The organism is Streptomyces sp. NBC_00252, from assembly GCF_036187565.1.
In the GTDB taxonomy this organism is placed as follows: Bacteria; Actinomycetota; Actinomycetes; order Streptomycetales; family Streptomycetaceae; genus Streptomyces.
The window spans coordinates 6,177,255-6,292,597 of the sequence record NZ_CP108087.1 but is presented as its reverse complement, the minus strand read 5'-3'; the positions used below and the strand labels follow the sequence as shown (position 1 = coordinate 6,292,597).

General features: G+C 70.5%; 95 protein-coding genes, 1 tRNA gene and 1 other RNA gene (2 of these 97 cut by a window edge). 38 read left to right on the top strand and 59 right to left on the bottom strand.

Annotated elements, in window-relative coordinates; genetic code table 11:
- The 7 genes from OHT77_RS27840 to clpS all read right to left on the bottom strand — a co-directional run.
- Positions 1-259, bottom strand: the 5' portion of a protein-coding gene (locus OHT77_RS27840; RefSeq protein WP_328831152.1) for a PLP-dependent cysteine synthase family protein. It extends 692 nt beyond the left edge of the window; 259 of the gene's 951 nt are visible here — the first part of the coding sequence; its start codon is at positions 257-259; the stop codon falls past the left edge of the window.
- A gap of 6 nt (positions 260-265) precedes the next feature.
- The gene (locus tag OHT77_RS27835; protein ID WP_266769135.1) at positions 266-544 is read right to left on the bottom strand and encodes a MoaD/ThiS family protein; all 279 of its coding nucleotides are present in this window, start codon (positions 542-544) and stop codon (positions 266-268) included.
- A gap of 104 nt (positions 545-648) precedes the next feature.
- The gene (locus OHT77_RS27830) at positions 649-744 is read right to left on the bottom strand and encodes a putative leader peptide (protein WP_323185335.1); all 96 of its coding nucleotides are present in this window, start codon (positions 742-744) and stop codon (positions 649-651) included.
- A gap of 90 nt (positions 745-834) precedes the next feature.
- Entirely contained in the window at positions 835-1,263 is a 429-nt protein-coding gene (locus tag OHT77_RS27825; protein ID WP_266769137.1) for a M67 family metallopeptidase, read from the bottom strand.
- 75 nt (positions 1,264-1,338) lie between these two features.
- Positions 1,339-2,763, bottom strand: a complete 1,425-nt coding sequence (locus OHT77_RS27820; RefSeq protein ID WP_328831151.1) for an amino acid permease — start codon at positions 2,761-2,763, stop codon at positions 1,339-1,341.
- Positions 2,764-3,061: 298 nt separating this feature from the next.
- On the bottom strand, positions 3,062-3,667 hold the full coding sequence (locus tag OHT77_RS27815; protein ID WP_328831150.1) for a DUF2017 domain-containing protein: 606 nt from the start codon (positions 3,665-3,667) through the stop codon (positions 3,062-3,064).
- Between the two features lie 12 nt (positions 3,668-3,679).
- Positions 3,680-3,997 (bottom strand): ATP-dependent Clp protease adapter ClpS, encoded by a 318-nt coding sequence (clpS, locus tag OHT77_RS27810; protein ID WP_266769140.1) that lies wholly within the window; start codon positions 3,995-3,997, stop codon positions 3,680-3,682.
- Between the two features lie 160 nt (positions 3,998-4,157).
- Here clpS and OHT77_RS27805 point away from each other — a divergent pair, with 160 nt between their 5' ends.
- Positions 4,158-5,504 (top strand): nicotinate phosphoribosyltransferase, encoded by a 1,347-nt coding sequence (locus OHT77_RS27805; RefSeq protein WP_328831149.1) that lies wholly within the window; start codon positions 4,158-4,160, stop codon positions 5,502-5,504.
- 86 nt (positions 5,505-5,590) lie between these two features.
- Complete coding sequence (locus tag OHT77_RS27800; protein WP_328831148.1) at positions 5,591-6,175, top strand: nicotinamidase; 585 nt, start codon at positions 5,591-5,593, stop codon at positions 6,173-6,175.
- 241 nt (positions 6,176-6,416) lie between these two features.
- Here the strand turns inward: OHT77_RS27800 and OHT77_RS27795 are convergent, their stop codons facing one another.
- Positions 6,417-6,770 carry a hypothetical protein gene (locus OHT77_RS27795; protein WP_266776473.1) on the bottom strand — a complete coding sequence of 118 codons (354 nt, stop codon included), beginning with the start codon at positions 6,768-6,770 and terminating at the stop codon, positions 6,417-6,419.
- A 135-nt stretch (positions 6,771-6,905) separates the two neighbouring features.
- Complete coding sequence (locus OHT77_RS27790) at positions 6,906-9,248, bottom strand: immune inhibitor A domain-containing protein (protein ID WP_328831147.1); 2,343 nt, start codon at positions 9,246-9,248, stop codon at positions 6,906-6,908.
- Between the two features lie 433 nt (positions 9,249-9,681).
- Here OHT77_RS27790 and OHT77_RS27785 point away from each other — a divergent pair, with 433 nt between their 5' ends.
- Positions 9,682-10,002: a hypothetical protein gene (locus tag OHT77_RS27785; protein ID WP_328831146.1), complete on the top strand. Its 321-nt coding sequence runs from the start codon at positions 9,682-9,684 to the stop codon at positions 10,000-10,002.
- A gap of 108 nt (positions 10,003-10,110) precedes the next feature.
- Here OHT77_RS27785 and OHT77_RS27780 read toward each other — a convergent pair whose 3' ends face one another.
- Positions 10,111-10,749 carry an RDD family protein gene (locus OHT77_RS27780; protein WP_328831145.1) on the bottom strand — a complete coding sequence of 213 codons (639 nt, stop codon included), beginning with the start codon at positions 10,747-10,749 and terminating at the stop codon, positions 10,111-10,113.
- Between the two features lie 89 nt (positions 10,750-10,838).
- Complete coding sequence (locus tag OHT77_RS27775; RefSeq protein ID WP_328831144.1) at positions 10,839-12,305, bottom strand: RDD family protein; 1,467 nt, start codon at positions 12,303-12,305, stop codon at positions 10,839-10,841.
- A 265-nt stretch (positions 12,306-12,570) separates the two neighbouring features.
- Between OHT77_RS27775 and OHT77_RS27770 the strand changes: the two genes are divergently transcribed.
- Positions 12,571-13,044 carry an SsgA family sporulation/cell division regulator gene (locus OHT77_RS27770; RefSeq protein ID WP_266769148.1) on the top strand — a complete coding sequence of 158 codons (474 nt, stop codon included), beginning with the start codon at positions 12,571-12,573 and terminating at the stop codon, positions 13,042-13,044.
- A gap of 16 nt (positions 13,045-13,060) precedes the next feature.
- Here OHT77_RS27770 and OHT77_RS27765 read toward each other — a convergent pair whose 3' ends face one another.
- Positions 13,061-14,467, bottom strand: a complete 1,407-nt coding sequence (locus OHT77_RS27765) for an FAD-binding oxidoreductase (protein WP_266769149.1) — start codon at positions 14,465-14,467, stop codon at positions 13,061-13,063.
- A gap of 92 nt (positions 14,468-14,559) precedes the next feature.
- On the opposite strand from OHT77_RS27765, the gene OHT77_RS27760 reads away from it, so the two are divergent.
- Entirely contained in the window at positions 14,560-16,011 is a 1,452-nt protein-coding gene (locus OHT77_RS27760; protein ID WP_328831142.1) for a tetratricopeptide repeat protein, read from the top strand.
- A gap of 10 nt (positions 16,012-16,021) precedes the next feature.
- Here the strand turns inward: OHT77_RS27760 and OHT77_RS27755 are convergent, their stop codons facing one another.
- Positions 16,022-16,888 (bottom strand): phage baseplate protein, encoded by an 867-nt coding sequence (locus OHT77_RS27755; protein WP_328831141.1) that lies wholly within the window; start codon positions 16,886-16,888, stop codon positions 16,022-16,024.
- A gap of 32 nt (positions 16,889-16,920) precedes the next feature.
- Entirely contained in the window at positions 16,921-18,066 is a 1,146-nt protein-coding gene (gene hppD / locus OHT77_RS27750; RefSeq protein WP_328831140.1) for a 4-hydroxyphenylpyruvate dioxygenase, read from the bottom strand.
- 124 nt (positions 18,067-18,190) lie between these two features.
- Between hppD and OHT77_RS27745 the strand changes: the two genes are divergently transcribed.
- The 7 genes from OHT77_RS27745 to OHT77_RS27715 all read left to right on the top strand — a co-directional run bounded on the left by OHT77_RS27745 (position 18,191) and on the right by OHT77_RS27715 (position 23,198).
- Positions 18,191-18,682 (top strand): Lrp/AsnC family transcriptional regulator, encoded by a 492-nt coding sequence (locus tag OHT77_RS27745; RefSeq protein ID WP_328831139.1) that lies wholly within the window; start codon positions 18,191-18,193, stop codon positions 18,680-18,682.
- A 12-nt stretch (positions 18,683-18,694) separates the two neighbouring features.
- Positions 18,695-19,342, top strand: a complete 648-nt coding sequence (locus tag OHT77_RS27740; protein WP_328831138.1) for an ABC transporter permease — start codon at positions 18,695-18,697, stop codon at positions 19,340-19,342.
- Entirely contained in the window at positions 19,335-20,582 is a 1,248-nt protein-coding gene (locus OHT77_RS27735) for a betaine/proline/choline family ABC transporter ATP-binding protein (RefSeq protein ID WP_328831137.1), read from the top strand. Before OHT77_RS27740 ends, OHT77_RS27735 begins: the two co-directional genes overlap by 8 nt.
- Positions 20,579-21,382: an ABC transporter permease gene (locus tag OHT77_RS27730; RefSeq protein WP_328831136.1), complete on the top strand. Its 804-nt coding sequence runs from the start codon at positions 20,579-20,581 to the stop codon at positions 21,380-21,382. Before OHT77_RS27735 ends, OHT77_RS27730 begins: the two co-directional genes overlap by 4 nt.
- Positions 21,379-22,335, top strand: a complete 957-nt coding sequence (locus tag OHT77_RS27725) for a glycine betaine ABC transporter substrate-binding protein (RefSeq protein WP_328831135.1) — start codon at positions 21,379-21,381, stop codon at positions 22,333-22,335. Before OHT77_RS27730 ends, OHT77_RS27725 begins: the two co-directional genes overlap by 4 nt.
- An 81-nt stretch (positions 22,336-22,416) precedes the next feature.
- On the top strand, positions 22,417-23,001 hold the full coding sequence (locus OHT77_RS27720) for an ArsR/SmtB family transcription factor (RefSeq protein ID WP_328831134.1): 585 nt from the start codon (positions 22,417-22,419) through the stop codon (positions 22,999-23,001).
- 11 nt (positions 23,002-23,012) lie between these two features.
- Positions 23,013-23,198 (top strand): hypothetical protein, encoded by a 186-nt coding sequence (locus tag OHT77_RS27715; protein WP_328831133.1) that lies wholly within the window; start codon positions 23,013-23,015, stop codon positions 23,196-23,198.
- Here OHT77_RS27715 and OHT77_RS27710 read toward each other — a convergent pair.
- The 6 genes from OHT77_RS27710 to OHT77_RS27685 form a co-directional block, all read right to left on the bottom strand.
- Positions 23,195-23,989, bottom strand: coding sequence for a S16 family serine protease (locus OHT77_RS27710; RefSeq protein ID WP_328831132.1), 795 nt, complete (start codon positions 23,987-23,989; stop codon positions 23,195-23,197). The two genes, OHT77_RS27715 and OHT77_RS27710, sit on opposite strands and share 4 nt — an antisense overlap.
- A gap of 267 nt (positions 23,990-24,256) precedes the next feature.
- The gene (locus OHT77_RS27705) at positions 24,257-24,898 is read right to left on the bottom strand and encodes an IclR family transcriptional regulator (protein WP_033286087.1); all 642 of its coding nucleotides are present in this window, start codon (positions 24,896-24,898) and stop codon (positions 24,257-24,259) included.
- Positions 24,899-25,250: 352 nt separating this feature from the next.
- Positions 25,251-27,059, bottom strand: coding sequence for a DEAD/DEAH box helicase (locus tag OHT77_RS27700; RefSeq protein WP_328831131.1), 1,809 nt, complete (start codon positions 27,057-27,059; stop codon positions 25,251-25,253).
- Between the two features lie 117 nt (positions 27,060-27,176).
- A complete protein-coding gene (locus tag OHT77_RS27695; RefSeq protein WP_328834359.1) occupies positions 27,177-27,602 on the bottom strand; it encodes a type II toxin-antitoxin system death-on-curing family toxin in 426 nt (141 codons plus the stop codon).
- Between the two features lie 332 nt (positions 27,603-27,934).
- Positions 27,935-28,159: a hypothetical protein gene (locus OHT77_RS27690; RefSeq protein ID WP_328831129.1), complete on the bottom strand. Its 225-nt coding sequence runs from the start codon at positions 28,157-28,159 to the stop codon at positions 27,935-27,937.
- Positions 28,160-28,297: 138 nt separating this feature from the next.
- Entirely contained in the window at positions 28,298-29,758 is a 1,461-nt protein-coding gene (locus OHT77_RS27685; RefSeq protein ID WP_328831128.1) for an MFS transporter, read from the bottom strand.
- Positions 29,759-29,947: 189 nt separating this feature from the next.
- On the opposite strand from OHT77_RS27685, the gene OHT77_RS27680 reads away from it, so the two are divergent.
- A tRNA-Cys gene (locus OHT77_RS27680) sits at positions 29,948-30,022 on the top strand.
- Between the two features lie 125 nt (positions 30,023-30,147).
- Here the strand turns inward: OHT77_RS27680 and OHT77_RS27675 are convergent.
- The gene (locus OHT77_RS27675; protein ID WP_328831127.1) at positions 30,148-30,783 is read right to left on the bottom strand and encodes an SMI1/KNR4 family protein; all 636 of its coding nucleotides are present in this window, start codon (positions 30,781-30,783) and stop codon (positions 30,148-30,150) included.
- A gap of 110 nt (positions 30,784-30,893) precedes the next feature.
- Between OHT77_RS27675 and OHT77_RS27670 the strand changes: the two genes are divergently transcribed.
- Positions 30,894-31,280, top strand: a complete 387-nt coding sequence (locus OHT77_RS27670; RefSeq protein WP_328831125.1) for an AQJ64_40280 family protein — start codon at positions 30,894-30,896, stop codon at positions 31,278-31,280.
- Position 31,281: 1 nt separating this feature from the next.
- Here the strand turns inward: OHT77_RS27670 and OHT77_RS27665 are convergent, their stop codons facing one another.
- From OHT77_RS27665 to OHT77_RS27610, 12 genes are all read right to left on the bottom strand, one after another.
- The gene (locus OHT77_RS27665; protein WP_328831124.1) at positions 31,282-31,989 is read right to left on the bottom strand and encodes a DinB family protein; all 708 of its coding nucleotides are present in this window, start codon (positions 31,987-31,989) and stop codon (positions 31,282-31,284) included.
- Between the two features lie 175 nt (positions 31,990-32,164).
- Positions 32,165-33,331 (bottom strand): SUKH-4 family immunity protein, encoded by a 1,167-nt coding sequence (locus OHT77_RS27660; RefSeq protein ID WP_328831123.1) that lies wholly within the window; start codon positions 33,329-33,331, stop codon positions 32,165-32,167.
- Positions 33,332-33,500: 169 nt separating this feature from the next.
- Complete coding sequence (locus OHT77_RS27655; RefSeq protein ID WP_443048218.1) at positions 33,501-33,998, bottom strand: AAA family ATPase; 498 nt, start codon at positions 33,996-33,998, stop codon at positions 33,501-33,503.
- Positions 33,999-34,048: 50 nt separating this feature from the next.
- On the bottom strand, positions 34,049-36,379 hold the full coding sequence (locus OHT77_RS27650; protein WP_328831121.1) for a xanthine dehydrogenase family protein molybdopterin-binding subunit: 2,331 nt from the start codon (positions 36,377-36,379) through the stop codon (positions 34,049-34,051).
- Positions 36,376-38,019, bottom strand: coding sequence for a 2Fe-2S iron-sulfur cluster-binding protein (locus OHT77_RS27645; protein WP_328831120.1), 1,644 nt, complete (start codon positions 38,017-38,019; stop codon positions 36,376-36,378). The genes OHT77_RS27650 and OHT77_RS27645 overlap by 4 nt, the downstream gene beginning before the upstream one ends.
- The gene (locus tag OHT77_RS27640) at positions 38,016-38,909 is read right to left on the bottom strand and encodes an FAD binding domain-containing protein (protein ID WP_328831119.1); all 894 of its coding nucleotides are present in this window, start codon (positions 38,907-38,909) and stop codon (positions 38,016-38,018) included. Before OHT77_RS27640 ends, OHT77_RS27645 begins: the two co-directional genes overlap by 4 nt.
- Positions 38,910-39,163: 254 nt before the next feature.
- Positions 39,164-40,795, bottom strand: a complete 1,632-nt coding sequence (locus OHT77_RS27635) for a beta-N-acetylhexosaminidase (protein ID WP_328831118.1) — start codon at positions 40,793-40,795, stop codon at positions 39,164-39,166.
- Positions 40,796-40,805: 10 nt separating this feature from the next.
- Positions 40,806-41,651, bottom strand: a complete 846-nt coding sequence (locus OHT77_RS27630; protein ID WP_266769179.1) for a carbohydrate ABC transporter permease — start codon at positions 41,649-41,651, stop codon at positions 40,806-40,808.
- The gene (locus OHT77_RS27625) at positions 41,648-42,604 is read right to left on the bottom strand and encodes a carbohydrate ABC transporter permease (protein WP_328831117.1); all 957 of its coding nucleotides are present in this window, start codon (positions 42,602-42,604) and stop codon (positions 41,648-41,650) included. Before OHT77_RS27625 ends, OHT77_RS27630 begins: the two co-directional genes overlap by 4 nt.
- Positions 42,605-42,608: 4 nt before the next feature.
- Entirely contained in the window at positions 42,609-43,904 is a 1,296-nt protein-coding gene (locus OHT77_RS27620; protein WP_328831116.1) for an extracellular solute-binding protein, read from the bottom strand.
- Positions 43,905-44,135: 231 nt separating this feature from the next.
- Entirely contained in the window at positions 44,136-44,423 is a 288-nt protein-coding gene (locus OHT77_RS27615) for a DUF3039 domain-containing protein (protein ID WP_026178118.1), read from the bottom strand.
- 49 nt (positions 44,424-44,472) lie between these two features.
- The gene (locus OHT77_RS27610; protein WP_266769182.1) at positions 44,473-45,045 is read right to left on the bottom strand and encodes a YqgE/AlgH family protein; all 573 of its coding nucleotides are present in this window, start codon (positions 45,043-45,045) and stop codon (positions 44,473-44,475) included.
- A gap of 253 nt (positions 45,046-45,298) precedes the next feature.
- On the opposite strand from OHT77_RS27610, the gene murA reads away from it, so the two are divergent.
- Positions 45,299-46,645 carry a UDP-N-acetylglucosamine 1-carboxyvinyltransferase gene (gene murA / locus OHT77_RS27605; protein WP_328831115.1) on the top strand — a complete coding sequence of 449 codons (1,347 nt, stop codon included), beginning with the start codon at positions 45,299-45,301 and terminating at the stop codon, positions 46,643-46,645.
- 208 nt (positions 46,646-46,853) lie between these two features.
- Here the strand turns inward: murA and OHT77_RS27600 are convergent, their stop codons facing one another.
- The 6 genes from OHT77_RS27600 to OHT77_RS27575 form a co-directional block, all read right to left on the bottom strand.
- Complete coding sequence (locus OHT77_RS27600; RefSeq protein ID WP_019056394.1) at positions 46,854-47,135, bottom strand: HU family DNA-binding protein; 282 nt, start codon at positions 47,133-47,135, stop codon at positions 46,854-46,856.
- 418 nt (positions 47,136-47,553) lie between these two features.
- A complete protein-coding gene (locus OHT77_RS27595) occupies positions 47,554-48,993 on the bottom strand; it encodes an NAD-dependent malic enzyme (protein ID WP_328831114.1) in 1,440 nt (479 codons plus the stop codon).
- Between the two features lie 342 nt (positions 48,994-49,335).
- Positions 49,336-51,672 (bottom strand): HelD family protein, encoded by a 2,337-nt coding sequence (locus OHT77_RS27590; RefSeq protein ID WP_328831112.1) that lies wholly within the window; start codon positions 51,670-51,672, stop codon positions 49,336-49,338.
- Between the two features lie 163 nt (positions 51,673-51,835).
- Entirely contained in the window at positions 51,836-52,594 is a 759-nt protein-coding gene (locus tag OHT77_RS27585; RefSeq protein ID WP_266769190.1) for an anti-sigma factor family protein, read from the bottom strand.
- 38 nt (positions 52,595-52,632) lie between these two features.
- Positions 52,633-53,154, bottom strand: coding sequence for a sigma-70 family RNA polymerase sigma factor (locus OHT77_RS27580; protein ID WP_019056398.1), 522 nt, complete (start codon positions 53,152-53,154; stop codon positions 52,633-52,635).
- A 329-nt stretch (positions 53,155-53,483) separates the two neighbouring features.
- A complete protein-coding gene (locus tag OHT77_RS27575) occupies positions 53,484-54,077 on the bottom strand; it encodes a CGNR zinc finger domain-containing protein (protein WP_328831110.1) in 594 nt (197 codons plus the stop codon).
- A 255-nt stretch (positions 54,078-54,332) separates the two neighbouring features.
- Between OHT77_RS27575 and OHT77_RS27570 the strand changes: the two genes are divergently transcribed.
- On the top strand, positions 54,333-54,830 hold the full coding sequence (locus OHT77_RS27570; RefSeq protein ID WP_328831109.1) for an anthrone oxygenase family protein: 498 nt from the start codon (positions 54,333-54,335) through the stop codon (positions 54,828-54,830).
- A gap of 182 nt (positions 54,831-55,012) precedes the next feature.
- Here OHT77_RS27570 and OHT77_RS27565 read toward each other — a convergent pair whose 3' ends face one another.
- The 6 genes from OHT77_RS27565 to OHT77_RS27540 form a co-directional block, all read right to left on the bottom strand.
- Positions 55,013-56,173: a uroporphyrinogen-III synthase gene (locus tag OHT77_RS27565; RefSeq protein WP_328831108.1), complete on the bottom strand. Its 1,161-nt coding sequence runs from the start codon at positions 56,171-56,173 to the stop codon at positions 55,013-55,015.
- A gap of 138 nt (positions 56,174-56,311) precedes the next feature.
- A complete protein-coding gene (locus OHT77_RS27560) occupies positions 56,312-57,667 on the bottom strand; it encodes a nitrate/nitrite transporter (protein ID WP_328831107.1) in 1,356 nt (451 codons plus the stop codon).
- Between the two features lie 173 nt (positions 57,668-57,840).
- A complete protein-coding gene (locus OHT77_RS27555; protein WP_328831106.1) occupies positions 57,841-59,121 on the bottom strand; it encodes an acyltransferase family protein in 1,281 nt (426 codons plus the stop codon).
- Positions 59,118-61,241 (bottom strand): glycosyltransferase, encoded by a 2,124-nt coding sequence (locus OHT77_RS27550; protein ID WP_328831105.1) that lies wholly within the window; start codon positions 61,239-61,241, stop codon positions 59,118-59,120. The genes OHT77_RS27555 and OHT77_RS27550 overlap by 4 nt, the downstream gene beginning before the upstream one ends.
- 371 nt (positions 61,242-61,612) lie before the next feature.
- Positions 61,613-62,590, bottom strand: a complete 978-nt coding sequence (locus OHT77_RS27545; protein ID WP_328831104.1) for a hypothetical protein — start codon at positions 62,588-62,590, stop codon at positions 61,613-61,615.
- A gap of 258 nt (positions 62,591-62,848) precedes the next feature.
- Positions 62,849-63,820, bottom strand: a complete 972-nt coding sequence (locus OHT77_RS27540) for a LysR family transcriptional regulator (protein WP_328831103.1) — start codon at positions 63,818-63,820, stop codon at positions 62,849-62,851.
- A gap of 83 nt (positions 63,821-63,903) precedes the next feature.
- Here OHT77_RS27540 and OHT77_RS27535 point away from each other — a divergent pair, with 83 nt between their 5' ends.
- From OHT77_RS27535 to OHT77_RS27505, 7 genes are all read left to right on the top strand, one after another.
- Entirely contained in the window at positions 63,904-65,106 is a 1,203-nt protein-coding gene (locus OHT77_RS27535) for an MFS transporter (RefSeq protein WP_328831102.1), read from the top strand.
- Between the two features lie 169 nt (positions 65,107-65,275).
- Positions 65,276-66,571, top strand: coding sequence for an ABC transporter substrate-binding protein (locus OHT77_RS27530; RefSeq protein WP_328831101.1), 1,296 nt, complete (start codon positions 65,276-65,278; stop codon positions 66,569-66,571).
- Positions 66,568-67,527, top strand: a complete 960-nt coding sequence (locus tag OHT77_RS27525; RefSeq protein ID WP_328831100.1) for a carbohydrate ABC transporter permease — start codon at positions 66,568-66,570, stop codon at positions 67,525-67,527. The genes OHT77_RS27530 and OHT77_RS27525 overlap by 4 nt, the downstream gene beginning before the upstream one ends.
- Positions 67,524-68,348, top strand: a complete 825-nt coding sequence (locus OHT77_RS27520; RefSeq protein ID WP_328831099.1) for a carbohydrate ABC transporter permease — start codon at positions 67,524-67,526, stop codon at positions 68,346-68,348. The genes OHT77_RS27525 and OHT77_RS27520 overlap by 4 nt, the downstream gene beginning before the upstream one ends.
- Before the next feature lie 15 nt (positions 68,349-68,363).
- Complete coding sequence (gene yicI, locus OHT77_RS27515; RefSeq protein ID WP_443048137.1) at positions 68,364-70,637, top strand: alpha-xylosidase; 2,274 nt, start codon at positions 68,364-68,366, stop codon at positions 70,635-70,637.
- Positions 70,637-71,647, top strand: a complete 1,011-nt coding sequence (locus OHT77_RS27510; protein ID WP_328831098.1) for a LacI family DNA-binding transcriptional regulator — start codon at positions 70,637-70,639, stop codon at positions 71,645-71,647. Before yicI ends, OHT77_RS27510 begins: the two co-directional genes overlap by 1 nt.
- Before the next feature lie 44 nt (positions 71,648-71,691).
- Positions 71,692-74,616 carry a glycoside hydrolase family 3 protein gene (locus OHT77_RS27505; RefSeq protein WP_328831097.1) on the top strand — a complete coding sequence of 975 codons (2,925 nt, stop codon included), beginning with the start codon at positions 71,692-71,694 and terminating at the stop codon, positions 74,614-74,616.
- Positions 74,617-74,667: 51 nt separating this feature from the next.
- Here the strand turns inward: OHT77_RS27505 and ssrA are convergent.
- The 5 genes from ssrA to ftsE form a co-directional block, all read right to left on the bottom strand.
- Positions 74,668-75,055: a transfer-messenger RNA gene (gene ssrA, locus OHT77_RS27500) on the bottom strand.
- Between the two features lie 123 nt (positions 75,056-75,178).
- Positions 75,179-75,727, bottom strand: coding sequence for an SsrA-binding protein SmpB (gene smpB / locus OHT77_RS27495; RefSeq protein ID WP_033286711.1), 549 nt, complete (start codon positions 75,725-75,727; stop codon positions 75,179-75,181).
- 80 nt (positions 75,728-75,807) lie between these two features.
- The gene (locus tag OHT77_RS27490) at positions 75,808-76,992 is read right to left on the bottom strand and encodes a S41 family peptidase (RefSeq protein WP_328831096.1); all 1,185 of its coding nucleotides are present in this window, start codon (positions 76,990-76,992) and stop codon (positions 75,808-75,810) included.
- 67 nt (positions 76,993-77,059) lie between these two features.
- Entirely contained in the window at positions 77,060-77,977 is a 918-nt protein-coding gene (gene ftsX / locus OHT77_RS27485; protein WP_328831094.1) for a permease-like cell division protein FtsX, read from the bottom strand.
- Between the two features lie 55 nt (positions 77,978-78,032).
- The gene (gene ftsE, locus OHT77_RS27480; RefSeq protein ID WP_033286714.1) at positions 78,033-78,722 is read right to left on the bottom strand and encodes a cell division ATP-binding protein FtsE; all 690 of its coding nucleotides are present in this window, start codon (positions 78,720-78,722) and stop codon (positions 78,033-78,035) included.
- Positions 78,723-78,973: 251 nt separating this feature from the next.
- Between ftsE and OHT77_RS27475 the strand changes: the two genes are divergently transcribed.
- Complete coding sequence (locus tag OHT77_RS27475; protein ID WP_033286715.1) at positions 78,974-79,168, top strand: hypothetical protein; 195 nt, start codon at positions 78,974-78,976, stop codon at positions 79,166-79,168.
- A 95-nt stretch (positions 79,169-79,263) separates the two neighbouring features.
- Here the strand turns inward: OHT77_RS27475 and OHT77_RS27470 are convergent, their stop codons facing one another.
- From OHT77_RS27470 to OHT77_RS27455, 4 genes are all read right to left on the bottom strand, one after another.
- A complete protein-coding gene (locus OHT77_RS27470) occupies positions 79,264-79,872 on the bottom strand; it encodes a hypothetical protein (protein WP_328831093.1) in 609 nt (202 codons plus the stop codon).
- Between the two features lie 326 nt (positions 79,873-80,198).
- Positions 80,199-81,305, bottom strand: a complete 1,107-nt coding sequence (gene prfB / locus OHT77_RS27465) for a peptide chain release factor 2 (RefSeq protein ID WP_328831092.1) — start codon at positions 81,303-81,305, stop codon at positions 80,199-80,201.
- A 163-nt stretch (positions 81,306-81,468) separates the two neighbouring features.
- Positions 81,469-82,707, bottom strand: coding sequence for a serine/threonine-protein kinase (locus OHT77_RS27460; RefSeq protein WP_328831090.1), 1,239 nt, complete (start codon positions 82,705-82,707; stop codon positions 81,469-81,471).
- 170 nt (positions 82,708-82,877) lie between these two features.
- Entirely contained in the window at positions 82,878-84,563 is a 1,686-nt protein-coding gene (locus OHT77_RS27455; RefSeq protein WP_328831089.1) for a serine/threonine-protein kinase, read from the bottom strand.
- 343 nt (positions 84,564-84,906) lie between these two features.
- Here OHT77_RS27455 and OHT77_RS27450 point away from each other — a divergent pair, with 343 nt between their 5' ends.
- The 8 genes from OHT77_RS27450 (at position 84,907) to OHT77_RS27415 (ending at position 100,774) form a co-directional block, all read left to right on the top strand.
- Entirely contained in the window at positions 84,907-88,656 is a 3,750-nt protein-coding gene (locus OHT77_RS27450) for an FHA domain-containing protein (RefSeq protein ID WP_328834358.1), read from the top strand.
- 155 nt (positions 88,657-88,811) lie between these two features.
- Positions 88,812-90,200 carry an ABC transporter substrate-binding protein gene (locus OHT77_RS27445; RefSeq protein WP_328831088.1) on the top strand — a complete coding sequence of 463 codons (1,389 nt, stop codon included), beginning with the start codon at positions 88,812-88,814 and terminating at the stop codon, positions 90,198-90,200.
- A gap of 105 nt (positions 90,201-90,305) precedes the next feature.
- A complete protein-coding gene (locus tag OHT77_RS27440) occupies positions 90,306-91,586 on the top strand; it encodes a carbohydrate ABC transporter permease (RefSeq protein ID WP_328834357.1) in 1,281 nt (426 codons plus the stop codon).
- Positions 91,583-92,491 carry a carbohydrate ABC transporter permease gene (locus tag OHT77_RS27435; RefSeq protein WP_266769220.1) on the top strand — a complete coding sequence of 303 codons (909 nt, stop codon included), beginning with the start codon at positions 91,583-91,585 and terminating at the stop codon, positions 92,489-92,491. Before OHT77_RS27440 ends, OHT77_RS27435 begins: the two co-directional genes overlap by 4 nt.
- 155 nt (positions 92,492-92,646) lie before the next feature.
- Positions 92,647-94,908 (top strand): bifunctional glycosyltransferase/CDP-glycerol:glycerophosphate glycerophosphotransferase, encoded by a 2,262-nt coding sequence (locus tag OHT77_RS27430; RefSeq protein ID WP_328831087.1) that lies wholly within the window; start codon positions 92,647-92,649, stop codon positions 94,906-94,908.
- 148 nt (positions 94,909-95,056) lie between these two features.
- Positions 95,057-97,249: a bifunctional glycosyltransferase/CDP-glycerol:glycerophosphate glycerophosphotransferase gene (locus OHT77_RS27425; RefSeq protein ID WP_328831086.1), complete on the top strand. Its 2,193-nt coding sequence runs from the start codon at positions 95,057-95,059 to the stop codon at positions 97,247-97,249.
- A gap of 7 nt (positions 97,250-97,256) precedes the next feature.
- Positions 97,257-99,479: a bifunctional glycosyltransferase/CDP-glycerol:glycerophosphate glycerophosphotransferase gene (locus OHT77_RS27420; RefSeq protein ID WP_328831085.1), complete on the top strand. Its 2,223-nt coding sequence runs from the start codon at positions 97,257-97,259 to the stop codon at positions 99,477-99,479.
- Positions 99,476-100,774, top strand: a complete 1,299-nt coding sequence (locus OHT77_RS27415) for a hypothetical protein (protein ID WP_328831084.1) — start codon at positions 99,476-99,478, stop codon at positions 100,772-100,774. Before OHT77_RS27420 ends, OHT77_RS27415 begins: the two co-directional genes overlap by 4 nt.
- Positions 100,775-100,850: 76 nt before the next feature.
- Here OHT77_RS27415 and OHT77_RS27410 read toward each other — a convergent pair whose 3' ends face one another.
- A complete protein-coding gene (locus OHT77_RS27410) occupies positions 100,851-101,264 on the bottom strand; it encodes an organic hydroperoxide resistance protein (RefSeq protein WP_266769227.1) in 414 nt (137 codons plus the stop codon).
- Positions 101,265-101,393: 129 nt separating this feature from the next.
- On the opposite strand from OHT77_RS27410, the gene OHT77_RS27405 reads away from it, so the two are divergent.
- Positions 101,394-101,855 (top strand): MarR family winged helix-turn-helix transcriptional regulator, encoded by a 462-nt coding sequence (locus OHT77_RS27405; RefSeq protein ID WP_266769228.1) that lies wholly within the window; start codon positions 101,394-101,396, stop codon positions 101,853-101,855.
- On the opposite strand, the gene OHT77_RS27400 is transcribed toward OHT77_RS27405, so the two are convergent.
- Entirely contained in the window at positions 101,815-103,659 is a 1,845-nt protein-coding gene (locus OHT77_RS27400) for a glycosyltransferase family 39 protein (protein ID WP_328834356.1), read from the bottom strand. The two genes, OHT77_RS27405 and OHT77_RS27400, sit on opposite strands and share 41 nt — an antisense overlap.
- A gap of 179 nt (positions 103,660-103,838) precedes the next feature.
- Here OHT77_RS27400 and OHT77_RS27395 point away from each other — a divergent pair, with 179 nt between their 5' ends.
- The 3 genes from OHT77_RS27395 (at position 103,839) to OHT77_RS27385 (ending at position 107,117) form a co-directional block, all read left to right on the top strand.
- Positions 103,839-105,110, top strand: a complete 1,272-nt coding sequence (locus OHT77_RS27395) for a glycosyltransferase family 87 protein (RefSeq protein ID WP_328831083.1) — start codon at positions 103,839-103,841, stop codon at positions 105,108-105,110.
- Positions 105,111-105,171: 61 nt separating this feature from the next.
- The gene (gene galE, locus OHT77_RS27390) at positions 105,172-106,152 is read left to right on the top strand and encodes a UDP-glucose 4-epimerase GalE (protein ID WP_328831082.1); all 981 of its coding nucleotides are present in this window, start codon (positions 105,172-105,174) and stop codon (positions 106,150-106,152) included.
- Complete coding sequence (locus OHT77_RS27385) at positions 106,152-107,117, top strand: ADP-ribosylglycohydrolase family protein (protein WP_328831081.1); 966 nt, start codon at positions 106,152-106,154, stop codon at positions 107,115-107,117. Before galE ends, OHT77_RS27385 begins: the two co-directional genes overlap by 1 nt.
- Positions 107,118-107,153: 36 nt before the next feature.
- Here the strand turns inward: OHT77_RS27385 and OHT77_RS27380 are convergent, their stop codons facing one another.
- On the bottom strand, positions 107,154-107,780 hold the full coding sequence (locus tag OHT77_RS27380) for a TetR/AcrR family transcriptional regulator (protein ID WP_328831080.1): 627 nt from the start codon (positions 107,778-107,780) through the stop codon (positions 107,154-107,156).
- Positions 107,781-108,101: 321 nt separating this feature from the next.
- Here OHT77_RS27380 and OHT77_RS27375 point away from each other — a divergent pair, with 321 nt between their 5' ends.
- Together OHT77_RS27375 and OHT77_RS27370 are read left to right on the top strand one after the other, a co-directional pair.
- On the top strand, positions 108,102-109,019 hold the full coding sequence (locus OHT77_RS27375) for an ABC transporter permease (protein ID WP_328831079.1): 918 nt from the start codon (positions 108,102-108,104) through the stop codon (positions 109,017-109,019).
- The gene (locus OHT77_RS27370; RefSeq protein ID WP_328831078.1) at positions 109,012-109,884 is read left to right on the top strand and encodes an ABC transporter ATP-binding protein; all 873 of its coding nucleotides are present in this window, start codon (positions 109,012-109,014) and stop codon (positions 109,882-109,884) included. The genes OHT77_RS27375 and OHT77_RS27370 overlap by 8 nt, the downstream gene beginning before the upstream one ends.
- Positions 109,885-109,900: 16 nt before the next feature.
- Here the strand turns inward: OHT77_RS27370 and OHT77_RS27365 are convergent, their stop codons facing one another.
- Together OHT77_RS27365 and OHT77_RS27360 are read right to left on the bottom strand one after the other, a co-directional pair.
- Positions 109,901-110,353 (bottom strand): GtrA family protein, encoded by a 453-nt coding sequence (locus tag OHT77_RS27365; RefSeq protein WP_328831077.1) that lies wholly within the window; start codon positions 110,351-110,353, stop codon positions 109,901-109,903.
- A gap of 161 nt (positions 110,354-110,514) precedes the next feature.
- Positions 110,515-115,343 carry the 3' portion of an NAD-glutamate dehydrogenase gene (locus OHT77_RS27360; RefSeq protein WP_328831076.1) on the bottom strand. Its footprint extends 103 nt past the window's final position, so 4,829 of the gene's 4,932 nt are visible here — the last part of the coding sequence; its start codon lies off the right edge, out of view; the stop codon is at positions 110,515-110,517.

The window sequence follows — 115,343 nt, the reverse complement described above, 5'->3', positions numbered from 1 at the left end:
AGCCCTTGAGCTTCGCGGCCATCGCGAGGGAGATGCCGGTGTTGCCCGAGGTCGGCTCCAGGATGGTGCAGCCGGGGGTGAGGCGGCCATCCTTCTCCGCCTGTTCGATCATGTGCAGGGCCGGGCGGTCCTTGACCGAGCCGGTCGGGTTGCGGTCCTCCAGCTTGGCCCAGATGCGGACGTCGGTGGACGGCGAGAGCCGCGGCAGGCGCACCAGAGGGGTGTTGCCCACCGCGGCCAGCGGGGAGTCGTAACGCATCGACGATCAGGCCATGCCGCCGGCGACGGCCGGCAGGATCGTGACGTTGTCGCCGTCCGACAGCTTGGTGTTGATGCCGTCGAGGAAGCGGACGTCCTCGTCGTTCAGGTACACGTTGACGAAGCGGCGCAGTTCGCCGCCGTCCACGATGCGGGCCTGGATGCCCGCGTGCCGGGTCTCGAGGTCGGCGAAGAGCGCGGCGAGGTTCTCACCGGCACCCTCGACGGCCTTCTGACCGTCGGTGTAGGTGCGGAGGATGGTGGGGATGCGGACCTCGATGGCCATGGCAGGGGGCTCCTGTTCGGAAGCGGAAGGGTCTGGTCTCGGTGGGCGCGCAGCCCGGGCATGGGCGCGCCGCGGCGCACGGCCGTACGGCGACAGCGCGGGGGTCAACAGATGGCGCTGTTCGACCTGCACAGGTCGACGTGCAGCCGCGCCACGAGCAGCGTGCCCGGCGCCTTGTCGCTCACGTCGAGAAGAACCATGGGCTCATCGTATCGATTCCCTGTCCGGTCCCCGGTAGGGGATCTCACGCTTCGGACGGATTTCATCCGGAGTACGAGATCAGGACCGGATCAGTACGACTCCACCACCTTGACGTCCTCCTCCGTGACCACGCCTTCCAGGATCTGGTACGAGCGGAACTGGAAGGGGCCCGCCTCGTCGGTGTCGGCGGTGGAGACGAGGACGTAGTGGGCGCCGGGTTCGTTGGCGTAGGCGATGTCGGTGCGGGAGGGGTAGGCCTCGGTCGCGGTGTGGGAGTGGTAGATGATCACCGGCTCCTCGTCGCGGTCGTCCAGGTCGCGGTAGAGCTTGAGCAGGTCCTGCGAGTCGAACTCGTAGAACGTGGGTGAGCGGGCCGCGTTCAGCATCGGGACGAAGCGCTCGGGGCGGCCCTCGCCCACCGGGCCCGCGACGACTCCGCACGCCTCGTCGGGGTGGTCCGCGCGCGCGTGGGCGACGATCTGGTCGAAGAGGGCCTGGGTGATGGTCAGGGTCGGCATGGTCGTCAGGATAAGCAGAAGGGCCGCCCCGTACCGAGTGGTGGTACGGGGCGGCCCACATGGTGGGCTGAGCGGTCAGCCGACCTTCTCGAGCTCCGGGTCGCGGCGGTCGGTGATCCGCGGGTTGCGGGACTTGAGGACGAACCAGCCCGCGGCCAGGGCGACGGTCCAGCCGGCCATGACGTAGAGACAGACCCGGGAGTCGGGGTCGTAGGCGATGAGGCCGGTGACGAAGAGGAGGAAGGCGATGGCGATCCAGCTGCACTTCGCGCCGCCGGGGGCCGGGAAGGGCGAGGCCGGGAGGCGGCCCGCGTCGACGGCTCGGCGGTAGAGGACGTGGCTGATCAGGATCATCAGCCAGGTCCAGATGCCGGCGGCGGTGGCCACCGAGGTGACGTAGCCGAACGCCTTCTCCGGGACGACGTAGTTGAGGACGACGCCGATGCCCATGCAGGCGACGGAGACGGTGATGCCGGTCGCCGGGGTCTTCGAGGCGGACAGCCTGCTGAAGACCTTCGGGGCCTCGCCGTTGTCCGCGAGGGTGCGGAGCATACGGCCCGTGGAGTACATGCCCGAGTTGCAGGACGACAGGGCCGCGGTGAGGACCACGAAGTTGACGATTCCGGCGCCCGCCGGGATGCCGATCTTCGCGAACGCCTCGACGAACGGGCTGACGCCGGGGGCGAATTCGGTCCACTTCACGACGCAGAGGATGACGGTGAGGGCGCCGACGTAGAAGAGGGCGATGCGCCAGGGGAGGGTGTTGATCGCCTTGGGGAGGGTCTTCTCCGGGTTCTCGGACTCGCCCGCGGTGACGCCGACCAGCTCGACGGCGAGGTAGGCGAACATCACGCCCTGGAGGGTCATCAGGGAGGAGCCGATGCCCTTGGGGAAGAAGCCGTCGAACTGCCAGAGGTTCGCCACGGAGGCGGTGTCACCGGCGCTGCTGAAGCCGAAGGTGAGGACGCCGAGGCCGATCACGATCATGCCGATCAGCGCGGTGACCTTGACCATCGAGAACCAGAACTCGATCTCACCGAACAGCTTCACCGAGATCAGGTTGGCCACGAAGAGGATGACCAGGAAGGCGAGTGCGGTCACCCACTGGGAGACGGCGGGGAACCAGTAGTTGACGTAGATGGCGGCGGCCGTGAGTTCGGCCATGCCGGTGACCACCCACATCAGCCAGTACGTCCAGGCGGTGAAGTAGCCGAAGAACGGGCCGAGGAACTCGCGCGAGTACTCCGCGAAGGAGCCCGACACCGGGCGGTACAGGAGCAGTTCGCCCAGTGCCCGCATGATGAAGAAGATGATCACGCCCGCGAGGGCGTACATGACGATGAGGCTGGGTCCGGCCTTGGCGATGTTCGCCCCGGCTCCCAGGAAGAGGCCGACGCCGACGGCGCCGCCGATCGCGATCATCTGGACCTGACGGCTGCCGAGCCCGCGCTCGTACCCCTCCTCGGGGGTGTTGTCCGTCTCGACCTGAGCGGAGGTCATGTGTGGTGCGCCTTTCTCCGAATCCCCCCGTGAACTGGAGCTGCCCGGCCGAGGTCCGTCGGCCGTACGGCGAACCCGGCGGGACATGGGTGGCGTCCGCCGGGCGGTCGTGAAGATCTATCACGGTCGTGCCGGAGATCATCGGCGGAGTTTGTGGCGCACGCCACAGGAAGAAGCGGACAAAAAGGCGCGACGGTCGGCATTCCCGGCCGTCGCGGTGACCTCATCGTTATGCGGATTTGAGCGTCCGCTGAGCGAACACGGAACCGTCACATATCGCGGTACGAGGCCGGACGTATCACCGCATAAGGGTCGAGATGAGGGTCTCCTGAAGCCCGCCCAGCCAGAGGTACGCCATCACCATCGGCTTGCGCGGGTCCTCGTCCGGGAGCCGGTAGAGGTCGTCGGTGTCGTCCTCGTCGGTGATGTCGAGGCGTGAACCGATCGCCAGGCGCAGGTCGTTGAGCGCGCCGAGCCACTGCCGGGACTCCTCGGCGGTGAGCTTGAGGATCGCGCCGCCGTCACCCCCGGGGGTCAGCGCGTCCAGGGTGCGGACCACCGCGAGGGCGTTCTCGCGCTTGCCCGCGCGCAGGTCGTTCTCGGTGAAGCGGCGGAACTCGGCGGAGTGCGCCATCCGTTCCTCCGCGTCCTGCGGGGAGTCGGGGGCCTGCTCCGGGTCGGTGTAGGCGTCCGGGAACAGGCGCCGGAGCACCGGGTCGGCGGGCGGCTCGCTCGGGCCCTCGGCGAAGAGTTCCGCGAGGGGGTCGTCGGAGGCGTCCTCGCCCGGTCCCGGGCCGATCAGCTCCAGGAGCTGCACGGCCAGGGAGCGGATGATGGAGATCTCGACGTCGTCGAGCGCGACGGCCGCGCCGCCGCCGTGGAGCGGTTCGAAGTGTCCTGGCATCGGGATGGGTCGCTACTTCCGGTCCTGCTGGAGGGTGGCCCACAGACCGTAGCCGTGCATCGCCTGCACGTCGCGCTCCATCTCCTCGCGGCTTCCGCTGGAGACGACCGCGCGGCCCTTGTGGTGGACGTCCATCATGAGCTTGGTGGCCTTGTCCTTGGAGTAGCCGAAGTAGGTCTGGAAGACGTACGCGACATAGCTCATGAGGTTGACCGGGTCGTTGTGCACGATCGTGACCCAGGGGACGTCCGGCTCGGGTACGGCGAAGACCTCCTCCGCCGACTCGGTGCGTTCGATCTCCAGGGGTGCGGGTGACGTCACACGGCCCATGCTGCCACCACAAGGGGGCCCCCGCACAAATGGACCCCACAAATCGTCAGAGTGACGAGATGGGAGTACGATCCATCGTCATGCGGCACACACCGGGGGACAGCCCCCGGACCCCCGGCGGACCTGGGGGCACCCTGAAAATCACGACCAGGAGAGTTCAGTGGACGTAGCGGACCTTGGGCTGCCGGTGGACGTTCCCTCGACGGCGCTCTTCACCGACCACTACGAGCTGACGATGCTGCAGGCCGCCCTCAAGGCGGGCACGGCCGACCGGCGTTCGGTCTTCGAGGTCTTCACCCGGCGGCTGCCCGAAGGGCGGCGCTACGGCGTCGTCGCGGGCACCGGACGCGTCCTGGACGCGGTGGAGAACTTCCGGTTCGACGCGGACGTCCTCGGCTTCCTGCGCGAGCACGACGTCGTCAACGAGGAGACCCTGGAGTGGCTCGCCGCCTACCGCTTCAGCGGTGACGTCTGGGGCTACCCGGAGGGCGAGGTGTACTTCCCGGGCTCGCCGATCATGCGCGTCGAGGGCTCGTTCGCCGAGTGTGTGCTCCTGGAGACGGTGATCCTCTCCATCCTCAACCACGACTCCGCGATCGCGGCCGCCGCCTCCCGCATGGCCTCCGCCGCAGGCGACCGCCCGCTCATCGAGATGGGCGCCCGCCGCACCCACGAGCTGGCCGCCGTCGCCGCCTCCCGCGCCGCCTACGTCGGCGGCTTCGCCACCACCTCGGACCTCGCGGCCGGCTTCCGCTACGGCATCCCGACCGTCGGCACCTCCGCGCACGCCTTCACCCTGCTCCACGACAACGAACGCGACGCGTTCCAGGCCCAGGTGGACTCGCTCGGCCGGAACACCACCCTGCTCGTCGACACGTACGACGTCACCGAGGCCGTCCGTACGGCGGTCGAGGTCGCCGGGCCCGAACTCGGCGCCGTCCGCATCGACTCCGGCGACCTGCTGCTCGTCGCGCACCGGGTGCGGCAGCAGCTGGACGAGCTGGGCGCCGTCAACACCAAGATCGTGGTGACCTCCGACCTCGACGAGTACGCCATCGCCTCGCTGGCGGCGGCGCCCGTGGACGCGTACGGCGTCGGCACCCAGCTGGTGACCGGCTCCGGGCACCCGACCTGCTCGATGGTCTACAAGCTGGTCGCCCGCGCCGAGTCCGCCGACCCGAAGGCGCCGCTCGTGCCGGTGGCGAAGAAGTCCAGCGGGGGCAAGACGTCGATCGGCGGGCGCAAGTGGGCCGCGCGGCGCCTGGACGGCGACGGGTACGCCGAGGCCGAGGTCATCGGCACCGGACCGGTCCCGCCGGAGCTCGCCGACCGGCAGCTGCTCGTCGAGCTGGTCAAGGGCGGCGAGGTCGTCTCCCGCGAACCGCTGGACGTCGTACGCGACCGGCACGCCGTCGCCCGCGCCAACCTGCCGTTGTCGGCGACGCAGCTGTCGCGCGGGGAGGCCGTGATTCCGACGGAGTACGTGCAGCTGCGGTCGGGTAGTTAAGACCCGCACGAAAATCAGGGGTGCGCCCTCCCGCAGTACCGCCGAAGTCTCTAGGCTCGAATCTCACACCGTCGGAGGACACCACCATGCGCCGCGCCTTGATCGTCGTTGACGTGCAGAACGACTTCTGCGAGGGAGGCAGCCTCGCGGTGTCCGGGGGCGCGGATGTGGCCGCCGCCGTGACCGAGCTGATCGGGCAGGCGCCCGCCGGGTACCGGCACGTCGTGGCCACCCGTGATCACCACATCGCGCCGGGCGGGCACTTCGCCGACAACCCCGACTACGTGCACTCGTGGCCCGCGCACTGTGTCGCGGGCACGGAGGGGGTCGGGTTCCACCCGAACTTCGCGCCCGCGGTGGCCTCCGGGGCGATCGACGCGGTGTTCGACAAGGGGGCGTACGCGGCGGCGTACAGCGGGTTCGAGGGGCGGGACGAGAACGGGGTCTCGCTCGGGGAGTGGTTGCGGGCGCGGGAGATCTCCGAGGTGGATGTGGTCGGGATCGCCACCGATCACTGTGTGAAGGCGACGGCGCTCGATGCGGTGCGGGAGGGGTTCCGTACGCAGGTGCTGCTCGACCTCACGGCCGGCGTGGCCAAGGAGACCACCGACCGAGCCCTGGAGGAACTGCGCTCGGCCGGCGTCGAACTAACCGGCAAACCCGTCGTCTAGCCGTTCTTCGACTCACCGCCGGTGGGGGCTGGTCGCGCAGTTCCCCGCGCCCCTGAGGGGCGCGTACAGCACCGGGAGATTCCAACCCGCAGCGACCATCGCGGCGCCAGCCGCGCCTAAAGGGGCGCGGGGAACTGCGCGACAAGCCCCCACCGGGCCCGCACCCAAAACTCAACCCCGCTTTTCAGGGGCGCGGGGAACGGCGCGACCAGCCCCCACCGGCCCGCACGCACGCAACCGCTCACGCCGAGGCAGCCGGGCGGCGGAGGAGCGCCTTGATCGGGTGCCACAGTTCCTGTGGCAGTTCGCGGCCCGGGATCACGACAGCGTTGTCAGGCGGAGGGGCCGCACGCCATATCAGCCCATCGGGGTGGTGCAGGACGGCCGTGATCTCGTCCGGCGTGGGCGGCTCCGCGTTGCCCCGCAGGTAGACGGCCCGCATCCCGAGGTTGCGGAGCCGCGTCAGCGCCCGGGCCCGGTTGCGGGCGTGCACGAGCACGCGGACGCAGCCGTCACCCTGGGCGCTGGGTCTGGGCAGGTTCAACGCCACCACCACGCTGCCGGTCGGCAGCTTGCAGAAACCTCCTGCGGACAATGCGGTCACACCCCCTGGCGGGTCGGATTCGAAGTCGGTGTCAATAAGCCAAGCACAGGACGCACCTAAACACGTATCGGCGGCGACCCGCCAGGGGGTCACCGCCGACACCTTTCTGACCTGCGCTTTTACCGACTACTTCGTCGAGGGGCCCACCTGGACGCTCACCGTCGAGCCGTCGTGCGGCTGCTTGACGATCTTGATCCGGGTGTTGGTGTCAGTGATCTTGACACCGGCTGTCGGGTTCGACGTGTCGTAGTAGGTCGACCGGCCGTCGTCGAAGACGGGCACGCCGGGCTGCGACTTCACCTTGGTCGCGACGTCGGCGTTGTGCAGCGTCATCCCGTCCGTCCGGTCGAGGCTGAACGGCGAGTCGTAGGCCTGCACGCGGTTGCGCATCAGCGTGCCGTCGGACCACTTCAGCTGCGCCGGGTGGGAGTCGATCGGGAGGATCAGACCCGTGCCGGGGTGCTCGCTGGTGTTGTCGTCCGCCTGCGAGGTGTCCCACTTCCAGATCAACAGGCCGTTCTGGTAGGCGTAGTGCTCCACCCAGTCCGGACGGGTCGTCGAGAAGCCGAAGTTGTACGGGCCGACCTTCAACACCTTGTCGTACGACACGTATTGACGGTTCTCGGCGATGTAGTACTGCGGGTAGTCGGCCGTGAAGGACGCCCCGATGCGCGAGAAGCCGTCGGCGGTCCAGGCCGGGTCCGCGGTCTCGGCGTTGTCGGAGAAGAGGGTCGCGCCGTCGGCGGTCACCGTGATCTCGTCGGCCGCGAAGCCCTTCTGGGCGACCCCGCTGTCCGTCTGGTAGCGGAAGCGGACGTCGATCTTCTGGCCCGCGTAGGCGTCCAGCGGGTACGTCAGCTTCTGGTACGCCGCCGCCGTGCCGGTGAGCGCCGGGTTGCCGCTGCCGTCACGCGGGATGGCGGAGCCGTCGGCCAGCTTGCCGTCGATCGGGGTCCAGCTGGTGCCGCCGTTCGTGGACACCTCGGTGTAGAGGAAGTCGTAGTCGGCCTCGATGTCGTAGAAGCCGTCCAGGGTGAGGGCGGCGGACGACTTGCCCGTCAAGTCCACTGAGCGGGACAGGGTGTTGCTGAGGCTGTTGCCGCTGCCGCTCCACCACTGCGTGGCGCCCTGTGCCGGGGTGACGACGTCGGTGGTGACGGCCTTCTGGGGCAACTTCACCACGAGCGCCTGGGGGTTCTTCGTGTTGTACTCCGCGACGCCCAGCGTGTGCTTGGACTTGGCGCCGGCCTTGGCGGTGTCGTAGTCCAGCCAGCCCAGTTGGAGCTTGTCCCAGGCGTTCATGTCGCCGGGGAGGTCGCCGATGGCCTCCTTGCCGGTGCCGAGCCAGGAGCCGGACGACATCAGCGTCCAGAAGCCGGTGGAGTTCTCGCCGCCCGCGGTGTCGTACTCGTCGGGCAGGCCGAGGTCGTGGCCGTACTCGTGGGCGTAGACGCCGAGTCCGCCGTTCTCCGGCTGGATGGTGTAGTCGCCGACCCAGATGCCGCTGTCGCCGACCTGGGTGCCGCCGAGCTTGTTGGTGTCCGGTCCGGTGGAGCCGGCGTCGGTGCCGAAGGCGTACCAGCGGTGGGCCCAGATCGCGTCCGCGCCCTGGGCGCCGCCGCCGGCGGACTCGTCCTCACCGGCGTGCACGATCTGGAAGTGGTCGATGTAGCCGTCGGGCTCGTTGAAGTTGCCGTCGCCGTCGTAGTCGTAGCGGTCCCACTGGTCGAACTGGGCCAGCTCGGTGTGGATCTCGGCGGCCGTGTCGCCCGCGGCCTCGCGCTGGGCGACCCAGGCGTTGACGCCGTCCTGGACCGCGTACCAGGCGCCGGTGGAGGCGTCGTTGGAGCCGTAACGGGCCTCGTTGTAGGGGACCTTGACCCAGTCGGTGACCTCGCCGTCGACCGAGTAGCGGCCCGAGGACTGCTTCTCGTAGTACTTCTTGAGCGACTCGGTCTTCTTGCCGGTGCCGAAGTACAGGTCCTGGAAGTGGGCCTGGTTGTAATCCGCCTGCCAGGCCGTGGAGTTGTCCTTCTTGCGGTCGGGCGCGGCTATCTGGTTGTGCAGCGGGCCGACGGTGCCGCCGTAGCGCGGGTCGACCTTGTCGCCGAACTCGACCAGGATCGTGAAGATCTTGTCGGTCTTCTCCCGGCTCAGCTCGACGTACTTGCTCTTGCCGCCCTTGCTCTTGAGCTGGACGACCTGCGAGCCGTTGCGGTCCTTGACCGACGCCTTGCCGGATATGACCTGGTTCAGGGCCTCTTGGCGCTGCGCGTCCTGCGTCTTGCTCAGCGGGCCGTCGAGGTCGTGCTCCTTCTGTGCGACCGGTGCCGGGTCGTGCCGGTCCACAGTGGCGGGCTTGGCCGAGGTGTTGGCCTCCGCCACGGCGAACGTCGAGAACGTGGCGGTGGCCGCCGCGAGGGCCACGCCCACCGCGGCCGCTCTGAACGTCCAGGGTCTGCTGGTCACTTGAGGTCCTCCCCTGCGCACCCGACCGCGCGGAAGGGGGGTCCTGGAAGTCATGGAAGGTCCGCGCGCGGTGTACGCGTGATAGTCAAGTGCCGTTATTTGACTAGAGGTTTACGGGAAAAGACAGACCTTGACTTGAGCAGGACAAGTGCACTATGCGAAGCCGGGGTCCGCTTTACGGACACGCACGGCCGACTCGGGTCTCGCTCAACGGGCGCGTACATCCGTCCACTTGGTGGACGGTATGACTCCGTGCGCCCCCCATGCACCGGAGCTGTGTGTTAGGTCATGCTTACTGCACGTTCCACTCGGGCATGCAGGCGAATAGAGTCGACTGGCGGAACGTCCGGAACCGGCGGAAAACCAGGCCGACATCGTAGTCGCACCCCCCTTTCACAGCTCCCCTCCATTCCCTAACGAGGACTCGATTGCCATGCCTCGTCCGACTGCCGCACAGCTCGCCTACGGTTCATGCACCGTGATCTTCTCGACGCTCGCCATGCTGCTGCTGTCACAGACGAACTCGGGTCTGGGGATCGCGGTCATCGCATGCGCGGCGCTCGCCCTCGGACTGCTCGTCTCCCTGACGGTGGCGCAGCCGAAGACCAGGGCCGCGGCGGCGGCCCAGGCCGCCGGGCGGACCGCGACAACCCCCTCCGTGCCCCAGCCGCGGGTCCCGGTGTCGGTACGGCGGGAGACCGTCTCCGCCGCCGTCTCCGCCGCGGAGCCGGTACGGGAGCGGAGCACTCCCTAGACCAAGCCCAGGGCCATGTGCCGCCACCGCCACGCGAATCGGCGGGTCCGCAGAGACACGGACCCGCCGATTCGCTGTGCGCACACCGGAGTTGCGCCGCCGTTCACGTCACCGCGTGCTGACCACCACGGTCTTGGCGGCCTTGTCGTGCAGCCCCTGCTTGTACGGCTTGTCGAAGAAGCTCCAGCCGCCGCAGATCGCCGTCCAGATGCAGGCGCAGCAGAACGCGAACGGGATCCACAGCACCGCCGCCCGAATCAGGTTGGTCTGCACGGAGGGCGTCGAGCCGTTGTCGAGGTTGGCGACCCGCAGCCCCATCCACTTCTTGCCCAGCGTCTGCCCTGACTTGGCCGTCATCACGGTGTCGTAGCCGATGTAGAGCACGGCCGCGGTGAGCGACTGCCCGAGGGACTTGGCGTAGGACACGTGGTCGGAGTTGACGTCGTACTCGTGCACTCCGAAGGCCCACGTCAGCAGCCATACGACGATCCCGACGAGGATCAAGTCGATGATCCGGGCGAGGGTGCGCCGGCCGCTCTCGGCGAGCGGGGGCATGCCGGCCAGCGGGTCGGTGGGGTAGGAGCCGCCGCCGTAGGGGTCACCGCCACCGCCACCGTACGGAGGCGGCTGGTTCCCGTAGGACTGGTCGTACGGTGAGCCCGATCCCTGGCCAGGAGGGGGCTGCTTCCTGAACGGGTCGTCTTCCGGCGGCTGCTGGCCGGAGCCCGGAGGCGGTTCGGTGCTCATGGCCCGAGTCGACCGCGAACCGTCCGGCTCCGCATCCGGCGAGCGGCCGTCCGGGGTACGGATTCAGGTACCCCGGATGCGGTAGGCCCTTATGCCGCTACGAACGTATGTGCTGCCTTGTCGTGCCAGCACTGACGCCAGGGCCGGTCGAACAGGCACCAGGCGACGCCGACGACCCCGATACCGAGCAGCCCCGTGACGCTGTACACCAGCCAGCGGCGCAGCGCCCCGCCGAACGTGGGCGGCTGGTGGCTCTCGATGCCGCGCACCTCGATCCCGCACAGCTTCTTGCCGAGGGTGCGGCCCCACTTGGCGGTGGGGAGCGCTTCGTAGAGGACGCCGAAGAGGAGGAGCACGGCGAGGACGATGCCCAGGTAGAGGGTCGTGGTGCCGTCCAGCAGCCACACGGTCTCGGTCCGGCCGGAGAGCTTGGCCGCGTCGATCTTCCCGTCGATATGGTCGACGGCCCTGGTGCCCAGCGGTACGGCGGCGGCCGCGGTGACCGCGCCGAGCACGACGCTGTCGATCAGCCGGGCGGCCAGCCGCCTGCCGAGCCCCGCGGGCCGCGCCGCCGACTGCCGCCGGGCCGCCGCCTGGAACACGTCCTCCACGGGCGGCTTCCAGGGCGCCACGGGCCCGTCCTCGTCCCCCGCGAGCCGATGCACCTGCTGCGCCCAGGACGGCTGCCCGCCCCCGACACCGGGGGCCATCGGAGTCGATACGGCGGCCCCCTGCGGCTGCGCGGGACCGGCCTGCTGCGGGACACCGGGCGCGGACTGCTGGGGCCCGGAGAGGGCCGTAGGAGCGGCGGAGGCGGGTGCCCCGGTGCCGGTGCCCGCCTGGCCCGCCTGCGCCTGCGCGGCCCGGGCCGCGGCGGCTTTTCCGGCGCCGAAGCCGGGGCCGGAAGGATCGCCGGAGGGGGCGCTGCCGGCACCCGGGTTGGGCGGGCCGAAGCCCCCGGCGGCGGGTTCGTTGCTCACGGGACCCTGCGCGGCGAAACCCCCTGCCCCCGCGCCCTGTTGCGGCATGCGCGGGGTCGGGCGGCGGAACGTGGTCGTGCCCTCGTCGGCGACCGGGGGCGAGCTGTCCGCGCTCCCGGCGGCCGGGCGGCGGAACACGAAGGTGCCGGGGTTCGGCGGTTCCTCAGGGGAGCTCGGTGCCGGGCCGTCCTGGCCGGGGATGTCCGCGGGGACTCTCGGGTCCGCGCCCGCTCTCGGGTCCGGGGCGCCCCAGGAGATACGGCGGTCCTGGTCGGCGCTGAAGCCGGACTGGTGGGCGCGGTCCGCGCCCCAGGCCGCCGCCGGTTCGGGGCGGCTGCCGTGCTGGGCGTCCGCCGGGTTGACGGGCGCCGGGTCCTCGTCGAAGAAGTGCGGGCCCGTCTCCTCGACGGACTGGCCCGGCGCGGCGAGCGGCCGTCCGTCCGACGGCGCCGGTCGGCTGGTGCCGGGCACCCAGGCCGCGCCGTTCCAGTACCGGACATATCCAGGAATGGACGGGTCCGGGTAGTACCCCTCGCGGGGCCTGTCGTCGCCGGGTGCCGGGGTTGGGGCGCTCATGTCCGTCGTCCCGTATCTGCTCGGAGGTCAAATGGGGGTGTCCACATCTATCAGACCCGCACGACCAGCACTGCCCGTCCCGCCGGACCCACCCCGATCCGGGCAAGCTCGTGCACGGAGTCCACACGCCCCGAAGCCCCGCGAAGCCTTCGTGACCCGGCGCGCAAAAAAAGATTCCCGAAGTCGCGTAATGCTCGCGCCCGCACGCCCTCTCCACTCGTACGGACCCACCGCGGGGCCCGGTCAGCGAGAGGAGACACACGCCATGCACACAGTCGTGGAGCGGGAGTTGGAGCTCAAACTCATCCTGTCCCCGGAGCGGAGCATTCCGGTCCCGGCCCGGCTCAGCTACCGCACCGATGATCCCTACGCCGTCCACATCGCCTTCCACATCACCTCCGAGCAGCCCGTGAACTGGACGTTCGCCCGCGAACTCCTCGTCGAGGGCGTGTTCCGGCCGTGCGGGCACGGGGACGTGCGGGTGTGGCCGACGAAGGTGGAGGGACGCAGTGTCGTCCTGATGGCGCTGAGCTCACCCGACGGCGACGCCCTCCTGGAGGCCCCGGCCGCCCAGGTGTCGGCCTGGCTGGAGCGCACCCTCCGGGTGGTCCCCCCGGGCTCTGAGGCGGAGCAGCTCGGCATCGACGACGGCCTGGCCGAGCTGCTCGCACCGACCCCGGCCGACGACCTGTGGCTGCGCGACCCGTGGCCGTCGGACGAGTCGAAGGACGGGGAGTGAGCCGTCGGCAGGAGCGTCAGAACAGCTTGCCCGGGTTGAGGAGGCCCAGCGGGTCGAAGGCCGTCTTCACCGCCCGCTGCATCTCCACGCCCACCGGGCCGAGTTCGCGGGCCAGCCACTCCTTCTTGAGGACCCCGACGCCGTGTTCGCCGGTGATGGTGCCGCCGAGTTCCAGGCCGAGCGCCATGATCTCGTCGAAGGACTCACGGGCGCGCCGGGACTCGTCGGCGTCCTGCGCGTCGAAGCAGACGGTGGGGTGCGTGTTGCCGTCGCCCGCGTGCGCGCAGACGCCGATGGTCAGCCCGTACTTCGCGCCGATCCGCTCCACCCCTTCGAGCATCTCGCCGAGCCGCGACCGGGGCACGCACACGTCGTCGATCATCGTCGTGCCCTTGACCGCCTCCAGCGCCGTGAGCGACAACCGCCGCGCCTGGAGCAGCAGTTCGGACTCGGCGGCGTCCTCGGCGGGCACCACCTGGGTGGCTCCGGCCGCCTCGCAGAGCGCTCCCACGGCGGCCAGGTCGGCGGCCGGGTCCGCCGTGTCGAAGGCCGCGAGCAGCAGCGCCTCGGTCGTCTCCGGCAGCCCCATGTGGGCGAGGTCGTTGACGGCCTTGACGGTCGTACGGTCCATCAGTTCGAGGAGGGACGGCACGTGCCCGCCGGCCATGATCCGGCACACGGCGTCGCACGCGGCGGCCGCGGAGGCGAACTCGGCGGCCAGGACGAGCTGTTGGGGCGGCTGCGGCTTCAGCGCCAGGACCGCCTTCACGACGATCCCGAGCGAGCCCTCCGACCCGACGAACAGCCGGGTCAGGTCGTACCCGGCGACCCCCTTCGCCGTCCGCCGGCCGGTGCTCATCAGCCGCCCGTCGGCGAGGACGACGTCCAGGCCGAGGACGTACTCGGCCGTCACCCCGTACTTCACGCAGCACAGCCCGCCGGACGCGGTGCCGATGTTGCCGCCGATCGTGCACGTCTCCCAGCTGGAGGGGTCCGGCGGGTAGTAGAGGCCGTGTTCGTTGACCGCGCGGGAGAGCGCCGCGTTGACGACGCCCGGCTCGACGACCGCGATGCGGTCGACCGGGCTGATCTCCAGGATGCGGTCCATCCTGACGAGGGACAGCACGATGCAGCCCTCGGAGGCGTTCGCCGCGCCCGACAGGCCGGTGCGGGCGCCCTGCGGGACGACCGGGAGGCGCAGTTCGGTGGCGACCCGCATGACGTGCTGGACCTGCTCGACCGTGCGCGGCAGCACCACCACCGCGGGGGTGCCGGACGGGCAGAAGCTCGCCATGTCGTTGGCGTACGAGACCGTGACGTCCGGATCCGTGAGGACGGCCTCGGCGGGCAGCCCGGCCAGCAGCCGGTCGAGAAGGGTTCCGGTGTCCTGGTCGCGAGGCGCTTCGATACGGCTCATGATCACAGCGTCGCACTCGCGGCCATCGGTGTGAACCCCGTCCGCGCGCGGCTTTGGGTGCCGGGATGTGGTCGTCGTACTGACGCAGAGTGAGCGCCATGGAGAACGAACAGCGGAGTCCGGGTACGTCCCTGGTGGCGGAACCGCGGCAGCGCCGCTCCCCCGTTCTGCGGCGGGTGCTGATCGGCGCGGTCGCCGGGTGCGCGGTGCTCGGCGGGCTGCTGTGGCTGCTGCCCGAGGAGCCGCGCCCGGCGCCGCCGCCCGCGCCGGGTCCCAAGGCGCAGGCGCTGACCGCGGTGACCGCCGGGGTGCCGGCCGCGCTGCCCGACCTGGCCGCGCTGATCGGCGACCGCGAGACGCGGGTACGGGTCCGTCCGAGGGACGCCCGGTCGTGGGCGGTGCTCGGCTCGGCCTATGTGGAGCAGGGGCGGCGGACCGGGGACACCCTGTACTACCCGAAGGCCGAGGAGGCGCTGCGTACCGCGCTGAAGGTGCGGGCGCGGGGCAACGACGCGAACGCCGTGGCGATGGACGGCCTGGCCGCCCTGGCGAACGAGCGGCGGGACTTCCGGGCGGCGCGCACCTGGGGCGAGGCCGCGGTGAAGGCGGCGCCGCGCCGCTGGACGACGTATCCGCTGCTGATCGACGCGTACACCGGCCTAGGCGACTACAAGGCGACCCGGCGCACGCTCGACAGACTGCTGGAGCTGCACACCGGGCCGGCCGTGATGGCGCGGGCCGCCGCCGTCTACCGCGACCGGGGCTGGCGCGAGGACGCCGCCGCCCAGCTCGCCGACGCGGCGGCGAAGGCCACGGCCCCCGCCGAACAGGCCGCCTGGCTGCAGCGCTCCGGCGAGCTGGCCTGGGAACGCGGGGACCGGGAGGTCGCGCTGCGGCACTTCGAGGCGGCCGTACGGCTCGACCCCGACCAGCGCGAGGCGCTCGCCGGTGAGGGCCGCGCGCTCGCCGCCCTGGGCCGCACCTCGGAGGCCCTCAACGCCTACCAGGTCGCCCTCGCCAAACAGCCGACCCCTCAATACGCCCTGGAACTGGGCGAGTTGTACGAGTCGCTCGGTCTCGCGCAGGCCGCCCGCGTGCAGTACGACACGCTGCGCGCCCTCGCCGCCAAGGACGCGGCGGCCGGTGTCGACGACGAACTCGTCCTCGGCGTCTTCGAGGCGGACCACGGCGACGCGCACGACGCCGTGCGGCGGCTGCGGGCCGAGTGGACCCGGCAGCCGGGCATCCCGGTCGCCGACGCGCTGGGGTGGGCGCTGCACCGGGCCGGGCAGGACGAGGAGGCCCTGAAGTTCGCGTCGGTGGCGACGGACCGGGTGCACGGCGGCGGGGTGCGGGACGCGCTGTACATGTTCCACCGGGGCATGATCGAGCGGGAGTCGGAGAAGTTCGCGTCCGCGCGCCGCCATCTCCAGGAGGCGCTGCAGATCAACCCGTACTTCTCGCCGCTGCGGGTGCCGCTGGCGCAGGCGGCGCTGACGGCGCTGGGCGAGCCGGCGAACGAGCCGCTGCCCTCCGACAGGTCGGGCTGAGCTGCCGGGGCTACGGCTTGGAGCAGAGCGAGAACAGGCGCGCTCCCGTCGCCCCCGACGCGAACCCCATGTACAGCCGGGTGCCGGGCTTCCTGCGGACGGCGAGACCCTCCGGTTCGCGGTGGGTGAGGGTGTAGCCGGCCTCCGTGCGGGAGCGCTGGACGAGCGCGCCGGTGCGGATGTCGAGGCAGGAGACGTAGGTGTTGCCGTGCTTCGCGGGCGGGTTGCTCGTGGAGTCGTAGGCGGAGCCGGCGAGTTGGTAGAGGAAGTCACCGTCGAGGGCATAGCCCTGGAACGGGACCGCCGGGTCCGGGTGGGCGCCGGTCTGGGCGAGGTCGGCGACGGGAGCGGAGTAGTCGCGGGCGACGAAGGCGTCCAAGTCCCAGACGCGGTACCGGGGTCGGTTGGCCAGGCGGTAGCGGATCGCTATGCGCTTCGAGGCCATGCAGACCGTCGGCTGGTTGTTGGTGGAGTGCGCGACGGGCTTGCGGATCGCCACGTCGGCGGCGGTGCGGGTGGCGCCGTTCGCGAAGTGGAAGCGGGTGACGGCCTGGCCGTAGGCGCCGCCCGAACCGGCCTTCGCGGCGGCCTCGGTCCAGATCCAGACGTCGCCGTCGGCGGTGTTCTGGACGCCCATGCTGACGCCGTGGCCGAAGCCCTGGAGGTGCATGTGTCCTAGCGCCTTGCCCGTGTAGTCGAGCTGGTTGAGGCAGAGGTTGCCGGCGTCGGCGCCGCCCGTCCTCAACTGCAGGACGTACAGGCGCTGATGGACCTCGTCGAAGGCGAACGACTGGAGGACCGTGGGCTCGTGCAGCGTGCCCTTCTGCCACAGGCGGCGCACCGCCGGTGTGGACAGATTGATCGGCGCGACGGCCACGGTCCTCCCAAGTCCCTTGCGGGACCTGCGTGTTACAGGTTGCCCCGCTTCTCCTGCTCCCGCTCGATCGCCTCGAACAGCGCCTTGAAGTTGCCCTTGCCGAAGCCCATCGAGCCGTGCCGCTCGATGAGTTCGAAGAACACCGTAGGACGGTCCTGGACCGGCTTGGTGAAGATCTGGAGAAGGTACCCGTCCTCGTCGCGGTCGGCGAGGATCTTCAGCTCGCGGAGGGTGTCGACGGGGACGCGGGTGTCGCCGACCCACTCGCCGAGGGTGTCGTAGTAGGAGTCGGGGGTGTCCAGGAAGCGCACCCCGGCCGCGCGCATGGTGCGTACCGTCTGCACGATGTCGTTGGTGTTCAGCGCGATGTGCTGGACGCCCGCGCCGCCGTAGAACTCCAGGTACTCGTCGATCTGCGACTTCTTCTTCGCGACGGCGGGCTCGTTGATCGGGAACTTGACCTTGAGGGTGCCGTCGGCGACGACCTTCGACATCAGGGCGCTGTACTCGGTCGCGATGTCGTCGCCCACGAACTCCTTCATGTTCGTGAAGCCCATGACCTTGTTGTAGAAGCCGACCCACTCGTTCATGTGGCCGAGTTCGACGTTGCCGACGCAGTGGTCGACGGCCTGGAAGGTGCGGTGGGCGGGGGCCTCGACCAGCGGCTCGGCGGGGGCGAAGCCGGGGAGGTAGGGGCCGTCGTAGCCGGTGCGCTCGACGAGGGTGTGGCGGGTCTCGCCGTAGGTGGCGATCGCGGCGAGGACGACCGTGCCGTGCTCGTCCTTGACCTCGTGCGGCTCGACGAGGGAGCGGGCGCCGTGCTCGACGGCGTACGCGTGGGCGGCGCGCGCGTCCGGCACCTCGATGGCGAGGTCGACGACACCGTCGCCGTGCTCGGCCACATGGCGGGTGAGGAACTCGCCCCACGGGGTGGCGGGCTTGATGACGGAGGTGAAGACGAAACGGGCGGAGCCGTTGGTGAGGACGTACGAGGCGGTCTCGCGGCTGCCGTTCTCCGGTCCGGAGTAGGCGACCAGCGTCATGCCGAAGGCCGTGGAGTAGTAGTGCGCGGCCTGCTTGGCGTTGCCCACGGCGAAGACGACCGCGTCCATTCCCTTGACCGGGAAGGGGTCGGCCTGCCGGGCGGTGTCGGGAGTGTGGTGTGTGGTCTGCGTCATGTCCGCAGGCTCCCCCGCCCTGGCAAGGTGCGCAATAGTTTGCGTATCCGCTGGGCAGTCTGTTCAGCGGTACGACCGTTTCGGCGGGCTTTCTGTACAGGATGACCACCCTCGGAGGCGGGCCATGGGGATCGATCGACTGGACGGCCGGATCATCGTGCTGCTGGCCGAGGAGCCGCGCATCGGGGTGCTGGAGATGTCCCGGCGGCTGGGGGTGGCCCGGGGCACGGTGCAGGCACGGCTGGACCGCCTTCAGTCGAATGGAGTCATCCGGGGATTCGGCCCGCAGGTCGATCCGGCGGCGCTCGGCTACCCGGTCACGGCGTTCGCGACGCTGGAGATCCGGCAGGGCCAAGGCCCGGACGTCCGGGCCCACTTGACGACGGTCCCCGAGGTCCTCGAACTGCACACCACCACCGGCAGCGGCGACATGCTGTGCCGCCTGGTCGCCCGCTCGAACGCCGATCTCCAACGGGTCATCGACCGGGTTGTCGGTTTTGATGGCATTGTCCGGGCCGCCACCGCGATCGTGATGGAGAACCCCGTTCCGCTGCGGATCATCCCGCTGGTGGAACAGGCGGCGGAAGACCGGGAGAGGACGACCTGGCCGACGTAGGGGTGTGGGCATGTGAGCTTCTGGGAGTACGTGGGCAACCGGCACCAGCAACTGCTCACCGACGCCTATCAGCACGCCAGCGCGGTCTTCCAGTGCATGGTCGTGGCCACGCTGATCGGGGTGGTGATCGGGGTCGTCACGTATCGGAGCGAGTGGGCGGGCAACCTCGCCACCACGACCACGTCGACCATTCTGACCATTCCGTCGCTCGCCATGATCGGTCTGCTCATTCCGATCGTGGGGCTCGGCGTTCCGCCCACGGTGATCGCTCTGACGCTCTACGGCCTCCTGCCGATCGTCCGTAACTCGATCGTGGGCCTGCGCGGGGTCGACCCGTCACTGGTCGACGCGGCGAAGGGCATCGGGATGTCCCGGCTGATGCAGCTCGTGCGGGTCGAACTGCCGCTGGCCTGGCCGCCGATCCTCACCGGCATCCGGGTCTCCACCCAGATGCTGATGGGCATCGCGGCCATCGCGGCGTACGCCTCCGGGCCCGGCCTCGGCAACGAGATCTTCCGCGGCATCGGATCGCTGGGCAGCAAGAACGCCCTCAACCAGGTGCTCGCGGGCACGCTCGGGATCATCATCCTGGCGCTGCTGTTCGACGCCGCCTACGTCCTTCTCGGACGGCTGACCATTCCCAGGGGGATCCGTGCCTGAGCCAGCAGCCACCACGACCTCCGGTGCCTCCATCGAACTGGAGAACCTGACCAAGAAGTACCCGGGCACCCCGCAGCCGGCGGTCGAGAACGTCAACATGGAGATCAAGGCGGGCGAACTCGTCGTCTTCGTCGGGCCGTCCGGCTGCGGCAAGTCGACCACGCTCAAGATGATCAACCGGCTGATCGAACCCACCGGCGGCCGCATCCGCATCGACGGCGAGGACGTCACCGACATCGACCCGGTGCGGCTGCGCCGCAAGGTCGGCTACGCGATCCAGTCGAGCGGGCTCTTCCCGCACATGACCGTCGCCCAGAACATCGCGCTGGTCCCGAGGATGATCGGCTGGTCCAAGTCCCGGATCAGGGACCGGGTGGAGGAGATGCTCGACCTGGTCGGCCTCGACGCCGGCGAGTTCCAGGGCCGCTATCCGCGCCAGCTCTCCGGCGGACAGCAGCAACGCGTGGGCGTGGCACGGGCGTTGGCGGCCGATCCACCGGTCCTGCTGATGGACGAGCCGTTCGGCGCGGTCGACCCGATCACCCGCGACCACCTCCAGGACGAGCTGATCAGGCTCCAGCACGAACTGCACAAGACGATCGTCTTCGTCACCCACGACTTCGACGAGGCGATCAAACTGGGCGACCGGATCGCGGTGCTGCGCGAACGCTCGCACATCGCGCAGTTCGACACCCCGGAGGCGATCCTCACCAACCCGGCGGACGACTTCGTGTCCGGGTTCGTGGGCGCCGGTGCGGCCCTGAAGCGGCTGAACCTGACCCGCGTACGGGACGTGGAGATCACCGACTATCCGACGGTCACCGTCGACGACCCGCTCCAGGACATCTTCGACCGGCTCCGCGAGAGCGGCACCAACGAGATCCTGCTGCTCGACAAGCGCGGCCGGCCCTACAAGTGGCTGCGGCGCGGCGACATGATGCGCGCCAAGGGCTCGCTCGCCCGGGCGGGCACGCTGGTCAGCGACACGGTGACCCGGGACGCGACGCTCCGGGACGCGCTGGAGGCGGTGCTCACGGACAACGCGGGCCGGGTCGCGGTCACCGGGCGGCGCGGCGAGTACACCGGGGTCGTCGACATGGAGACGCTGATGAACTCCGTGCACGAACTCCTGGAGGCCGACCGGCTGGAGGCGATGGAGGCCCAGCACGAGCTGGAGGAGGCCCGGGCCCTCCAGACGCACGCCGAGCAGGAGGGCGCCGGAGGGGAGGAGCCGGCGTGACCACCACCCCCGAACTGGAGGAAGAGGAGACGCCGGCAGCCGCGCCGCCGACTCCCCCGAAACGCCGTATCACCTGGCAGAAGCTGACGATCCTGCCCGCGTTCCTGGTGGCGGTCCTGCTGGCGACCTGGCTGTGGTTCAACCAGGCCCACCTGGACTCCATTTCGGAGAACGCCCTCTCCAACGGCCAGGTCGGCAAGGCCCTGTGGCAGCACGTGCAACTCACCGTGATCTCCACGTTCTTCGTGCTGATCATCGCGATCCCGCTGGGCATCCTGCTGACCCGCGGATCGTTCAGGAAAGCGGCCCCGGTCGCGATGACCTTCGCCAACATGGGCCAGGCCACTCCGGCCATCGGCCTGTTGGCCCTGCTGGTGATCTGGCTCGGCACCGGCGAGAAGGCGGCCCTGATCGGCATCATCATCTACGCCGTCCTGCCGGTCCTGTCCAACACCATCGCGGGCCTGAAGGCCAACGACCCGACGCTCCTCGAAGCCGCCCGGGGCATCGGCATGTCCCAACTCGGCGTCCTGGCAAAGGTGGAGCTGCCCCTCGCGGTCCCGTTGATCCTGGCCGGCGTCCGAACGGCCCTGGTCCTCAACGTCGGTACGGCCACCCTGGCGACCTTCGGCGGGGGCGGCGGCCTGGGCGTCCTGATCACCACCGGCATCACCACCCAGCGGATGCCCGTCCTGGTCCTCGGCTCGATCCTCACCGTCAGCCTCGCCCTGCTGGTGGACTGGCTGGCCTCCCTCGCCGAACTCCTGCTCCGCCCAAGGGGATTGGAGGCCGGAGCATGAAACCCACCTGTCTCCTCCTCGCCGGGACCCTGGTCGTCGTCGCCGGCTGCGGACTGACCAGCGGCTCCCCCATGGTCGACGACGTCAGCCCCGGCACGGTCGGCCGCGGCGAGCCCCTCAAGGGCGCCCATCTCACCGTCACCTCGAAGGAGTTCACCGAGCAGCTGATCCTCGGCGCGATGATGGGCATCGCCTTCGAGGCGGCCGGCGCGGACGTCCTCGACCGGACCGGCATCCAGGGCTCCATCGGAGCGCGGGAGGCCGTCAAGTCCGGTGACGCGGACGGGATGTACGAGTACACCGGCACCGCGTGGATCACCTACCTCGGCAACAGCAAGCCGATCACCGACCCGCTGAAGCAGTGGCAGGCGGTACGGGACGCGGACCTCAAGAACGGCATCACCTGGCTGCCGCCGTCCGCCCTCAACAACACCTACGCCCTCGCCATGAACCAGGCCAACTTCAAGAAGTACGGCACGAGGACGCTCTCCGAGGTGGCCGCGCTCGCGAAGAAGAACCCGGGCGCGGTGACGCTGTGCGTGGAGAGCGAGTTCGCCAACCGCGCGGACGGCCTGCCGGGCATGGAGAAGGCGTACGGCATGAACCTCCCCGCGAAGAACATCACGCAGATGGACACCGGGATCATCTACACCCAGGTGAAGAAGGGGAGTTGCACCTACGGCGAGGTCTTCACCACCGACGGCCGCATCAAGTCGATGAACCTCGCGGTGATGGCCGACAACAAGAAGTTCTTCCCCAACTACAACGCGGCGCCCGAGATCAACACGAAGGCGCTGAAGAAGTGGCCGGCCATCGCGAAGGTCCTGGACCCGGTGACGAAGAAGCTGAACAACACGGTGGCGCGGACGCTGAACGCGAAGGTGGACGTCGACGGGGAGGATCCGCATCAGGTGGCGCTGGACTGGATGAAGGCGGAGGGGTTGGTCAAGTAGGGGTGGTGGGGGGCGAGTCACAAAGGGTTAGTTGCAAAGAAGTGGTTGCAAGGACTTCTTTGCAACGGTAGCTTTGTGGGCATGCAGGAGCACGGAGAACGGAAACGACGCCACCTCGACGCCCGCTCGCTGCGCGGCCTGGCACACCCGCTGCGGATGCAGCTGCTGGACGCGCTGCGGAACAGCGGCCCGGCCACGGCGTCCCAACTGGGCGCCAGGCTGGGCGAGTCCAGCGGCGCCACCAGCTACCACCTGCGCCAGCTCGCCGCGCACGGGTTCGTCGAGGACGCCCCCGAGCACGGCAAGGGCCGGGAGCGGTGGTGGCAGGCGGTGGACCAGGGAATCGTCTTCGACACCGACGCGTTCGAGGACGCCGGGCCCGAAGTCCGGGGACTGGCCGAGGTGTTCCTGCACGAGGTCGCGAACACCCACTCCCGCGAGCTGATCACCTGGCTCAACGGCCGTGGCAACTGGGCCGAACCCTGGTCCCGCGCCTCCGACATGAGCGACGCGACGCTACGGCTGACACCCGACCTGGCCGCCGAACTCATCGGCAGGATGCGCGACCTGATCGACGACTACCGAAGCCGTGTCCCCGACAAGGACACCCCGGAATCCGAGCAAGTGCGCGTCCACACCCACCTGTTCCCCATCGAGACGGACTGAGAGGCACAGCCATGTATCCGCACAGCCAGCTCGCACAGCAGCACATCGCCGAACTCCACGCCCAGGCCGACGCCCACCGTCTCGCCGCCGACGCCAAACCGCCGCGCGAACTCCGTACGCGCCTCGGCTGGACGCTCGTAGAACTCGGTCTGCGGCTCGCCTCGGCGCCCGCCGGGACGAAGCCGGCGCTGGTCTAGCAGCTCGGTACCGAACCCTTACCCGTCTCCAGCGCCTCCAGGGCGGACACCGCGCCCTTCAACGAGGTCACCGGAACCAGTCGTAGCCCCTTGGGGAGTTCCGACTTGGCGTCCGAGCACTCCGCCCTCGGCACCAGGAACACCGTCGCACCGTCCCGTCGCGCGGCCTGGGTCTTGAGGGCCACTCCCCCGACCGCGCCGACCGTCCCGTCCGTGCCGATCGTCCCCGTACCGGCGATGGTGCGGCCGCCCGTGAGGTCGCCGCCGCTGCCATTGCCGTCGAGCTTGTCGATGATGCCCAGGGTGAACAGCAGGCCCGCGCTGGGGCCGCCGACGTCCGCGAGCTTCAGCGTGACCTTGACCTTCTTGTCGCTGAGGTGCAGATAGTCGAGCGCGGCGGTGGTCGCGTCGTTCTGCGACTCCTGCATCTGCTCGGTGTTGTGCTGCTCGATCTCCTTGACGCTGTTGCCGCTGGGGTAGACCGAGTCGCGGGGCATGACCGCCCGGTCGGTGCGGAACCAGCTGTCGATCACGTCGCTCAGCGAGACGTGCTGATCGGGTCCGGTCGCCTCGATCGTCGTCATGCGCAGCTGACCGCTCGTCTTCCGCACCGGCGCCCCGGCGATGGTGATCACCGGGGTGCCCTTGTTCTCGCCGAGGACGTTCGCGGTCAGACCGGGCTGTGCCAGCGAGAACGGCAGCGGCGCCAGACCCGCGGTGGCGAGCAGGGCCACGACGGGCAGGGCGCAGACGGCTACGGCCTGGGGGCGCGTGAGGCGAGAGAGGAGCACGGGATCAATCTAACGCGACGGTCAGTACCGGCCGGGAGCCGGTCAGGTCAGCTCCGGTCCGGTCATGGCGCGAGGGGTCGCTCGCAGACCGGGAGCCGGTCAGCTCCGGTCCGGTCCGGTCATGGCGCGAGGGGTCGCTCGCAGACCGGGAGCCGGTCAGCTCCGGTCCGGTCCGGTCATGGCGCGAGGGGGCGCTCGCGGGCCGGGAGCCGGTCAGGTCGCAGGGGGGCCGGCGCGTGTATCGCCCTCCCCCCTGCCCACCTCGATTCAGCGCAGCGCCTCCGCGACCTCGCGGGCCGCGTCGACCACCCTCGGCCCGACCCGCTCCGGTACCGCGTCCGCCAGCATCACGACGCCGACGCTGCCCTCGACGCCGGTGACGCCCAGCAGGGGAGCGGCCGCGCCGCTCGCTCCGGCCTCCAACTCGCCGTGCGTCAGGGTGTATCCGGGTTCGTCGGCGGCCTGGTGCCGGGCGGCGAGGATCGCGCGGCCCGCGGCTCCCCGGTCCAGGGGGTGGCGGAAGCCGGCGCGGTAGGCCACGTGGTAGTCCGTCCAGGTCGGCTCGACCACGGCGACGGCGAGGGCGTCCGCGCCGTCGACCAGGGTGAGGTGAGCGGTGGCCCCGATGTCCTCGGCCAGCGAGCGCAGCGCGGGGAGCGCTGCTTCCCGTACCAGGGGATGCACCTGGCGGCCGAGCCGCAGCACGCCGAGTCCCACGCGGGCCCGGCCGCCCAGGTCACGGCGTACGAGGGCGTGCTGTTCGAGGGTGGCGAGCAGCCGGTACACGACGGTCCGGTTGACGCCCAGTTTGTTGGACAGTTCGGTGACGGTCAGCCCGTGGTCCGTATCGGCCAGCAGTTTGAGGACGCGCAGTCCTCGGTCGAGCGTCTGGGAGGTCTCCGCGGTCACGACGCCCACTCCTTAAGTGGTGAGGTCGGCGGCTCCTCAGCGACGGATGCGTCACCGAGTCCCGTCAGTGACGCGCTTCAGAGGCCGCCGATCGGCGAGGCGGCCCGGCGTGTCCGGGCCCAGTCGCTTCACGGCTGCGCTCCGCGGCGGCGCTGCCACGGGGCGTGTGCGTAGCGGGACACTAGCGAAGCCGGTTCGCTGAGCGGAAGTCTCCGTCCAGAATCCGGGCACCGGCTGGTACGGACCGGTACCCCTTCATGTCGATATGTCTTGACCTGCGGATCAACCCTGCGCAGATTCCGCACAGATGTGCTGAACGGCCGACGGAATCCGTACGGATCTGCTGAGGGGATCACTTCATGCGCGTGGCCCACTCCTGGACCTTCGCGATGCGCTGCCGCAGTTGCCCGGCCGTGGCCTCGGCGCTCGGCGGACCGCCGCAGGTGCGGCGCAGCTCGGTGTGGATGACACCGTGCGGTTTGCCGGTCTGGTGGACGTACGCGGAGACCATGGTGTTGAGCGACTTCCGCAGCTCCATCATCTCCTTGTGGGAGACGACGGGCCGCCGCTCGGCGGGCAGTTCGAGGAGGTCGGCCTCCTCGTCCGGCTTCTTGCGGCTGTGCGCGATCTGCCGGGCCTGCCGCTTCTGGAGCAGCATCTGCACCTGGTCGGGTTCGAGCAGGCCCGGGATGCCGAGGTAGTCCTGCTCCTCCTCGCTCCCCGGGTGCGCCTGCATGCCGAACTCGGCGCCGTCGTAGAGGACACGGTCGAAGACGGCCTCGGACTCCAGCGCCTCGAAGGAGAACTGCTCCTGCTCGCCGGTGTCCTCGTCCTCCTCCCTGTTCGCCTCCTCCATCTCCTTCTCGGACTCGGCGTACGGGTCCTCCTCGCCCTCCTTCTTCGGCTTGTCGAGGGCGTGGTCCCGCTCCACCTCCATCTCGTTGGCGAAGGTGAGGAGGTCGGGGACGGTCGGCAGGAACACGGACGCGGTCTCGCCGCGCCGCCGGGACCGCACGAAACGGCCGACGGCCTGGGCGAAGAAGAGCGGGGTGGAGATGGTGGTGGCGTACACGCCGACGGCGAGCCGCGGCACGTCGACGCCCTCGGACACCATGCGGACGGCGACCATCCACCGGTCGTTGCTCGCCGCGAAGTCGTCGATGCGCTTGGAGGCACCGGTGTCGTCCGACAGCACGACGGTCGCCTTGGAGCCGGTGATCTCGCGGATCAGCTTGGCGTAGGCGCGCGCCGAGTCCTGGTCGGAGGCGATGACGAGGGCGCCGGCGTCGGGGATGCCCTTCCTGACCTCGGTCAGCCGCTGGTCGGCGGCGCGCAGCACGCTCGGCATCCACTCGCCGCGCGCGTCCAGCGCCGTACGCCAGGCCTGGCTGATCGCGTCCTTCGTCATCGGCTCGCCGAGCCGCGCGGCGATCTCGTCACCGGCCTTGGTCCGCCAGCGCATGTTGCCGCTGTAGGAAAGGAAGATGACGGGCCGGACGACGCCGTCGGAGAGCGCGGACCCGTAGCCGTAGGTGTAGTCGGCGGAGGACCGCCGGATCCCGTCGTTCCCCTCCTCGTACGTGACGAAGGGGATGGGGTTGGTGTCCGACCGGAACGGCGTACCGGTGAGCGCGAGCCGGCGCGTGGCCGGCTCGAAGGCCTCCAGGCACGCCTCGCCCCAGGACTTGGAGTCACCGGCGTGGTGGATCTCGTCGAGGATGACGAGGGTCTTGCGCTGCTCGACGCGGTTGCGGTGCAGCATCGGCCGTACGCCGACACCCGCGTACGTGACCGCGACGCCCTGGTAGTCCTTGCCGATCGGTCCCGCGCTGTACTCGGGGTCCAGCTTGATCCCTATGCGCGCGGCCGCCTCCGCCCACTGCTTCTTCAGGTGCTCGGTCGGCGCGACCACGGTCACCTGCTGCACGACGTGGTGGTGCAGCAGCCAGGAGGCGAGGGTGAGCGCGAAGGTCGTCTTGCCGGCACCGGGGGTCGCGACCGCGAGGAAGTCCCGCGGCTGCTCCTGGACATACCTCTCCATGGCCCCCTGCTGCCAGGCCCGCAGCTTGCTCGCGGTGCCCCAGGGGGCGCGGCCGGGGAAGGCCGGGGAGAGGTGATGGGAGGAGGCGGAAGCGGACGAGGAGGCGGCGGTAGTAGTCACGGTCTCCGGGTTCGTGGGTAGGGCTGCTCGGCTACGTATGACAACCGGGCCACCCTACCGGCGGCCCGGCGGTGTCAACGCGCGGACGACGCCGGGGTGGCGGGGGTGGGACTGACGTCACACCGGCTGTCCGGCGAGACCGCGCAGCGCCTCCGCGATCACCCCCACGTCGCCCTCCTCCCCCGAGGCCACGTCGATGACCAGGTCGTATGCCCTGTCCTGGTCCACCCCGGCGAGATCGACCCCGTTCACGGCGAGGAAGGCCGCGGCGGCGAGCCACGCGGTGCGTTTGTTGCCGTCGACGAGGGGGTGGTTCGTGGCGAGGGCGTGCAGCAGCGCGGCGGCCTGCTCGTACAGGTCCATGTAGGCCGCCGTCCCGAACATCCGAGCCCGCGGCCGATGCACCGCCGAGGCGAACAGCCCCGGCTCCCGCACCTCGGGCACCCGCCCGCCGAACGCGATCCGCGCGATGTCGACGACTTCCCCGACGGTGAGATGCCGGCGGTCGGTGGGCCCGGTGTTGTCCGGGTCGGTGGCCGTGATGCCGTCCGGGTCGGTGGGGGTGATGTCGTCCGGGTTCGTGGCCGTGATGCCGTCCGGGTCGGTGACCGTGGTGTCGTCCGGGCCGGAGGCACCGGTGTCGTCCGGGCCCGAGGCGGCCTCGATGTCGTCCGGGTCGGTGGACCCGGTGTCGGTCGAGCCGGAGGCGGCCGTGATGCCGTCCGGGCCCGAGGCACCGGTGTCGTCCGGGCCGGTGGCCGTGATGTCGTCCGGATCGGTGGACCCGGTGTCGGTCGAGCCGGAGGCGGCCGTGATGCCATCCGGGCCCGAGGCACCGGTGTCGTCCGGGCCCGAGGCGGCCTCGATGTCGTCCGTCATTCGCCGAGCCTCCTCAACAATTCGGCGTGCGCGACGGCAAGCCGCTCGGCAGCCGCCCGCACCGGGGCGCCCGCTTCCTCCAGATACCTGGCTACGGCGTCCCGCGCGAGGGCCTCCGGCGGTCGGCCGGTGGCGTCGGCCAGGTCGTCGAGGGCCTGCTGGAGGGCGGGGTCGAGACCTGGCTGGGGCTGGTCAGGGTGCTGGGAGGTCGGCTGGGGCATGGGGTGAGGGTATGGGGAGGGCTCACCGGCGGGCGACGGGATATCGCGGGAAGGCCGGCCTACGGCTCAGCGCTCCTCCCGGTCATCCTTCAACGGCACCGCACCGCACCGGACCGCACCGAGCGCCGCCACGCGAGGTCACCGCGATTCCGTCCGCACCCGGGTCGCCACCCACGCCCCCGCCAGCGCCACGACCGCCATCGGCAGGAACACCGCGGCGAAGGCGGCCGGATGGGACCCGGTGCCGCTCGCGGAGCCGACCGTGTGCCCGACCGTGCCGCCGCCCAGCGCGCCGAACGCGGCCCCGCCGATGGAGAGCAGCACGGCGTTCGAGAGTCCGTCGGAGATCTGCAGCGCGGCCGAGTTGGTGCCGGCCTCCGCCGGGGCGGACAGCTGGAGGAGCAGCACGCTGGTCGACGAGGTCACCAGCCCCATCCCGAAACACCCGAACGCCCACGCGACGGCGACGATCCACACGGGCACGGAAGGGATGAGGACGCTCGGCGCCCCGGCGATCGCGGCGGCCACCAGCACCATCCCGAAGGTCATCAGCCGTTCCCGGTACGGTTCGAGCCCCGCCCGGGACTGCACCCACGACCCGACCGCCCAGGTCCCGCCGCCCGCCGCGAGCGAGAACCCGGCCAGCGTCGGCGACAGCCCCCGCTGCGTGACGAGCATCAAGGGCACGAAGGACTCCGCCGAGATGAACGACCCCGCGGCCACCCCGCGCAACAGCACGACGGAGGGCAGCCCGCGCGCCGCCCGGTACGTCCCGCGCGGCAGCAGCCCGAGCACGGCGGGCACGAGCAGCGCGACACCGGCGACGGCCGGGATGAGCGAGACCCACCGCAGATCCTGGGCGGCGTACTGCACGAGCCCGGCGCCGAGCGAGATCCCCAGAGCGAGCCGGATACGGCGCCTGTCGAACGGCACGGGTGACGCACCCGGCGAGGACACGGGCCCGGCCGCCCGCCGCCGTATCTGCGGCAGCGCGAGGGCCAGCGGGAACACCACGAGCACCGGAATCCCGACGAACACCCATCGCCACCCCAGCTGCTCGGTCACCGCCCCGGAGGCCAACGGCCCGACGATGGACGGCACGACCCAACCGGCGGCGAACGCGGCCATGATGGCGGGCCGCAACCTCTCGGAGTACGCCCGCCCGACAACGACATACAGGGCGACGATGACCAGCCCACCCCCGAGCCCCTGCACGGCCCGCCCCAGGATGAACACCCACATGGCCTGAGCGGTCCCGGCCACCACCAGCCCCGCCGCGAACGCCCCGATCCCGGTGGTCAACGCCCCGAGCGGCCCCCGCCGGTCCGACCACTGCCCGGCGAACACCATCCCGAACAGACTGGTCGTGAAGTACCCGGAGAACGCGAACGCGTACAGCGACACCCCGCCCAGCTCCCGAGCGGCGACCGGCATCGCCGTCCCCACCGCCGTCGCCTCGAAGGCGATCAGCAGCACGACGGACACGATCCCCACACTGAGCGCCCGATGCGACCGCCCCAACACGGAGTCATGACACTCATCGGCCAGGTCGGAGGCGGTGTGCGTGACATCGGCGTCACGGGGTTCGAGGACGGTCATGCCGGCCAGCGTAAGGTCCACAGCCCGGTTTGACCCCTGTCGGAAGTCGGCCCCCACCTGAGACCTTGGTCGTACGACCGACCCACCAGCGGACCCCATTCATGAACGGCGTATGGCAGTCCCGTTGCACCGCCCCCGGCCCCCTTGTCCGGCCCCACCCCCCGGCCCTACGGTCAACTCACCAAACACGGCCGTGTGCCCGAGTGGTTCAGGGACTCGCCTGCAAAGCGAGTTACGCGGGTTCGATTCCCGCCACGGCCTCCAGCGCCTGACCAGGCAAAGAAAAGGGCGGCACCCCTTCGGGAGTGCCGCCCTTTTGGTCGTCCGTCTCAGTTCCCGTCTCAGTTGCCCGGTCGAGCGCAGGCTCGGCTTGTGACAACCGTTCCGTCCTACCTCCATCTCACGAAGGCATCGTTATCGGTGCCGGAGAGGCGTGGTGTCATCGGGTCGGCATAACCGGGCAGACGGATCTCCGTCCCCTCAGTCAGGGCGGCGAGGAGGTCTCGAAACATGTGCGAAAGGCTGTCCCACACCTTCACCGGGCCTTCCGTGTCCCCGGCGTGCAGCCCGTAGAGGACGTTCCCGAACCGGTCTCCACCACGGTGGTCGACAATGAGCTTGCCTCCGGTGACATCCGTGGCGATCGGAACCCACCGGACGTGGAACAAATACCCGTACACGCCGTCATAGACGTCCCGCAGGCATGGGTCTTCCGCCTCGTTCTCGTCAATCCATCCAGCGATCGCTTCCTCCAGCGATCGTTGACCGGCACTCATTCCATCGGCTCCGTGCAGGATGAACCCGCCGGGGATGATGACGCCGGGACCGTCATGGCCCTTAGCGGTGACCCCGTCGTGACGACCCAACCACTCCGCCAGATGTGCGTGCAGAGGGAACCGCCGGTCAGAGATGGCGTCGATATCGTCCTGCGCTGCGGGTGGGTTCAGGGCGGCGTAGTCCGCGGGCGCGTTGGCCTCCAGCCACGCATCGAGACTGGCGAGGACAGCGCTGAGGTCGTCGGTCATATGACGACTCTATGAATCGGCTGCAAAGCGAGTTACGCGGGTTCGATTCCCGCCACGGCCTCCAGTAGAGCAACCTCCCCTGGCGTCCAACCGTCTTCTCGGGCGTGGAGATGGCCAAGTTGGATGTCGTGGTGACATGGGTCGACGCGCGCGGTGCGTTGCCTTCCAGTGGTACGCCTGTCGCGGCCGCGATCACCGGGCGGTATCCGGTGGACGGTGATGCCGGGTCCGATAGCGCGCTGGGTGAGGAGTTCTGGCTGGTGCGGCCGATGTACTTCGCGACGCTGCACTTCGGTGAGGACGGGACGGAGTACCGGGACTGCTTCGTCGACTCCGACGGGGTCGTCCGGCTGCCCTACGGCCTCGACAGTGCCGAGACCGTGACCCACTGGGCCGAACTGCCCACCCTGCCGGGCGGGTTGACGGCCCGCGCGGTCCTCGGGGAGGGCGTACCGGCGGCCCTCCACAGCGCGTGGAGCGCTCAGCCTCGTACCTGACTCATCTCCGCGCCCGCCACAGATCCCGCAACAGCGCGATCTCCGCCATGTGGTGGATGAACTCCAGGTTGGCCCCCGCCACCACGTCGATGTACGGGTCGTCGGGGTCCGAGCCGTACGGGTACTGGGAGAAGCCGACCTCGTTCAGCTGGTCCTCCGTGACCGTGGCGACGGCTGCTCGCCAGCGGTCGATCACCGGCCAGAAGGTGGCTAGGGTCTGGGTGGCAGACGGGGTGAAGTCGACCATCTGCTTGGGGTCCTGAGTGCGGGTGCCGAACGTCCACTCCCACGCCCCCGCGAACTGGAAGTGCAGGTGCCCCAGGCGCCACGCGATCGTCGTGATCGGGGTTGTGTCGGGCTCCGGTTCGCCCTCGTGGGCGAGGATCTGCTCGACACGTTCGACGGTCACACTCCAGTCGTCGGCGATCTTGTCGACGGTCATGCCGTCGGCGGCCTGGCGGGCCACCTCCGCGTACTCGCTCGCCGGGATGTCCGCAGCTCCGAGGTCGAGCACCCAATCCCCCGGTCCGAACGCCCTCGGTGTCACGGCCTCGCTGCGGCGGCGGAGCGACCAGCAGTCGGGGGCCGGCTCCCACAGGTACTCCTCGTCGCCGAGTCCCGTCAGGCGGACCTGGGCCATCTCCCGGGCCTTGTCGAACTGCTCCAGGAGCACGCTCAGGCGGTCGGTCCGTGTGGTCCCGGTGTCCATGTCTGGTTCCCCTCGCCCGTGCGCCGTCCCGCGACGCGCACCCCACCACGGTCACGTGGAAGGTAGCCGCTCGTCTCACTCGACCGCGAACGAATTCCCCGGTCGACTGGATGCCCTTCAGGGCACCGGCGCGGCCCAGGGGGCGGTGGGATTCACCGACGGCCGGCCGCGGCCGTCACAGCACCCCGCCCGCCTCGTCCTGGAACGCCTCCGTCCAGTAGTGGCCGCCGTCCGACCGGGCGCGTGTCCCCGTCGGGTCCACCTTCGACAGGGTCTGGAGCATCGTCGTCGCCAACTGGTCGTACGCCTCCGCCGTCAGCTCGCCCGACAGGTCCGCGTCGATCGCCTTCTCGCGGTGGAGCAGCCACAGGGTGAAGGCGAGGGTCGAGACGTCCGTGTTGAGCGGAGCCAGGGTCGCCTCCGGCTCGCTCCAGGTGAGGATCTCGCCCGTCGCGCCGTCCACCACCAGGCTGTTGTCCTCCAGGAGGTAACCGAGGCGGATCAACTCATCCGCGCGGGCCGGGAGTTCATCGGCGGGCTCGTCCTCGTAGAACTCGGTCAGCGTGGGGAGCGGGACGTCCGTGTCCAGCTGGAAGAGGAACGCGTCCTCGGGCAGGCCCGTCTCGCGGAGGAAGCGGCGGGTCGGCTCGTGGGTGAGGGTGGCGGGGAAGTCGACCTCCTCGAAGCGGGCGACCGTGCCCTGGCCGAACTCCTGGTCCAGCAGGCGGGCCGGGATGTCCAGGGTCAGGCCCGATGTCGTGCCGGGGCCCGCGACGAGCGCGAGGGGGCGGATGAGGGCCGCCGCCTTCCAGAACGGGGGCACCTCGCCGTCCGTCTCCGACTCGAACACCGCGAGCAGCTGGCGGGACGCCTCCGCCGCGGTCTTCGTGCCGTGCCGGCCCTCGTAGGACGCGAACTGGCCGCGCAGGTAGGTGAGTTCGTCGGTCGTCGTGGTGAAGCGGGTCAGCGTCTCGATCGACGGGGCCAGCGGGTCGGCCTCCATCAGGTCCGGGCGGTCGTGGAAGAAGTACGTCGTCGCGATCTCGCCCGTCTCGCCGTCCAGCAGGATCGACTCCGCCTCGCCGCCGTCGGGTCCCCGGAGCGCGCCTATCACCAGCTGGTCCCGGAGCTCCTCGGCCAGCGGGTCGGGGTCCCCCAGCGAGTCCGCCACCGTCCGCAGGCCCGCCCTGCGCAGCTCCTCGAACGTCAACAGGCCGCTGTCGCCCGGCAGTCCGGGACCGGTCAGCCAGCGGCGCGTGGACGCGTGCGTGACGTACGGATCGAGGTCGTCCTCGGTCAACGTGATCGTGATCGCCGTGGAACCGGCGTCGGTCCTGCTCATCGTTCCCCCGTGCATGAAACTTCCCCCGTGCGGCCTCGGTGTCCCGCTGGCGTCCCCACTGCCCAGAACACTACGCGGCACCACTGACAACGGCCCTGACCAGCCCGAACGCCCGGAAATGCGATCCGCTGCCGCGTCCGGCCGGAAACCCCTGTCCCTCTCAGGACGCTCACACCACCCGTGAACGTTCCCGTCCCTCGATGATCGCGTCCACCGTCTCCCCCACCGTCAGCGCGGAGCTGTCCAGCCACAGCCCGATGCGCGGGGTCTGCGTCCGCAGCCCGCGGTCCAGGTCCTCGACCGTCCACGCGCCGTAGCCGGTCTTCGCCCGGCCCGCCTCCCGTGCCGTCACGGCCGCCGGGTCCGGCGCGAGGACGATCACGTGCAGGGGCCGGGTGCGAATCAGGTCGACGTAGGCCGTCAACTCCTCGCCCAGCACCACGTCCTGGACGACCGCCGTGAACCCGGCCTCCGCGTAGGCGTCCGCCGTCGCCGCCGCCAGCCGGTACCGCAGGCGGAGTTGGGCCTCCCCCTCGCCGCCCACGCCGGGGACGTACTCCTCACGGCCGGACACGATCATCCGGCGGAAGACGTCACCCCGGACGTGCGCGGCCCTCGGCAGCCGTTCCGCCAGCGCCTGGGCGACCGTCGACTTGCCCGCGGCCATGACGCCGGTGATGAGGACGACCCCGTCGAGCACCGACTCGTACCCGCCGCTCAGTGGCCGTACTGGCCGTACTGGTCGGTGGTCGCCGTCACCACCGCCGCCTGCGGGCGGATCGGGAGGCGGTTGACGGGGCGGCCGGTCGCGGCGCGTACGGCGGAGGCGATCGCCGCCGGGGACGTGACCACCGGGACCGCGCTGACCGCCTTCGCCCCGAAGGGGGCGACCACGTCACGCTCCTCGACGAGTTTCACGATCCGGATGTCGGGGGTGTCCAGGGCGGTGGGCAGGGCGTAGCCGGTGAGGTCGGGGTGGCGGATCAGCCCGCGCGCGGTGCGCAGGTTCTCCGTCAGCGCGATGCCGACGCCCTGGGTGACGCCGCCCTCGATACGGGCGACCAGCTGGGTCGGGTTCAGGATGCGGCCGACGTCCTGGGCGAGGGCCAGTTCGACGACCCGGACCGAGCCCAGTTCGATGTCGACGTCGACGACCGCGCGGATCGCGCAGAAGGCGAGCCCTACGAAGGCGTCGCCCTGGCCCGCCTCGTCCAGGGGCTCGGTCGGGTGCGGGCGGCACTGGGCGGTGGCCCACAGTTCCTTGCCGTCCATGGCCTCCGTGACGGTCGTCGAGAGGACGCCGTCGTAGGAGGTGATCTTGCCGTCGGTGATCTGGAGCAGCTCGGTGGACATCCCGAACTTGTGCGCCAGGGGCTGGAGGAGCTGGGTGCGGACCATCTTCGCGGCGCGTTCGACGGCGCCGCCTGACACCCAGGTATGACGTCCGCGGCAACCAGGGCCCGCGGGCGGCTGATCGGTGTCCACGGGGGCGACGTGCACCTCGTCGATGCCGAGGGTCTCCTGGACGATCTGCCGGGCCAGCGTGGTGAAGCCCTGGCCGGTCTCGACGGCCGCGCACAGGACGGTCGCGATGCCGTCGTGGACCTTCACGGTGGCCGTGGAGACCTCGTCCGCGCCCTCGGCGCCGAGCATGTGCACCATGCCGAGGCCGTAGCCGACGCCCCGGCGCACCGCGCCCGGTTCGCCCGCGCCCTCGGGGCCGCCGGGCAGCAGCCACTCGTCCTCGGGGGTGTCCTTGGGGAGCTGCGGCAGCGGGAAGTCCCGTACGGCCTGCAGGAGTTCGGCGACCGGTGCGGGGCAGGTCACCGTCTGGCCGGTCGGCAGGACGTCCCCGGTGGCCATGGCGTTGCGCAGGCGCAGCTCGGCCGGGTCCATGGCGAGCTTCTTGGCGAGCTTGTCCATCTGCGCCTCGTAGGCGGCGCAGACCTGCATGGCGCCCTCGCCCCGGACGTGTCCGGAGGGCGGGTTGTTGGTGCGGACGGCCCAGCCCTCGATGAAGGCGTTCGGGACGACGTAGGGGCCGCAGGCGAAGGAGACGGCGGCGGCCAGGGCCTCCGAGGAGGTGTCGGCGTAGGCGCCCGCGTCGAGCAGCACCTGGGCCTCGACCTTGACCAGCCTGCCGTCCTCGTCCGCGTGGTGGCGGTAGCGCAGGAGCGTGGGGTGGCGGTGGGTGTGGCCGAGGAAGGACTCCTCGCGCGTGGCGGTGAGTTTGACCGGGCAGCCGGTCTTCAGCGCGAGCAGTCCGAGCGGGAGTTGGAAGCCCTGGTCCTCGCGGTCGGCGGTGGCCCCGGGGACGCCGGTGACGACGACCTTCACGCGGTCGGGCTCCAGGCCGTAGCAGGCGGCGGCCGTGTCGCGGTCGGTGTGCGGGTCCGTGGAGGCGATGTACAGCTCGACGCCGCCGTCCGGGCGGGGCACGGCGAGACCGGCCTCGGCGCCGATGGGGGCGGGGTCCTGGCGGCCGATGCGGTACAGGCCCTCGACGACGATCTCGCCGGCCGCGTCCGGGTCGCCGTGGCGCAGCGGGATGTGCCGGATCAGGTTGCCGTCGGGGTGCAGCGGTTCGGCCTCGAAGGCCTGCTCGGGGTCGGTCACCGGGTCGAGCACCTCGTACTCGACCATGATGGCCGCGGCGGCCATGCGCGCGGTGTCGGGGTGGTCGGCGGCGACCGCGGCGATGGGCTCCCCGTGGTGGCGCACGACGTCGGAGGCGAACACCGGGCGGTCGGCGGTGCCCCGGCCGTAGCGGTCGCGGCCCGGGACGTCCTCGTGGGTGATGACGGCGCGTACGCCGGGCATGTCGCGCGCGTGGGACGTGTCGACGGACACGATGCGCGCGTGCGGGTGCGGCGAGCGCAGGACGGCCGCCCAGAGGAGGCCCTCGGCCCACAGGTCGGCCGCGTACGGGAAGGTGCCCTCGGTCTTGGCGCGGGCGTCGGCGGCCGGGAGCGAGGCGCCCAGGCCGTGGCCCGGCAGCTCCGGGGCGGGCGCGGCCTCCGTGGTCGCGATGGCGGCTTCGTTGCTCACGCCTGGCCTCCGTCCTGGCCGTACACCTGGTCCTGCGTGCGCGGGGACTCGAAAGCCGACTGGTGGACGCCACCGCCCCCGGGACCCGCCTGGTGGGGAATACGCGCCTCGTCACCGTCCGACTCAGGTTCGGCGGCGGCGGCGTGCGCCTCACGTTCGGCGACGACTTCCTGTACGGCGTCCAGGACGCCCCGGTAGCCGGAGCAGCGGCACAGGTTGCCGCACAGGGCCTGGCGGGCCTCCAGTTCGGTGGGCGCGGGGTTGCCCTCCAGGAGGTCGTGCACGGTCATCGCCATGCCGGGCACGCAGAAGCCGCACTGCACGGCACCGCACTTGGCGAGCGCCCGCTGCACGTCGGAGGGCTGTCCCTCGACGGCGAGTCCCTCGACCGTACGGACCTCGGAGCCTGCGGCGGTCACCGCGGGCACCAGGCAGGAGGCGACGAGGCGTCCGTCGACCTGGACGTTGCAGGCGCCGCACTCGCCCTGTGAGCAGCCGTCCTTGGCGCCGGCGAGGCCGAGGCGTTCGCGCAGCACGTAGAGCAGCGACTCGCCGATCCAGGCGTCGGTGACGGGCCGGTCGGCGCCGTTGACGCGCAACACGTAGGAGGCGAGCGGGTGTTCCTCGCCGGGGATCTTCGGGGCGGGTTCGGCGGCCTCGTCCGGCGCGTGGGGCTCGACGGCCGTCACGGGCGCCTCAGCGGCCTCCGGGGCGTCGTCGGCACCCTCGGCCGCATCGGTGGCCGCGGAGGTCTCAGCGGGCCCCTCAGCGGCTTCCTCGGCCCCTTCGGCGTCGTCGCCCGCCGGGTCGGTCTCGTGGGCCGACTGGGCGTCCGCGGCGGCGAGTTCGGCCGCGCTGTCGTCGTGGCGGTCGGCGCGCGCGTCGCCGTAGGGCTCGGCGGGGGCGTCGGTCCGGGTGTGCGCGTACGGGTCGCCGGGTTCGGCGTACGGCTGCCGGGTCGCCTCGGCGGGCGGGCGGGTGGCGGCCTGCGCGGACACCTCGCCGGTGGTGTGCGTGCCGGACCGGTCGGCCGGGTGCTCCGGGCCGCGTCCGTCGGTGTGCTCGCCGGGCCGCTCGACGACTCCGGTGTCCGACGCCTGCTGCGCCCAGTTCTGGCCCGCGCCGTCCGTCGCCCAGGGCGCGGGCGCGCCGCCGGGGAGGGTGGCGGGCGGGGTGCCGCCCCACTGCTCGACCAGGGCCGACGTGGTGAACTCGCCCGATTCGTCCGGGAGATCACCGCCGGCCACCGGGATCGACCACTCGCCGGTCACGTCGCGGCCGGGAGCTGCGCCCGCGTCCGGCGCGTTGGTGTCCTGGAAGGTCCACTGGCCGGTGGACCCTGGGCGGTACGAGAACTGGTCCCCGCCGGCCGTGCCCTGGTGCGGTACGGCGTTCGGGTCGGGCCACTGAACGCCCTCGGCGGGCACCGCCCAGGACCCGCTCGACGACGGGTCGGCATCCGGGGCGGCCTCTATGGGCGGCGGCACATAGCCGTGGCCCGGGGCGGCCAGGAGGGCGTCGATGCCGCCTTCGGGGAGTTTCACGAAGGCCGTGGCGCCGTCGTCGTAGTCGCCCTGGGGCAGCGGGTCCCAGCGTCCGCCGCCCTGAGGGGTGCCCTCTCCGTGCTGGTCGTCGGTCACGACAGCGCCCTCCCGAGTGCTCGTCGGGCCAGTGCGGCGACGGTGCGCCGCAGGTGCAGTACGGCGGGCGGCAGTTGTTCCACGGAGCCGTCCTCGGCCGGTACCGGGTCGGGGATGCAGGCCGCGGCGACGTACTCCCCGAAGGCGCTCAGGGCCTCGGGGACGATCGTGCGGCTGTTGTCCCAGTCGATCAGCCGGGCCACCCACTGCTCGGCGTCCAGCGGTCTGAGGGGCATCGGCGCTATGGCTCCGACGGCGCACCTGACCCCGCGCCTGGCGGGGTCGAGGACGACCGCGACGGACGCGACCGAGCGCCCGGGGCCGGTCCTGCCGGTGGCCTTCAGGAAGACCTGCGGGGCGTGCAGCAGGGGCACGCGCACGAAGCCGATGAGTTCGCCGCCGCGGAGCATCTCCACGCCGGCCAGCAGGTGCGACACCGGGATCTCCCGGCGCGCTCCGCCCTGGCCCGCGATGATGAGCGTCGCCTCCAGGGCGGCCAGTACGGGCAGCGTGTCCCCGGTGGGCGCGGCCGAGGCGATGTTGCCGCCCAGGGTGCCCGCGTTGCGGATCTGCGGCGGTCCGGCGGCGCGAGCGGAGGCGGCGAGCGCCGGGATGAGCGCGGCGAAGTCGGGGCGGCCCATGCGGGCGTGCGTGAGACCGGCGCCGAGCAGCGCGTGGCCGTCCTGGTACTGCCAGCCCCGGATCTCGCTGATCCGGCCGAGACCGACCAGCGCGCTGGGCCTGAGCTGGCCCGAGTTGACGGCCGCCATGAGGTCGGTGCCGCCGGCCACGGGAACGGCCGTGGGCAGGGCCGTGAGCGCCGCCACGGCCTCGTCCAGCGTCGTGGGCAGCGTGACGGCCTGCCCCGCCTGCGGTGCGTGCGTGGTCAAACCGGCTGCCCCTTCCCGCTGCCCCACCTGGTCCCGCCTGTTGCTGCCGTACGGTACGTGCTGACAGGGCGGACGTGGCAACTCTGGCACATCTTCGCAAGACCCGAACGCGGGGGTCCGCTAGGAGGCATTCGCCCGTCTCATCAGGGAGATGGTCCGTTTTCGTACGGCATCACCGGTACGCGCGAATTGCCTCTCATCGGTGACTCTCGGGGTCTTTTTCCCTTCCGTGTTCCTGGCGTTCGCCGGGGCTCCTAGGCGTTCGGGGGCGGGCCGTCCTTGGGGCGTCCGAGGACTCCGGGGCGGCGCTGCCACGGCAGGGGTCCGGTGGGCGGACGGTAGGCGACCCCCAGGGCGTCGAGGCGCGGGTAGTGGGCGGCCATCCGGCGCTCGAAGTCGGCGAAGTCCCGTTCCGCGGGCGCCGGGAGGGCACTCCAGGCGACCTCGGCGAAGGCCGCGAGCCGGGGGAACGTCTGGTAGTCCACGCGCGCGTGATCCTCCATCACCTCGGTCCACACGTTGGCCTGCGCGCCCAGCACATGACCGGCCTCGGCCTCGGTGAGCTGCTCGGGAACCGGCTCGAAGCGGTAGACGTCCTCCAGGGTGCGCACATGGGCGATCGGCACCGGTTCGTCCTCTCCGGGGGCCTGCCGCCAGTCCAAGTACACGTGCTGTTCAGGGCACATGACGACGTCGTGGCCCGAGCGGGCGGCGGTGACCCCGCCCTCGTAGCCGCGCCATGACGACACGACAGCGCCGTCGGCGAGCCCGCCCTCCAGGATCTCGTCCCAGCCGACGAGCCTTCTCCCGCGCGCGGAGAGCCACTTGTCGAAGTGTCCGATGAACCACGACTGCAACTCGTCCTCGTCGGCGAGCCCGAGTTCCGCGATGCGCGCCTGCGCGGTCGCCGACTGCTTCCACTGGTCCTTGGGGCATTCGTCGCCGCCGACGTGAATGAACTCCCCCGGGAACAGCTCCAGGAGTTCCTCGAACACCCCCTCGTAGAACCGCAGGGTGTTGTCAGTGGGAGCCAGTACGTTGGGGTTGATCCCCCAGGTGTCCCAGACGGAGAGGGAGTTGGTGTCGATGACGTCGGTGTTGCCGAGTTCCGGATACGCGGCGATGGCGGCCTGCGAGTGTCCCGGTACGTCGATTTCCGGGACCACGGTGATATGCCGCTCGGCGGCGTAGGCGACGATCTCGCGGATGTCGTCCTGGGTGTAGTAGCCGCCGTGGGGCTTGTCGTCCCAGAGCGGTGAGGCACGGTGGCCGAATTTCGTGCGCGCCCGCCAGGACCCGATCTCGGTCAGCTTCGGGTACCGCTCGATCTGTACGCGCCAGCCCTGGTCGTCCGTCAAGTGGAAGTGGAAGACGTTGAGTTTGTGCGCGGCCATCAGATCCAGGTAGCGCAGGACGCCTTCCTTGGGCATGAAGTGCCGGGCGACGTCGAGCATGAGGCCGCGCCAGGGGAAGCGGGGGGCGTCGTCGATGGCCTGGCCCGGTACGCCGTAGGTCATGTCGGGGCGGACGGGAGCGCGCCGGAAGGCGGCGGGGCCGAGGAGTTGACGCAGCGTCTGGGCGCCCCAGAACACGCCGGCCGGGCTGCCGCCCGCGATCACGACACCCCAGGTCGCGGTCACCTCCAGGCGGTACGCCTCCGCCGGCAGGGTGCCGTCGAGGCGCAGCGCGACCGTGTTGCCGCCGCCCTCCTCGCCGGGCGGCAGCGGCAGTCCGAGGGCCGCCCCGAGCGTGGACCGCAGCCAGCGCTGGGTGCCCTCGGTGCCGGGCTCGCCCCACAGCGCGGTGTCCGCCTCGAAAGAGAAACCGCACCGGGTGGGGCCCTCAACGGCCGTCGGCGCCGGAATCAGTTCCGTCTCTGAAGTCACGTCAGTCACGTCAGTCCTTAACCGCTCCGCCCAGCCCCGAGACCAGACGTCGCTGTACGAGTACGAAGAACACCAGCACTGGAATCGTCATCACCGTGGAGGCCGCCATGACGCCTCCCCAGTCCGGGTCGTCCGGCTTGTAGAAGACAAGGAGGGCCATCGGCAGGGTCGACTGGGAGGTGTCGCTGATGATGAAGGACTTGGCGAACAGGAAGTCGTTCCAGGCCGAGATGAACGAAAACACGCTCGTGGCCACCAGCCCCGGGAAGACGAGCGGGAAAAGGATCTGCCACAGGAATCGTGTCCTGCTCGCCCCGTCGATGTACGCGGCCTCCTCCAGCGCGTCCGGGACCGCTTTCACGAACCCCCGCAGCATCCAGATCGCGAACGGCAGCGAGAACGCGATCTGGGGCAGGATCAGCGACCCCAGCGTGTTCAGCAGCCCGAGCCCCCGCATGGTGAAGAACAGGGGGATCGTCAGCGCTTCCACGGGCACCATCTGGGCCACCAGGAACATGATCAGGAGGGTGGTCCTGAAGCGGAACCGGAATCGCGTCACGGCCGTCGCGGCGAGAAAGGCGATCAGCGCCGAGACGATGACCACCGAGCACGCCACGACAAGGCTGTTGACGAAGTAACGGCCGAATTCCTGCTGCCCGAACACCCGCCGGAACGAGTCCAGAGAGGGCGCCAGCGTCCACGGCCGGGGCTCGCTGGACTCGATCTCCCCGGCCGGTTTGAAGGCGCTGAGCACCATCCAATAGAGGGGGAAGGCGACGACGACCGCGATCAGCAGCGCCGAGGCCTCGGCGGCGAGCCGCCAGGGACGTCGTACAAGACCGCGAAGCAGAGTCACAGCTCCTCCCCCTGCCTGCGCAGCAGGCGCAGATAGACCAGCGTGACGGCGAGCAGCATCAGCAGCATGACGACGCCGATCGCCGAGCCGAGGCTGTACTTCGAGGACGCGAACGCCTGTTGGTAGGCGTACACGTTCAGCACGAGGTTCTGGCCCGCGATGCCGCCGCCGTTGGTCATGACGTAGATCTGGGTGAAGACCTTGAAGTCCCAGATGACGGACTGGATGGTGACGACGGTCAGGATCGGCCGCAGCATCGGCGTCAGGATGGACCGCCAGATCCGCCACTGCGAGGCCCCGTCCAGAGCGGCGGCCTCCAGCACCTCGGAGGGCACGGCGCGGATCCCGGCGTAGACCGTCACCATCACGAACGGGAAGGAGCACCAGACCACTTCGAGCAGCACGAGGAAGAACGCGCTCAGCCGCCCGTACGTCCACGAGTGGTCCCCGAGCCCCAGAATCCGGTTCACCGGCCCGAAGTCGGGATCGAAGAGCAGCAACCACACGGTCGACCCGGTGACGGCCGGCGTGGCCCAGGCCCCCAACGCGGCCAGCATCAGGACCAGTCGAGGCACCGCACGCACCCGAGTGAGCAGCACGGCCAGCGCACACCCGACGGCAAGCGTCGAGACGACACAGGCCCCCGCGAACACCACGGTGGCCACCAGCACTTGCCAGAATTGACTGTCCGAAAACAGCGCGGAGTAGTTCCCGAACCCCTCGAAAGTCGTCGGCTCCCCACCACTGACCTGAGCCTGCGTGTACTGGAAGAACGAGATCAGCCCAAGCTGATAGATCGGGTAGACCAGCAACCCACCAAGGACGACAAGAGCCGGGGCAAGATACAACCAGGGCACACCCCAACTCCCCTGGGGGCGCGGGGAACTGCGCGACAAGCCACGACGTCGCAGCACCCGCGAACGCTCCACAACAACCGAGCTATTAGGCGTCATCCGCTCAACCCGCGGAGCTGAAGGCCGCGTTCATCTTCTTCGCCGCATCCCCGGAAGCCGCGGCCACACTCTTCTTCCCGCTGATGACTTCCTGCAGCATCGTCGGCAGCACCAACGAGGAGTCGATCTCCGACCACCCCGGCGACGCGGGCACGAACTTCGTCCCCGCGGCCAGCGTCTGGACGAACGGCTTCTCGAACGGCACCTTCGCCGCGGCGGCGTCCCGGACGTCGGTGAACGTGGGCAGGAACCCCATCGCGTCGAACATCGACGCCTGCGTCTTCTTCGAGGTGAGCTGCTCCAACAGATCCACCGCGAGCGTGCGGTGCGAAGTGCTCTTCAGGACACCGATGTTGTTGCCCCCGGCGAAGGCGGGAGCGACCGACCCGGACGCGACCCCGGGCAGCGGAACGACCGCGTACTTGCCCTTGACCTTGCCCGCCTCGACCGCGGTGTGGCTGAAGTCGCCCCCGATCGCCATCCCGGCCTTGCCCGCCGCGAACGCGGTGATCGTGTCGTTGCCGCCCATCACCGCACACTTGGCGGCGGGACAGTTGTCGCTGGTGAACAGCGAGGTGTACGCCTTGATGCCCTTCTGGGCGGCGGCGCTGTTAATGCCGGAGGTGTACGAACCCCCGCCGGCCGTGGCGAGTTCGCCGCCGTTGGCCCAGACGAAGGGCATCGCGCCGTAGGTGTACGCGCCGCCGACGACAAGGCCGTAGAGGTCGGACTTCGCCTTGTGGATCTTCCGGGCGGTGGACGCCAACTCGGCCATGGTCTTGGGCGGTTGGAGGCCCAGGTCCTTGAAGACGTCGGTGCGGTAGTACAGGGCGCGGACGCCGACGTAGAACGGGGAGCCGTACAGCTTGCCGCCGACCGTGACGGACTGCTTCGCGGTCGGGTCGGTGTCCTTCGCCTCGCTCCAGGCGCCGAACTCCTTGGTGACGTCGAGGAGTCCGCCGTCCTTCACATAGCCGGCGGTGTCGGTGTTGCCGTACTCCATGACGTCGGGCGCGGACTTCGGGTCGTTGAAGGCGGCCTTGACGCGCTGGGCGCGGGTGTCGATGGGGATGTACTCGACGTCGACCTTGGTGCCCTTGTGGGCCTTCTCGAAGTCGGCGACCACGGAGTCGACGACCTTGGCCTTCGGGTCGTTGCCGACCTCCTGGAAGAGCCACACCCGCAGGGTGCCGCTCTGGTCGTCCTTCTCCGAGGACGAGTTGTCGGAGGTCTGGGGCGCGCAGCCGGCGACGACGGCGGCGGCCGCGACGAGGACGGCGAATCTGGGGGCGAGCTTCATGGAGCGTTCCTCCGTGCGTGCGTTGCAACATATGCAATGGGCGTTTCGCTCTGCACAACACCACGGAGATTAAGGAGTAGATGAACGCGGCCACAAGAGGTCTCAACCACTTCGTGACACGCGAAAGGCCGCCGAAACACGCAAAAGGCCCCCGGGGCACGCCGAAGCGCACCCCGAGGGCCTCAGAAACCGAGAGCCTCGGAACCGACCGCAGTCAGACCGGCCGAACGGCTACTTGTCGCCGCCCTTGCCCTTGTCGCCGTCCCCGCCCGAGCCCATGGACTCGTAGATCTCCTTGCACATGGGACACACCGGGTACTTCTTCGGGTCGCGGCCCGGCACCCAGACCTTCCCGCACAACGCCACCACGGGAGTGCCGTCGAGGGCGCTCGCCATGATCTTGTCCTTCTGGACGTAATGGGCGAAGCGCTCATGGTCCCCGTCGCCGTGCGACACCTGGGGCGTCGGCTCTACGAGGGTCCCCGTACCAGTCCCGCGCTCGGGCTCAAGAGTGCTCATAGTGCCAAGGGTACTGAAGGCCACCGTCATCAGTTCCGCGAAGGGCCCCTCAGTTCAGGGAAGGGTCGTCCGGATACGTCGCCACCATCGCCAGCTCACTGCGCTGGCGGCGCAGCACCTCGCGCCAGAGTCTCTCCGGGGACGGCGAGGACACGTCACCGGGCTCCGACTCGACGACGTACCAGGCGCCCTCCACCAGTTCGTTCTCCAGCTGGCCCGGACCCCAACCCGCGTACCCGGCGAAGATCCGCAGCGAGCCGAGCGCCGAGGCGAGCAGCTCCGGCGGGGCCTCCAGGTCGACGAGTCCGATCGCGCCGTGCACGCGACGCCAGCCGAGCGGGGCGCGTTCGCCGGCCGCGCCGCCCGGGATGACGGCGACGCCGAGGGCCGAGTCGAGCTGGACCGGGCCGCCCTGGAAGACGACGCCCGGTTCGCCGGCGAGGTCGCCCCAGCCCTCCAGGATGTCGCCGACGTCCACAGGGGTCGGGCGGTTGAGGACGACACCGAGGGAGCCCTCCTCGTCGTGGTCGAGAAGGAGCACCACCGCGCGGTCGAAGTTCGGGTCCGCCAGGGCGGGTGTTGCCACGAGCAACCGCCCTGTGAGCGAGGACACCTCGGTCATGCCTGACATGATCCCGCATCTTCCCCGTGATGGGGGAGGCAATGCGGGTACCTGAGTGAACGCAGCTCAGGGCGCACCGAAGCGTCCTCCGCGCACACCCCCGTCCCGTGACCCCATGTGCCCGATTGGGAACGGTTCGTGTTGTGACACAGCTATGACGTAGCTGGGTGCTCCTTGGGCTTTCAGGAGGGGGGTGGGCGGCCATTACGCTTACGTCTTCGGCCCCTGCCCAACTCCACGGAACGCGAGATTCATGACCGTCAACGGCTCAGACGACGTACTGCTTGTCCATGGCGGAACCCCGCTCGAGGGCGAGATCCGTGTCCGTGGTGCGAAGAACCTCGTACCCAAGGCCATGGTCGCCGCCCTGCTGGGCAGTGAGCCAAGTCGACTGCGCAACGTTCCGGACATCCGTGACGTTCGTGTCGTACGCGGACTCCTGCAACTGCACGGGGTGACGGTCCGTCCGGGTGAGGAGCCGGGCGAGCTGGTGCTCGACCCGTCGCACGTGGAGAGCGCCAACGTCGCCGACATCGATGCCCACGCGGGCTCGTCGCGCATCCCGATCCTGTTCTGCGGTCCGCTGCTGCACCGGCTCGGGCACGCGTTCATCCCCGGGCTCGGCGGCTGCGACATCGGCGGCCGGCCGATCGACTTCCACTTCGAGGTGCTGCGGCAGTTCGGCGCGAAGATCGAGAAGCGGGCGGACGGCCAGTACCTGGAGGCTCCGCAGCGGCTGCGGGGCACGAAGATCAAGCTGCCGTACCCGTCCGTCGGCGCGACCGAGCAGGTGCTGCTGACCGCGGTGCTCGCGGAGGGCGTCACCGAACTCGCCAACGCGGCGGTGGAACCGGAGATCGAGGACCTCATCTGCGTACTGCAGAAGATGGGCGCGATCATCGCCATGGACACCGACCGGACGATCCGCATCACCGGTGTGGACACGCTCAGCGGCTACAACCACGCGGCCCTCCCGGACCGCCTGGAGGCCGCGTCCTGGGCGTCCGCGGCGCTGGCGACCGAGGGAAACATCTACGTCAAGGGCGCGCAGCAGCGCTCTATGATGACGTTCCTCAACACCTACCGGAAGGTGGGCGGTGCCTTCGCGATCGACGACGAGGGCATCCGCTTCTGGCACCCCGGTGGCCAGTTGAAGTCCATCGCGCTCGAGACGGACGTGCACCCCGGCTTCCAGACGGACTGGCAGCAGCCCCTGGTCGTCGCCCTCACGCAGGCCACCGGCCTCTCGATCATCCACGAGACGGTCTACGAGTCCCGCCTCGGCTTCACCTCCGCGCTCAACCAGATGGGCGCGCACATCCAGCTCTACCGCGAGTGCCTCGGCGGCTCCAACTGCCGCTTCGGCCAGCGCAACTTCCTCCACTCGGCGGTCGTCTCGGGCCCCACCCGCCTCCAGGGCGCCGACCTGGTCATCCCCGACCTCCGCGGCGGCTTCTCGTACCTGATCGCCGCCCTCGCGGCTCAGGGCACGTCCCGCGTCCACGGCATCGACCTCATCAACCGCGGCTACGAGAACTTCATGGAGAAGCTCGTCGAGCTCGGAGCAAAGGTCGAACTGCCGGGCAAGGCGCTCGGCTAGCAGTAGTCGTACGGCCGAACTGCCGGGCAAGGCGCTCGGCCAGCAGGAGTCGTACGTACGTCGATGGGGCGGCCACCCGGACTGGGTGGCCGCCCCATCGGCGTTGTGCTCAGTGCCCCAAAGGGGCGCGGGGAACTGCGCGACCAGCCACGGCGATTCCGTCAGCCGAAGTGCGGCCCGCAGTTACCCGGCGCTCGAAGCGGAGCGCTTACTTGCCCTTGGCGGCTTCCTTGAGCTTGCTGCCCGCGGACACCTTGACGCTGTAACCGGCGGGGATGTTGATCGGGTCGCCGGTCTGCGGGTTGCGCGCGGTGCGAGCGGCACGGTGGGTGCGCTCGAAGGTCAGGAAGCCGGGAATGGTGACCTTCTCGTCGCCCTTGGAGACGATCTCGCCGACGGTCTCGGCGAACGCGGCCAGAACGGCGTCGGCGTCCTTGCGGGTGACCTCGGCACGGTCGGCCAGCGCGGCCACCAGCTCACTGCGGTTCATGTTGTTACTCCCGTGTTCTTCTTGCCGTTTGAGGCGTGCCACGCGGCGGAGCCGCATATCGGGCACGGTGAAGCCGATGCTGCCAGGGTCCTCGGTGAGTCCCCGGACCCGGGTCCGTCGTCCAGACCCTCGCGCCCGAAGACGCATCCTGCCCCTACCTGCGGCGGGAAAGCCAATCCGGCACCCGTAGGAGTCGCGAGAACACCCGTGGGAGTCACACGAAAAGCGCCACGCCCTCTGTGTGGTGACGCTCCGTCGGCTCCCGGCAGCGAGGGCCGGGCCTGGAGAGGCCCGAAGCCTGGCCGCCACGATAAACGGCCGCCGAAGGCCCCGGGTTCCGCGACGCGCCGGTGTACGAGCGGCCGTGGCGATCCTCACAGCCGCCGGGCACCCGCCGATCGAGGCGCTACGACAGCGTCTACGACACGGAGGGCGTCGTCGAGGCCGCCGCCACCCCCGCCGCCTTCGCCGCGTCACGCACCGCGCCCGCGACCGCTCCGGCGACCTTGTCGTTGAAGACGCTGGGGATGATGTAGTTCGCGTTCAGCTCGTCCTCGGTCACCACGTTCGCGAGTGCGGTCGCGGCGGCGAGCATCATCTCGGTGTTGACGGTGCGGGACTGCGCGTCCAGCAGACCGCGGAAGACACCCGGGAAGACCAGCACGTTGTTGATCTGGTTCGGGAAGTCCGAGCGGCCCGTGGCCACGACGGCCGCCGTCTGACGGGCGATCGTCGGGTCGACCTCGGGGTCCGGGTTCGCGAGCGCGAACACGATCGCGCCCTCGGCCATCGCGGCCACGTCGTCGCCGTCGAGGACGTTCGGGGCGGAGACGCCCACGAAGACGTCGGCGCCGCGCACGGCCTCCTTCAGGGTGCCGGTGAGGCCGTCGGGGTTGGTGTTGTCGGCGATCCAGCGCAGCGGCGAGTCCGGCTTGGCGTCGACCAGGTCCTCGCGGCCGGCGTGCACGACACCGTGGATGTCGGCGACGACCGCGTTCTTGACACCGGCGGCGAGCAGCAGCTTGAGGATGGCCGTACCGGCCGCGCCCGCGCCGGACATGACGACCCGGATGTCCCCGATGCCCTTGCCGGCGACCCGCAGCGCGTTCGTCAGCGCGGCGAGGACGACGATCGCGGTGCCGTGCTGGTCGTCGTGGAAGACGGGGATGTCGAGGGCCTCACGCAGCCGGGCCTCGATCTCGAAGCAGCGCGGCGCGGAGATGTCCTCCAGGTTGATGCCGGCGAAGCCCGGGGCGATGGCCTTGACGATCGCGACGATCTCGTCGGTGTCCTGGGTGTCCAGGCACAGCGGCCAGGCGTCGATGCCGGCGAACCGCTTGAACAGGGCGGCCTTGCCCTCCATGACCGGCAGCGCGGCCTTGGGGCCGATGTTGCCGAGGCCGAGCACGGCGGAGCCGTCGGTGACGACCGCGACGGAGTTGCGCTTGATGGTGAGGCGGCGCGCGTCCTCGGGGTTCTCCGCGATGGCCATGCACACGCGGGCGACGCCCGGGGTGTAGATCATGGAGAGGTCGTCACGGTTGCGGATCGGGTGCTTGGACTGCATCTCGATCTTGCCGCCGAGGTGCATGAGGAACGTACGGTCGGAGACCTTGCCCAGGGTGACGCCCTCGATGCCGCGCAGCTGCTGGACGATCTCGTCGGCGTGGGCCGTCGAGGACGCCGCGATGGTGACGTCGATCCGGAGCTTCTCGTGGCCGGAGGCGGTCACGTCGAGGCCGGTCACCGAGCCTCCGTTGGACTCCACGGCCGTGGTGATCTGGGAGACCGCCGTTCCGCTCGCGGGCACCTCCAGACGGACCGTGATCGAGTAGGAGACGCTGGGCGCCGTAGCCATGGCCGACTTCCTCTGCTTTCACCGTTGAGCTGGGTACGCGTAAGAGCTGATACGCGCTCCGATGGTCGCACCTACTGCCCGGTAGGCGTTAGCCGCCCCCGATTGCGAACGTTTTGTTCGCGAGAAAAAGAGGCCCCCGTCACTTTTCCCGTGACGGGGGCCTCTCTCACGATCAGTGACACCGACCCGCCATGCTCGCCTCGCGGCAAGTGGTCGCTCGTAGCGACGAAGGTTGGGCCCGGGGGCTTGGATCGGGCCGGTGTCACATCAAGGCTAACAAACAGATCCCGTAAGACCATTCCCATCCCGAGAGTTCATAGAAAGCGGCTCTCGGCCGGGACCTCAGTCGCGGAGCAGATCCGGCACCCCGTTCGCGTCCGGCTCGTCCCGCTCGGCGGAGACGACGGTGAGCTGCTGGGTCGCGCGGGTGAGGGCGACGTAGAGGACCCGCAGTCCGGCGGGTGACTCGTCGGCGATCTCCGCGGGCGAGACGACCACGGTCGCGTCGTACTCGAGACCCTTGGCCTCCAGGCTGCCGAGGGCGACGACCCGGTCCCCGAGGCCGGTGAGCCAACGGCGGGCCTCCTCGCGGCGGTTCATCGCGACGACCACGCCGACCGTGCCGTCGACCCGGTCGAGCAGCCGCGCGGCCTCGGCGCGGACGGACTCGGCGAGCGAGTTCCGTACGACGGCACTGTGCTCGTTGCCCGTAGCCACGAAACGCGGCTTCACGCCGGTCGAGCGGACCGCCGACGGGGACGCGGAGCCGGGCATCGCCAGCGCCAGGACCTTCGCCGCCAGCTCCGCGATCTCGGCGGGGTTGCGGTAGTTGACGGTGAGGGTGAAGCGGCGGCGGGGCCGGGAACCGAGGGCCTCGTCGCGGGCCTCGGCCGCCTCGTCGGGGTCGGACCAGGAGGACTGGGCCGGATCTCCCACGACCGTCCAGGTGGCCTGCCGGCCGCGGCGGCCGACCATGCGCCACTGCATCGGGGTGAGGTCCTGGGCCTCGTCGACGATGACGTGCGCGTACTCGGTGCGCTCCTGGGCGAGCCGCTCGGCGCGTTCGCGCTGCGACTCCTCGCGTACGGGCATCAGCTCCTCGAGACCGGTGAGCTGGTCCAGCGGGTCCAGGTCGCGCCGCTTGCGGGGGCGGGCCGGGGTGCCGAGGATCGCCTGGAGTTCGTCGAGGATCGCCACGTCGTGGACGGAGAGTCCCTCGCGCTTGAGGGCGCGGGAGACCCTGCGGACCTCGCCGGGGTTGAGGATGCGCCGGGCCCAGCGGCCGAGTCTGCGTTCGTCGGACATCGACTCCAGGACGGCGCGCGGGGTGAGTTCGGGCCACCAGGCGTCGAGGAACGCGATGAAGTCGTCCTCGCTCGCGATGTCCTCGTCGAAGGAGGAGCGCAGTTCGGCGGCGAGTTCGGGGTCCGTGTGCCGGCCCGCCGAACCGGAGCGCTCCCACAGGGCGTCGAGGAGCAGCTTGCGGGCGCGCGGCCGCAGCATGTTGACGGGGGCCGTGCCGCTGAGCGCGCTCTGCCGGACGCGCTCCAGGTCGGCGGCCTCCAGTTCGAGGCGCCGCCCGAAGGCGACGACCCGCAGCCGGTCCGGCGCGTCGCTCGACTCCAGGGCGCCGCGCGCGGCCTTCCGCAGTACGCGGAGCATGCGGTACGAGCCCTTCGCGCGGGCCACGGCCGGGGAGTCGTAGAGGGTGGCCTCGGCGCCGTCGACGAGCGAACCGATCGCCCGGATCGCGACCTGGCCCTCCTCGCCGAGGGACGGCAGGACGCCCTCGGTGTACGCGACCAGCAGCGGGGTCGGCGAGACGATGAGGATGCCGCCCGCGTAGCGGCGCCGGTCCTGGTAGAGCAGGTAGGCGGCGCGGTGCAGGGCGACGGCGGTCTTGCCGGTCCCCGGGCCGCCCTCGACGTAGGTCACCGAGGCGGCCGGGGCGCGGATCACCAGGTCCTGCTCGGCCTGGATGGACGCCACGATGTCGCGCATGGTGTGGCTGCGGGCCTGGCCGAGGGCGGCCATCAGCGCGCCGTCGCCGATGACGGCCAGCTGCTCGCCGTCGAGGAAAGCGCTCAACTCGGGCCGCATCAGGTCGTCCTCGACCCCGAGCACCCGCCGCCCCTTGGACCGGATGACCCGGCGCCGTACGACCCGCCCCGGGTCGACCGGCGTGGACCGGTAGAAGGGCGCGGCGGCGGGCGCCCGCCAGTCGATGACCAGCGGCGCGTACTCGGAATCGAGCACTCCGATCCGCCCGATGTGCAGCGTCTCGGCGATGTCGGCGGTCTGGTCCTCCCGCACGGCGCCTTCGGCAGGCTCTACGGCGGTGTAGGCGCCGTCGGGTCCCTTCTTGCCGTCCTTGCCGGGCAGGAGGTCGATCCGCCCGAAAAGGAAGTCCTCGAACTCGTTGTTGAGCCGGTTGAGGTGGATACCGGCGCGGAACACCTGCGCGTCCCGCTCGGCGAGCGCGCCGGGTGTGCCGACCTGGCCGCGCTTGGCCGCGTCGTTCATGAGGAACTCGGCCTCGTGGATCTTCTCCTCAAGCCGCCGGTACACCCGGTCCAGGTGTGCCTGTTCGACGCTGATCTCCCGGTCCCGTAGCGAATCCTGGGCGGATTTGTCGGACACCGTGTCGAGCGCGGTCTCCTGTTGAGCCTGTGCGGCCACCGGGCCCCCTTCTGACGTGCTGGGCAGCCGTCAACCGTACGCGAAAAAAGGCCTCGGTAGTGAGGGGCCTGCCCGGTGGATCTTGACAAAAGCGCGGGGCCCGGCACGCGTACCTTCCGCGTGCCGGGCCCCACACACCACAACCTGCCGGTTGTCCTGGTGCTTACGCGTCCACTGCCACGAGCTTCTTGCCGTCGAAGGTCATGACCTCGAAGTGGTCGATCTCGTTCGGCGTGAAGGCCGCTCCGCCCTGGGCGTAGAGCGGGTTCTTGGCCTCCGTCTTGGTGGCGTTCGCGATGCCGTAACCCCAGGCCGGGACCGACCAGGAGCTCATCGTCTCGCGCTCGCCGTTCTTGCCGACCGCGATCAGGGAGCACTTCAGCGGGCCCTTGACGTTCTTGAGCTCCACGACCCCGAGCGTGCCCCAGTCCTTCTTGGACATCGCCACGGTCGCGGTGACCTTGGTGCTCGCGTCCGTCGCCGTGACCTTGTCGGACAAAGTGTCGAAGGTGGTCTTGGCGGGCGACGCGACGGTGCCGCTGCTTCCCGAGCTGTCGCCGCCGTTGGCCGCGATCACGGCCAGCGGTCCCGCGATGATCAGGGCCGCCGCGGCGGCGATCATGTAGAAACTGCGCCGCCGCTTCAGCGCCCGCCGTTCACCGACGTCGTCGACCAGCCGCTCCACCAGCCGTGGACTGGGTTTCGCGGACAGGGACTCGCCGATCGCGGGAGTGCCGGAACCCGGCAGATCCGCGAGCGCCGCCAGCATCGGTTCCATCCCGGCCAGCTCGTCGAGCTGCTGTGCGCACCATTCACAGGTGGCGAGATGGGCCTCGAAAGCGGTTGCTTCGGCGTCGTCGAGAATCCCGAGGGCGTAGGCGCCGACGGTCTCATGTTCGTTCGAGCCCTGAGATCCCTGCATGGAACCAGGACTACCCGTTCCGTATCCCCCGTAAATGCTCATGCCGTCACCCCCCGCTCCTCCAGAGCAAGCTTCATCGATCGAAGGGCGTAGAACACCCTTGAGCGCACCGTGCCACTGGGGATGCCAAGCGTCTCGGCCGCCTCATTGACGGTACGCCCCTTGAAGTACGTCTCGACGAGCACCTCCCGGTGGGCCGGGGTCAGGTCGTCCAGCGCGTCCGACAGTGTCATCAGCCACAACGCCTTGTCGATCTCGTCCTCCGCGGGGATGACCTCCAGCGGCGACGGGTCCACCTCCTGCGGCCGGGCCTGCCGGCTGCGGTGACCGTCGATGACGATGCGCCGTGCCACCGTCACAAGCCAGGGTCGTACCGATCCGGTCGCCCGGTTGAGCTGGCCGGCGTTCTTCCAGGCCCGGATGAGCGTCTCCTGCACCACGTCCTCGGCACGCTGCCGGTCTCCGGCGACGAGCCGCAACACATAGGCGAGCAAGGGTCCGGCGTGCTCCCGGTACAGAGCACGCATCAGCTCCTCATCAGGTTCCGAGGACTGGGACATGCGATGTCGGGCCCTCGGTGCGTGTTCATTGGCCACGACGGAATCCTTGCGCACGCCCACCTCCGGTGTCCGGGGGTTCCCCCAGTCGGTCGCTCATGGAGAGGTACGCGGAGGGGTGGGCGGATGTTCAACGTGAGGCGACAGTTTTCTCCGGAGTGACGTGACGAGCTGGACATGGGTGCACATTCCCACCCTACGATCTTTACATTTCCACCACATGGGCAAGATCACCGGGGCTGCCCGCACCGCCCCGGAGTGAAACGCACTGTTGTCGAAATCACTTCGCCAATTGACGTTCCCTCACTTCACAGAAGCCGCATAAGGGATTCTCAGGCTCGCGCGAGCGCCGCCCGCCGCCGATGCCGGGCCACTCGCTCCCGATTCCCGCACACCTCGCTGGAGCACCAGCGGCGCCGGCGCCCCCGGGACGAGTCGAGATAGACGATCGGGCAGTTGTCCCCTTCGCACTCCCGCAGCGAGGCCCGGGCGACGGGATCGGTGAGCAGCTCGACGGCGTCCCTCGCGATCACCGCGAGCAACGCGTCACACCCCGGGGACCCGTCCAACTGCCGCACCAGGACGCCCTCTTCATCGCGTACGGCACGGGGTGCGGGGGTCGCGGCGCGGGCGAGGTCGTTGACGCGGGCGAGGGCGAGGTCGTAGGGCCGGGCGTCGGAACCGGTGCTTCTCCGTACCAACTGCCCGATCTGCCCCCGCAGTTCACGGAAGCCGACCAGCCAGGCGGAGTCGACGTGGGCGAGCGGGGTGGCCGCCGGGACGAGCCCCGACCGGATGATCCACGCGCGCAAGGGCTCCGGTGCGTCGAGCCGTTCCTCGGGGTGCGTGGTCGCGAGGAGATCCAGGCAGATCCGCCCGGCGTCGAAACGCAGCTCGTACGGGGCCATGGTCGAACCCAGTGCCATGTGCCTGTCACCGCCTAGGGAGTACCCCGGTCGTCGGTCGTCAGGAATCGGTGCGTGCCGTTCGGTGCGTGCCATGAGGAGGGGATCGCGGGTATTCCGTCCCCTCTCCCTACAGTGCCTGCCCACTGACGCGGCCGGAACCCCTCGCACCGGCCGCGCGTGCGGATCGGCCGGGGCATCGGCATGGACGGTCGCGTATGCGGGCGCGCGTCTCGGCGATGTTCGGCGGGGCGGGCGGTCCGTTGACTGGAGGGCATGACACAGAAACAGGGCACAAGCGGCACGGGTTGGGTACTGGGCGCGGCCACCGTCGCGATGGGACTGGTCGCCGGGGTCTTCTACATCTTCGCCTGCGCGATCATGCCGGCGTTGGCGCGCTGCGACGACCGCGAGTTCGTCGAGGTGATGCGCAACATCAACGACGTCATCCAGAACCCGGTGTTCTTCCTGAGCTTCATGGGGGCGTTGGTGCTGAGCGGGGTCGCGGCTTGGCAGTCGCGCGGGACACCGTACCGGGGGTGGGTGTGGGCGGGGTTGGTGGCGTACGGATTGGCGTTCCTGGTGACCGTCACCTTCAACATTCCGCTGAACAACGGGCTTGCGGATACGGCGGATGCGGGGGTGGCGAGGGAGCGGTTCGAGGGGGCCTGGGTGGGGTGGAATGTGGTGCGGGCCGGGTTGTCGACGGTGGGGGTGGGGTGCTTGGTGCGGGGGGTTGTGGTTTATGGGGGGTTTCGGCGCGGGGTGCGCTGAGGGGTCCGAGGTGGGGGTGGGTGGGGTGAGGTGTTCGGCACAGGGCAGGGCGTTCAGCGCAGGTCGGCCATTCTCAGCCCGTCCGGCGTTTGAGGACGAGGTCCTTTCGGGGCCGATCGGGGGTCTGGGGGCGGAGCCCCCGGCTACGTCCGCATCAACACCCTGCCCAGACCGACCCCGCGTCACCCGCCGGCGTACTTCGTGTCGGCCACCGGATCCAGCGCCAACCGATAACCCCGCTTCACCACCGTCTGGATCAGCTTCGGAGAACCAAGGGCCGTACGCAGCCGAGCCATCGCCGTCTCCACGGCATGCTCGTCCCGCCCGGCACCAGGAAGCGCCCGCAGCAGCTCCGCCCGGGCCACCACCCACCCCGGCCGACGGGACAGCGCCCTGAGCAACGACATCCCGGCCGGCGGCACGGGCCGTAGCGCTCCGTCCACCAGCACCGCATGCCCCCGGATCTCCACCCGGTGCCCGGCGACGGGCAGGGTACGGGCCCGCCCGGGAAGCTCCTGGCAGAGCAGCTGGACGAGCGGGCCGAGGCGGAAGCGCTCGGGCTGGACCGTGCCGATGCCGTGGTTCTGGAGCGGCAGCGCGGTGACGGGCCCGACGCACGCCGGGAGGACGTCGTGGTGCAGGGCGGCGAGGAGTTCGGGCAGCAGCCCGCGCGTCTCGGCCCGGGACAGCAGCGACGCGGCGGCCGGCGCGCTGGTGAACGTCAGCGCGTCGAGGCCCCGCGAGACCGTCGCGTCGAGCAGCCGGTCCAGCGGGGCGATGTCCTCCGGCGGCATCCACCGGTACACCGGAACGACGACGACCTCCGCTCCCCCGGCCCGCAACGCCTCCACGAACCCGGGCAACGGCTCACCGTGCAGCTGAAGGGCGACCCGCCGCCCCTCGACCCCCTCCTCCAGCAACCGGTCGAGCACCTCCGCCATGGACTCGGACGACGGCGACCACTCCTCCGTCAGCCCGGCCGCCCGCACCGCCCCCTTGACCTTGGGCCCCCGGGCGAGCAGTTCCACCCCGCGCAGCCGTTCGAGGAGCGCCTCCCCCAGTCCCCACCCGTCGGCCGCCTCGATCCACCCCCGGAATCCGATGGCGGTCGTGGCGACGACGACATCCGGCGCCTGCTCGATCAACTCCTTGGTCGCGGCGAGCAGTTCACTGTCGTCGGCGAGCGGCACGATGCGCAGCGCGGGCGCGTGCACGACCACCGCACCGCGCCGCTGGAGCAACGCCCCCAGCTCGTCCGCACGGCGCGCGGCGGTGACGCCCACGGTGAACCCGGAGAGGGGCCCGTGCTGCGCGCGATCCGGTCGCTGCGGTTCCTCGTACATGGCTCTCGTCCCGAACGTAGTCGTACATGCGGCCGTCGATGCGGTGGTGGGTGCGGTGGTGGGCGGTACCTACATGCCGACCGAGCCTGTCAACGGCGCATGACAGGCTCGGTTCGGCTCTATGTCGCCGGTGTTACGTCACACCTCCGCGTAGCTGAGCTGCGCCTTCGCCTCCGATGCGGAAGCTTTGGCCTGAGCCTGGGCGGTGGGGCGGCGAAGGTATACGGCCCACGTCACCGCGAAGCAGAGGCCGTAGAAGACGAGGAAGGCGACGAACGCGCCCGTCCCGGAGCCGGAGGAGAGGAACGACTGCCGGAACGCGAGGTTGATGCCGACCCCGCCGAGCGCGCCGACCGCCCCGATGAGCCCCATGGAGGCACCGGAGAGCCGGCGCCCGTAGGCCGCGGCCGCATCCCCCACGAGCCCCTTCGCGAGGGCCTTGGTCTGGAATATCCCGGGGATCATCTTGTACGTCGACCCGTTGCCGAGCCCGCTGAGCACGAACAGGACGACGAACACCGTCACGAACAGCGGCAGCGACTTCTCCATGCTGGCGACGACCAGGATCGCGGTGGCGGCGGCCATGGCGACGAAGTTCCACAGGGTGATCCGGGCGCCGCCGTAGCGGTCGGCGAGCCAGCCGCCGACGGGACGGATGAGCGAGCCGAGCAGCGGGCCGATGAAGGTGAGATACGCGGCCTGGAGCGGCGTACGCCCGAACTGCACCTGGAGTACCTGCCCGAACGCGAACGCGTACCCGATGAACGACCCGAACGTGCCGATGTACAGGAACGCCATGATCCAGGTGTGCCGGTCGCGCGCGGCGTCCTTGGCGGCGCCGGTGTCGTTCTTCACGGAGGTGAGGTTGTCCATGAAGAGCGCGGCGAGGACGGCGGCGAGGAGGATGAGCGGGATGTAGATCCCGAGCAGCACGCGCGGCCCGCCACCGGCACCGATGATGGCAAGGGCGACCAGCTGGATGACGGGCACTCCGATGTTGCCGCCCCCGGCGTTGAGCCCGAGGGCCCACCCCTTCTTCCGCAGCGGGAAGAAGGCGTTGATGTTGGTCATGGAGGAGGCGAAGTTGCCGCCGCCGATGCCGGCCAGCAGGCCGATCCAGAGGAACGTGTCGAACGACGTCCCCGGCTTCATCACGGCGAACGCGGCGACGGTCGGCACCAGGAGCAGACCGGCCGAGACGATCGTCCAGTTCCGCCCGCCGAAGACGGCCACCGCGAAGGTGTACGGCACCCGGACGACCGCGCCGACCAGCGTGACCATCGAGGTCAGCAGGAACTTGTCGGCCGGCGTCAGCCCGTACTCCGGGCCCATGAACAGCACCAGCACGGACCACAGCGTCCAGATCGAGAACCCGATGTGCTCCGAGAGCACGGAGAACACGAGGTTCCGCCGGGCGACCTTCTCCCCGGTCTCCCCCCAGAACGTCTCGTCCTCGGGATCCCAGTGCTCGATCCACTTCCCAGCGGCTGTCATGACGCCTCCACGGTGCGCTACGGGGTAACGAGCAGCGATACGTCCCCGAAGGTAGGGAGACAGCGTTTCCACCCTGTGCCGACGAGTCACCACAAGGGAACGTTGCTCTCACGAGCGGGGATGGAGGGCGGTGAGGTGGGAGGCGGCGGGCGGGAGTTGAGGCCGCCCACCCCTCAAGCCCCCCTCCGCCGACTCCCCCCACCACTGACCCCGTTGGGCCACAGCCTCGGCCTCCGCTTCGCGGCGATGTCCTCGATCCATCCGAAGGCGAGGATCGCCACCGCGATCAGCGGCCAGATCATCAGGAACATCAGGAACGTGTCCGCCTTGTCGAGGAAGGACGTTGCCGCGTCGCTCTCCATGAAGGGGAGGTTGTAGAGCTGGTCGATGATCGGGACCGTGGCCATGATGAGGAGGTTGTGCCACAGGTAGATCGTGACGGCGCGGTTGTTGGAGAGGGTGACCAGCTTGTCCCAGCGGGCCAGCCGGCCCGGCAGTGTCTGCCAGGACGGGGCGTACTGGAGCAGGATCACCACGATGCCGAAGGACCAGGTCGCCTGGGCGAGCGGGATGTCGTTCAGGTCCCAGCCGTCGGGGCCGAGATGACCTGAGGCCCACCACAGGCCGAAGCCCATGATCAGGGTCGCGCCGGACACCGCGAGGTAGCGCGGGACCTGCTTCAGTACGCCCTCGTGGTGGGCGAAGCCGAGGACCCAGCAGCCGCCGTACACCGCGAAGTCGGAGACCGCGTTGCCCGTCTCGCCGGGGATCGTCACCAGGCCCGTGCCCACGACCGCCGTCAGGGCCAAGGGGGCGAGGAGCGTCGCCCAGGGGATCCTGCGGAACGCCCACAGGAGCAACGGTGACGCGATCACGAACCACAGGTACGCCCGCAGGTACCAGAGCGGGCCCGCCGCCTGGTCCGCCCACGAGCTCTCCAACAGGCCCGACTCCGACCCCAGATGCTCGGGATACGGCGGTGCGCCGACCGGCACGATGTAGTCGAGGATCTTCGCCGCACCCCACCAAGTGCCGCCCATGTCGGGGTCCTTGAGCGGGTTCCAGCCCATCCCGAACATCATCACCAGCACCACCGCGCCGAACGCCCAGAGCGGGGGCAGCAGTCGGCGCAGCCGGCCCCTGATCACACCGAGCGAGGGACGGTTCAGGGAGCGCGCCATCAGGGACCCCGCCAGCGCGAACATCACGCCCATCGACGGGAACAGCACCGACAGCCACGCCCAGCCGAAGAGGTGGTAGACCACCACGCGGACGAGGGCGATCGAGCGGAGGAGGTCCAGGTAGCGGTCCCGGCCGCCGCCCCCCTTGGCCTTCGCCGGCGCGGGCGCGGACTCCGGTTCCTGCGCGCGCTGTTGGGGAATCCCGTACGCCGGCGTCGACTCGGGACCGGACCCCGGCCCCTGGTTCGTCCCGGTCGTGTATCCGTGTGTCATGCCACCGACCTCCGGTCGCTACGGCTGCCGCGCTGGGCCGGCACCGGTCCGCCCGGCGCCTCCACGACCCCGGTCCGCCGCAGCTTCTGCCAGCGCAGGCGGCCTCCGGTGAGTGCGGTGATCCAGGACTGGAGCAGGACGACGTACATGAGTTGGCGGTAGAGGATCTGCTGCAGGGGCAGCGAGACCAGGTGGGTCATGCGCTCGCGGTCGAGGCGGAAGGCGTACGCCGCGCAGAACGCCTGGATCGCGAGGACGCCCAGCCAGGCGAGGAACGTCTTCTCCGTCGGGCCGAACACCAGGCCGTAGAGCAGGAACACGTCGATCAGCGGGGCCAGGATGGGGGCGACCACCATGAAGAGGGCCACCAGCGGGAGGCCCACCCTGCCGAAGCGGCCGGACGGGCCCCGGTCGAGCAGGGCGCCCCGGTGCTTCCAGATCGCCTGCATCGTGCCGTACGACCAGCGGTAGCGCTGCGACCAGAGCTGCTGGACCGTCTCCGGTGCCTCGGTCCAGGCCCGCGCCTTCTCGGCGTAGACCACGCGCCAGCCGTCGCGGTGCATCGCCATCGTGATGTCGGTGTCCTCGGCGAGGGTGTCGTCGCTCATGCCGCCGACCCGCTCCAGCGCGCTGCGCCGGAACGCCCCGACCGCGCCCGGGATGGTGGGCATGCAGCGCAGGATGTCGTACATCCGGCGGTCGAGGTTGAAGCCCATCACGTACTCGATGTGCTGCCAGGCGCCGATGAGGGAATCGCGGTTGCCGACCTTGGCGTTGCCCGCGACCGCGCCGACGCGCGGGTCGCCGAAGGGCTGCACCAGCTCGCGCACAGTGGCCGGTTCGAAGACCGTGTCGCCGTCCATCATGACGATGAGGTCGTGACTGGCGTTCGCCAGACCGCGGTTGAGCGCGGCGGGCTTGCCCGCGTTGACCTGGCGTACGACCCGCACGTTCGGCAGGTTCATCGCCTCGACGATTCTCGCCGTGCCGTCGGCCGAGCCGTCGTCGACGACGATCACCTCGACCGGATGCTCGCTCAGCATGAGTGAACGGACCGTGTTCTCGATGCACTTGGCCTCGTTGTACGCCGGCACGAGCACCGTGACCGGTTCGGTGACCGGTGGCCCCCAGGCGAAGCCCTTGCGGCGCACCCGGCGGGCGTGGATCGCGGAGAGCAGCAGCATCATCGCGAAGCGGGCGATGACGAGCGAGCCGGTGATGGCGAGGCCGACCACCAGGACGTCCATGATGCTGTCCGAGGCCTGGACCAGGAAGATCCACGCCTTGCCCTTCCACAGGTCGACGCCGGTCACCGGGGTGAGCGCGCTGCCCGCGCCGAGCGCCTCGGTGAGGTTGTCGAACGTGTAGCCCTTGGCCTGCATCTCCGGCAGGAACTTGTCGAGCGCCTGCACGGTCTGGTGCCGGTCGCCGCCGGAGTCGTGCATGAGGACGATCGCGCCCTTGCCCGCGCGCGGGGTGGCGTTGCTGATGATCTTCGCGACGCCGGGCTTCTGCCAGTCCTCGCTGTCCGTGTTGTTGACGACGGTGATGTAGCCGCGGGTGCCGATGTACTGGGTCACCGGCCAGGACAGGTTGTCCATCGCGTCGGCGGACGACGAGTACGGCGGCCGGAACAGCGAGGTCCGGATGCCGGCCGCGCCGGTGATCGCCAGCTGGGTCTGGGACAGCTCCCAGTCGATGCGCTTCTTGGACTGGAAGGAGAGGTCGGGGTGGCTGAAGGTGTGCACACCGACCTCGTTGCCCTCGTCGACGATGCGTTTGACCAGGTCCGGGTAGCGCGAGGTCATGGTGCCGGTGACGAAGAAGACGGCGTGCGCGTGGTGCTTCTTCAGCACGTCCAGGACCTTGGGCGTCCAGGTCGGGTCGGGGCCGTCGTCGAAGGTCAGGACGATGTCGTGGTTCGGCACGTTCAGGCTGGTCGTACGGCCGCTGCGGGTGTCGATGACCGGGCCGCCGTCGAGGATCTTGTCCGGGACCTTGTTGGTCGCGGCCTCGGGGCGGATGCGGTGGTCGGCGAGGATCTCGCTGTGGACGTAGCCGCGCAGCATCAGCATCGCCAGCAGGGCGACGAGGAGCAGCATCGGCAGCAGGAACCGCATGGACAGGCGGCGCCGTCGAGGAGCGCGCGGGGTGCGCGCCGCACCTCGTTTCGGGCGCGGGGCGCGCGCCTCGGGCCCACTCGGACGTGAGGCGCGCTCCCCCGCTCCGCCCGGGTGCGAGCTGTGTGCCCCACCTCCGCCCGGGCGTGCGGCGTGCGCCCCGCCTCCTCCGCTCACGGGTGAGGCGGGTGCCCCGGCTCCGGCCGGGGACCGGGGATACGCCCCGTCCCCGCCCGGCGGCGGGACAGGCACCCCGCCCCCACCCGGGCGTGCGGCGTGTGCGCCAACTCCGTTCGTGGCAGCCGGAGTTGCTCCGTGACGGCCGCCCGGGGCCGGGTTCGTGGCCTTGGGGCGGCGGTTGTGCGATGCCATCAGACGATGTGCTCCGGGGTCTTGGACGGGGCCGGTGCCTGTTCGGACGGCGCGGCCGGCCCCTGCGCCACGGGCGACGGGCTGCTCGGGGCGTCGGCCACCGTGCCGGTGCCCGCCGTCGGGCTCGGGGTCGATGACGGCTCGGACGGCGGGCTCGAACTGGGCACCGTCGTCGGATCGGGCGAGGACGAGACCGGCAGCGAAGGCTGTACGACCGGGTTGCTCGCGCTCCCGCCGCCCGGCGTCGAGGCGCTCCTGCTGGTGGACGGCCGCGGCGACGCGGAGGTGCTCGCCTTGGCACCGGGCTTGGCGGACGCGCCGGCCGAACCGCTGACACTCGCGCCGGGCGAGGGCGTCGTACCGTCGCTCGCCGTCGGGATGTTGCCGGGCGCGACACTGTCACCGGCCCCGGACGGGTGGCCCGACTCGGCGGGCAGCGGCGAGGTGTCGACCTTGCCCGCGGGCGCGTCGTCCTTCTGCCCCGGCACCGGCAGCCACGGCGCGTCCGAACTCCCGGACAGCAGCGTGATGACGATGACGACGGCGTAGACCGCGCACGCGATGCCGATGGCCATACCGATCCTGCGGTACCTACGGCTGCGACGGCCGGACTCGTCGACGAACACGGGCCCGTCGGAACCCTCCTGGCCCGCACCGGCACCGCCCCTGCCACCGGAGTCCGCCTGCGGGGCGGTCCCGTCGAGCTGGACGGTCACTTCGTCGGGGTCGGCCGCGGCGGACGCGGTCCCCGCCAACGCGGCGGACGCCGCGGAAGCGCCCCAGGGATCGGCGAGTATCCCGGCACCCGCGCCGGACATCTGCCGGCCGGCGGGCGGCTCGGGCCACCCGGTCCGTATACGGGGACCGTCCTTCGCCGTACGAGGACGATCCTTCGCCGTTCGCGGCCCGTCCTTGGCGGCATGACGGCCGCCCTCCAGGACCTCTGATCCTCCACTCGCTCCAGTTGCTCCAGTCACCGGAACCCCTTGGGCCTCTCCACCTATGACCGGTACTTCTCTGGTCGCGGATGCAGCTTGGGGCCATTCCGGTTGGGCGTCTTCTCGCCACTTTTCCATGCGCACGCACATCCCCCCACGGGACTGTTCCGGGTGCGCAAACGACCCTGAGCACACGCCGCCGAACCAGGCCCCCACCCGGTCCGCGCGCCCCCCTTACCACACCGTGCTCAGGCCCTGAAGGTAGCGCACGGCGACCTCTTCATGTGGCGGGATGCGTCAATTTCTCCTTTTTAGCATGTCCACGTCGATGGCTGGAATCCATCCGTTAACCGGCCGACGCAGCCAGCCGCACGCGTTGCCGATCTCCGCCGCAGCACGTCTAAGCGCATCGAATCCGGTGTGCACCAGCCCCTTTCGCCACACGAGCGACACGGCGGACAACGGCACCGGGTCCACCAGTGGCCGCACCACGGTCCGGGGCGTGGCCGGAAAATCCACCACGGCGAGAATCGGCGTCCCCGTCCTCGCCATGACCCGTTCGAACTCCTCTTCGCCTACGGCCATGGGCGCGGGCGGCGCGACCGAGATCCCGCGTCCCTCGAACAGTCGGCGCGCGAGATCCGTCCACTCCGGCGTACGGGGATTCCCGGCACCGGCGTACACGACCTCCCCCGCGAGCGCGGCCAGGGGCACCTCGTCGAGCGCGGCCAGCCGATGCCCCTCGGGCAGCACGACCGCCATCGGCTCGTACCGCACCAACTGATGCCTGAGCCCGGCCCGCACCCCCGCCTCCAGCCCACCGAACCGCCCGAACGACACATCGAGCCGCCCGGCGATCAACTCCCCCGCCGCACCGCCCAGTCCACTCTCGTACCGGACCATCAGCTCCTGCTCCGGGACGAGTTCACGAGCACGTTGCAACACCCGCCGCCCGGTCCCCAACCCCGGCGTATTCAGATCGACGAGAAGAGGCCGAGCCCCCGCTCCCCGAAACGCGGCGAGCAACTCCTCCTGCGCGCCGAGCACCCGCCGCGCATACGGCACCAACCGCTCACCGTCCGCCGTGAGCGCCACCTGCCGAGTGCTCCGCACGAACAACTCCACCCCCAACTCCCGCTCCAACCGCCGCACATCACGACTGAGCGCCTGCTGGGCGACGTAGAGGCGGGCGGCGGCCCGGGTGAAGTGCAGCTCTTCGGCCACGGCGAGAAAGGCGCGCAGAAGCCGGGGTTCGAGGGAGTCTGGCATCCGGCGAACCTACAACGAGGGTGCGTGAATCGACGCGGACCAGGTGTTGGACCCGGTGATCCACTCCGGGCGACGGTTACGGCATGCCACAACCGCCCACCACCGGCCGCCCCCACCCCACCTACCGCCACCTCTTCACCCTCCCCGGCACCCGGGCCTTCACCGCCGGAAACCTCATCGCCCGCCTCCCCGCGGGCATGTTGAGCGTGAGCGCGGTCGTGATGATCGCCGGTTCAAGGGGTTCGTACGCCCTGGCAGGCGCCGTCACGGCAACCGGCCTGGCGGCGACAGCGCTGGCGGGCCCCTGGACGGCGAGGCTGACCGACCGCCACGGCCAGTCCCGAACAGCGATACCGGCAACGGCAGTCGCGGTCCTCGGCTCCCTGTCCCTGATCCTCTGCGTGCACTACGACGCCCCCGACTGGACCCTGTTCGCCGCCTACGCCGCCACCGCGACCACCCCCAACACCGGCGGCATGTCCCGCGCCCGCTGGGCTCACCTCCTGGCCGACGACCCGGACTCCCTCCACACGGCGAACTCCTTCGAGCAGGCGGCCGACGAACTGTGCTTCATGCTGGGCCCGGTCCTGGCGACCCTGCTCTGCGGCACGCTCTTCCCGGAGGCGGGCACGTTGACGGGGGCGGTGCTGCTCCTGACCGGCATCCTGATCTTCACGGCCCAGCGCAAGACGGAGCCCCCACCGAGCCCGACGCCAAAGGGCAGTTCGCCCCTCCGCGCCCCCGGCGTCCCCGCTCTCCTCGCCGGGTTTCTGGCGACCGGCGCGGTGTTCGGTTCGATGGAGGTCGCCACGCTCGCGTACACGGACGCGACCGGTCACCAGGCAGTGGGCGGCGCGGTGTTGGCGCTCCAGGCAGCCGGTTCCTGCACGGCGGGCCTGCTGTACGGCAGGCTGAAACCGAGGGGCTCCGCTGAACGCCTCATACAGCGGTGCCTGTTGGCGATGAGCATCGCGATGTCCCTCCCCCTGCTGGCGGCGAGCACGTTCGACTCCCTGCCGGCACTGGCGGTCGCCCTGCTCCTGGCCGGCACGGCGACGGCCCCGACGATGGTCACGGCGATGACCCTGCTCCAACAGCGCGCCCCGGAAGGCCGGTTGAACGAGTCCATGAGCCTGGCGGTGACGGGCTTGCTGACGGGAATCGCCTGCGGCTCCGCGACAGCGGGCTGGACAACGGACCACACCTCACCGACGACAGCCTTCTGGCTACCGGTCGCGGCAGCAACCACAGCCCTCCTTGCGGGCGCCCGCAACCCAACCCCTTGAGGGCAACCCACCCAGGGGCGCGACCCACAACCCCATCGAACCGCTTGCGCCAATCTCCGCCCAACCCATTGACGCCCCCACAGCCCCTACATACCTTCCTCCATCGAAGCGCTTCGACAGACCTCGTCGAATCGATTCGACTCCCTCCGATCCCCCCTGGAGGCACTGGATGCTGACGACACACCGGCGAGCAACGACAGCCGCACTGATCCTCACCGGATCCCTGCTCCTCACCTCCTGCGGCGGCAGTTCGGACAACGGCTCTTCGGACGGCAAGACCCTCAAGCTCTGGCACTACGAGGGCCCCGACAGCGCGATGGGCGTCGCGTGGAACGAGGCGATCAAGGAGTTCGAGGCCCAACACCCGGGCGTGAAGGTGAAGTTCGAGGAGAAGGGCTTCGAGCAGATCCAGAAGACCGCCCCGATGGTCCTGAACTCCTCCGACGCCCCGGACATCATGGAGTACAACAAGGGCAACGCGACGGCGGGCCTGCTCTCGAAACAGGGCCTGCTCACCGACCTCACCGCCGAGGCGACGAAACGCGGCTGGGACAAGAAGATCCCGTCGAGCGTGGGCACGACGGACGTCTACAACACCGACGGAGTGATGGGCTCCGGCAAGTGGTACGGCGTCACCGACTACGGCGAGTACACGATGGTCTACTACAACAAGGCCCTCTTCAAGAAGTACAAGATCGCCGAACCGAAGACGTTCGACGAACTGACCACCGCACTGGGCGAGTTCAAGGCGAAGGGCGTCACCCCCCTCGCCAACGCCGGCGCCGAGTACGTCGCCCAGCAGTACCTGTACCAGCTCGCCCTGTCGAAGGCGGACCGCGCCTGGGTCGACAAGTACGAGCTGTACAAGGGCAAGACGGACTTCCACGACCCGGCCTGGACGTACGCGGCGACCACCTTCGCCGACTGGGTCAAGAAGGGCTACATCGCCAAGACCTCCAGCGGCACCAAGGCCGAGGACGCCGGAGTCTCCTGGATCCAGGGCAAGGCCCCGATCCTGTTCTCCGGCAGCTGGTGGTACGGCCGCTTCCAGACGGAGGCCAAGTTCGACTGGGACACGACGCTGTGGCCCGGCTCGAACCTCACCCTCGGCTCCGGCGGCAACATCTGGGTCGTCCCCAAGGGCGCCAAGAACAAGCAACTCGCCTACGACTTCATCGACATCACCCTGTCGAAGAAGATCCAGAACCTGATGGGCAACAAGGGCGGCATCCCGGTCGCGGCCGACACCTCGGCGATCACCGACCCCAAGTCGAAGCAGCTGATCGCCAACTTCAACACCGTCTCCGCCCGCGACGGCCTCGCCTTCTACCCGGACTGGCCGGTCCCCGGCTTCTACGACGTCCTCGTCTCCGAGACCCAGAAGCTGATCACGAACAGCGAGAAGCCGGACGCCTATCTGAGCAACCTGCAGAAGGCGTACGACAAGGGCGTCCCGTCGACATGACGGTCACCGCCGAGAAGGACGGCCGGGTGCTCGACCAGCGTGACGCCGCGCGGCACCCGGCCCGTCGCCCGCGCAACTCCTACGCCCTGTTCCTGCTCCCCGGCGCCCTCGCGGCCCTGGCCGTGATCGTCGTCCCGTTCCTGATGAACACGGCCGTGAGCTTCACGAGTTGGCAGGGTGTCGGCGACCCGAAGTGGACGGGCCTCGCCAACTACCGTGATCTGCTGGACGATTCGGAGTTCTGGGCGTCGTTCCGGCACAGCCTGTTCATGGTCGTGGCGATGGCGGCCGTACCGACGGTCGTCGGACTCGTCCTGGCCGCCGCCCTGTTCGACTACGTCGCCAAGCACTTCGGCACCCGTGTCGCCGCGATCCTCCGCGCCTGCTTCTACCTCCCCCAGGTACTGCCGATCGCGGTCGCCGGCATCGTCTGGAGCTGGATCCTCGCCCCCGACAACGGCTCCCTCAACGCCCTCTTGAAAGCCTTGGGGTTGGGCTCCTGGCAGCAGGACTGGCTGGGCGATCCGGACATCGCGCTCTACAGCGTCATGGGCGTCATGGTCTGGGTCCAACTCGGCTTCCCGCTCGTGGTGTTCATGGCCGGGCTGCAACGCGTCGACCCCCAGCTGTACGAGGCGGCCGAGCTGGACGGCGCGGGCTGGTGGCGCCGCTTCTGGCACATCACGCTGCCGCAGATCCGCCCGGAGATCTACGTCGTCCTCACGTGGTGCACGATCGCCGCGCTCAAGGTGTTCGGCGCGGTGTACGTCCTCACGAAGGGCGGACCCGGCGGCGCGACCGACGTGCCGTCCTACTTCTCCTTCACCACGTTCTTCGAGAAGACCCAGGTCGGCTACGGAGCCGCGATATCAACGGTGTTGACGGTGATCATCCTGGTGCTCTCGCTCGCCTTCCTGAAACTCCAGACCCGCGCGGAGGAAGGTGACCGCGCATGACGACCGCCCTGCGCCGCTACCCGGTCCTGATCGCCCTGTGCATCGCGGCCCTCTTCATGGTCGTGCCGTTCCTGATCGTCCTGGTCAACGCCGTGAAGTCACCGGCCGAGTACTCCGAACACGGCCCCCTGAGCCTCCCCCAGGGCCTCTACCTGGACGGCCTCAAGGACTTCTGGCAGCGCGTCGACTTCGGGCAGAAACTCGTCAACTCGGCGGTGATCAGCGGCTCGGTGGCCGTCCTGGCGGCCGTCCTGTCCGTCCTCAACGCGTACGCGATCGGCATCGGCCGGATCAAGGGCCGCACCTGGGTGCTGGCGTTCTTCGTCCTCGCCAACATGCTGCCGCAGGAGGCGCTGGTCTACCCGCTCTACTACCTGAGCAAGCAAGTCGGCCTGTACGACACGAGGTTGAGCGTCATCATCGTCTTCACGGTGATCCAGGCGGCGTTCGGCACGTATCTCCTCTCGTCCGTGCTCGGCCAGTTCCCCCGCGAGATCATCGAGGCCGCCCGGATCGACGGCGCCACCAAGTGGCAGGTGCTGTGGCGGATCGTGGTCCCCGTCAGCCGCCCCACGATCGGCGTGCTGCTGGTCTTCTTCTTCATCTGGACCTGGAACGAGTTCCTGCTCCCCCTGGTCATGCTGATCTCCAACGACAACCAGACCGTGTCGGTGGCCCTCGGCGTCCTCCAGGGCCAGCGCCTGATGGACGCCACGATGACCAACGCGGCCGCCCTGCTGGGTGTGTTGCCCGCCATCGTCTTCTTCCTCGTCTTCCAGCGGACCCTCACGCGCGGCATCGCCGTGGGTGCCGTCAAGTAGTAAGGGGACCCCCACATGAAGTTCACCGACGGCTACTGGCTGCTGCGCGAGGGCGTCACCGCCGCCCACCCGGTCGAGGTCCTCGATGTCACCGCCCCGGAAGGCGCGTTGGAGATCCACGCGCCGACCATGCCGATCCGCCACCGCGGCGACCTGCTGAAGGGACCGGTCGTGACGATCAGCGCCCACGCCCCGCTGCCCGACGTCATCGGCGTCACCTTCACCCACTTCGAGGGCGAACAGCCGCGCGGCCCCCGGTTCGACGTGCACAGCGAGGTCCGGGGGTCTGGGGGATGTCCCCCAGAACGGCACAGCGGAGTCCAGACGTCCTACGACGACGAGCACGCGACCCTCACCTCCGGCGCGCTCTCCGTCCAGGTCGCCCGCACCGGCCCCTGGCACGTCGACTTCCTCGCGCACGGCCGGGTCCTCACCGGCAGCGGCCCCAAGGGCATGGGCATCATGCGCGACGCGACCGGCGCCCACTACCTCCGCGAGCAGCTCGGGCTCCAAGTGGGCACGTCCGTCTACGGACTTGGCGAGCGCTTCGGCCCGCTCGTCAAGAACGGCCAGGTCGTCGACATGTGGAACGCCGACGGCGGCACCGCCACCGAGCAGGCCTACAAGAACATCCCCTTCTACCTCACCGACGCGGGCTACGGCGTCTTCGTCGACCACCCCGGCCGGGTCTCCTTCGAGGTCGGCTCGGAGGCCGTGTCCCGGGTGCAGTTCAGCGTGGAGAGCCAGCAGTTGACGTACTACGTCATCTACGGCCCGACCCCGAAGGACATCCTCCGCAAGTACTCCGCCCTCACCGGCCGCCCCGCGCTCCCGCCCGCCTGGTCGTTCGGGCTGTGGCTGTCCACGTCGTTCACCACCTCGTACGACGAGGAGACGGTGACGTCGTTCATCGAGGGCATGCGGGAGCGCGAACTCCCGCTGTCCGTCTTCCACTTCGACTGCTTCTGGATGCGCGAGTTCAACTGGTGCGACTTCGAGTGGGACCCGAGGGTCTTCCCCGACCCGGAGGGCATGCTCGCCAGGCTCAAGGAACGCGGCCTGCACATCTGCGTCTGGATCAACCCGTACATCGCGCAGCGCTCCCCTCTCTTCGCCGAGGGCAAGGCGCTCGGACATCTCCTCCGCCGGCCTGACGGCAGCGTGTGGCAGTGGGATCTGTGGCAACCGGGCATGGCCCTGGTCGACTTCACCAGTCCGGCCGCCCGTGACTGGTACGCCGGAAAGCTGGAGGCGCTCCTCGCGCAGGGTGTCGACTGCTTCAAGACCGACTTCGGCGAGCGGGTCCCCGTCGACGTCGCCTACGCGGACGGCGCGGACCCCGAGCGGATGCACAACTACTACACCTACCTCTACAACCGCACCGTCTTCGACGTCCTGCGCAAACACCGGGGCGAGGGCGAGGCGGTCGTCTTCGCCCGCTCGGCCACAACGGGCAGCCAGAAGTACCCCGTTCACTGGGGCGGCGACTGCGAGGCGACGTACGAGTCGATGGCCGAGTCCCTGCGCGGCGGCCTCTCGCTGGGCCTGTCCGGGTTCGGCTACTGGAGCCACGACATCGGCGGCTTCGAGGGCACCCCGACCCCCGCCCTCTTCAAACGCTGGCTGGCCTTCGGCCTGTTGTCCTCCCACAGCCGCCTGCACGGCAGCTCGTCGTACCGCGTCCCGTGGCTCTTCGACGAGGAATCCGTCGACGTGCTGCGGCAGTTCACCCGCCTGAAGCTGAGCCTCATGCCGTACCTCTACGAGACCGCGCGCACCGCCTCCGCCGAGGGCGTCCCGATGATGCGGGCGATGGTCCTGGAGTTCCCGGACGACCCCGGGTGCGCGCACCTGGAACGGCAGTACATGCTCGGGAGCGATCTGCTGGTCGCGCCCGTCTTCAGCGACGACGGCGACGTCTCGTACTACGTCCCCGAGGGCACCTGGACCCACTACCTCACCGGCCGCACGGTCACCGGACCGCGCTGGGTGCGCGAGCGGCACGGCTTCGACAGCGTGCCCCTGATGGTGCGGCCGGGCGCGGTGATCCCGGTGGGCGCGGTGGCCGACCGGCCGGACTACGACCACGCCGACGGCGTCACCCTGCGGGCCTACGACCTGGGGCGGGGCGCGCAGGTGACGGTGTCGGTCGGCGAGGTGACCTTCACCGTCGTACGGGAGGGGGACACGCTCCGGGCGTCCTGCAGCGATCCCACCCTGTCGTGGGCGCTGGCCGCCGGGGACAGGACGCGGTCGGGCAGCGGGTTCCTCACCCTGGAGCTGGGCTGATGGTGAAGATCACGGACGTGGCCCGGCACGCCGGCGTCTCCCCGAGCACCGTGTCGTACGCCCTGAGCGGCAAGCGGCCGATCTCCGAGGAGACCCGGCTGCGCGTCGAGGCGTCCATCCGCGAGCTGGGCTACCGGCCGCACGCCGGTGCCCGCGCCCTGGCCAGCAGCCGGTCGAACGTGCTGGCCCTGGTGATCCCCTTACGGACCGGCATCCATGTCCCGGTCGTCATGCAGTTCGCGGTGTCCGTGGTGACCACCGCCCGCCGCCACGACCACGACGTCCTGCTGCTCACCCAGGAGGAGGGCGAGGAGGGCCTGCGCCGGGTCGCGGACACGGCACTCGTCGACGCGATGATCGTGATGGACGTCCAACTCGACGATCCCCGGCTGCCGTTGCTGCGGTCCCTGGACCGGCCGTCGGTGATGATCGGCTTCCCCGCCGAGGCGGACGGACTGACCTGCATCGACCTCGACTTCAAGGCGGCGGGTGAGCTGTGCGTGGAACGGCTCGCGGGCCTTGGGCACCGGGTCGTCGCCCTCGTCGGATCGCCGCCCGAGGTGTACGTCCGCGGAACCGCCTTCGCCCAGCGGGTCGTTCAGGGTTTCACGGCCGCCGCCGACCGCAACGGCCTCTCCTCCTCCGTCCACCCCTGCGAGGCGGCACCGGGCGCCGCCGTGGCCGTAGCGGAGCAACTGCTGCGGGAACAGCCCGCGTTGACCGGGGTGGTCGTCCACAACGAACCCCTTGTGGAACCCCTCGTCGACGCCTTCGAGCAGCTCGGGCTGCGGGTTCCCGGGGATCTGTCGATCACCGCGATCTGCCCCGACGAGCTCGCCGAGTCGGTACGGGTCCCGGTCACGTCCGTCGCGCTGCCCACCGCCGAACTCGGTTCCAGGGCCGTCGAGTTGCTGATGAAGAAGCTGGACGGCGAGGCCGTGCCCGACGCGACCCTGCTGGCGCCCCGGCTGATGGAGCGCGCGAGCACGGCACCGCGCAACGCGCCCTGAGATCACCACCGTTGGTGCAAGGCCCTATGTGAAGGAGCCGCGACATGAAAGGCACGAGAAGAAGACACAGCACCAGAAGACACAGCACCACGCTCGTCGTCGCCTTCGCCCTGATCGCCGGCCTGGGAGCGACGGTCCCGGCGACGGCCGACACCCCGTACCCCTTCCGCGACCCGACCCTCCCCGTGAGCCGGCGCGTCGACGACCTGCTCGGCCGGCTGACCCTCGACGAGAAGATCTCCCTTCTCCACCAGTACGAGCCCGCGATCCCGCGCCTCGGCATCCAGTCCTTCCGCACCGGCACCGAGGCCCTGCACGGCGTCGCCTGGCTCGGCAAGGCCACCGTCTTCCCGCAGGCCGTCGGACTCGCCTCGACCTGGGACCCGGCGCTGATGCGGCAGGTCGGCTCGGCGGTCGGCGACGAGGCCCGCGGCTTCCAGCAACAGCGCCCGGACGGCTGGGGGTTGAACCTCTGGGCCCCGGTGGTCAACCTCCTCCGCGACCCGCGCTGGGGCCGCAACGAGGAGGGCTACAGCGAGGACCCGGAACTCACCGGCGCCCTCTCGACGGCCTACGGCGAGGGCCTGACCGGCGGCGACCCGGACCACCTCAAGACGGCCCCCACCCTCAAGCACTACCTCGGCTACAACAACGAGGTCGACCGCGCGACCACGTCCTCCGATCTCCGCCCCCGGGTGGAGAAGGAGTACGACGAGGCCGCGTTCAGACCGGCGATCGAGGCGGACGCGGCCACGGGCGTGATGACGTCGTACAACCTCGTCAACGGCCGCCCCAGCACGGTGAATCCGGACCTGAACGACGTCGTGCGGAAGTGGACCGACCAGAGCCTGCTCAACGTCACCGACGCCTTCGCCCCCGGCAACCTCGTCACCCCGCAGCAGTACTACCCGAGCGTCACGGAAGGCGACGCGGCCGCGCTGAAGGCCGGGGTGGACAGCTTCACGGACAACAGCGCCGACCCCGGCCCGACGACGGCGGCGATCAACTCGGCCTTGCAACAAGGCTTGTTGAAGGTCTCGGACGTGGACAAGGCGGTGTCGGACATCCTCTCCGTCCGCGTCCGGCTCGGTGAGTTCGACCCGGGCGGCGGCAGATACGGCTCGATCGACGCGTCCGTCATCAACAGTCCCGCGCACCAGCGGCTGGCGCGCAAGGCGGCGGCCGAGGGCACGGTCCTGCTGAAGAACAACGGGGCGCTGCCGCTGAGGAGTTCGGGCAAGGACGTCGCCGTCGTCGGCCCGCTCGCCGACACCCTCTACACGGACTGGTACTCGGGCACGCTCCCCTACGCGGTCACCCCCGCGCAGGGCATCGCCACGAAGCTCGGCACCGGCGTCACGACCAGCGAGGGCGTCGACCGCATCGCGCTGCGCGACACGACGACCGGCAAGTACGTCACGGCAGGCACCGGCGACACCGGCGCACCCTTGCAGGAGACCGCCAACACCCCCACGACGGCAGCCCAGTTCGACGCCTTCGACTGGGGCTCCGGCATCGTCACCCTGCGCTCGGCCGCCAACGGGAAGTACGTCGGCTACAACTGGTCGAACTTCGTCAACGACCAGACGCAGCCCAACGGTTGGTACGTACAGCAGCAGTTCAGGCTGGAACAGCAGGACGACGGCACGTACTTGCTGAAGTACGCGGGCTACGAGACGTCGGAGTCCTGGTGGTCGAACCCCCTCTACCTCGGCCCGTCCGACGCGAACGGCACTCTGGGCCTGGTGTCGAAGGACCAGGCCGCCCACTACGCGAAGGACGTCGTCCGCAGCGGCGTCGCCGACGCGGTGGCGGCGGTCAGGGGCAAGGGCACGGCGGTCGTCGTCATCGGCTCCATGCCGTCGATCAACGGCCGCGAGGCCCACGACCGCACCGACCTGTCCCTCGCCCCGAGCCAGGATGCCCTGGTCAAGGCGGTCCGCGCGGCCAACCCGAAGACGGTGGTCGTGGTCGAGAACAGCTACCCGACTACACTCGGCGCCCTGCAGAAGGAGGTTCCCGCCCTCCTCTGGACCTCCCACGCGGGCCAGGAGACGGGCAACGCGCTGGCGGACGTCCTCTACGGCGACGTGAACCCGTCCGGCCGCCTCAGCCAGACCTGGTACCGCTCGGAGTCGGACCTCCCGTCGATCCTCGACTACGACATCATCAAGTCCGACCGTACTTATCAGTACTTCCGGGGCACCCCGCTCTACCCCTTCGGCTACGGCCTCTCGTACACGACCTTCCGCTACGGCACCCTGAAAGCCGTCGCCGGCGGCTACGAACTCCCGGTGACGAACACCGGCACCCGGTCGGGCGACGAGGTCGTACAGCTCTACACACACCAGCGGACATCCCGCGACAAAGAACCCCTGAAACAATTGAAGGCCTTCCAACGGGTCTCACTGAAACCGGGCGAGACAAAGAAAGTCCATTTGAAAGTCCAGCGGAAAGACCTCGCCCACTGGGATGTCACCCGCTCGACATGGACGGTGGAAAGCGGCACGTACGACGTCCTGGCCGGAGCGTCGTCGGCGGACATCCGCGCCCGGACGACCTGGCGCGTCCACGGCGAGACCATCCCGCCCCGGAACCTGGCCCGGACGACCCGCGCCGAGAACTTCGACGACTACTCCGGCATTCACCTCGTGGACGAGTCCAAGGCGCGCGGCACTGCGGTGGGCGCGGCCGCGGACGGGGCGTGGCTGAAGTTCGCGGACGCGCAATGGGGCACGGGGGCACGGACGTTCACGGCCCGGGTGGCGAGCACGGGCGCCGGCACGGTCGAGGTCCGGCTGGGTTCTCCGACCGGCAGGCTCGTCGGTACGGCACACACGGGCGGGACGGGATCGTCGTACGACTACGAGACGGTGACCGCCGACCTCGCGGGTGCGGCGAAGGGACGGACGGACGTGTATCTGGTCCTGAGTGACGGGCTGCGCATGGCCACCTTCGCCGTCCGGTGACAGGAAAAAGCCCCCGCTGCCGAAGCAGCGGGGGCTTTACCCACATGGGATGAGTGGAGATGGCGGGAATCGAACCCGCGTCCACCGGTGCAGAAGCAGGGCTTCTCCGTGTGCAGTTCGCTGTGATTTTCTCGGCCCCGGCGATCACGCGAACAAGTCGCCGACGGGCCCAGTCACTGTTTGATTTCCCATCGAACCCCGTGACCGGGCTCGATGGTTTAGTTCCCTAGATTATGCCAGGGTCCGGGTCGGGAACACTCCCGGGCTGACACCCTTTTAGGGTCCTTCAGTCGCTGTTATTAGGCAGCGAGGGCGAAGGACTGGGAATCGCTCTTGGAATTGGCGATTATTGGTTGCGACATATGGTTTACGAGATCATTGCCGCTTCCTCGACACGCTTCACCTGCTTCGACAGCCGCTGTCGAAACCGATCATCCCCATGTTGTTTTTTCAAGCCCTCCGGAGAGGGATGCGCACCCGCTGTGGGGTGCTGTTGCCATCGTACGTGACCAACGCGCGCCGAGGCCACCGTATTCCCGGCGACGGCCCGCACGAAGGACCGCTACTCGCCGCGCTGCTTGCGCTTGGCCGCCGCGATCGCGCGGTCCGACTCCCGGCGGTCCTGCTTCTCGCGCAGGGTCTGCCGCTTGTCGTACTCCTTCTTGCCTCGGGCGAGGGCGATCTCGGCCTTCGCCCGGCCGTTGCTGAAGTACAGGGCCAGGGGCACGATCGTGTGACCCGTCTCCTGGGTCTTGGCCTCCAGCTTGTCGATCTCCTCGCGGTGCAGGAGCAGCTTGCGCTTGCGGCGCACCGAGTGGTTGGTCCAGGTGCCCTGGTGGTACTCGGGGATGTGGGCGTTGTGCAGCCACGCCTCGCCCCCGTCGATCTGGACGAAGCCGTCGGTCAGCGAGGTCCGGCCCTCACGCAGCGACTTGACCTCGGTGCCGGAGAGCACGAGCCCGGCCTCGTAGGTGTCGATGATCGCGTAGTCGTGCCGGGCCTTCTTGTTCTGGGCGACGATCTTGCGCTTGCCGCCCTTCTCGCCGTCCCTGGCCTTGCCGCCGGCGGCCCCACCGCCCTGCTTGGGCTGGGACTCCTTGGGTACGTACATTCCCTTGCTCATAGTGCTGCCATTTTCGCACTACCAGGGGGTCCGAGGGAAAGGCGATTACCCAGGGCGCCGAAAGGCGGCTAGGAAGCGTCCCCGAGGCCGCTCAACACCGTCTCGGCGCGCTCCACGGCGGCCTGTCCCTGGGCGGTGACGTCGAGGTCGGGGGTGATGCCCCGGCCGTCGACGGTGCGGCCGGAGGGGGTGCGGTAGTGGCCGACGGTCAGTTCGGCGACGACGCCGTCGGGGAGTTTGCTCGGCATCTGGACCGAGCCCTTGCCGAAGGTCCTGGAGCCCACGACGACCGCGCGGCCGCGGTCCTGGAGGGCGCCGGTGAGCATCTCGGCCGCACTCATCGTGCCGCCGTCGACCAGCGCGACCAGCGGTCTGGTGGTGTCGCCGCCCGCGGTCGCGTGCAGGGCGCGCTGCCGGCCGTCGACGTCGTACGTGGCGACGAGGCCGCCGTCGAGGAACGCGGAGGCGGTGGTGACGGCCTCGGTGACCAGGCCGCCGGAGTTGCCGCGCAGGTCGAGGATGAACGAGGAGTCGGCGGGGGCCTGCCGTACGGCGGTGCGGACGAGGTCGCCGACGCCCTTGGTGAACGCGGCGATCTTGATGACGGTGACATCGCCCGTGAGCCTGCGGACGCTCACCGAGTCGGTGGAGAGGCGGGCGCGCCGCACGGTCTCCCGCCACGCGTGCGTGCCGCGCTCCAGGCCGAGGGTGACGGCGGTGCCGGCGGCGGCGTCCTGGGCGTCGCCCCGTAGTAAGGAGACGACCTCGGTGACGGGCCTGCCGTCGACGTTCTCGCCGTCGACGCTGCGCAGCCGGTCGCCCCTGCGGACGCCCGCGACGGCGGCGGGCGACCCGGACTGCACACGGGTCACCTCGATCCGGCCGTCCCGCTCGCGCCGGGCCCAGAGCCCGACGCCGGTGTACTGGCCGTCGAGGGCCTCCTCGAACTCCTCGTACTCCCCCTGGGAGTACACGGCGCCCCACCGGTCCCCGCTGCGGCTGACGGCCCGCTCGGCGGCCTCCATGGGCGACTTGCCGTCCGCCTTGGCCTCGGCGGCGGCCTTCGCGACCTCTTCGGTACGCCCCATCGGCGCCGAACCCGCCGTACCGGAGGCCGATTTCCGGTCGGCCGCCCCGGGTTCGTCGAACGATCCGGCCGCCGCCCCGGCGACCAGCACGCTCGCGAACACCAATGTCAGGGCGGCCCCGCGGCGAATGCGGCGGGGCTGACAGAACAGGTCACGACCTGACATGGCGGTGAGTCTAGGACAACGCGAAGGGCCGCACGGGCGGTTGCCCGTACGGCCCTCTTGGCATGTGTCACACCTTGAGGTACTTGCGCAGCGCGAAAAACGCTGCCAGCGCAGGCATCAGGAGGCTCGTCGCGAGGATCAGCGGAAGCTTCGTCAACACGGCGTCCCAGCCGATGAAGTTGATCAGATTCAGCTTGTGGGAGAGGTCGAGGCCGTGGTCGATGATGAAGTACCGGGCGACGACCAGGAATCCGCAGGCGACCGTGCCGCCGATGAGGCCGGCGACCGCGGCCTCCATGATGAACGGGGCCTGGATGTAGAAGCCGGAGGCGCCGACCAGGCGCATGATGCCGGTCTCGCGGCGGCGGCTGAACGCCGAGACGCGCACGGTGTTGACGATCAGCATCAGGGCGACGACCAGCATGAGGGCCATGACCGCGCGGGCCGCCCAGTTCATGCCGTTCAGGAGGCCGAAGAGGTTGTCCAGGATGCCCTTCTGGTCCTGCACCGACTGGACGCCGTCACGGCCGTCGAAGGCGGTCGCGATGACCTGGTACTTCTCCGGGTCCTTGAGCTTGATGCGGTACGACTCCTGCATCTGGTCCGGCGTCAGCGAACTGGCCAGCGGGGAGTCGCCGAACTGCTGCTTGTAGTGCTTGTACGCCTCGTCCTGCGACTCGTACGTGACCTTCTCGACGACCGACATCTTGCCGAGGTCGGACTGGATCTGCTTCTTCTGGTCGTCGGTCACCGCGCCCTTGGCGCAGTTGGGGTCGGACTCGGCGTCGCTCTTGTTGCAGAGGAAGATCGAGACGTTGACCTTGTCGTACCAGTAGCCCTTCATCGTGGTCACCTGATCGCTCATCAGGAGCGAGCCGCCGAAGAGGGCCAGGGACAGGGCTACGGAGACGACGACCGCGAAGGTCATCGTCAGGTTGCGACGGAGACCGACACCGATCTCGGAGAGTACGAACTGGGCGCGCATGGCGGCTTCTTCAGGCCTTTCCGTGGACGGACATCAGACGGCGGTCGGCCGGCGGTCAGTGCTGGTAGCCGTAGACGCCGCGTGCCTGGTCACGGACGAGGCGGCCCTTCTCCAGCTCGATGACGCGCTTGCGCATCTGGTCCACGATGTTCTGGTCGTGCGTCGCCATCACCACGGTGGTGCCCGTCCGGTTGATCCGGTCGAGGAGCTTCATGATGCCGACGGAGGTCTGCGGGTCGAGGTTGCCGGTGGGCTCGTCGGCGATGAGGAGCTTGGGGCGGTTCACGAAGGCTCTCGCGATGGCCACGCGCTGCTGCTCACCACCGGACAGCTCGCCCGGCATCCGGTCCTCCTTGCCGCCGAGCCCGACGAGGTCGAGCACCTGGGGCACGGACTTGCGGATCTCGCCCTTGGACTTGCCGATGACCTCCTGCGCGAAGGCCACGTTCTCGGCGACCGTCTTGTTGGGCAGCAGGCGGAAGTCCTGGAAGACGGTCCCCAGCTGGCGGCGCATCTGCGGCACCTTCCAGTTGGAGATGCGGGCGAGGTCCTTGCCCAGCACGTGCACCTGGCCCTGGCTGCACCGCTCCTCGCGGAGGACCAGCCTCAGGAAGGTGGACTTTCCGGAGCCGGAGGACCCGACGAGGAACACGAACTCGCCCTTCTCCACTTCCAGGGAGACGTCCCTGAGAGCGGGGCGGGTCTGCTTGGGGTAGACCTTGGAGACATTGTCGAATCGGATCACGGGTGCACCACGGGTAGCCGGGGGTAGGTGAGCGTGACCATACGCGACCCGGGTGTGCCCGCGCAGTCGGCGTCCGGGGTTGCGCGAGGCTTGCACGTTTTGTCGCGGATTTGAAGGGCTGGAACGCACAGGGTCGGGGCAGGATAAGGCGGGCCGCGCCGAATCCCGCGGAACCTGGCACAGTGGAGGGGGAACGTTCTAGTTTCCCTGGGCGTTGTGTCCGTGGAAGCCGGTGCAAGGAGGGCGAGCGCATGACGTACGACCGGTTGGTGTGCGCGAACTGCGCGGCGCCCGTGAACGAGGGCCGCTGTCCCGTCTGCCGCGCGAACCGCGAGCGGCTGCAGCAGGAGAACAACCCGTGGGGGAATCTGAACCCCATGGCGCTGATCGCCCTGCTCGCGGTACTGATCGCGGCGCTGGCACTGGTGGCGCACCAGACCGCCTGAGCCACACATCAAGAGCACGCACGAAGGGCCCGGAGCCGATGCTCCGGGCCCTTCGTCGTACGACGTGCGTACGGTCCGTACGGGGACGGCTACCGTCAGGCGACCGTGCCGCCGCGGTTGCCCGCGAGGCGCGGGAGCACGCGGAAGGCGATGCCGCCGGCGATCATCGTCGCGGCGCCGATCAGCAGGAACGCGGTCTGGCCCGCACCGGTCTCGGCGAGCTCACCGCCGCTGCCCTGGGCCGTGGTGTCGGAACCGGTGTCGGTGAGCGCGGAGGTGCCCGCCTCCTGGGCGGAGGAGCCGCCGTCGGGGTCGTTGTTGTTGCCGCCGGTGGAGCCGGAGCCGGAGCCGCTGGTGCTGCCGTCCGTCGGGCTGTCGGTGGGGCCGTCCGTCGGCTCGGTGGGGTTGCCGGTGGGCTCGGTCGGCTCGTCGCTGGGAGGCGTCGAGGTGGGCGGCTGCGAGGACGGCGGCTCGGAGCTCGGGGGCTCGCTGGTCGGCGAGTTCGGGGCGGTCGGGAGGCCGCTGTCGGTCGGGGTCGGGGAGTCGGTCCCGTCGCCGGGGGTGTCCCCGTCGTCGGCGGTGACGCTCACGTTCACGCCCAGGTCGAGCGCCGAGGCGGCACCCGCGGCGGTCAGCGAGGCACCGCCGGCGATGATCGCGCCGGCCGCTATGCGTGCGACACGGATCCGCGTCTTCTTGGTCATCAGTCTGCTACCCCCAGTAGCTCGTCGTCAGTGTGGTGCGTCGATGTCCGGAACCGTGATCGACGGGGGGTGGCGGCTGGCGAAAGCTCTGCTCCCCCGGTTCACATGCGCCCCGGAGACACGCATGCCGAGCTTCACCCTTCCCAGTTTTCACAGCAACGTCAAGGCCGTTGCGAGCGCAATGTCCACCTAAGGGTTCTTTGCTGGGAGATGGAACCTGTGAGTGTGATGTAAAACCCAGACATCCGGTTAACGCGAAAGGCAACTACCGCCCGGTGGACGGCAGTTGCCTTGTCGACAAAGTCACGGGCGAACCGTGCGCGGGACTACTTCTCCTGCTGCTTGCGCCAGCGAATTCCGGCCTCGAGGAAGCCGTCGATCTCGCCGTTGAACACGGCCTCGGGGTTGCCGACCTCGAACTCCGTACGCAGGTCCTTGACCATCTGGTACGGGTGCAGGACGTACGAACGCATCTGGTTGCCCCAGGAGTTGCCGCCGTCGCCCTTGAGGGCGTCCATCCGGGCCTGCTCCTCCTGGCGGCGGCGCTCCAGCAGCTTGGCCTGGAGCACGTTCATCGCGCTGGCCTTGTTCTGGATCTGGGAGCGCTCGTTCTGGCAGGAGACGACGATGCCGGTGGGGAGGTGGGTCAGACGCACCGCGGAGTCGGTGGTATTGACGCCCTGGCCGCCGGGGCCGGAGGAGCGGTACACGTCGACGCGCAGCTCGGACTCGTCGATCTCGATGTGGTCGGTCTGCTCGACCACCGGGAGGATCTCGACGCCGGCGAACGAGGTCTGGCGGCGGCCCTGGTTGTCGAAGGGCGAGATCCGGACGAGGCGGTGGGTGCCCTGCTCGACGGAGAGCGTGCCGTAGGCGTACGGCACGTGCACGGCGAAGGTGGTCGACTTGATGCCGGCCTCTTCGGCGTACGACGTCTCGTAGAGCTCCGTCTTGTAGCCGTGGCGCTCGGCCCAGCGGAGGTACATGCGCTGGAGCTTCTCCGCGAAGTCGGAGGCGTCGACGCCGCCGGCCTCGGCGCGGATGGTGACGACGGCCTCGCGGGAGTCGTACTCGCCGGAGAGGAGGGTGCGGACCTCCATCTCGTCCAGCGCCTTCTTGACGGCGGCCAGTTCGTTCTCCGCCTCGGCGCGGGTGTCCGGGTCGTCCTCCTCCTCGGCCATCTCGAAGAGGACCGAGAGGTCGTCGATCCGGCCGCGGAGGGCCTCGGTCTTGCGGATCTCGGCCTGGAGGTGGCTCAGCTTGCTGGTGACCTTCTGCGCCGCCTCCGGGTCGTCCCACAGGGAGGGCGCTGCCGCCTGCTCCTCAAGGACGACGACTTCCGCCCTCAGCGTGTCCAGGTCCAGGACGGCCTCGATCGACTCCATGGTCGAGGAGAGGGACTTGAGCTCTTCGGATACATCGACGACTGCCACGCCTCCAGCGTAACGGCTCCGCCAAGCGGGCAGCGCCGGGCCTGAACCCGGGCTCCGTTCCCCCGGCACCGGGGCAGTCGTCCCCGGGGGCTCCGCCCCCGGACCCCCGGACCCTTGCCCACCCACCACCCGTCTCGGTGGGCTGGGAAGTGCCGAAGAACCCTTACGGCGAAGCCGGTGCCGAGTTCTTCGTGTCCGGCTGGTCGCCGCTGGAGTCGCCGGACGTCGCCGCCCAGGTGCCGACGCCGACCGCGGCCACCAGCACCACTCCCGCCGCCGCCAGCGTCAGCCGCCGGCGCCGGGTGGTGGCGCGGTGCCGGGCGGAGCCGGGGCGTGGGGCGCCCGCGGGGCGGGGCGCGCGGGCCGTGCCGAGGGGGCCGCCCGCCAGTTCGTCGGGGGCCGGGACCCGCATCGACGTGTGGGTGTCGCGGTTGGAGTCGGCGGGCTTGGCGCCCGGTACGAGGGGGACGGCGCCGCGTCGTACCCGCTCGCTGCGCGCGGGCGCGGCCGCCGGCGCCTCCTCCTGCTCCGCCTCCTCCTGCTCGGTGTCGGGCTCGTCGACGTCCAGCGGGGGCATCCCGGCCAGCAGGGGGAGCTGTTCGCGGAGGCGGGCGGCGAGTTCGGAGGCGCGCAGGCGGGAGGCGGGGGCCTTGGCCAGGCACTGGACCATCAGCTGCCACAGCTCGTCGGGGATCCCGGGCAGCGGTACGACGGTCTCGGTGACGTGCCGTCGTAGCACCGCACCGGGGTGACCGCCCCCGAACGGCGTGAATCCGGCGAGGAGTTCGTACAGGACCGTCGCCAGGGCGTAGATGTCGACGGCGGCCCGAGGGGGCAGTCCCTCGACGATCTCGGGGGCGAGGTAGTCGGGCGTGCCGATGATCTTCGTGGCGCGGGTGCGGCGCGGGGAGTCGATGAGCTTGGCGACCCCGAAGTCCGTCAGCAGGGCGGGGTGCGCGCCGCCGGGGCCGAGCGGGCCCTGCATGTCGAGGAGGACGTTCTCCGGTTTGACGTCACGGTGGACGACGCCGGCCGCGTGGGCCGCGGCGAGCCCGTCCGCGATGTCGGCGACGATCGCGACGGCGGCCTCCGGGGAGAGCCGGCGTTCCCGGTCGAGGCGGGTGCGCAGATCCGTGCCCCGGACCAGGTCCATGACGAGCGCGAGGTCGTTGCCGTCGACCACGAGGTCCCGTACGGACACGATGTTCGGGTGCTCCAGGCCGAGCAGGGCCGTGCGCTCCTGCACGAAGCGGCCGACGAGCTCCTGGTCGGACGCGAGGTCCTCGCGCAGCAGCTTGACGGCGACGGGCCCCTCGGGACCCTCACCCAGCCACACCGTGCCGGCGCTGCCCCGCCCCAGGATCTGGTTGGCGGTGTACCGGCTGCCGATCTTCCGTGCCAAGACTGCTCCTACCGACGCGTGTGTCGCTAAAACTACGCGTCGGATGAGCCAACCTTCACCGCCGAGGCAGAAATCACCCACTGGGTGTCGACAAATCCCCAACCCGACGTCCGACAAGGGCGATTCGGGGGTCTGCCACCGGTCGCCGGATCGCCGGATCGCGTCGAGGGTCAGTTGCCGGTCGCGGAACTCAGGTCCTTGACCCAGCCGCTGATCTGTCCGACCACGTGGCTGATCTCGTGCCAGTAGCTCCGGCCCGTGCCGATCCAGTCCTGGAGCGGGGTCAGTTCCCACACCAGCCAGCCCGCGACGAACAGCAGGACGACCGTGAACAGGCAGCCCTTGAGGCAGCCGAGTCCGGGGATCTTCATCGGGTTGGCGCTGCGCTGCCGGGGCTGGCGCGGCTCGCGGGCCGGCTCCGGAGCCCGCTGGGGCTGCTGCCGGCTCGGCGGGGCGTACTGCTGCGGCTGGTGCTGCTGCGGATAGCCGTAGCCCTGCTGCGGTTGCTGCCGCTGCGAGGGGCGTTGCTGCGGGCGCTGCTGGGCGGCCTGGCGGGGTTGCTGCTGGGGCTGCTGCGGGCGGGAGACCTGGCGCTGGGGGCGCCGGCGCAGCGGGTCCTCGCCGGGGTCGAGGTAGGGCTGGTACTGGGTCTGTTCGTTGCGGTCGCGGGCGGCGCGCAGCTGGTTCTGCCAGGGGTGCGGCTGCTCGGGGCCGCCGCCGGACTGGTTCTGCTGGCCGTACTGCCCGGCCTGGTTCTGCGGCATGACCGTGGTCGGGTCGGCCGCGCCGCGGTTGGGCATCACGGTGGTCGGGTCGGCGGCGCCGGCGGGACCACTGGTGTGCGGGAGGACGCTGGTCGCCGCGTTCGGGTCGAAGGCGCCCGCTCCGTGGGAGAGGACCTGCGTCGGGTCGGCCGCGCCGGGGACCGTCGGTACGGCGGCGGGCGGCGGGTCGGGGGCAAGGAGCATCGCGACGCTCTCGGCGGCGGCGATCTGCGCGGAGTTCGCGTGCACGCCGACGCCCTCGGCGACGACACGCAGGGCGCGGGCGAGGTTCTCCGCGCTGGGCCGCTCCTCCGGGTTCTTGCGCAGGCAGCGCTCGATGACCGTCCACAGCGGGTCGGGGACCGTCGAGGGGCGGCGGGGTTCGGCGCTGAGGTGCTGGTGGAGGACTTCGAGGGCCGAGCCGCCGGAGAACGGCGGGCGCCCGGTGACCAGCTCGTACATCAGGATGCCGGCGCCGTAGATGTCCACGGCGGAGGTCTGCGGGCGGCCCTCGGCGGACTCCGGCGCGATGTACGCGGGCGTGCCGACGAATTCCTGGGTGCGGGTCAGGCCCGGCGAGTCGGCGAGGCGGGCGATGCCGAAGTCGGTGAGCAGCGGGTACATCTGGCCGCCGCCCTGCTTCAGCAGGACGTTCGCCGGCTTCAGGTCGCGGTGGACGACGCCGTCGGCGTGGCTCGCGGCCAGCGCGTCGGCGATCTGCGCGGTGAGCAGTGCGGCGCCGACGGGGCTGAAGGGGCCGTTCTCGCGGAGGTAGTGGTGCAGGTCGGGGCCCTCGACGAGGTCCATGACGAGCGCCAGGAGATCACCCTCGACGACGAGATCGCGGACCCGGACGATGTTCGGGTGGGTCAGGCGCAGCAGCACCGACCGCTCGCGCAGGAACCGCATCACGATGTCGGGATCGCTCGCGAGTTCCTCCTTGAGGACCTTGATCGCGACGGTCTCGCCGGGCTGGCCCTGGACGGCCGCCTCGGCGCCCGCGGTCTCCCGCTGGCGGGCCCGCCAGACGGTGCCCGTGGCGCCGCGTCCGAGCGGCTCCTCGAGCAGGTACTTGCTGCCTACCGGCCGCACGTCTGCGCTCCCTGCTGCTTGCCTGTGTTCCGGTCCACTGTAGTGCCGCCCCTCTTGCGGCTACCTACGTAAGCATCGCCGTACATGTTCGAAGGAAAGACGCTCTCCCCGGTCTCCCGGTTGCCCCAATGGTCACCGAAGGCGGACATGACCGGTCTCACCCGATCACCGGTGCGGCACTGGTCAGGCACTTTTGGGGACAGAGCTGACCAATCAAGATCACTTGCCACCGGGGCCCGGGCGCGTTGTCAGTGGCAGGTGCGAGGATGCGTGCAGTACTGGCCGATTGCTCGCGCGGGGTGGGGGAAATTCCGTGCCAGGGCAGAAGGGACCGCTGACGGCGATGCAGATCCGGCTGACCGTCGTAGACCCGCTGGGGCCGCCCGCGCAGCCGCGGGGCCGCTCCGCGAGTTGCGATGTGCTGGTCACCGCGCCCGCCGGCACGGCCCTGGCCGCGGTGGCGTCCGCGCTGGCCTCGGCGGTGTCCGCCGACGCGGCCGCGCCGCAGTCCGAGCGGAGCCGCGAGTCGGGTGCCCCGATCGTGTTGTTCGCGGGCGTGGAGCGCCTCGACACCCAGCGCTGCACCCTCGGCGAGCCGCCGCTGACGGACGGCGCGGTGCTGTCCCTGGGCGCCCCCGCCGAGCCGGAGGCCCATCCCGAGCTGGACGACGCCCCGACCCAGCTGCACGTGGTCGCGGGCCCGGACGCGGGCGGGGTGCACCTGCTGCACGGCGGCCAGATCCACATCGGCCGCTCGGCCGACGCCGACGTGCCCCTGGACGACCCGGACGTGTCCCGGCTGCACTGCGCGGTGACGGTCGACCCCGGAGGCCGCGTCTCGGTCGCCGACCTGGGCTCGACGAACGGCACGACCCTGGCGGGCACGCGCGTGGGCACCCGGCCCGTGCGATTCGCCCCGGGCGCGTTGCTCCGCATCGGTGAGTCGGCCCTGCGGCTGACCCCGTCCGGCGGCCCGGGAGCGCGCGCGGAGACGGCCCCCGACGGCGAGGGCCACGTGCGCGTGTCGCCCGGCACGTCGACCGCCCCCCGCAGCGAACCCCTGGTGGTGCCGGGCCAGGGCAGCGCCCCGAGCATCGAGCACCGCGCCGCGCACGACGGCGACACCCACGCGGGCCGCTTCGGCGTGTTCGGCGAGGCGCTGGAGGACGGCGCCTCCGAAGAAGCGTTCGCCGCGCGTACGACGACCTCCCGCATCCCCGGTGAGGACGACACCGACGTCGACAGCAGCCGCAAGGGCACTCCGCTCCATGGCACCGACGTGCCGCAGGGCGTGCGCAGGCGCGGCGGCATCGGCAAGTGGGCCCGCCGCCTGACGGGCGGCCGCGGCGAGTCGACGTCCGAGGACCCCGAGTCGTCGTACGACGAGGAGGGCGCCGACGAGAGCGTGCCGCCCCCGCCTGTCGTCCTCCAGCAGCCGGACACCTGGCCCGATCCGGCGGCCCTCCTGCTCACTGCCCTGGGCCCGGGCCCCCGCCTGTGGGAGCGCGCCCCCGGCCATCCCGAGGCGCTCACGGTCCGGCTCGGCACCGCGGACCGGGCGACACCGGACGGCTCGGCGCTGCTGCCCGCGGTGCCGGTGACCTCCGGGCTCCGCGAGGTCGGCGCTCTGGGCCTGGCCGGTCCGCGCGCGCGGCTCTCGGGCCTGGCCCGCGCGGTGGTGGCCCAGCTCGCCGCGCTGCACTCCCCCGACGCCCTGGAGATCGTGCTGATCAGCACGGACCGCGCGCGGACGGTGGCCGAGCGCACCGCCGAGTGGTCCTGGCTCGGCTGGCTGCCGCATCTGCGCCCCGGGCACGGCCAGGACTGCCGCCTGCTGCTGGCCTACGACCGCGAACAGGCGACGGCCCGCACGGACGAGCTCCTCCGCCGGCTTGAGGACCACGCGACGGACACGCGCGGTGCGAGCCGGCCGAGCGTGACCTCGGGTGCGTACGGCACCGCCGGCCGCCGCGCTCCCGGCATCGGCGCGCAACGCGGCTCGACGGAGGGGCAGTCGGGTCTCGCATCCCAACAGGGCTCCGCAGAAGGCCAGTTGGGGTCATCCACCGCACGGCACACGGTCGACGACCGTGATCGGCGCGGGGCCACGACCCCCACGTACAACATCACCGACGAAGCCCACCACCACCGCTCCGGCAGTTCCGGTCATCCCACGCCGGGCCCCCTCGCCCCGCACGCCGCCGACGACCCGGCCTCCGGCGCCACCCGCCCCCGCGCGTCCGACACCCGGCACCCGGGCACGGCGACGGCGTACTCCGGGCACTCCGCCGACGACACCGCCGACGCCCTGCGCGGCGCCGCCCACCGGCCCGCCTGGGCGCGGGACGAGGAGGGTGACGCGGACGGGTTCGTCGGGCCGTACACCGTGCTCGTGGTGGACGGTGACCCCGGTGGGGCCGATGTCCGCGAGGCGGTGGCGCGGCTGGCCCATGACGGGCCCCGGGCCGGTATCCACGTGGTGTGCCTCGCCGAGACGGAGCCTGCCTCGCCCGCGTCGCCCGTGACGGACACGTACGAGGCGGCCTGCGCGGCGGCACCGACGTTCCGCGAGTGCGGGGCGGTCGCGCTGCTGAGCGGCGATGTCGCCACGGCGCTGCGGCTGCTGCGGGTCGCACGCGGCGGCACGGGAGGGACGCGCTCCGCACCAGCACGGCCCGGTGCGGCCGACGTGACACGCCCCGGTACGGGAACGGGCCGCACCGGCACGGACACCGCACGCCCCGACACCGCATCACCCCGTACGGAGTCGTCCGGCCCCGGCGCGTCCGACGTCGACCCCACCGGCCCCGGCCCCGTGGGCAACGGCACGATCGCCGCCGTGGACGCCGTCTCCCTCGCGTGGGCCGAGCGGTTCGCGCGGGCGCTCGCGCCGCTGCGGGCGGACGGTCCCGCGAGCGAGCGGCACGCGCGTGTGTCCGCGCCGTTGCCCCAGTCGGCGCGCCTGCTGGACGAGTTGGGGCTGGCCCGGGCCACCCCGGCCTCGCTGCTGGCGCGTTGGGCGGACGCCGGTGACGACAAGGACGCGCTCGGCGGGCGGGCCTGGGCGGTGCTCGGGGCCGGGCCGCGCGGGCCGGTCTCCGCGGACCTCGCCACCGAGGGACCGCATCTGCTGATCGAGGGCCCTCCGGGCAGCGGGCGTACGGAGTTGCTACGGGCGGTCGTCGCGTCGCTGGCCGCCGCCGAGCGTCCGGACCGGCTCGGCATCGTGCTGATGGACGGCCGGGACAGCGTGGGCGCCGCGGGCACCCCCTCGGGGGGAGGCGGTCACGGCGAGGGCCTGCGCGTCTGCACCGACGTACCGCACGTGACCACGCATCTCACCGCCAACGACCCGGTCCGCATGCGGGAGTTCGCGCAGTCGCTGAGCGCGGAGCTGAAGCGGCGGGCCGAGTTGCTGGGCCGGGTCGGCTTCGGCGAGTGGCACTCGCGGCACGAGGGGTCGGGGCGGATCATCGCCCAGCGCGGCACGTCGGGTGCCGGGGACCTGGACTCGCCGCCGAGTTCGACGATCCGGCTGCGCCCGTCGGCGGCTGCGCGTCAACAGATGGAGGCGGCACCGCCGTTGCCCCGTCTGGTGGTGGTCGTGGACGATCTGGACGCGCTGGTGAAGCCCCCGCTCGGCTCCCCCGGGCGCCCTGCCGCCGGGTCGGTGATACGCGCGCTGGAGGCGGTGGTCCGCGAGGGCGAGCGGCTCGGCGTGCACCTGGTGGCGGCGGCCGCCGTGGAGGCCCGTACGTGCGAGACGGAGCCCGCCCGGCACATCACGCTGCGGGTCGCCCTCGACGCGGTCACGCAGGGGCCGGACGAACCGGCGCCGGGGCGTGGGCGGTTGGTGCTGGCGGACGGCCGGAGCACGCCGTTCCAGGGTGGCCGGGTGACGGGCCGTATCCCGCGCACGGCGACGCTCCGTCCGACGGTGGTGCCTCTGGAGTGGCAGCGCATGGGCGATCCCCCGGCCCGCCGCCCGGTCCGTGAACTCGGTAACGGGCCCACGGACTTGGCGCTTCTGGCCAGCGCGCTGGAGCGGGCGACGCGCTCGGTGTCGGCGGCGGAGGTGCCCTCGCTCCTCTGATCGTTCACAGCCCGCGCACACAACCCCACGTCACGACCCAATCACGATCGCGTACTTGACACCGGACGCCATCTTGCCGGGTTCAGGTACCGGGCGTAGACCAGTGCGCACGGAAGCGTTCGAGCGTTCGACGAGGAACGAAGAACGGGGCAGTGATGCGCAGCACGATCAGCACACATCGGACACGCAGGACCGTACGTACAGCGGCGGTTGTCGCCGCGGGAGCGCTGACGCTCTCGCTCGCCGCGTGTGGAGGCGGCAGCGACAAGAAGAGCGACAACGGCACATCGAGCAGTCCCTCGGAGTCCGCGGGCACGGTCGCCCTCCCGAAGCTGAACGGCGCGACCCTCGAAGTGGCCGCGGTGTGGACGGGTGCCGAGCAGAAGAACTTCAAGGCGGTCCTCTCGGAGTTCGAGAAGCGCACGGGGGCGAAGGTCACCTTCGTGCCCGCGCAGGACCCGATCATCAACTTCCTCGGCTCGAAGATCGCGGGCGGCCAGCCGCCGGACGTCGCGATGCTCCCGCAGCCCGGCGCCATCAAGCAGGCCGTCGACAAGAAGTGGGCCAAGCCCCTCGGCGCCGACGCCCTGAAGGAGCTGCAGAAGAACTACTCGCAGGGCTGGCAGGACATCGGCAAGGTCGGCGGCAAGCAGTACGGCGTGTACTACAAGGCGGCCAACAAGTCGCTGATCTGGTACAACGCCAAGGTCTTCGAGAACGCGGGCGCCAAGGAGCCCAAGACCTGGGCGGAGTTGCTGACGACCGCGCAGACGATCTACGACTCCGGGGTGACCCCGTTCTCCATCGCGGGCGCGGACGGCTGGCCGCTCACCGACTGGTTCGAGAACGTCTATCTGTCCCAGGCGGGGCCGGAGAAGTACGACCAGCTCGCCCAGCACAAGATCAAGTGGACGGACCCGTCCGTCAAGCAGGCGCTGACGACGCTGGCGCAGATCTGGGGCAAGAAGGCCTACATCGCGGGCGGTCAGAACGGCGCGCTGCAGACCGAGTTCCCCGCGTCCGTCACCCAGACCTTCAACGGCGGCGACCAGCCGAAGTCCGCGATGGTCTACGAGGGCGACTTCGTGCAGGTCAACATCGGTGAGACCAAGGCGAAGGTGGGCACCGACGCGAAGGTGTTCCCGTTCCCGACGGTGGGTTCGACCGCGCCCGTGGTCTCCGGCGGCGACGCGGCCGTCATCCTGAAGGACTCCAAGGCGGCGCAGGCGCTGGCCACGTTCCTCGCCTCACCGGACGCGGCGACGATCCAGGCGAAGCTCGGCGGCTATCTCTCGCCGAACAAGAACGTGCCGGACTCGGCGTACCCGAACGCGGTGCAGCAGACCATCGCCAAGGCGCTCGTCGCGGCCGGTGACGACTTCCGCTTCGACATGTCGGACCAGGCCCCGCAGTCCTTCGGCGGTACGCCCGGCAAGGGCGAGTGGAAGGACCTCCAGGACTTCCTGAAGAACCCGACCGATGTCGCGGGCGCGCAGGCGCAGTTGGAGAAGGACGCGGCGGCGGCGTACGCGAGCGGGAGCTGATCCGGCGATGACCGGACACGGCATCGAGGGGTTGGGTCGGCGATGACGTCGGCCGCGGCGGCGGAGGTCCCTCCGGCCCCCGCCGCGCCCCGCAAGCGCAAGAGCGTGACCGGCACCCGCAGGACCGTGGCAGTGCTGTTCCTGCTGCCCGCCCTGGTGCTGCTCGGCGCGCTCGTGGTCTACCCGATCGGGTACTCGCTGGTCCGCAGCTTCGGCAACCAGGCCGGTGACGGTTTCGCCGGCTTCGACAACTACAAGGCCCTGTTCACCGACGACGGCATCCGCACCGCCCTGAAGAACAACATCATCTGGGTGATCTTCGCGCCGACGGTGGCCACCGCCCTCGGTCTGATCTTCGCGGTGCTGACCGAACGGGTGCGCTGGGGAACGGCGTTCAAGCTGGTCGTCTTCATGCCGATGGCGATCTCGATGCTGGCCGCCGGCATCATCTTCCGCCTCGTCTACGACCAGGACCCGCACAAGGGGGTCGCCAACGCGGTCTGGGTCGGCGTCCACGACACGTTCGCCTCGTCGTCGGCGTTCCCGAACGCCCACCCGGGCCGCGAGTCGCCGCTGAAGGCGGACCACGGCGGCTTCATCACCAGTACGACGGTCCGCGCGGGCCGGACCGTCGCGCTCCCCCTGGTCGGTGTCGCCCCGGACCAGATGCCCGACGGCGCGAAGAAGGCCGCGGCCGCGCAGGCCGAGCCGGGGAAGATCACCGGCACGACCTGGCAGGACTTCACCCGCGGCAAGGGTGTCGGCAAGCTCGGCGGGGTCGACCCGTCCGAGCTGGGCTACGGCGGGATGAAGATCGAGGCGGTGAAGGACGGAAAGGTGGTCGCCTCGACCAAGGCCGCGGGCGACGGCACCTTCACGCTGCCCGCCAAGGCCGACGGGGCCCAACTCCGGCTCCCGGCGGGCAACTTCAAGCAGCCGTACAACGGAGTGGAGTGGCTGGGCCCGTCGTTGGTGACGCCGGCCATCATCGGGTCGTACGTGTGGATGTGGGCCGGGTTCGCGATGGTGCTGATCGCGGCCGGACTCGCGGGTGTGCCACGGGAGTTGCTGGAGGCGGCGCGGGTCGACGGGGCCAATGAGTGGCAGGTGTTCCGGCGGGTCACGGTGCCGCTGCTGGCGCCGGTGCTCGCGGTCGTCGCCGTCACGCTGATGATCAACGTGCTGAAGATCTTCGACCTGGTCTTCATCATCGCCCCGGGCTCCTCCCAGGACGACGCGAACGTGCTGGCCCTGGAGCTGTACCGGAAGGGCTTCTCGGAGGACCAGCCGGGGATCGCCAGCGCGATCTCGGTGTTCCTGCTGCTGCTGGTGATCCCGGTGATGCTCTTCAACGTACGGCGACTGCGGCGGGAGGTGCGGCGATGACCACGGATGCCGGAAGTCTCGGTAGGACAAGGCCTGTTGAGGTCGTCAAGGCGCGGGAGTCGCTCGGCTCACGGCTCGCGGCGGCGGCGAGCGGGGGTCTGGTCCGGGTGTTCCTGATCGTCGTCGGCCTGTTCTGGCTGGTGCCGACGATCGGGCTGCTGCTGTCCTCGCTGCGCAGTCCGGAGGACATGAGCGCGAGCGGCTGGTGGAAGGTCTTCAGCCAGCCGTCCCAACTCACCTTCCACAGCTACAAGACGCTGCTGGAGAACAGCGACATCACCAACTCGCTGTGGAACACCGTCCTGATCACCGTCCCGGCGACGCTCCTGGTCGTGGTGATCGGCGCGCTCGCGGGCTACGCGTTCGCGTGGATGGAGTTCCCGGGCCGCGACTGGTGGTTCCTGGGCGTGGTCAGCCTGTTGGTGGTGCCGGTGCAGGTCGCGCTGATCCCGATCGCCGAACTCTTCGGAAAGATAGGCCTGTTCGGGACCATCTTCGGGGTGATCCTCTTCCATGTGGGATACGGGCTGCCGTTCGCGGTGTTCCTGCTGCGGAACTTCTTCGCGGAGATCCCGCGCGAACTCCTGGAGGCGGCCCGGCTGGACGGCGCCGGTGAACTGCGGCTGTTCGCACGGGTCGTGATGCCGCTGGGCGGGCCCGCGATCGCGAGCCTTGGCATCTTCCAGTTCCTGTGGGTGTGGAACGACATGCTGGTCGCGCTGGTGTTCACCAAGTCGAGCACGCAGCCGATCACGGTCGCACTCCAGACGCAGGTACGCCAGTTCGGCAACAACATCGACGTGCTGGCGCCCGGTGCGTTCATCTCCATGGTGATCCCGCTGGCCGTGTTCTTCGCGTTCCAGCGGCAGTTCGTGTCCGGTGTGATGGCGGGCGCGGTCAAATAGCCGCAAACGGAACATAGTTCGAGGGGGTGGGCCGTCACCGGCCCGCCCCTTCGTGTTCACCGCACGTCCCCCGTATGCCGTACGCGCCGTAACCAAGTCACTCCATCGGCCGTTCCCGGGCAGAACGCCCGCGCCGACCGACCCATGGATGTCCCTTGCCCAGGTTCAGTGTCATTGTCCCCGCGTACAAGGTCCAGGCGTACCTGCACGAATGCCTGGAATCGGTGCTCTCCCAGTCGTATCCCGATCTGGAGCTGATCGCGGTCGACGACTGCTCGCCGGACGCCTGCGGCGCGATCATCGACGAGTTCGCGGCCCGCGACGCCCGAGTGCGTGCCGTCCATCTCCCCGAGAACCAGGGCCTGGGGCGTGCCCGCAACGCCGGCCTGGAAGAGGCGACCGGCGACTACCTCGTCTTCCTCGACAGCGACGACACCCTCACGCCCGACGCGCTGCGCGCGATCGCCGACCGCATCAAGGAGACCGGCGAGCCGGACGTCCTGGTCTTCGACTACGCGCGCACCTTCTGGTCGGGCGAGGCCCGCCGCAACAAGGTCGCCGCCCAGCTCACCGAACAGGGCCCGGCGCCCTTCCGCCTGGAGGACCGCCCCGGGCTCCTCCGGGTCATCATGGTGGCCTGGAACAAGGCGTACCGACGGGAGTTCGTCGAGCGCGAGGGCTTCGCCTTCCCGCCCGGCTACTACGAGGACACCCCGTGGACCTACCCGGTCCTGATGGCGGCGGAGACGATCGCGACCCTCGACCGGGTCTGCGTCCACTACCGCCAGCGCCGCCAGGGCAACATCCTCGGCACCACCAGCCGCAAGCACTTCGACGTCTTCGAACAGTACGACCGTGTCTTCGAGTTCGTCGCCGCGCGACCCGAACTCGCCCAGTGGCGGCCGGTGTTGTTCCGCCGCATGGTCGACCACCTGGCGACGGTGTTCACCAAGCCCGACCGTCTCCCGCGCGGCACGCGTGCCGAGTTCCTGCGCAAGGCCCGTGCGCACTACCGCCGTTACCGCATCCCCGGCACCCCGGTCCCGCCGCGCACCCGGCTGCGCCACACGCTCGTCCACTTCGGCGTCCACCGCACGTTCCGGGCCCTCCAGGCGGCGATGAGCTGGCGCCGGCGGACGGTCAAGCTCGCCGCGAAGGCGCTGCGCGCGGTCAGGGCGGCGGCCCTCCAGTTCCACTACCGGGTCCAACTCCGGCTCCCGCTGCGGAATCGCGCGGTGTTCGCCGCCTACTGGGGGCGGGGCCACAGCTGCAACCCGGGCGCGCTGGAGACCGCGTTCCGCGCCCACGCCCCGCACATCCGCACCGCGTGGATCGCCCGCCCCGAGCACCACCACACGATCCCGGCCGCGACGCGCAGACTGCGCCCCAACACGGCTGCCTACTGGACCGCGTTGGCCCGCTCCAAGTACCTGGTGAACAACGTCAACTTCGACCGGCGGCTGGTCAAGCGCCCCGGCCAGGTCATGATCCAGACCCAACACGGCACGCCTCTCAAGCACATGGGCCTCGACCTCCAGGAACGCCCCGCCGCGGCACGGGACATGGACTTCGCCGAGCTCCTCAGGGGCGTCGACAAGTGGGACCACGTGCTGTCCCCCAACCGCCACACCACCCTGACCTGGGAGCGCGTCTATCCCGGCAGCTACACCACGCTCGCCTACGGCTATCCCCGCAACGACGTGTTCCAGCAGGCGACTTCGGCCGACGTGACCCGGCTGCGCGAGTCACTCGGCATTCCGCAGGACGCCATCGCCCTGCTCTACGCCCCGACCCACCGCGACTACCGCCGCACCCAGCGCGCCCACCTCGACCTCGACCGCGTCCTGCGCCGCCTCGGCCCGCGCCATGTCGTGCTGGCCCGCGCCCACTACTGGCACGAGGGCCCGCTCGCGCCCGCGTCCGGCGGCCGGATCATCGACGTCACCGACCACCCGAGCGTCGAGTCGCTCTGCCTGGCCTCGGACGCGCTGGTCACCGACTACTCGTCCCTGATGTTCGACTACGCCAACCTCGACCGCCCGATCGTCATCCACGCCGACGACTGGGAGGCCTACGAGGCGGCCCGCGGCACCTATTTCGACCTGCGCGCCTTCCCGCCGGGCGCGGTCGCCCGCAGCGAGGACGAGCTGATCGACATCTTCGCCACCGACCACTGGCGCGGCTCCCGCTCAACCCAGCTGCGCACCGCGTTCCGCGAGCGCTTCTGCCCCTACGACGACGGCCGCGCCGCCGAACGCGTCGTACGCCACGTGGTGTTGGGCGAGACCGACCTCCCGCCGGTCGTGCCGCTGGCCGAACGCCACCCGGTGCCGTCCGCCGCCGCGGGCCTCACGCGCTCCCCGCTCGCCACCGTGCCGCAGCCCACGGCGTCCCTGCCCGTCACCGACCGACTCTGAACGCCGTTCCCACCCAGGGGAGTCCGCATGCCCTCGAGCCCGTCCCGCCCGACCCCGACCCGCCCGTCCACCTGGCGCCCGACCGGACGCCCCCGAGCCCGTCGCGCGCACTGACCCGGTCCCTCCGTACCACTGGAGAAAGAACAGAATGCCCCGCTTCAGCATCATCGTCCCGTCCCACGGGGTCGCCGGCCGGCTGTCCCTGGCCCTGGACTCGGTCCTCGCCCAGTCCTACGGCGACTTCGAGCTGATCCCGGTCTGCGACGGCCCCGGCTCCCCCGCCGCCGACGTCGCCGCCGATCACGCCGGGCAGGACTCCCGGGTGGCGCCGGTCAACTCACCGCCGTCCGCCGGGCTCAGCGGGGCCCGCACCACCGGTCTCCGCGCGGCGACCGGCGCCTACGTCCTGTTCCTGGACGGCGACGACACCCTCGCCCCGGGAGCCCTGGCCGCGCTCGACGCCCGGCTCACGCAGACCGGTGACGTCGACGTCCTGTACTTCGAGCACGAGCGCACCCCGTGGTGGGAGGGCGAGCCCACCAACCCGGCCGCCCCGCTGCTCGCGAAGACCCCGGCCGGCGCCTTCTCCCCCTCCCAGGCACCGCAGTTGACGGGTATTCAGCTCCCGGCGTGGAGCGCCGCCTACCGCCGCGCCTTCCTCGCCGAGCACCGACTGACCTTCCCCGAGGGCCGGTTCACCGACCTCGGCTGGGGCGGCCGGGTCACCGTCGCCGCCGAGCGGGTCGCGGTCCTGCGCTCGGTCGTCGTACGGCACCTGCTGCGCAGACAGGGCAGCCGGCTCAATCTGCCCGGCGAGCACCACCACCAGCTGCTGGACCAGGTGGAGTTGGTGCTCACGGCGGCGCAGGGGCTGGCTCCCGAGCGGTCGCACGCGCTGTTCGAGCAGCTCTTCGCCGTGGTGCTCAAGACCGCCTCGCGGCCCGAGCGGCTTCCCTCCGGGCACCGCGCGTTCTTCCGCCGCGCGGGACGGCTCCACCGCGCGCACCGGCCCGCCGGCTTCCGGGTGCCGGGCGGGAGTCTGGGGGTGCAGCACCGGCTGCTGGCGTCGGGGGCGTACACGGCGTTCAAGGCGCTGCGCGGCGCCAACCGGTCGGCATCGGGCGCGGCCGAGAGGGTCCCGCGCCCCCGGATGCTGCGTACCCGGCTGCGCTACGCCCGTGACCTGCGCCGACCGCTCGACCCCAACCTGGCCGTGTACTGCGCCTATTGGGGCCGGGGCTACGCGTGCAGCCCGGCCGCGATCGAGGCCAAGGCGCGTCAGCTCGCCCCGCACATCCGCTCGGTGTTCCTGGTCGAGCCGGACGCGGTGGACGCCGTGCCGAAGGGCGTCGAGCACGCCGTCATCGGCAGCCGGAAGTACTGGGAGGTGCTGGCGCGCGCCAAGTACCTCGTGAACAACGCCAACTTCGCCGAGGGCGTCGTCAAGCGGCCCGGCAGCGTGCACGTCCAGACGCAGCACGGGACCCCGCTGAAGAAGATGGGCGTGGACCAGTCGACGTACCCGGTGGTGGCCGCGGCGACCGGCAGCTTCGCCAAGCTGCTGGGCCGGGTGGACCGCTGGGACTACAACATCTCCTCCAACCGGCACTCCACCCAGATGTGGGAGCGCGCCTTCCCCGGCTCGTACGAGGCCCTGGAGTACGGCTATCCGCGCAACGACGTGTTCTACACGGCGACCGCCGAAGAAGTGGCCCGGGTGCGGCGGGAGTTGGGGGTGCCGGAGGGCAAGACGGCCGTCCTGTACGCGCCCACCCACCGCGACTACCAGACCGGCTTCGACACCGGGCTCGACCTGGAGGCGTTCTGCGCGGCGGCCGGTGAGGACGTGGTCGTGCTGCTGCGCGCCCACTACTTCTACGACCAGGGCCGGGCGAAGAGCAGCGGCCGGATCATCGACGTGACCGGGCACCGCTCCTCCGAGGACGTCTGCCTGGCCGCCGACGCGCTGGTCACCGACTACTCGTCGATCATGTTCGACTACGCCAACCTCGACCGACCGATCGTCGTGTACGCCGACGACTGGGAGGTCTACCGGGAGACGCGGGGCGTCTACTTCGACCTCATGGCGGCGCCCCCGGGCCCGGTCGCCCGGACGCCCGAGGAGCTGGCGGCGGTGTTCCGCGACAGCTCGTACGCGGGGGCGGAGTCCACGGCGCTGCGGGCCGCATTCCGGTCCCGTTTCTGCGACTTCGACGACGGACGGGCCGCCGAGCGGGTCGTACGCCGGGTGTTCCTCGGCGAGCCGCCGGAGACCGTGCCGCCCGTGATCCCGCTCGCGGAGCGCGTCCCGGCCCCCGCCGCCACCTTCGTAAGGAGCTGAACCCGAAGTGCCCCGCTTCAGCGTCATCGTCCCCGTCTTCAAGGTGCAGGGCTTTCTGCGCGAGTGCCTCGACTCGGTTCTGGAGCAGTCCTACCGGGACATCGAGGTGATCGCCGTGAACGACTGCTCGCCCGACGGGTGCGGCGCGATCCTCGACGAGTACGCGGCCCGCGACCCGCGCGTCCAGGTGCTGCACCTCCCGCAGAACGTCGGCCTCGGCCGTGCCCGCAACGCCGGACTGCCCCTGGCCACCGGCGACTTCCTCTTCTTCCTCGACAGCGACGACACCCTCACCCCGGGCGCGCTGCGTGCGATGGCCGACCGGCTCGACGCGAGCGGCGACCCGGACGTCCTGGTCTTCGACTACGCGCGCACCTACTGGTGGGGCGGCACCCGGCGCAACGTCCTCGCGCATCTCCTCGCGGAGGTCGACGGCACCTTCACGGTCGCCGAACACCCCGAGATCCTCGACCTGTTGATGGTCGTGTGGAACAAGGTGTACCGCCGGGAGTTCGTCCACAAGCACGCCTTCGAGTTCCCGCCGGGCTACTACGAGGACACGCCCTGGACGTTCCCGGTGATGCTCAGCGCCGAGCGGATCGCCACCCTCGACCGGATCTGCCTCAACTACCGGCAGCGGCGCCAGGGCAACATCCTGTCCACCACCAGCCGCAAGCACTTCGACATCCACGACCAGTACGAGCGGGTCTTCGCCTTCGTCGACTCCCGCCCCGAGCTGGCGAGTTGGCTGCCCTACCTGCACCGCAAGATGGGCGAGCACTGTCTCGACATCCTCGCCAAGCCGGACCGGCTCCCCCCGTCCGACAAGGCCGAGTTCTTCCGCCGTACGGCCGAGCTGTTCGCCAAGCACAAGCCGGCGGGCGTGAAGGTCGACGCCGACGTCCGTTCCCTGGAGGGCAGTTACGCGCTGTACCGGGTGCGGCGGCAGGCGGGGCGTGCCGGGCGGCAGCTGGAACGCCGGGCGGTGCAGGCCCGCAAGGCGGCGGCCGGGCGGGTCAAGGGCGGCTGGGCCGCGCTGCACGCGCGCCGGTCGCTGGACCCCGGCCTGGTGATGTACTCGGCGTTCTCGCACCGCGGGGTGCTGGGCGACCCGGCCGCCGTCTACTACAAGGCGAAGGAGATCGCCCCGCAGCTCCGGGGCGTGTGGGTCGTACAGGACGCGGAACAGGCCGCGTTGCTGCCCCCGGATGTCGAGCACGTCCTCCTCAACACCCTGCGGTACCGCCAACTCACCGCGCGGGCCACGTACTTCGTGAACAACGTCAACTGGCCCGGCACCCTCACCAAGCGCCCCGGCAGCATCCACATCCACACCCACCAGGGCACGCCGCTCAAGTACATGGCGGCCGACCTCCTCGACAAGCCCGGCGCCCGCCACGGCGTCGACGTGCCGCAGATGCTGCGCCGCGCCGACCGCTGGGACCACAGCCTCGTCGCCAACCGGCACTCCGAGCTGGTGTGGGAGCGGGCGTACCCGTGCCACTTCGCGTCGGCGCGGACGGGCAGCCCCCGCAATGACGTCCTCGTGGGCGCAACTCAGGAAGCGGGCGCGGCAGTTCGGGAGCGGCTCGGCATCCCCGCCGACCACACCGTCGTGCTGTACGCGCCGACCCGCCGCGAGTACGTCCGCGGCGGGCACGTCGACCGCCTCGACCTGGCCCGGTTCGCCGAGGACCTCGGCCCGGAGCACACCCTCGTCGTACGGCTGCACCCGTCCCTCGCGACCGGGCCCGCGCGCGGGATGGGGCTCGCGGACCTGCACCGGCGCGGGGTCCTGATCGACGCCACCGACGAACCCGCCGTGGAGGACGTCATGTTGGCGTCCGACGCGCTGGTCACCGACTACTCGGCCCTGATGTTCGACTACGCCAACCTGGACCGGCCGATCGTGCTGCACGCCGACGACCGGGAGGCGTACGCGGCCAGCCGGGGCACCTACTTCGACGTCACCGCCGCGCCACCGGGTCATGTGTCGGGCTCCTACCGGGAGTTGGCGTGGCTGTTCGCGTCGGGTGCGTGGCGGGACGGGGACTCGACGCGGCTGCGGGGTGAATTCCGTTCGCGGTACTGCGAGTTCGAGGACGGGAGGGCAGCCGAGAGGGTCGTACGGACGCTGCTTCTGGGGGAGACCGACTGGCTGCCGCAGGCCGGGGCCGGTGCGCGGGTTCCCTCTCCGGTCAGCGGGCGCGACCAGGTGGCGTCGTCATGAGGCCGCGCACGTGGGTGCTGGTGCTGGCCGCCGTGTTCGCTGTGCTCCAACTCGCCAATGTCACCGGCCGGGCGACCCCCGACACGAAGAACTACCTGTCGTACGCGCTGAGTCTGCGCGGTGAGAGCACACGCGAGGCGGCGGCCGTCGCCATCGACTACTCTTGTGCGAGCAAGGGCGCGACCGCGCGGCGCGACCAGAGCGTCAACCCGCTGACCTTCCACGGCAAGGACCCCGCCGCGCGGGTCGCGAAGAAGTGCCGGGACGCGGAGTGGCGGGGCGTGGACGCGCGGCTGCGGGCCGGGCAGACGGGCGGGTTCATCGCGCCGTTCTCGTCGGAACGCTTCATGCGGATCTTCGAAGTGCGGCCCGGATACCCGGTGTTCCTGGTCCCGTTCGTCACGCTGCTCGGGCCGGTCTGGGGGATGTGGTCGGCGAGTGTCGTCCTCACCGTGCTGGGTGGCGTCCTCGTCTTCCTGATCCTGCGCACGCTGTCCGTGTCGGTGCCGTTCGCGCTCACCGGGCAGGCGCTCTACTACGTCCTGCCGTGCGGGACGACCTCGATGCGGCCGATGACCGAGGGGCTGATGACGGCCCTGACGCTGGCGGCGGTGTGGGGGTGCGCGCTGGTCCTGAAGGGCCGCCGTACGCGGGCCGGACTCGCCCTGGTCGGCGGCTCGTTGGTGCTCCTCTTCGCGGTGAAGCACTCGCAGGCCCTGTTCCTCGGGTTGTGCCTGGCCGGTGCCGGCGCGCTGGTCGCCGTAGGACGGTGGCGGCGCGGGCGGGCTCCGGGGCGGGCGTTGCTCGCGGTCGCCGGGTTCGGGGCGACGGCCGCGCTGGGCACGCTCGTTCTGGCGAGCGCGCTGCACTATCCGACCCAGACCGACAGCCTCCAGGACCTGCTGACCGACCACTACGCCTACCCGGACCGGACCCGGCTGTGGCCCGAATTCCTGCACCTGGAGGCGAACTTCTGGCTGGAGTGGACGCGGCAGCAGCTGTGGCAGCCGATGCTCGCGGCGGCGCTCGGCGCGGGGGTGTGGGGTGCTGCGCGGCGGCCGGCGTTCGGGGTGTTCCTGACCGGGGCCGCGTTCACGGGGATTCTCACGCAGGCCGCGCATCCCGACATCAGCGTGTGGGGTGGGCGGTTGATCGTGCTGGTGTGGCTCCTGCCCGTGGTGGGCGTGCCGTTGCTGCTGGAGAGCGTGGTGCGGGGCAAGGCCGTCACCGCTGCGCCGGTGCCGACTGCCCTGCCGGAGCAGGGACTTGGGGAGCACGCTCACTCCGTACGGTGAACCGCAACCCCGGCGACGAGGTGTTCAGCGCTCGTCGCCGGGGTCGTGGAGGCATCGCGGTGCGTACTCGACGTGACTACTCGATGACGAGGTCGACCTCGATGTTGCCGCGGGTCGCGTTCGAGTAGGGGCAGACCTGGTGGGCGGTCTCGACCAGCTTGCGGCCGGTCGCCTCGTCCACGGTGTCGGGGAGCTCGATGCGCAGGGTCACCTTGAGGCCGAAGCCCTCGCCCTGCTTGCCGATGCCGACCTCGGCGGTCACGGCGGCGTCGCTGACGTCCACCTTGGCCTGGCGGCCCACGACACCCAGCGCGCTGCCGAAACAGGCGGCGTAACCGGCGGCGAACAGCTGCTCAGGGTTGGTGCCCTGGCCGTTGCCGCCCATCTCGGTCGGAATGCCGAGCTGAAGGTCGATCTTGCCGTCGTTGCTGACCGCGCGGCCGTCGCGGCCGTGGGTGGCGGTGGCTACGGCGGTGTAGATCGCGTCCATGGAAACCATCCCTCTCGGAGTCTTTGCGGGGGTGACCGGCCCGGGTGCCCGGACCGCCTCACGGCCATAAGTAGAGCACACAATTCAATTGCGCACAACTAAATGGCCCACTCGCGCTATCCTGGGGTCATGACTCCCACGCCGACCACCGACTGGCTCCGCCTCGACCAGCAGATCTGCTTCTCCCTGAACGCCGCGTCGCGCGCCTTCGGCGGCGTGTACCGCGTGATCCTCAAGGACCTCGGGCTCACGTACCCGCAGTACCTGGTGATGCTGGTGCTGTGGGAGCACGGCGAGCTGCCCGTCAAGAAGCTCGGCGAACACCTGCGACTCGACTCCGGCACGCTGTCCCCGCTGCTCAAGCGGCTGGAGACGGCCGGTCTCGTACGGCGTGAGCGCAGCGTCCGTGACGAGCGGTCGGTGGAGGTGGGGCTCACCGACGAGGGCGTCGCGCTGCGCGAGCGGGCGGTCGAGGTGCCTCGGCGGATCCTCGGGGCGACCGGCTTCGACCTCGACGAGATCCGCGCGCTGCGGGAGCGGCTCGACCTGCTCACCGGGGCGTTGGACGCGGCGGCGGCGGAGCAGGCGTAGGGGGCGGTGGAGCGGGCGTGGCGGCTGACGCGGGCGGCCACATGAGCGTCGGCGTGTCCTGCGGGGGCATCCTGCGGAGGTAGAGGGCGAGCTTCACGCGGCCGTGCACGTACTCCTGCCGGCGCGCGAACTCCCCGTCCACGACGTCGAGTTTGACCCGGTCGGTCGGGTCGCCCGGCACCCAGCGCGACGGCAGGAGATTCGACTGCGCGACGATCCACACCCGGTCCACCCCGGCGAGCCGCGCCCGCAACTCCCCCGGCCCCACCTCACGCCCGCTCAGCGTCCCCGACCTCGCCCCCGACTCCCCCGACGCCAGATCCCTGGCCCCGACGAACGCCCCCGGATACGCCGACGCCGTCACCCGCCAGAACGACGGCAGGAACAACACCGGGTCCCCCGGCCGCACTTCACGCCCCACGAGCGCGGCGACAGCGGCGAGATTCTCGGGGCGGCGGTCCGCGGAACGGTCGTTCCGGTAGGCGGGGATGCCGTGCAGGAAGGGGACGGCCACGGCCAGGACGCCGGCGAGGGTCAGGAGGTGGGGGCGGAGCGAGCGGAGTCGGTGGAGGCGGAGAGTTCGGTGGGGTCGGCGGGGTGAGCGGTGAACGGGCCTGGTGGGGTGGGCAGTTGGGGGCTCGGGGACTGCGTGGCCGATGTCCAGTGGGGGGCGGTTTCCGGCTCGGGCCGGGGTTCCGGTTCCCGTCGTACGGTCGATTCCGGTTCCGCCTCCGCCTCCACCTCCGCCTCCACTTGTACGGTCACCCCCCGCCCCGCGCCCAGCCCCAGCCCCACTCCCGCTCACCGCACCGACCAGCTTCCGCCGCCTGCCGACCTCGGCCACCGCCCGTTCGGCCTCCGCACCACGGCCGGCCGGCACCCCCCGCCCTTCCAGCCACAGCCACCGCAGCGCCCCCGCCACCCGGTCCGCGCCCGCCGCCACCAGCAGCGGCGCCCCGGCCAGCGCGTACAGCACGTACCGCTCGTGGAACAGCGGGCGGAACTGGGAGACGGAGAGCAGGATCACCGGTGGCAGGAGGAGCAGCGGCAGGGCGACCGACGTGAGGCGGCCGGCGCCGAGGCCGATGAGGATCAGGGCGATCGAGGTCCAGAAGACGACGCCGGTCGGGGTGACGGCGAGGAAGTCGCGGGCGAGGCGTTCGGTCGTGTCCCAGTCCGGCACCCGCAGCCAGGCCACCTGGGCCGACTGCCGTTCGGACACCCAGACCAGCGGGATCAGGACACCCCCGGCGACTCCGACCGCACGGATCCAGCCGCGCCACACCGCCCGGCGCACCCGCGCCGCCGCCAGCGTCACCGCGTGCGCGCAGAGCACCAGCACCGCGAACTCGTGCAGCAGAAAGGTCACGGCGAGGACCGCGCCGTACGGCCACCAGGACCGCCCCTCCAACGCCCGCACCAGGAACAGCGTCGCCGCGGCGACACCGGCCGCGACGAGGGCGTAGGAGCGGCCCTCCTGCGCGTAGTGGCCGGTCAGCGGGGTGATCGCGTAGAGGAGGCCGGCCCAGAGGCCGACGCGGGGGCGGGCCAGGCGGGTGCCGAGGGCCGCGACGAGGCCCGCCGTGGCCGCCGCGCCGCACAGGGAGGGCAGGCGGAGGACGACCTCGCCGGGGTGGACGGTGAGGACGGCGTGCATGAGGAGGTAGTACAGGCCGTGCACCGCGTCGACGCCGTGCAGCAGGTGCCAGATCTGCGGCACCGTGCGCCGCCCGACCATGAAGGTGACGCCCTCGTCGCCCCACATGCCGCCGCGGTCGAGCCCCCACAGCCCCAGCGCGAGCATGACGGCCACCGGCACGGCCACGGCCACGGACTCCGTCCTCGTCCACCGGAATCGCCGCTTGTTCTCGTCCTCGCCCTGGCTGTCCACCTGGCTGATTTTGTACCGTTAGCAAGCTCTTACCGACGATTGACGGTGTATTAGCATTCCTGCGGCATTCACCCGGCTTACGATCCGACGTGATGAACGCCGTCCGCAGACACCGTCTCCTCGCCCTGACCCTCTCCTGGCTCGCCACCCGCGCGGGGATGCTGCTCCTCCTCGCGTACAACGGCCTCCCCCTGCTCGGCCACGGCGGGGTCGCGCGGGAGGTGTGGCGCCTGTACCTCCACTGGTACGGCGTCCTGTCCCACGGCGCGTTCCCGGCGCACGACCCGCTGTGGCAGTACCCGCCGGGCGCCGGGCCCGTCCTCCTGTCGCCCGCGCTGCTGCCCGACCTGACGTACTTCCAGGCGTTCGTCGTCCTCACCCTCGCGACGGACGCCCTGATCACCGCGGTCCTGGCCCGCGCGGGCACCCGCCCGGGACACAGCCTGCGCGGCGCCACGTACTGGATCGCCTGCCTCCCCCTCCTCCTCCACATGCCCCTCGTCCGCTACGACGTGCAGGTCACGGCGTTCGCCGTCATCTCCCTGTTGACGCTGTCGCGCTCCACGCGCGTGTGCGGCGCGTTCGCGGCGCTGGGCGCGCTGGTGAAGGTGTGGCCCGCGCTGGTGCTGCTGGGGATGCCGAGGGGGCGGACGACACGGTCGGTGTGGACGTGGGCGGCGGGGACGGGAGCCCTGTCACTCGTGTCTCTCGTGCTCTTGTTCAACAATCCTTTCGCCTTCCTGCGCCAACAGGGCGGCCGGGGCGTACAGATCGAGTCGCTCGGGGGCACGGCCCTCGGTCTCGCGACCCATGTCGGCTGGCCGGGGCAGGTGCACTACCGGTACGGCGCGATGGAGTTCACGGGGCCGTACGTCTCCTCCGTCGCCGACGCGTCCCTCGCGCTCACGGCGGTCGCCTTCGGGCTGCTTCTGCTGTGGCGGATCCGGGCCCGCCGCTGGACCGACGCGACGCCCTACGACGCCGCGCTGAGCGCCGTCCTGCTGTTCACCGTGACCAGCCGGGTGATCAGCCCCCAGTACATGATCTGGCTGCTCGGCCTGGCCGCCGTCTGCCTGACCTCGCGGCACACCACCCAGCGCGCGGTGGCCGCGCTGATCGTGGCGGCGACGGCGGTCAGCTCCGTCGAGTTCCCCGTCCTGTACGTCGACGTCATCCACTCCACGTGGACGGGCTGCGGCCTCATGGTCGTACGCAATGGTCTGCTGGCCGCCGCGGCCGTCCTCTCGTTCGTCCGTCTGTGGCGGTCGACGAGGCCGCTCCGGGCGACACGGCACACGCGCGTGCAGTCGCCCGGCCCCTACGGAGAGTCCCAGCCGCTGACCTCGGCGCACTCCGGTGCCTGATTGACTGAGGGGCGCAGAGGACGCACCACCACGGATCGAGTGACGGAGGGGACGGCCGCACATGACCTGGCTGATCACCGGCGGCGCCGGCTACATCGGGGCGCATGTCGTGAGGGCGATGACCGAGGCGGGCGAACAGGCCGTCGTCTACGACGACCTGTCCACCGGCATCGCCGAGCGCGTGCCCGACGGCGTGCCCCTGGTGGTGGGTTCGACCCTGGACGCGGAACGGGTGGCCCGCACCCTCGCCGACCAGGACGTCACCGGAGTCGTCCATCTGGCGGCGAAGAAGCAGGTCGGCGAGTCGGTCGACCTGCCGTTGCACTACTACAGGGAGAACGTCGAGGGCCTGCGCGTCCTCCTGGAGGCGGTCACCACGGCCGGCGTCCCGTCGTTCGTGTTCTCGTCCTCGGCGGCCGTCTACGGCATGCCGGACGTCGAGCTGGTCACCGAGGAGACGCCCTGCGTCCCGATGTCGCCGTACGGCGAGACCAAGCTCGCGGGTGAGTGGCTGGTCCGCGCGACCGGCAGGGCGACCGGCCTGTCCACGGCCTCCCTGCGCTACTTCAACGTGGCAGGGGCAGCCGCCCCCGACCTCGCCGACACCGGCGTCTTCAACCTCATCCCCATGGTCTTCGAGAAGCTCACCGAGGACGCGCCCCCGCGCATCTTCGGCGACGACTACGCCACCCCGGACGGCACCTGCGTCCGCGACTACATCCACGTCGTCGACCTGGCCGAGGCCCACGTCGCCGCCGCCCGCGCCCTCCAGGCCTCCCCCGGCCGCTCGCTGACCCTCAACATCGGCCGCGGGGAAGGCGTTTCGGTCCGCGAGATGATCGACCGCATCAACGCGATCACCGGCTACGACCGCCCCCCGACCGTCCACCCGCGCCGCCCCGGCGACCCGGCGCGTGTCGTCGCCTCCGCCGACCGCATCACCACCGAACTGGGCTGGAAGGCCAAGCACGACGTCCAGGACATGATCGCGTCGGCGTGGGAGGGATGGGTGCGGCTGCACCCGGGGGCCGCACGATCCTGATGGACAGCCCCTCCAGGAAGGAACGCGCCCTGGGCGCCGTCCTAGGCTCCGCCGTGGGCGACGCGCTCGGCGCGCCCTTCGAGTTCGGCCCCGAGGGCGCCTTCACCGCCCGCTTCCCGGTGCCCGGCCAGGGCGGGGAGATGTGCGGGGGCGGCGGCTGGGACCCGGGCGAGGCGACCGACGACACGCAGATGGCCGTACTCGTCGCGGAGTCCCTGCTGGAGTGCGGCGGGCTCCGGCTCCCGGACATGTTCGCGCGGTTCAGGCGCTGGGCCACCGCGGACCCGAAGGACATCGGCCTGCAGACCGAGGCCGTGCTGACCAGCGGCGACCCCTGGGACCTGGCCGCCGCCCTGCACTTCCGGACGAGCCAACGGGGCGCCGGGAACGGTGCGTTGATGCGTGCCGCGCCCTCCGCCTTGTACTTCGCGCGCGCGGGACGCGAGGCCACGACGGACGCCGCCCGCCGCATCGCCGCGCTCACCCACGGAGACCGCGCGGCCTGGGAAGGCACCGCCGTCCTCCACGAGTTGATCCGCGTCGCACTGGACGGCGAGGACCCGCTGAACGCCGTCGAGGAGACCCTCCGCGCCGTCCACCCCGACCACCGGGAGCGCTACGCCGTCGTCCTCGCCCCCGACTGGCACCCCGACCGGGCCACCGAATTCAACGGCGCCGTCTGGCCCTGCCTCGCCTCCGCCGTCTGGTCCCTGCGGACGACCTCCTCCTACGAGGACGCCCTGCGCGCCGCGATCGACCTCGGCGGCGACACGGACACCGTCGCGGCGGTCACGGGCGGCCTCGCCGGGGCGGTGTACGGGAGCGCGGCGATCCCGGAGCGCTGGAGCGGGGCCGTGCATGTGCCGCTGCCGGGGTTCGGGGGGCGGGTGCTGCGGGCTGCCGAACTGGGGGAACTGGCACGGCGGTTGGACGACCCGGGCCACGTGGACGGCGGAGGCGGCTGACTCGCCGGTCGGGGAGCCGACGGGCAGGGCGGAGCCCTACAGCGCTTTGAGCCCCTCCGTCGTCGCCCGGGCCAGCGCTCCCAGGTAGCCCTTCGGGAGCTTCGGGCTGCGGATGACCACGGCACGCCAGTACAGGGGGCCGGAGATCAGGTCCAGCGCCAGGTCCTCATCCATGCCGGGGCGGATCTCGCCACGCCGTTCCGCGGCCGCGAGGATCTTGCTGGCGACGCCCTCCTGGCCCTCGCGCAGCGCCTTCTGCATGGCGTCGGCGATCTCGGGGTTGCGGGCGGCCTCGGCCTGGAGGTCCGGGATGATCTGCGACGCGACGGGGTGCCGCAGCGCGCGTGACGTGACCTCGTACAGCATCCGGAGGTCACCCTCCAGCGAACCGGTGTCCGGCGTCGGCAGCCCCATCACCGCGACCGCCGACACGACGTCCAGCACCAGGTGCAGCTTCGAACGCCAGCGGCGGTACACCGCCGTCTTGCCGACCCCCGCGCGCCGCGCGATCCCCTCGATCGACATCCGGGCATACCCGACCGCCGCCAGCTCCTCGAAGACCGCCGCCCGGATGGCTTCGGTCACATCCTCGCGGAGTACGGCCGCCCCGGCTGGGGTGCGGCGGCGCTGACGTGTTGTGGGCTCGTCGGCGTTCGTCGTCATAGCCCAAGCATAGGGGCGTTGCGACGAAACGGTTGCGTTCCGACGATGAGTGCGGCGCGTCGGGACGCAACCGGCCCGTCGCCGCAACGCCACCGACCGTATCGACGCAACAGGCCCGTCCCGGCCCAAAACCTAACGGCGCCATCACATCCGTCACGACGAAACGGTTGCGTTCCGACGCCGAATCGGCCTACGCTCACGTTGCGACGATACGGTCCCGTCCCGACGTAAGAGAACGTAAAGAGAAGCGTAAGGAAACGCCGGGCAACGGAACACGGCAGCCGGACGCGCACCCCCTCCCCCCGAGCGAAAGCAGCGGATGTGAGCCAGGTCCTCCACACACCGCCCCATTCGCCGGCTCCGGCCGACGAAGACGACCTCGCGGCGCTCGCCGCACGCCACGGCCTCACGGTCAGCGGCGCCCGCCCCTCGCTGCCCGAGTACGTCCGGCAGTTGTGGGAGCGCCGCCACTTCATCACCGCGTTCGCCACCGCCAAGCTGACCGCGCAGTACAGCCAGGCGAAGCTGGGTCAGATCTGGCAGGTGATGACGCCGCTGTTGAACGCGGCGGTGTACTACTTCATCTTCGGCATCCTGCTGGGCACGAAGCGCGGTGTCCCGGACTACATCCCGTTCCTGGTGACGGGCGTGTTCATCTGGACGTTCACGCAGAGCTCGATCATGGCGGGCACCCGGGCGATCTCCGGGAACCTCGGCCTGGTCAGGGCGCTGCACTTCCCGCGGGCCGCGCTGCCGATCTCGTTCGCGCTGCAGCAGCTCCAGCAGCTGCTGTTCTCGATGGCCGCCCTGGTCGTCATCCTGCTCTGCTTCGGCGTGCCGATCAGCTTCTCCTGGCTGATGGCGGTCCCGGTGCTGTTCCTGCAGTTCACGTTCAACGCGGGCGTCTCGATGATCATGGCCCGGATGGGCGCGAAGACGCCGGACATCGCGCAGCTGATGCCGTTCGTGCTGCGCACCTGGATGTACGTCTCCGGCGTCATGTGGAGCATCGACAAGCTGACCAGCAAGGACCACCTGCCGCACCTCGTGACGCTGGCCCTGGAGACCAACCCGGCGGCCGTCTACATCGACCTGATGCGCTACTCGCTGATCGACAGCTTCCACTCCAGCCAGCTCCCCCCGCACGTGTGGCCGGCGGCGACCGCCTGGGCGCTGATCGCCGGGGTCGGCGGCTTCATCTACTTCTGGAAGGCTGAGGAGACGTACGGCCGTGGCTGAGCAGACCATCGAGTACCACACCGAGCGGACCCGCGTGGCCGCCGACAGCACCGTCCCCACCGTCGTCTGCGACGGCGTGGACATCGTCTACCGGGTCAACGGGACCGGCGCCGGACGCGGCTCCGCGACCGCCGCCCTGAACCGCATGATGCGCCGCGAGAAGACCGAGAAGGCGGCGGGCGTCCGCAAGGTGCACGCGGTCAAGAAGGTGTCGTTCGTCGCCTACAAGGGCGAGGCGATCGGCCTGATCGGCACCAACGGTTCCGGCAAGTCCACCCTGCTCAAGGCGGTCGCGGGCCTGCTCCCGGTCGAGAACGGCCGTATCTACACCCACGGCCAGCCCTCCCTCCTCGGCGTCAACGCGGCCCTCATGGGCGACCTGACCGGCGAGCGCAACGTGTACCTCGGCGGCCTGGCCATGGGCATGTCCCGCGAGCAGGTCAAGGAGCGCTACCAGGGCATCGTCGACTTCTCCGGGATCAACGAGAAGGGCGACTTCATCACCCTCCCGATGCGGACGTACTCCTCGGGCATGGGCGCGCGACTGCGGTTCTCCATCGCCGCCGCCAAGGACCACGACGTCCTCCTGATCGACGAGGCGCTGGCGACGGGCGACCGGTCGTTCCAGCGGCGTTCGGAGGAGCGGATCCGCGAGCTGCGCCAGCACGCGGGCACGGTGTTCCTGGTCAGCCACAACAACAAGTCGATCCGCGACACCTGCGACCGCGTGCTGTGGCTGGAGCGCGGCGAGCTGCGGATGGACGGGCCGACGGAGGAAGTGCTGGAGGCGTACGAGGCCTTCACGGGCGGCGCCGACAAGCCCAAGGCCGCGGCTCCCGCGCCGGCGGCGGGCAAGGTCGCCTGAGACCGCGGGACGGCCGTCAGAGGTCCTCGTCCTGGAACACCCATGTGCGGTAGACCAGGAAGCGGAACGCCGACGCGAGCACGATCGACAGGGCCTTCACGACGTTCGCCTCGAGCGGACCGTGGAGGCCCAGTCCGTGGTAGCCGACGTAGAAGAGGCCGCTCTCCATGAGGACGCCGAGGCCGCTGAAGACGAAGAACAGGGCGATCCTGCGGGCGCCGGGGGCCTCGCGGTCGCGGTAGGTGTAGTAGCGGAAGCCGAGGTAGTTGGCGCCCATCGCGACGCAGCTGGCCAGGACCGTCGCGAGCATCGCGGGCCAGCGCAGGCCGTGCAGCAGGGCGTTGAAGACCGCGAAGTTGACCAGGACGCCGGTGCCGCCGACGATCCCGAACTTGACGACTTCCAGGACGACTTTCCGCACCGGGCGGGCGGGCTCGGTCACGCGTTCCTCGGCGAGGTTCAGAATCACGCCACCAGGCTTAGCCGGGCAGAGTAAGCGCTCCTCTCGAATCGCCTTCGATTACCCCTAAGGCACTCCGTGAAAAGGGCGCCCCGAGCCGTCCGGGCCCGGGGCGCCCTCATCGTCGTAGCGACTTCTCAAGAAGGGTCGCGGCAGCTACGACCCAGGTACTACGAGTGCGTCCTCAGCAGGGTGCGCATGGTGCGCATCGCCACCGACAGGTTGGCGAGGTCGAAGGTCTCCGAGCCCTGGATCTCGTCCAGGGTCGTGCGGGCCCGGCCCAGGATCGCCGCGTTCTTCTCCTGCCAGGTGGCGAAGCGCTGTTCCGGCGTCGAGGTGCCGTTGCCCGCCGCGAGGATGTCGGCGGTCAGGGCCGCGTGGGCCGCGTACAGGTCCTCGCGGATGGAGGCGCGGGCCATGGACTGCCAGCGGTCCGCGCGGGGCAACTCGATGATCCGGTCCATGAGTTGGGTGATGTGCAGGCGGTCGGCGAGGTCGTAGTAGACCTCGGCGACGTCCATCGGGTCCTTGCCGGTGCGGTCGGCCACCGAGACGATGTCGAGCGCCGGGAAGGCGGACGAGAACCCGGCCACGCGCGTGGCGAGTTCGGCCGGGACGCCGGCGCCGGTCAGCTCGTCGTAGATCTCCTGGTACCAGTCCAGGTCCGCGCCGCGCAGCAGCTTGGGGAGCTGGGACCAGACCTGCTCGACGCGCTCGCCGAAGAACTCGACGGTCTCGGCGAGCTGGAGCGGCTGCGGCCGGTTGTTGAGCAGCCAGCGGGTGCCGCGCTCGCACAGGCGGCGCGAGTGCAGCCTGATGCGGGTCTGGACGGGCGCCTCGACGGTGTTGTCGAGCGCCTCGACGCCGTCCCACACCTCGGCGGCGTGGAAGATCGCGCGGGCCGCGGTCTGCGCCCTGACGATCTCCTCCAGGGACGCACCGGTCTCCTCCCGGAGGCGGTGCAGGAAGCTCGTACCGCCGGTGTTGACCGTGTCGTTGACCAGGACCGTGGTGACGATCTCGCGGTGCAGCGCGTGGGTGTCGATCTGCTCGGCGAACTTCTCGCGCAGCGCGCTCGGGAAGTAGGCGTGCAGCAGGGTGCGCAGGTACGGGTCGTCGGGGAGCGTGGTGTGGAGCAGCTCGTCCGAGACCGTGATCTTCGTGTACGCCAGGAGGACGGCCGTCTCGGGACCGGTCAGGCCCTGTCCCTGGGCGAGCCGTTCGCGGATCTGGCGGTCGGTGGGCAGGAACTCCAGGGCCCGGTCGAGGTGGCCCTCGCGGACCAGGGTGCGCATGAAGCGCTGCTGGGCGTGGAGCATGTCCTTGGACTGGGCGAGCGCGTTGGCGATCGCGGTGTTCTGCGCGTAGTTGTTGCGCAGGACGAGCGCGCCGACCTCGTCGGTCATCTCGGCGAGGATCTTGTTGCGCTGCTTGACGGTCATGTCGCCGTCGGTGACCAGGCCGTTGAGCAGGATCTTGATGTTCACCTCGTGGTCGGAGGTGTCCACGCCCGCGCTGTTGTCGATCGCGTCCGTGTTGATCTTGCCGCCCTGCTGGGCGAACTCGATCCGGCCGAGCTGGGTCAGGCCCAGGTTGCCGCCCTCGCCGACGACCTTGACGCGCAGGTCGGCGCCGTCGACGCGGATCGCGTCGTTGGCCTTGTCGCCGACGTCCGCGTGGGACTCGGTGCTGGCCTTGACGTACGTGCCGATGCCGCCGTTCCACAGGAGGTCGACCCGCGACTTGAGGATCGCCTTCATGAGGTCGGCCGGCGTCATCTTGGCGACCTTGTCCTCGATGCCGAGGGCCTCGCGGACGTGCGCGTTGACGGGGATCGCCTTGGCCGTACGGGGGAAGACGCCACCGCCGGCCGACAGCAGGTCGGTGTTGTAGTCGGCCCAGCTGGAGCGCGGCAGCTCGAACATGCGGCGGCGCTCGGCGTACGAGACGGCCGCGTCCGGGGTCGGGTCCAGGAAGATGTGCCGGTGGTCGAAGGCGGCGACCAGGCGGATGTGCTCGCTGAGCAGCATGCCGTTGCCGAACACGTCACCGGACATGTCACCGACACCGACGACCGTGAAGTCCTCGCTCTGGGTGTCGACGCCCAGCTCCCGGAAGTGCCGCTTGACGGACTCCCAGGCACCGCGCGCGGTGATGCCCATCTTCTTGTGGTCGTAGCCTGCCGAGCCGCCGGAGGCGAAGGCGTCGCCCAGCCAGAAGTTGTAGCTCTCGGCGACTCCGTTGGCGATGTCCGAGAACGTCGCGGTGCCCTTGTCGGCGGCGACCACCAGGTAGGTGTCGTCCTCGTCGTGCCGGACGACGTCCGCCGGGGGGACGACCTCGCCGGCCACCAGGTTGTCGGTGATGTCGAGCAGGGCCGAGATGAACATCTTGTAGCTGGCGATGCCCTCGGCGAGCCACGCGTCCCGGTCCACGCTCGGGTCGGGCAGCTGCTTGGCGACGAAGCCGCCCTTGGCGCCGACCGGCACGATGACGGTGTTCTTCACCATCTGCGCCTTGACCAGGCCGAGGATCTCGGTACGGAAGTCCTCGCGCCGGTCCGACCAGCGCAGGCCACCACGCGCGACCTTGCCGAAGCGCAGGTGCACGCCCTCGACGCGCGGCGAGTACACCCAGATCTCGAACGCCGGACGCGGCGCCGGCAGGTCCGGGATGGCCTGCGGGTCGAACTTCATCGAGACGTACGCGTGCGCGTGCCCGCCGCGTGCCTCCTGGAAGAAGTTGGTGCGCAGGGTCGCCTTGATGACGGTCAGGAAGGAGCGCAGGATGCGGTCCTCGTCGAGGCTCGCGACCTGGTCGAGCGCCGCGTCGACCTCTTCGAGGAGGGCGTCGACGATCTCGCGCCCGGCGCGCTGCCGGTCCGGCGACATCCGCGCCTCGAACAGGGAGACGAGCAGCCGGGTGGTGTGGACGTTGTTGCGGAGGGTGTCCTCCATGTAGTCCTGGCTGAAGGTCGAACCGGCCTGCCGGAGGTACTTCGCGTACGCCCGCAGCACCATCGCCTGGCGCCAGTCGATCCCGGCGCTCAGCACCAGCGCGTTGAAGCCGTCGTTCTCGGCCTGCCCGGTCCAGGTGGCGGCGAAGGCCTCCTGGAACCGCTCGCGCGCGTCGTCGCCGAGGTGGTCCCCGCCGCCGTTCTGCGACTTGGGCATGCGCAGCCCGAAGTCGTAGATCCACGCCGTCGTACGGTCCGAGCAGCGCAGTTCGTACGGCCGCTCGTCGACGACCTCGACGCCGAGGCGGCTGAGGACCGGCAGCACGGCGGAGAGGGAGACCGAGGCGCCCTTGCGGTAGATCTTGAAGCGGCGCTCTTCGGGGGCGGCGCCCACCGGCTCGTAGAGGCTGAGCGCGAAGCCCTGCTCCTCGGTGAGCGCTTCGAGGTGGACCAGGTCGGCAACGGCGGCGCGCGGGGAGTGGTCCGCCTTGTAGCCCTCGGGGAAGGCGTTGCCGTAGCGGCGCACGAGTTCGGCCGCGCGCTCCTCGCCGCACTCGGCGTTCAGCGCCTCGCCGAAACCGTCCGCCCAGGAGCGGGCCGCCTCGACCAGGCGGGCCTCGATGCGGTCCTTGTCGGCGTCGGACAGCTGCGGCAGTTCGGTGCCCTGCGGGACGCGGACCACGAAGTGCAGCCGGGAGAGGATCGACTCGGTGTTCCAGGCGGTGAAGTCGACGCTGATGCCGTCGAGCTCTTCCTTGAGGATGTCGATGATCCGCAGGCGTACGCCCGTGGTGTAGCGGTCGCGCGGCAGGTAGACGAGGGCCGAGTAGTAGCGGCCGTACTCGTCCTGGCGCAGGTACAGGCGCAGCCGGCGGCGCTCCTGGAGGTAGAGCACGGACGTGACGATGGAGCGGAGTTCGTCGACCGGGGTCTGGAACAGCTCGTCGCGCGGGTACGTCTCCAGGATCTGCAGCAGGTCGCGGCCGTCGTGGCTGTTGGGCGAGAAGCCGGCGCCTTCGAGCACCTCGTCGACCGTGCGCCGGATCACGGGAACCCGGCGGACGGACTCGGTGTAGGCGGCGGACGAGAACAGGCCCAGGAAGCGGCGCTCGCCGACGACCTCGCCGTTCTCGTCGAACTTCTTCACGCCCACGTAGTCGAGGTACGACGGACGGTGCACCGTGGAACGACTGTTGGCCTTCGTCAGCACGAGGAGCTTGTGCTCGCGGGCCTTGGCCCGGGCGTCGGCCGGGAGCCGCTCGAAGGACGGGCTCACCGGGTGGCTGTCCTCGCCGGCGTGCTGCGGGTCGGAGCGCAGGATGCCGAGGCCGGTGCCGGGGACGGCGGCCAGCGAGTCGTCCTCGCGCAGCTGGTACTCGCGGTAGCCGAGGAAGGTGAAGTGGTCGGCGGCCAGCCAGCGCAGCAGCTGACGGGCCTCCTCGACGTCGCTGGAGGGCAGGTCGGAGGCGGTCGGCTCGGTGGGCAGCTCGTCGGCCATGCGCAGCGCCGAGTCCCGCATCTTCTCCCAGTCCTCGACGGCCTCACGGACGTCGGACAGGACGCGCAGCAGGTCGGCGGTGATCTGCTTCAGGTCGGCGCGGTCGGTCTCGCGGTCGATCTGGACGTGGATCCAGGACTCGGTGTACGCGTCGTGCGGCAGCTCGCCGGCGGGCGGGGTGGTGAGCACCTCGATGAGCTTGCCGGTGAGGTCGCGGCGGACGATCACCTGCGGGTGGATGACGACGTGGATGCCGCGGCCCTGGCGGGTCAGCTCGTTGGTCACCGAGTCCACGAGGAAGGGCATGTCGTCGGTGACGACCTCGACGACGGTGTGGCTGCACGTCCAGCCGTTCTCCTCGACCGTCGGGGTGTGGACCCGTACGTTCGCCGTGCCCTGGGGTCGGGTCTCGGCCAGCCGGTAGTGGGAGAAGGCGGCACCGAAGACGTCGACCGGGTCGCGGTCCGCGAGGTCCTCGGGGGCGGTGTGCAGGTAGTAGCGCTGGAGGAACGCGAGCACGGTCTCCTGGTCCGGAGTGCTCTCGT

Excerpts from the sequence above, each read along its gene's own strand:
- OHT77_RS27825 (WP_266769137.1), bottom strand. The coding sequence starts at position 1,263 with ATGCCGACCCTGACCATCACCCAGGCCCTCTTCGACCAGATCGTCGCC.
- galE (WP_328831082.1), top strand. The coding sequence starts at position 105,172 with ATGACCTGGCTGATCACCGGCGGCGCCGGCTACATCGGGGCGCATGTC.
- OHT77_RS27775 (WP_328831144.1), bottom strand. The coding sequence starts at position 12,305 with ATGAGCGCCCCAACCCCGGCACCCGGCGACGACAGGCCCCGCGAGGGG.
- OHT77_RS27400 (WP_328834356.1), bottom strand. The coding sequence starts at position 103,659 with ATGCTCGCGCTGGGGCTGTGGGGGCTCGACCGCGGCGGCATGTGGGGC.
- OHT77_RS27580 (WP_019056398.1), bottom strand. The coding sequence starts at position 53,154 with ATGTCCCAGTCCTCGGAACCTGATGAGGAGCTGATGCGTGCTCTGTAC.
- OHT77_RS27720 (WP_328831134.1), top strand. The coding sequence starts at position 22,417 with ATGCAGGAGCACGGAGAACGGAAACGACGCCACCTCGACGCCCGCTCG.
- OHT77_RS27470 (WP_328831093.1), bottom strand. The coding sequence starts at position 79,872 with ATGACCAAGAAGACGCGGATCCGTGTCGCACGCATAGCGGCCGGCGCG.
- OHT77_RS27815 (WP_328831150.1), bottom strand. The coding sequence starts at position 3,667 with ATGCCAGGACACTTCGAACCGCTCCACGGCGGCGGCGCGGCCGTCGCG.
- OHT77_RS27385 (WP_328831081.1), top strand. The coding sequence starts at position 106,152 with ATGGACAGCCCCTCCAGGAAGGAACGCGCCCTGGGCGCCGTCCTAGGC.
- OHT77_RS27620 (WP_328831116.1), bottom strand. The coding sequence starts at position 43,904 with ATGAAGCTCGCCCCCAGATTCGCCGTCCTCGTCGCGGCCGCCGCCGTC.
- OHT77_RS27675 (WP_328831127.1), bottom strand. The coding sequence starts at position 30,783 with ATGACCGACGACCTCAGCGCTGTCCTCGCCAGTCTCGATGCGTGGCTG.
- OHT77_RS27505 (WP_328831097.1), top strand. The coding sequence starts at position 71,692 with ATGAAAGGCACGAGAAGAAGACACAGCACCAGAAGACACAGCACCACG.
- OHT77_RS27475 (WP_033286715.1), top strand. The coding sequence starts at position 78,974 with ATGACGTACGACCGGTTGGTGTGCGCGAACTGCGCGGCGCCCGTGAAC.
- OHT77_RS27780 (WP_328831145.1), bottom strand. The coding sequence starts at position 10,749 with ATGAGCACCGAACCGCCTCCGGGCTCCGGCCAGCAGCCGCCGGAAGAC.
- OHT77_RS27520 (WP_328831099.1), top strand. The coding sequence starts at position 67,524 with ATGACGACCGCCCTGCGCCGCTACCCGGTCCTGATCGCCCTGTGCATC.
- OHT77_RS27405 (WP_266769228.1), top strand. The coding sequence starts at position 101,394 with ATGACTCCCACGCCGACCACCGACTGGCTCCGCCTCGACCAGCAGATC.
- OHT77_RS27530 (WP_328831101.1), top strand. The coding sequence starts at position 65,276 with ATGCTGACGACACACCGGCGAGCAACGACAGCCGCACTGATCCTCACC.
- OHT77_RS27575 (WP_328831110.1), bottom strand. The coding sequence starts at position 54,077 with ATGGCACTGGGTTCGACCATGGCCCCGTACGAGCTGCGTTTCGACGCC.
- OHT77_RS27540 (WP_328831103.1), bottom strand. The coding sequence starts at position 63,820 with ATGCCAGACTCCCTCGAACCCCGGCTTCTGCGCGCCTTTCTCGCCGTG.
- OHT77_RS27600 (WP_019056394.1), bottom strand. The coding sequence starts at position 47,135 with ATGAACCGCAGTGAGCTGGTGGCCGCGCTGGCCGACCGTGCCGAGGTC.
- OHT77_RS27820 (WP_328831151.1), bottom strand. The coding sequence starts at position 2,763 with ATGACCTCCGCTCAGGTCGAGACGGACAACACCCCCGAGGAGGGGTAC.
- OHT77_RS27510 (WP_328831098.1), top strand. The coding sequence starts at position 70,637 with ATGGTGAAGATCACGGACGTGGCCCGGCACGCCGGCGTCTCCCCGAGC.
- OHT77_RS27555 (WP_328831106.1), bottom strand. The coding sequence starts at position 59,121 with ATGACACACGGATACACGACCGGGACGAACCAGGGGCCGGGGTCCGGT.
- OHT77_RS27690 (WP_328831129.1), bottom strand. The coding sequence starts at position 28,159 with ATGCCCCAGCCGACCTCCCAGCACCCTGACCAGCCCCAGCCAGGTCTC.
- murA (WP_328831115.1), top strand. The coding sequence starts at position 45,299 with ATGACCGTCAACGGCTCAGACGACGTACTGCTTGTCCATGGCGGAACC.
- OHT77_RS27560 (WP_328831107.1), bottom strand. The coding sequence starts at position 57,667 with ATGACAGCCGCTGGGAAGTGGATCGAGCACTGGGATCCCGAGGACGAG.
- hppD (WP_328831140.1), bottom strand. The coding sequence starts at position 18,066 with ATGACGCAGACCACACACCACACTCCCGACACCGCCCGGCAGGCCGAC.
- OHT77_RS27490 (WP_328831096.1), bottom strand. The coding sequence starts at position 76,992 with ATGTCAGGTCGTGACCTGTTCTGTCAGCCCCGCCGCATTCGCCGCGGG.
- OHT77_RS27745 (WP_328831139.1), top strand. The coding sequence starts at position 18,191 with ATGGGGATCGATCGACTGGACGGCCGGATCATCGTGCTGCTGGCCGAG.
- OHT77_RS27615 (WP_026178118.1), bottom strand. The coding sequence starts at position 44,423 with ATGAGCACTCTTGAGCCCGAGCGCGGGACTGGTACGGGGACCCTCGTA.
- OHT77_RS27525 (WP_328831100.1), top strand. The coding sequence starts at position 66,568 with ATGACGGTCACCGCCGAGAAGGACGGCCGGGTGCTCGACCAGCGTGAC.
- OHT77_RS27625 (WP_328831117.1), bottom strand. The coding sequence starts at position 42,604 with ATGACGCCTAATAGCTCGGTTGTTGTGGAGCGTTCGCGGGTGCTGCGA.
- OHT77_RS27415 (WP_328831084.1), top strand. The coding sequence starts at position 99,476 with ATGAGGCCGCGCACGTGGGTGCTGGTGCTGGCCGCCGTGTTCGCTGTG.
- OHT77_RS27760 (WP_328831142.1), top strand. The coding sequence starts at position 14,560 with ATGGAGAACGAACAGCGGAGTCCGGGTACGTCCCTGGTGGCGGAACCG.
- OHT77_RS27395 (WP_328831083.1), top strand. The coding sequence starts at position 103,839 with ATGAACGCCGTCCGCAGACACCGTCTCCTCGCCCTGACCCTCTCCTGG.
- OHT77_RS27535 (WP_328831102.1), top strand. The coding sequence starts at position 63,904 with ATGCCACAACCGCCCACCACCGGCCGCCCCCACCCCACCTACCGCCAC.
- ftsX (WP_328831094.1), bottom strand. The coding sequence starts at position 77,977 with ATGCGCGCCCAGTTCGTACTCTCCGAGATCGGTGTCGGTCTCCGTCGC.
- yicI (WP_443048137.1), top strand. The coding sequence starts at position 68,364 with ATGAAGTTCACCGACGGCTACTGGCTGCTGCGCGAGGGCGTCACCGCC.
- OHT77_RS27450 (WP_328834358.1), top strand. The coding sequence starts at position 84,907 with ATGCAGATCCGGCTGACCGTCGTAGACCCGCTGGGGCCGCCCGCGCAG.
- OHT77_RS27770 (WP_266769148.1), top strand. The coding sequence starts at position 12,571 with ATGCACACAGTCGTGGAGCGGGAGTTGGAGCTCAAACTCATCCTGTCC.
- OHT77_RS27785 (WP_328831146.1), top strand. The coding sequence starts at position 9,682 with ATGCCTCGTCCGACTGCCGCACAGCTCGCCTACGGTTCATGCACCGTG.
- OHT77_RS27665 (WP_328831124.1), bottom strand. The coding sequence starts at position 31,989 with ATGGACACCGGGACCACACGGACCGACCGCCTGAGCGTGCTCCTGGAG.
- OHT77_RS27585 (WP_266769190.1), bottom strand. The coding sequence starts at position 52,594 with ATGCAGGGATCTCAGGGCTCGAACGAACATGAGACCGTCGGCGCCTAC.
- OHT77_RS27570 (WP_328831109.1), top strand. The coding sequence starts at position 54,333 with ATGACACAGAAACAGGGCACAAGCGGCACGGGTTGGGTACTGGGCGCG.
- OHT77_RS27550 (WP_328831105.1), bottom strand. The coding sequence starts at position 61,241 with ATGCGGTTCCTGCTGCCGATGCTGCTCCTCGTCGCCCTGCTGGCGATG.
- clpS (WP_266769140.1), bottom strand. The coding sequence starts at position 3,997 with ATGGGCCGTGTGACGTCACCCGCACCCCTGGAGATCGAACGCACCGAG.
- OHT77_RS27610 (WP_266769182.1), bottom strand. The coding sequence starts at position 45,045 with ATGACCGAGGTGTCCTCGCTCACAGGGCGGTTGCTCGTGGCAACACCC.
- OHT77_RS27445 (WP_328831088.1), top strand. The coding sequence starts at position 88,812 with ATGCGCAGCACGATCAGCACACATCGGACACGCAGGACCGTACGTACA.
- OHT77_RS27830 (WP_323185335.1), bottom strand. The coding sequence starts at position 744 with ATGGTTCTTCTCGACGTGAGCGACAAGGCGCCGGGCACGCTGCTCGTG.
- OHT77_RS27800 (WP_328831148.1), top strand. The coding sequence starts at position 5,591 with ATGCGCCGCGCCTTGATCGTCGTTGACGTGCAGAACGACTTCTGCGAG.
- OHT77_RS27435 (WP_266769220.1), top strand. The coding sequence starts at position 91,583 with ATGACCACGGATGCCGGAAGTCTCGGTAGGACAAGGCCTGTTGAGGTC.
- OHT77_RS27685 (WP_328831128.1), bottom strand. The coding sequence starts at position 29,758 with ATGACCGTCCTCGAACCCCGTGACGCCGATGTCACGCACACCGCCTCC.
- OHT77_RS27835 (WP_266769135.1), bottom strand. The coding sequence starts at position 544 with ATGGCCATCGAGGTCCGCATCCCCACCATCCTCCGCACCTACACCGAC.
- OHT77_RS27410 (WP_266769227.1), bottom strand. The coding sequence starts at position 101,264 with ATGGACGCGATCTACACCGCCGTAGCCACCGCCACCCACGGCCGCGAC.
- OHT77_RS27595 (WP_328831114.1), bottom strand. The coding sequence starts at position 48,993 with ATGGCTACGGCGCCCAGCGTCTCCTACTCGATCACGGTCCGTCTGGAG.
- OHT77_RS27565 (WP_328831108.1), bottom strand. The coding sequence starts at position 56,173 with ATGTACGAGGAACCGCAGCGACCGGATCGCGCGCAGCACGGGCCCCTC.
- OHT77_RS27380 (WP_328831080.1), bottom strand. The coding sequence starts at position 107,780 with ATGACGACGAACGCCGACGAGCCCACAACACGTCAGCGCCGCCGCACC.
- OHT77_RS27715 (WP_328831133.1), top strand. The coding sequence starts at position 23,013 with ATGTATCCGCACAGCCAGCTCGCACAGCAGCACATCGCCGAACTCCAC.
- OHT77_RS27725 (WP_328831135.1), top strand. The coding sequence starts at position 21,379 with ATGAAACCCACCTGTCTCCTCCTCGCCGGGACCCTGGTCGTCGTCGCC.
- smpB (WP_033286711.1), bottom strand. The coding sequence starts at position 75,727 with ATGTACGTACCCAAGGAGTCCCAGCCCAAGCAGGGCGGTGGGGCCGCC.
- OHT77_RS27425 (WP_328831086.1), top strand. The coding sequence starts at position 95,057 with ATGCCCCGCTTCAGCATCATCGTCCCGTCCCACGGGGTCGCCGGCCGG.
- OHT77_RS27670 (WP_328831125.1), top strand. The coding sequence starts at position 30,894 with ATGGCCAAGTTGGATGTCGTGGTGACATGGGTCGACGCGCGCGGTGCG.
- OHT77_RS27660 (WP_328831123.1), bottom strand. The coding sequence starts at position 33,331 with ATGAGCAGGACCGACGCCGGTTCCACGGCGATCACGATCACGTTGACC.
- OHT77_RS27655 (WP_443048218.1), bottom strand. The coding sequence starts at position 33,998 with ATGGCCGCGGGCAAGTCGACGGTCGCCCAGGCGCTGGCGGAACGGCTG.